The 115,343-nt window shown below is 61.7% G+C and carries 100 protein-coding genes and 3 pseudogenes (2 of these 103 cut by a window edge); 44 read left to right on the top strand and 59 right to left on the bottom strand.

Annotation, left to right across the window (positions count from 1 at the left end; all coding sequences use genetic code 11):
* Positions 1–560: the 3' portion of a DUF6766 family protein gene (locus tag ACFX4T_RS04965; protein ID WP_216923770.1), read on the top strand. The gene continues 115 nt to the left of window position 1, outside the view; only the last 560 of its 675 coding nucleotides appear in the window; its start codon lies off the left edge, out of view; its stop codon occupies positions 558–560.
* Between the two features lie 116 nt (positions 561–676).
* Here ACFX4T_RS04965 and ACFX4T_RS04960 read toward each other — a convergent pair whose 3' ends face one another.
* Positions 677–1,030, bottom strand: a complete 354-nt coding sequence (locus ACFX4T_RS04960) for a cupin domain-containing protein (protein ID WP_377651003.1) — start codon at positions 1,028–1,030, stop codon at positions 677–679.
* Positions 1,031–1,290: 260 nt separating this feature from the next.
* On the opposite strand from ACFX4T_RS04960, the gene ACFX4T_RS04955 reads away from it, so the two are divergent.
* Positions 1,291–2,184, top strand: coding sequence for a LysR family transcriptional regulator (locus ACFX4T_RS04955; RefSeq protein WP_377651002.1), 894 nt, complete (start codon positions 1,291–1,293; stop codon positions 2,182–2,184).
* A 182-nt stretch (positions 2,185–2,366) separates the two neighbouring features.
* Complete coding sequence (locus ACFX4T_RS04950; protein WP_377651001.1) at positions 2,367–3,854, top strand: NAD-dependent succinate-semialdehyde dehydrogenase; 1,488 nt, start codon at positions 2,367–2,369, stop codon at positions 3,852–3,854.
* 307 nt (positions 3,855–4,161) lie between these two features.
* Here ACFX4T_RS04950 and ACFX4T_RS04945 read toward each other — a convergent pair whose 3' ends face one another.
* Positions 4,162–5,571 (bottom strand): ferredoxin reductase, encoded by a 1,410-nt coding sequence (locus ACFX4T_RS04945; RefSeq protein ID WP_216923766.1) that lies wholly within the window; start codon positions 5,569–5,571, stop codon positions 4,162–4,164.
* Positions 5,568–6,869 carry an SRPBCC family protein gene (locus ACFX4T_RS04940; RefSeq protein ID WP_223945867.1) on the bottom strand — a complete coding sequence of 434 codons (1,302 nt, stop codon included), beginning with the start codon at positions 6,867–6,869 and terminating at the stop codon, positions 5,568–5,570. The genes ACFX4T_RS04945 and ACFX4T_RS04940 overlap by 4 nt, the downstream gene beginning before the upstream one ends.
* 163 nt (positions 6,870–7,032) lie before the next feature.
* Here ACFX4T_RS04940 and ACFX4T_RS04935 point away from each other — a divergent pair, with 163 nt between their 5' ends.
* The 4 genes from ACFX4T_RS04935 (at position 7,033) to ACFX4T_RS04920 (ending at position 12,569) form a co-directional block, all read left to right on the top strand.
* Entirely contained in the window at positions 7,033–7,965 is a 933-nt protein-coding gene (locus ACFX4T_RS04935) for a LysR family transcriptional regulator (protein WP_216923764.1), read from the top strand.
* Positions 7,966–8,459: 494 nt separating this feature from the next.
* Positions 8,460–9,497, top strand: coding sequence for a glycine betaine/L-proline ABC transporter ATP-binding protein (locus ACFX4T_RS04930; protein WP_216923763.1), 1,038 nt, complete (start codon positions 8,460–8,462; stop codon positions 9,495–9,497).
* Entirely contained in the window at positions 9,497–11,530 is a 2,034-nt protein-coding gene (locus tag ACFX4T_RS04925; protein ID WP_377651000.1) for an ABC transporter permease, read from the top strand. Before ACFX4T_RS04930 ends, ACFX4T_RS04925 begins: the two co-directional genes overlap by 1 nt.
* Positions 11,531–11,588: 58 nt before the next feature.
* Positions 11,589–12,569 carry an ABC transporter substrate-binding protein gene (locus ACFX4T_RS04920; RefSeq protein WP_216923761.1) on the top strand — a complete coding sequence of 327 codons (981 nt, stop codon included), beginning with the start codon at positions 11,589–11,591 and terminating at the stop codon, positions 12,567–12,569.
* Between the two features lie 127 nt (positions 12,570–12,696).
* On the opposite strand, the gene ACFX4T_RS04915 is transcribed toward ACFX4T_RS04920, so the two are convergent.
* The 4 genes from ACFX4T_RS04915 to ACFX4T_RS04900 form a co-directional block, all read right to left on the bottom strand.
* Complete coding sequence (locus ACFX4T_RS04915; protein ID WP_377650999.1) at positions 12,697–14,991, bottom strand: beta-L-arabinofuranosidase domain-containing protein; 2,295 nt, start codon at positions 14,989–14,991, stop codon at positions 12,697–12,699.
* A 505-nt stretch (positions 14,992–15,496) separates the two neighbouring features.
* Positions 15,497–16,399, bottom strand: coding sequence for a carbohydrate ABC transporter permease (locus ACFX4T_RS04910; RefSeq protein WP_216923754.1), 903 nt, complete (start codon positions 16,397–16,399; stop codon positions 15,497–15,499).
* Positions 16,399–17,358, bottom strand: a complete 960-nt coding sequence (locus tag ACFX4T_RS04905; RefSeq protein ID WP_377650998.1) for a carbohydrate ABC transporter permease — start codon at positions 17,356–17,358, stop codon at positions 16,399–16,401. Before ACFX4T_RS04905 ends, ACFX4T_RS04910 begins: the two co-directional genes overlap by 1 nt.
* A gap of 66 nt (positions 17,359–17,424) precedes the next feature.
* Positions 17,425–18,696 carry an ABC transporter substrate-binding protein gene (locus ACFX4T_RS04900; RefSeq protein WP_377650997.1) on the bottom strand — a complete coding sequence of 424 codons (1,272 nt, stop codon included), beginning with the start codon at positions 18,694–18,696 and terminating at the stop codon, positions 17,425–17,427.
* A gap of 296 nt (positions 18,697–18,992) precedes the next feature.
* Here ACFX4T_RS04900 and ACFX4T_RS04895 point away from each other — a divergent pair, with 296 nt between their 5' ends.
* Entirely contained in the window at positions 18,993–19,994 is a 1,002-nt protein-coding gene (locus ACFX4T_RS04895) for a LacI family DNA-binding transcriptional regulator (protein ID WP_377650996.1), read from the top strand.
* A gap of 47 nt (positions 19,995–20,041) precedes the next feature.
* Positions 20,042–22,396 carry a glycoside hydrolase family 95-like protein gene (locus ACFX4T_RS04890; protein ID WP_377650995.1) on the top strand — a complete coding sequence of 785 codons (2,355 nt, stop codon included), beginning with the start codon at positions 20,042–20,044 and terminating at the stop codon, positions 22,394–22,396.
* A 21-nt stretch (positions 22,397–22,417) separates the two neighbouring features.
* Here ACFX4T_RS04890 and ACFX4T_RS04885 read toward each other — a convergent pair whose 3' ends face one another.
* The 6 genes from ACFX4T_RS04885 to ACFX4T_RS04860 form a co-directional block, all read right to left on the bottom strand.
* Positions 22,418–22,801 carry an STAS/SEC14 domain-containing protein gene (locus tag ACFX4T_RS04885; RefSeq protein ID WP_377650994.1) on the bottom strand — a complete coding sequence of 128 codons (384 nt, stop codon included), beginning with the start codon at positions 22,799–22,801 and terminating at the stop codon, positions 22,418–22,420.
* Between the two features lie 236 nt (positions 22,802–23,037).
* The gene (locus ACFX4T_RS04880; protein ID WP_377650993.1) at positions 23,038–24,225 is read right to left on the bottom strand and encodes an acetyl-CoA C-acetyltransferase; all 1,188 of its coding nucleotides are present in this window, start codon (positions 24,223–24,225) and stop codon (positions 23,038–23,040) included.
* Positions 24,226–24,304: 79 nt separating this feature from the next.
* On the bottom strand, positions 24,305–26,392 hold the full coding sequence (locus tag ACFX4T_RS04875; protein ID WP_377650992.1) for a 3-hydroxyacyl-CoA dehydrogenase NAD-binding domain-containing protein: 2,088 nt from the start codon (positions 26,390–26,392) through the stop codon (positions 24,305–24,307).
* A 2-nt stretch (positions 26,393–26,394) separates the two neighbouring features.
* Positions 26,395–27,588, bottom strand: coding sequence for an acyl-CoA dehydrogenase family protein (locus tag ACFX4T_RS04870; protein WP_377650991.1), 1,194 nt, complete (start codon positions 27,586–27,588; stop codon positions 26,395–26,397).
* Positions 27,555–28,802, bottom strand: coding sequence for a CaiB/BaiF CoA transferase family protein (locus ACFX4T_RS04865; protein WP_377650990.1), 1,248 nt, complete (start codon positions 28,800–28,802; stop codon positions 27,555–27,557). The genes ACFX4T_RS04870 and ACFX4T_RS04865 overlap by 34 nt, the downstream gene beginning before the upstream one ends.
* Before the next feature lie 30 nt (positions 28,803–28,832).
* Positions 28,833–30,209 (bottom strand): MFS transporter, encoded by a 1,377-nt coding sequence (locus ACFX4T_RS04860; protein ID WP_377650989.1) that lies wholly within the window; start codon positions 30,207–30,209, stop codon positions 28,833–28,835.
* A 432-nt stretch (positions 30,210–30,641) separates the two neighbouring features.
* On the opposite strand from ACFX4T_RS04860, the gene ACFX4T_RS04855 reads away from it, so the two are divergent.
* The 4 genes from ACFX4T_RS04855 (at position 30,642) to ACFX4T_RS04840 (ending at position 34,489) form a co-directional block, all read left to right on the top strand.
* Positions 30,642–31,673 carry a LacI family DNA-binding transcriptional regulator gene (locus tag ACFX4T_RS04855; RefSeq protein ID WP_223945845.1) on the top strand — a complete coding sequence of 344 codons (1,032 nt, stop codon included), beginning with the start codon at positions 30,642–30,644 and terminating at the stop codon, positions 31,671–31,673.
* 84 nt (positions 31,674–31,757) lie between these two features.
* Positions 31,758–32,759 carry a VOC family protein gene (locus ACFX4T_RS04850; protein WP_216923743.1) on the top strand — a complete coding sequence of 334 codons (1,002 nt, stop codon included), beginning with the start codon at positions 31,758–31,760 and terminating at the stop codon, positions 32,757–32,759.
* 29 nt (positions 32,760–32,788) lie between these two features.
* On the top strand, positions 32,789–33,331 hold the full coding sequence (locus tag ACFX4T_RS04845) for a carboxymuconolactone decarboxylase family protein (RefSeq protein WP_377650988.1): 543 nt from the start codon (positions 32,789–32,791) through the stop codon (positions 33,329–33,331).
* Between the two features lie 48 nt (positions 33,332–33,379).
* Positions 33,380–34,489 (top strand): alcohol dehydrogenase catalytic domain-containing protein, encoded by a 1,110-nt coding sequence (locus tag ACFX4T_RS04840; protein WP_223945841.1) that lies wholly within the window; start codon positions 33,380–33,382, stop codon positions 34,487–34,489.
* Positions 34,490–34,553: 64 nt separating this feature from the next.
* Here the strand turns inward: ACFX4T_RS04840 and ACFX4T_RS04835 are convergent, their stop codons facing one another.
* A complete protein-coding gene (locus ACFX4T_RS04835) occupies positions 34,554–35,084 on the bottom strand; it encodes a cupin domain-containing protein (RefSeq protein WP_216923740.1) in 531 nt (176 codons plus the stop codon).
* A 146-nt stretch (positions 35,085–35,230) separates the two neighbouring features.
* Between ACFX4T_RS04835 and ACFX4T_RS04830 the strand changes: the two genes are divergently transcribed.
* The 8 genes from ACFX4T_RS04830 (at position 35,231) to ACFX4T_RS04795 (ending at position 42,349) form a co-directional block, all read left to right on the top strand.
* Positions 35,231–36,292, top strand: a complete 1,062-nt coding sequence (locus ACFX4T_RS04830; protein WP_377650987.1) for a fumarylacetoacetate hydrolase family protein — start codon at positions 35,231–35,233, stop codon at positions 36,290–36,292.
* A gap of 13 nt (positions 36,293–36,305) precedes the next feature.
* Positions 36,306–37,295, top strand: coding sequence for a C-terminal binding protein (locus ACFX4T_RS04825; RefSeq protein WP_377650986.1), 990 nt, complete (start codon positions 36,306–36,308; stop codon positions 37,293–37,295).
* Complete coding sequence (gene eno, locus ACFX4T_RS04820) at positions 37,292–38,596, top strand: phosphopyruvate hydratase (protein ID WP_377650985.1); 1,305 nt, start codon at positions 37,292–37,294, stop codon at positions 38,594–38,596. Before ACFX4T_RS04825 ends, eno begins: the two co-directional genes overlap by 4 nt.
* Positions 38,593–39,639, top strand: a complete 1,047-nt coding sequence (locus ACFX4T_RS04815; protein ID WP_377650984.1) for a phosphotransferase family protein — start codon at positions 38,593–38,595, stop codon at positions 39,637–39,639. Before eno ends, ACFX4T_RS04815 begins: the two co-directional genes overlap by 4 nt.
* Entirely contained in the window at positions 39,636–40,592 is a 957-nt protein-coding gene (locus ACFX4T_RS04810) for a fumarylacetoacetate hydrolase family protein (RefSeq protein ID WP_223945836.1), read from the top strand. The genes ACFX4T_RS04815 and ACFX4T_RS04810 overlap by 4 nt, the downstream gene beginning before the upstream one ends.
* Positions 40,589–41,527 carry a zinc-binding alcohol dehydrogenase family protein gene (locus ACFX4T_RS04805; RefSeq protein WP_377650983.1) on the top strand — a complete coding sequence of 313 codons (939 nt, stop codon included), beginning with the start codon at positions 40,589–40,591 and terminating at the stop codon, positions 41,525–41,527. Before ACFX4T_RS04810 ends, ACFX4T_RS04805 begins: the two co-directional genes overlap by 4 nt.
* Positions 41,528–41,841: 314 nt before the next feature.
* Complete coding sequence (locus tag ACFX4T_RS04800; protein ID WP_377650982.1) at positions 41,842–42,009, top strand: hypothetical protein; 168 nt, start codon at positions 41,842–41,844, stop codon at positions 42,007–42,009.
* Between the two features lie 121 nt (positions 42,010–42,130).
* On the top strand, positions 42,131–42,349 hold the full coding sequence (locus tag ACFX4T_RS04795; RefSeq protein ID WP_377650981.1) for a hypothetical protein: 219 nt from the start codon (positions 42,131–42,133) through the stop codon (positions 42,347–42,349).
* A 67-nt stretch (positions 42,350–42,416) separates the two neighbouring features.
* Here the strand turns inward: ACFX4T_RS04795 and ACFX4T_RS04790 are convergent, their stop codons facing one another.
* Both ACFX4T_RS04790 and ACFX4T_RS04785 read right to left on the bottom strand, forming a co-directional pair.
* Complete coding sequence (locus ACFX4T_RS04790; protein WP_377650980.1) at positions 42,417–43,688, bottom strand: glycosyltransferase; 1,272 nt, start codon at positions 43,686–43,688, stop codon at positions 42,417–42,419.
* Entirely contained in the window at positions 43,685–44,281 is a 597-nt protein-coding gene (locus tag ACFX4T_RS04785; protein ID WP_377650979.1) for a TetR/AcrR family transcriptional regulator, read from the bottom strand. The genes ACFX4T_RS04790 and ACFX4T_RS04785 overlap by 4 nt, the downstream gene beginning before the upstream one ends.
* A 256-nt stretch (positions 44,282–44,537) precedes the next feature.
* Between ACFX4T_RS04785 and ACFX4T_RS04780 the strand changes: the two genes are divergently transcribed.
* Positions 44,538–45,812 carry an MFS transporter gene (locus ACFX4T_RS04780; RefSeq protein WP_377650978.1) on the top strand — a complete coding sequence of 425 codons (1,275 nt, stop codon included), beginning with the start codon at positions 44,538–44,540 and terminating at the stop codon, positions 45,810–45,812.
* A gap of 147 nt (positions 45,813–45,959) precedes the next feature.
* Here ACFX4T_RS04780 and ACFX4T_RS04775 read toward each other — a convergent pair.
* The 11 genes and pseudogenes from ACFX4T_RS04775 to ACFX4T_RS04725 all read right to left on the bottom strand — a co-directional run.
* Positions 45,960–46,178 (bottom strand): annotated as a pseudogene (locus ACFX4T_RS04775) (NAD(P)(+) transhydrogenase (Re/Si-specific) subunit beta); the annotation flags it as partial.
* A gap of 246 nt (positions 46,179–46,424) precedes the next feature.
* Positions 46,425–46,583: pseudogene (locus ACFX4T_RS04770) on the bottom strand (citrate/2-methylcitrate synthase); the annotation flags it as partial.
* 82 nt (positions 46,584–46,665) lie between these two features.
* Positions 46,666–46,884 (bottom strand): annotated as a pseudogene (locus tag ACFX4T_RS04765) (acetyl-CoA C-acyltransferase); the annotation flags it as partial.
* Entirely contained in the window at positions 46,875–47,039 is a 165-nt protein-coding gene (locus tag ACFX4T_RS04760; protein ID WP_377651007.1) for a hypothetical protein, read from the bottom strand. The gene ACFX4T_RS04760 and the pseudogene ACFX4T_RS04765, both read right to left, overlap by 10 nt.
* A 38-nt stretch (positions 47,040–47,077) precedes the next feature.
* Entirely contained in the window at positions 47,078–47,833 is a 756-nt protein-coding gene (locus ACFX4T_RS04755; protein ID WP_377650977.1) for an SDR family NAD(P)-dependent oxidoreductase, read from the bottom strand.
* A gap of 51 nt (positions 47,834–47,884) precedes the next feature.
* Positions 47,885–49,099: an acyl-CoA dehydrogenase family protein gene (locus ACFX4T_RS04750; RefSeq protein WP_377650976.1), complete on the bottom strand. Its 1,215-nt coding sequence runs from the start codon at positions 49,097–49,099 to the stop codon at positions 47,885–47,887.
* 47 nt (positions 49,100–49,146) lie between these two features.
* Positions 49,147–49,377: a hypothetical protein gene (locus ACFX4T_RS04745; RefSeq protein WP_377650975.1), complete on the bottom strand. Its 231-nt coding sequence runs from the start codon at positions 49,375–49,377 to the stop codon at positions 49,147–49,149.
* Positions 49,378–49,410: 33 nt separating this feature from the next.
* Positions 49,411–50,715, bottom strand: a complete 1,305-nt coding sequence (locus ACFX4T_RS04740) for a dihydrolipoamide acetyltransferase family protein (RefSeq protein ID WP_377650974.1) — start codon at positions 50,713–50,715, stop codon at positions 49,411–49,413.
* A gap of 12 nt (positions 50,716–50,727) precedes the next feature.
* Positions 50,728–51,714: an alpha-ketoacid dehydrogenase subunit beta gene (locus ACFX4T_RS04735; RefSeq protein WP_377650973.1), complete on the bottom strand. Its 987-nt coding sequence runs from the start codon at positions 51,712–51,714 to the stop codon at positions 50,728–50,730.
* Entirely contained in the window at positions 51,711–52,793 is a 1,083-nt protein-coding gene (locus ACFX4T_RS04730; protein WP_377650972.1) for a thiamine pyrophosphate-dependent enzyme, read from the bottom strand. The genes ACFX4T_RS04735 and ACFX4T_RS04730 overlap by 4 nt, the downstream gene beginning before the upstream one ends.
* A complete protein-coding gene (locus tag ACFX4T_RS04725) occupies positions 52,790–53,881 on the bottom strand; it encodes a Glu/Leu/Phe/Val dehydrogenase (RefSeq protein ID WP_377650971.1) in 1,092 nt (363 codons plus the stop codon). Before ACFX4T_RS04725 ends, ACFX4T_RS04730 begins: the two co-directional genes overlap by 4 nt.
* A gap of 149 nt (positions 53,882–54,030) precedes the next feature.
* Here ACFX4T_RS04725 and ACFX4T_RS04720 point away from each other — a divergent pair, with 149 nt between their 5' ends.
* From ACFX4T_RS04720 to ACFX4T_RS04705, 4 genes are all read left to right on the top strand, one after another.
* Entirely contained in the window at positions 54,031–54,537 is a 507-nt protein-coding gene (locus tag ACFX4T_RS04720) for an Lrp/AsnC family transcriptional regulator (RefSeq protein WP_216923722.1), read from the top strand.
* 46 nt (positions 54,538–54,583) lie between these two features.
* Positions 54,584–56,398 (top strand): gamma-glutamyltransferase family protein, encoded by a 1,815-nt coding sequence (locus tag ACFX4T_RS04715; RefSeq protein ID WP_377650970.1) that lies wholly within the window; start codon positions 54,584–54,586, stop codon positions 56,396–56,398.
* Positions 56,399–56,490: 92 nt separating this feature from the next.
* Complete coding sequence (locus ACFX4T_RS04710; RefSeq protein WP_216923721.1) at positions 56,491–57,210, top strand: GntR family transcriptional regulator; 720 nt, start codon at positions 56,491–56,493, stop codon at positions 57,208–57,210.
* A 115-nt stretch (positions 57,211–57,325) separates the two neighbouring features.
* Positions 57,326–58,039, top strand: coding sequence for a DUF1275 family protein (locus ACFX4T_RS04705; protein ID WP_377650969.1), 714 nt, complete (start codon positions 57,326–57,328; stop codon positions 58,037–58,039).
* Between the two features lie 16 nt (positions 58,040–58,055).
* Here ACFX4T_RS04705 and ACFX4T_RS04700 read toward each other — a convergent pair whose 3' ends face one another.
* Positions 58,056–58,904 carry a dihydrodipicolinate synthase family protein gene (locus tag ACFX4T_RS04700; RefSeq protein WP_377650968.1) on the bottom strand — a complete coding sequence of 283 codons (849 nt, stop codon included), beginning with the start codon at positions 58,902–58,904 and terminating at the stop codon, positions 58,056–58,058.
* A 307-nt stretch (positions 58,905–59,211) separates the two neighbouring features.
* On the opposite strand from ACFX4T_RS04700, the gene ACFX4T_RS04695 reads away from it, so the two are divergent.
* From ACFX4T_RS04695 to ACFX4T_RS04675, 5 genes are all read left to right on the top strand, one after another.
* Entirely contained in the window at positions 59,212–59,613 is a 402-nt protein-coding gene (locus ACFX4T_RS04695) for a hypothetical protein (RefSeq protein ID WP_223945816.1), read from the top strand.
* Between the two features lie 67 nt (positions 59,614–59,680).
* Positions 59,681–60,646, top strand: a complete 966-nt coding sequence (locus tag ACFX4T_RS04690; RefSeq protein ID WP_377650967.1) for an alpha/beta hydrolase fold domain-containing protein — start codon at positions 59,681–59,683, stop codon at positions 60,644–60,646.
* 111 nt (positions 60,647–60,757) lie between these two features.
* A complete protein-coding gene (locus tag ACFX4T_RS04685) occupies positions 60,758–61,939 on the top strand; it encodes an FAD-dependent monooxygenase (protein WP_377650966.1) in 1,182 nt (393 codons plus the stop codon).
* A 149-nt stretch (positions 61,940–62,088) separates the two neighbouring features.
* Positions 62,089–64,488, top strand: coding sequence for a phosphoenolpyruvate synthase (gene ppsA, locus ACFX4T_RS04680; protein WP_377650965.1), 2,400 nt, complete (start codon positions 62,089–62,091; stop codon positions 64,486–64,488).
* Positions 64,489–65,331 (top strand): pyruvate, water dikinase regulatory protein, encoded by an 843-nt coding sequence (locus tag ACFX4T_RS04675; RefSeq protein ID WP_216923715.1) that lies wholly within the window; start codon positions 64,489–64,491, stop codon positions 65,329–65,331.
* 31 nt (positions 65,332–65,362) lie between these two features.
* Here ACFX4T_RS04675 and ACFX4T_RS04670 read toward each other — a convergent pair whose 3' ends face one another.
* Entirely contained in the window at positions 65,363–65,926 is a 564-nt protein-coding gene (locus ACFX4T_RS04670; protein ID WP_377650964.1) for a TetR/AcrR family transcriptional regulator, read from the bottom strand.
* 94 nt (positions 65,927–66,020) lie between these two features.
* Here ACFX4T_RS04670 and ACFX4T_RS04665 point away from each other — a divergent pair, with 94 nt between their 5' ends.
* Complete coding sequence (locus ACFX4T_RS04665; protein ID WP_377650963.1) at positions 66,021–66,854, top strand: alpha/beta fold hydrolase; 834 nt, start codon at positions 66,021–66,023, stop codon at positions 66,852–66,854.
* Between the two features lie 200 nt (positions 66,855–67,054).
* On the opposite strand, the gene ACFX4T_RS04660 is transcribed toward ACFX4T_RS04665, so the two are convergent.
* A complete protein-coding gene (locus tag ACFX4T_RS04660; protein WP_216923712.1) occupies positions 67,055–68,095 on the bottom strand; it encodes an AAA family ATPase in 1,041 nt (346 codons plus the stop codon).
* A gap of 157 nt (positions 68,096–68,252) precedes the next feature.
* Between ACFX4T_RS04660 and ACFX4T_RS04655 the strand changes: the two genes are divergently transcribed.
* Entirely contained in the window at positions 68,253–69,440 is a 1,188-nt protein-coding gene (locus tag ACFX4T_RS04655) for an FAD-dependent monooxygenase (RefSeq protein WP_377650962.1), read from the top strand.
* Here ACFX4T_RS04655 and ACFX4T_RS04650 read toward each other — a convergent pair.
* The 4 genes from ACFX4T_RS04650 to ACFX4T_RS04635 all read right to left on the bottom strand — a co-directional run bounded on the left by ACFX4T_RS04650 (position 69,413) and on the right by ACFX4T_RS04635 (position 73,361).
* Positions 69,413–69,568: a hypothetical protein gene (locus ACFX4T_RS04650; RefSeq protein ID WP_377650961.1), complete on the bottom strand. Its 156-nt coding sequence runs from the start codon at positions 69,566–69,568 to the stop codon at positions 69,413–69,415. The genes ACFX4T_RS04655 and ACFX4T_RS04650 overlap by 28 nt on opposite strands.
* A 15-nt stretch (positions 69,569–69,583) precedes the next feature.
* Positions 69,584–70,624: an LLM class flavin-dependent oxidoreductase gene (locus ACFX4T_RS04645; RefSeq protein WP_377650960.1), complete on the bottom strand. Its 1,041-nt coding sequence runs from the start codon at positions 70,622–70,624 to the stop codon at positions 69,584–69,586.
* Positions 70,625–70,741: 117 nt separating this feature from the next.
* The gene (locus ACFX4T_RS04640; RefSeq protein WP_377650959.1) at positions 70,742–72,001 is read right to left on the bottom strand and encodes an FAD-dependent oxidoreductase; all 1,260 of its coding nucleotides are present in this window, start codon (positions 71,999–72,001) and stop codon (positions 70,742–70,744) included.
* Positions 71,994–73,361 (bottom strand): MFS transporter, encoded by a 1,368-nt coding sequence (locus ACFX4T_RS04635; protein ID WP_377650958.1) that lies wholly within the window; start codon positions 73,359–73,361, stop codon positions 71,994–71,996. The genes ACFX4T_RS04640 and ACFX4T_RS04635 overlap by 8 nt, the downstream gene beginning before the upstream one ends.
* 48 nt (positions 73,362–73,409) lie before the next feature.
* On the opposite strand from ACFX4T_RS04635, the gene ACFX4T_RS04630 reads away from it, so the two are divergent.
* The 4 genes from ACFX4T_RS04630 (at position 73,410) to ACFX4T_RS04615 (ending at position 77,059) form a co-directional block, all read left to right on the top strand.
* The gene (locus tag ACFX4T_RS04630; RefSeq protein WP_377650957.1) at positions 73,410–74,216 is read left to right on the top strand and encodes an IclR family transcriptional regulator; all 807 of its coding nucleotides are present in this window, start codon (positions 73,410–73,412) and stop codon (positions 74,214–74,216) included.
* A gap of 112 nt (positions 74,217–74,328) precedes the next feature.
* Positions 74,329–75,465: a cupin domain-containing protein gene (locus tag ACFX4T_RS04625; protein ID WP_223949199.1), complete on the top strand. Its 1,137-nt coding sequence runs from the start codon at positions 74,329–74,331 to the stop codon at positions 75,463–75,465.
* On the top strand, positions 75,465–76,301 hold the full coding sequence (locus ACFX4T_RS04620) for a fumarylacetoacetate hydrolase family protein (RefSeq protein ID WP_377650956.1): 837 nt from the start codon (positions 75,465–75,467) through the stop codon (positions 76,299–76,301). Before ACFX4T_RS04625 ends, ACFX4T_RS04620 begins: the two co-directional genes overlap by 1 nt.
* Entirely contained in the window at positions 76,301–77,059 is a 759-nt protein-coding gene (locus ACFX4T_RS04615) for a maleylpyruvate isomerase family mycothiol-dependent enzyme (RefSeq protein WP_377650955.1), read from the top strand. Before ACFX4T_RS04620 ends, ACFX4T_RS04615 begins: the two co-directional genes overlap by 1 nt.
* Positions 77,060–77,154: 95 nt before the next feature.
* Here ACFX4T_RS04615 and ACFX4T_RS04610 read toward each other — a convergent pair whose 3' ends face one another.
* The 7 genes from ACFX4T_RS04610 to ACFX4T_RS04580 form a co-directional block, all read right to left on the bottom strand.
* Positions 77,155–77,397 carry an acyl carrier protein gene (locus ACFX4T_RS04610; RefSeq protein WP_377650954.1) on the bottom strand — a complete coding sequence of 81 codons (243 nt, stop codon included), beginning with the start codon at positions 77,395–77,397 and terminating at the stop codon, positions 77,155–77,157.
* Positions 77,394–78,833, bottom strand: a complete 1,440-nt coding sequence (locus tag ACFX4T_RS04605) for a 2-oxo acid dehydrogenase subunit E2 (protein WP_377650953.1) — start codon at positions 78,831–78,833, stop codon at positions 77,394–77,396. The genes ACFX4T_RS04610 and ACFX4T_RS04605 overlap by 4 nt, the downstream gene beginning before the upstream one ends.
* The gene (locus ACFX4T_RS04600; RefSeq protein WP_216923700.1) at positions 78,826–79,806 is read right to left on the bottom strand and encodes an alpha-ketoacid dehydrogenase subunit beta; all 981 of its coding nucleotides are present in this window, start codon (positions 79,804–79,806) and stop codon (positions 78,826–78,828) included. The genes ACFX4T_RS04605 and ACFX4T_RS04600 overlap by 8 nt, the downstream gene beginning before the upstream one ends.
* Complete coding sequence (gene pdhA / locus ACFX4T_RS04595; protein ID WP_377650952.1) at positions 79,803–80,822, bottom strand: pyruvate dehydrogenase (acetyl-transferring) E1 component subunit alpha; 1,020 nt, start codon at positions 80,820–80,822, stop codon at positions 79,803–79,805. The genes ACFX4T_RS04600 and pdhA overlap by 4 nt, the downstream gene beginning before the upstream one ends.
* Positions 80,819–82,633, bottom strand: a complete 1,815-nt coding sequence (gene acsA, locus ACFX4T_RS04590; protein WP_377650951.1) for an acetate--CoA ligase — start codon at positions 82,631–82,633, stop codon at positions 80,819–80,821. The genes pdhA and acsA overlap by 4 nt, the downstream gene beginning before the upstream one ends.
* A 90-nt stretch (positions 82,634–82,723) precedes the next feature.
* Positions 82,724–83,059 carry a CU044_2847 family protein gene (locus ACFX4T_RS04585; RefSeq protein ID WP_216923697.1) on the bottom strand — a complete coding sequence of 112 codons (336 nt, stop codon included), beginning with the start codon at positions 83,057–83,059 and terminating at the stop codon, positions 82,724–82,726.
* Between the two features lie 454 nt (positions 83,060–83,513).
* Entirely contained in the window at positions 83,514–84,182 is a 669-nt protein-coding gene (locus tag ACFX4T_RS04580) for a hypothetical protein (RefSeq protein ID WP_377650950.1), read from the bottom strand.
* 173 nt (positions 84,183–84,355) lie between these two features.
* On the opposite strand from ACFX4T_RS04580, the gene ACFX4T_RS04575 reads away from it, so the two are divergent.
* Positions 84,356–84,817, top strand: a complete 462-nt coding sequence (locus ACFX4T_RS04575; RefSeq protein ID WP_377650949.1) for a hypothetical protein — start codon at positions 84,356–84,358, stop codon at positions 84,815–84,817.
* On the top strand, positions 84,754–86,571 hold the full coding sequence (locus tag ACFX4T_RS04570) for a DUF5671 domain-containing protein (RefSeq protein ID WP_377650948.1): 1,818 nt from the start codon (positions 84,754–84,756) through the stop codon (positions 86,569–86,571). The genes ACFX4T_RS04575 and ACFX4T_RS04570 overlap by 64 nt, the downstream gene beginning before the upstream one ends.
* 243 nt (positions 86,572–86,814) lie before the next feature.
* On the opposite strand, the gene ACFX4T_RS04565 is transcribed toward ACFX4T_RS04570, so the two are convergent.
* The 8 genes from ACFX4T_RS04565 to ACFX4T_RS04530 all read right to left on the bottom strand — a co-directional run bounded on the left by ACFX4T_RS04565 (position 86,815) and on the right by ACFX4T_RS04530 (position 99,208).
* Complete coding sequence (locus ACFX4T_RS04565) at positions 86,815–88,323, bottom strand: sulfatase (protein ID WP_377650947.1); 1,509 nt, start codon at positions 88,321–88,323, stop codon at positions 86,815–86,817.
* A gap of 91 nt (positions 88,324–88,414) precedes the next feature.
* Positions 88,415–90,868: a beta-glucosidase gene (locus ACFX4T_RS04560; protein WP_377650946.1), complete on the bottom strand. Its 2,454-nt coding sequence runs from the start codon at positions 90,866–90,868 to the stop codon at positions 88,415–88,417.
* 11 nt (positions 90,869–90,879) lie between these two features.
* Positions 90,880–92,550: a sulfatase gene (locus tag ACFX4T_RS04555; RefSeq protein ID WP_377650945.1), complete on the bottom strand. Its 1,671-nt coding sequence runs from the start codon at positions 92,548–92,550 to the stop codon at positions 90,880–90,882.
* A complete protein-coding gene (locus ACFX4T_RS04550; RefSeq protein WP_377650944.1) occupies positions 92,547–93,923 on the bottom strand; it encodes a sulfatase in 1,377 nt (458 codons plus the stop codon). The genes ACFX4T_RS04555 and ACFX4T_RS04550 overlap by 4 nt, the downstream gene beginning before the upstream one ends.
* A 79-nt stretch (positions 93,924–94,002) precedes the next feature.
* Entirely contained in the window at positions 94,003–94,839 is an 837-nt protein-coding gene (locus tag ACFX4T_RS04545) for an ATP-binding cassette domain-containing protein (RefSeq protein WP_223949193.1), read from the bottom strand.
* On the bottom strand, positions 94,836–96,671 hold the full coding sequence (locus tag ACFX4T_RS04540) for a dipeptide/oligopeptide/nickel ABC transporter permease/ATP-binding protein (RefSeq protein WP_377650943.1): 1,836 nt from the start codon (positions 96,669–96,671) through the stop codon (positions 94,836–94,838). Before ACFX4T_RS04540 ends, ACFX4T_RS04545 begins: the two co-directional genes overlap by 4 nt.
* Positions 96,668–97,609, bottom strand: coding sequence for an ABC transporter permease (locus ACFX4T_RS04535; protein ID WP_377650942.1), 942 nt, complete (start codon positions 97,607–97,609; stop codon positions 96,668–96,670). Before ACFX4T_RS04535 ends, ACFX4T_RS04540 begins: the two co-directional genes overlap by 4 nt.
* Before the next feature lie 60 nt (positions 97,610–97,669).
* On the bottom strand, positions 97,670–99,208 hold the full coding sequence (locus ACFX4T_RS04530; protein ID WP_377650941.1) for an ABC transporter substrate-binding protein: 1,539 nt from the start codon (positions 99,206–99,208) through the stop codon (positions 97,670–97,672).
* 259 nt (positions 99,209–99,467) lie between these two features.
* Between ACFX4T_RS04530 and ACFX4T_RS04525 the strand changes: the two genes are divergently transcribed.
* The 3 genes from ACFX4T_RS04525 to ACFX4T_RS04515 are packed head-to-tail and all read left to right on the top strand — an operon-like array spanning position 99,468 to position 102,666.
* Complete coding sequence (locus ACFX4T_RS04525; protein WP_377650940.1) at positions 99,468–101,030, top strand: sulfatase; 1,563 nt, start codon at positions 99,468–99,470, stop codon at positions 101,028–101,030.
* A gap of 2 nt (positions 101,031–101,032) precedes the next feature.
* On the top strand, positions 101,033–101,695 hold the full coding sequence (locus ACFX4T_RS04520) for a PadR family transcriptional regulator (RefSeq protein ID WP_223949188.1): 663 nt from the start codon (positions 101,033–101,035) through the stop codon (positions 101,693–101,695).
* Positions 101,692–102,666, top strand: a complete 975-nt coding sequence (locus ACFX4T_RS04515) for a formylglycine-generating enzyme family protein (RefSeq protein ID WP_377650939.1) — start codon at positions 101,692–101,694, stop codon at positions 102,664–102,666. Before ACFX4T_RS04520 ends, ACFX4T_RS04515 begins: the two co-directional genes overlap by 4 nt.
* A 51-nt stretch (positions 102,667–102,717) precedes the next feature.
* Here ACFX4T_RS04515 and mctP read toward each other — a convergent pair whose 3' ends face one another.
* Positions 102,718–104,388, bottom strand: coding sequence for a monocarboxylate uptake permease MctP (mctP, locus tag ACFX4T_RS04510; RefSeq protein WP_377650938.1), 1,671 nt, complete (start codon positions 104,386–104,388; stop codon positions 102,718–102,720).
* Positions 104,385–104,732, bottom strand: a complete 348-nt coding sequence (locus ACFX4T_RS04505; protein WP_377650937.1) for a DUF3311 domain-containing protein — start codon at positions 104,730–104,732, stop codon at positions 104,385–104,387. Before ACFX4T_RS04505 ends, mctP begins: the two co-directional genes overlap by 4 nt.
* A 221-nt stretch (positions 104,733–104,953) precedes the next feature.
* Between ACFX4T_RS04505 and ACFX4T_RS04500 the strand changes: the two genes are divergently transcribed.
* The gene (locus ACFX4T_RS04500) at positions 104,954–105,877 is read left to right on the top strand and encodes an RNA polymerase sigma-70 factor (protein ID WP_377650936.1); all 924 of its coding nucleotides are present in this window, start codon (positions 104,954–104,956) and stop codon (positions 105,875–105,877) included.
* Positions 105,878–105,983: 106 nt separating this feature from the next.
* Positions 105,984–106,739 carry an SDR family oxidoreductase gene (locus tag ACFX4T_RS04495; protein WP_377650935.1) on the top strand — a complete coding sequence of 252 codons (756 nt, stop codon included), beginning with the start codon at positions 105,984–105,986 and terminating at the stop codon, positions 106,737–106,739.
* 59 nt (positions 106,740–106,798) lie between these two features.
* Here the strand turns inward: ACFX4T_RS04495 and ACFX4T_RS04490 are convergent, their stop codons facing one another.
* From ACFX4T_RS04490 to ACFX4T_RS04455, 8 genes are all read right to left on the bottom strand, one after another.
* Positions 106,799–107,959 (bottom strand): Gfo/Idh/MocA family protein, encoded by a 1,161-nt coding sequence (locus tag ACFX4T_RS04490; RefSeq protein WP_377650934.1) that lies wholly within the window; start codon positions 107,957–107,959, stop codon positions 106,799–106,801.
* Between the two features lie 85 nt (positions 107,960–108,044).
* Entirely contained in the window at positions 108,045–108,905 is an 861-nt protein-coding gene (locus ACFX4T_RS04485) for a sugar phosphate isomerase/epimerase family protein (RefSeq protein WP_377650933.1), read from the bottom strand.
* A gap of 32 nt (positions 108,906–108,937) precedes the next feature.
* Positions 108,938–109,966, bottom strand: a complete 1,029-nt coding sequence (locus tag ACFX4T_RS04480; protein WP_377650932.1) for a zinc-binding dehydrogenase — start codon at positions 109,964–109,966, stop codon at positions 108,938–108,940.
* 134 nt (positions 109,967–110,100) lie between these two features.
* Complete coding sequence (locus ACFX4T_RS04475; RefSeq protein WP_377650931.1) at positions 110,101–111,291, bottom strand: Gfo/Idh/MocA family protein; 1,191 nt, start codon at positions 111,289–111,291, stop codon at positions 110,101–110,103.
* Positions 111,284–112,102 carry a sugar phosphate isomerase/epimerase family protein gene (locus tag ACFX4T_RS04470; protein WP_377650930.1) on the bottom strand — a complete coding sequence of 273 codons (819 nt, stop codon included), beginning with the start codon at positions 112,100–112,102 and terminating at the stop codon, positions 111,284–111,286. Before ACFX4T_RS04470 ends, ACFX4T_RS04475 begins: the two co-directional genes overlap by 8 nt.
* 32 nt (positions 112,103–112,134) lie before the next feature.
* The gene (locus ACFX4T_RS04465; RefSeq protein WP_377650929.1) at positions 112,135–113,403 is read right to left on the bottom strand and encodes a sulfatase-like hydrolase/transferase; all 1,269 of its coding nucleotides are present in this window, start codon (positions 113,401–113,403) and stop codon (positions 112,135–112,137) included.
* Positions 113,400–114,437 (bottom strand): ABC transporter substrate-binding protein, encoded by a 1,038-nt coding sequence (locus tag ACFX4T_RS04460; RefSeq protein ID WP_377650928.1) that lies wholly within the window; start codon positions 114,435–114,437, stop codon positions 113,400–113,402. The genes ACFX4T_RS04465 and ACFX4T_RS04460 overlap by 4 nt, the downstream gene beginning before the upstream one ends.
* A 37-nt stretch (positions 114,438–114,474) precedes the next feature.
* Positions 114,475–115,343 carry the 3' portion of an ABC transporter ATP-binding protein gene (locus tag ACFX4T_RS04455; protein ID WP_377650927.1) on the bottom strand. The gene runs 37 nt beyond the window's last position, so the window shows 869 of its 906 coding nt (coding positions 38–906); its start codon lies beyond the right edge, outside the window; it ends in the stop codon at positions 114,475–114,477.

Raw genomic sequence — 115,343 nt, 5'->3', positions numbered from 1 at the left:
CTGCCGGCCTTGATGAAATCACCTTCGTCCAATACATCACTTCTTCCAGCTTCGCGGTTGACGTGTCGGAAAACTGGCAATCTGAGTACTTGCAGTTTCTCCTCTACATCACTGCCACAATCTGGCTGCTTCAGAAGGGGTCGCCGGAATCAAAGGAGCTGGACAAGCCCGGCCTGGAATCCGACCACGATCAACTCGTGGGTGAGCATGCCAACGCCAAGTCCCCCGCATGGGCCAGGGCCAAAGGCTGGCGCCTGACAGTATTCTCGAACTCGCTCGCCGCAACGATGGGACTGATTTTTATGTTGTCGTGGCTCGTCCAGTCCATCGCAGGTCACGTCGCCTTCAACGAAGAGCAACTGCGCAACTTCCAAGAGCCGCTTTCCTGGGCTGAATACGTGGCATCGCCTGACTTTTGGAACCGCACCCTGCAGAACTGGCAGTCGGAGTTCCTGGCGGTCGGATCCATGGTGGTCCTATCCATTTACCTTCGCCAACGGGGATCACCGGAGTCCAAACCTGTTGGCGCAGCCCATGATGACACCGGAACCAGTGGCTGATCCATCCGGGAATACCCCATGATGATGCACCGTTTCGGCGGCCGCCCAGCCTTTGGTCGATAACTCTATCCACTCTTGTTGGTGGCGGCGGCCCAAGCGGCGACGTCGTTCTCCGCTTATGCGGGCAGCTCCACCAAGCGGTCCGTCTTGACCACTGTGAAGAGCACTGCTGAGTCCTCCTCCGCTTCGAGGCTGTGGAGGCCGTCCGGCACGATCAGAAGGTCCCCCGCCTTCCCCTGCCACGAGTTCTTCCCCGACTTGAGCCAGACACTTCCCTTCAGCACAAAGACGGTAGCTTCGCCGGGGTTCTGATGTTCGCTGAGTCGGGTGCCTGCGCGGAAAGCCATGACTGTTTGGCGGAGTATCTTCTCATGCCCGCCGAATGCTGTGTCGGCAGCGCGTCCGCTGGGTGCGGCAACCGCGGCTTCGATTTGCTGGCGGGCAAGGGCATCGATCGATATTTTCTGCATGAGGTCACCGTACCTACGTTTTCATGTGCTGCCGAGGGGTGCTTCGCGGCGCCTGCGCGCAAGGCTATGCGGAACTCTCCGCCGGTATCCGTAGCTCAGTGGTCAGAGCAGGGGCCTCAAGTGGGAGAAGGTCAGCAAAAGTTCCTCGACGCACCCAATGGGCTTGCCCAACTGGTTTGATTGGATGGGAGCACACCCAGTTACGCGGCTGGGGCTGTGCGCCGTCGAACGCACCCGACAGCAACCAGGCAGGTACCAGCATGCTCGACCTCCATCGGCTCACCCTCCTCAGGGAAGTCAAGCTGCACGGCAGCATGAGTGCCGCCGCCCGCGAACTTTCCTACAGCCACTCCGCCATCTCGCAGCAGCTCGGCTTGTTGGAAAAGGAGACAGGTGTGGTCCTTCTCGAGCGGGTGGGGCGCAATGTCCGGCTCACGTCCGCGGGCGAGGAACTCGTACGCAATACGGAGGCAATACTGGCCGCGATGGAGCGCGCTGAGGCTGATCTTGCGACTTCCCATGAACGGCCCCAAGGGGTTGTGACCATAGCGGCATTCAGCACTATCAGCCGCAGCGTAATGCCTTTTGCGTTGGTCGAGCTGGCCCGAAACTATCCCCGTCTCGACGTCAGGTTGCGACGCGAGGATCCCGAGCAGGCGGTGGTTCAGCTGATCTCCCGGCAGGTGGACGCCGTGGTCAGTGATGCGTTTCCTGGGACTGCGCTGGCTCCGCCCGGAGGAATGCACACCACCTTGATCGGCCAGGACCCAATCCGCGGCTACCTCCCCCATGGCCTGGAGTTCACCGACTTTGACGATCTACGGAAACTGCGCTGGGTAGCAGAGCCACCGCACACTGCCTCATCACAGTGGGCCATGCGGGTCTGCCGCGAACTAGGCCTTGAACCGGTCATCGCCTATGTTTCTTCGGACCTTCTCTTCCACCTCCGCATGGTTGAACAAGGACTCTCCGCAGCCTTCCTGCCTGACATGGTGGTACGCGAAGCCGGCAGTGTGATGACGCCCAGCACCTGGCTGCCGTCGGATCAACAGCGCAGCATACAGTTCCTGGTTCGGTCCGGCTCAGAGCGCAGCGCTTCCCTGACAGCCGTGAGGGAAGCAATAACCCAAGTGCTGCAAGCCAGCAATCTGTAAGCAAACCTTACATATACACTTCAAAAAGGTTCGCTTTTATTTACTTTTCAACGTAGTTACATTTGCTTCAGGCACGAAACCATCATGCGTTGGTTATCGGTCGCGGCGAAACGCAGATCATCCGTTGATGATGTGAGCGTTCGTGCCGCCATCTACCAGGCCATTACCGAAAGAGAGAACCGATGAGCCTTATATCCGACGTCGCTGCACCCCTGATTGAGGCTGACTCCGCCAGTCTGAAACACGCGGATGCCGTCATCCAATCCATCGGCCTTCCCAGCTCCGGCATCGCAGTCCAGGACCCCGCGACGGGCGAAACCATAGCCCACGTCCCCGACGCTGATGTTGAGGCCGCGCTGGAAGCTGTTGCGACGGCCGACAAGGCTGGAACGGTCTGGGCGAAGGGTTCCCTTCGCCAGCGCGCCGACGTGCTGCACGCCTGGTACGACAAACTCGTTGAACACACCGAAGACCTCGCCCACCTGATCTCCCGCGAAATGGGCAAGCCGCTCGCCGAAGCCCGCGGCGAGGTCAAATACGGTACCGACTTCGTCCGCTGGTACGCCGAGGAAGCAGTCCGCCCGGCAGGGAACTTCCGCGAAACGCCCGATGGTGGTGCGAGCCTGCTGACACGCCGCTCCCCCGTCGGCCTGGCGGTCCTGATCACGCCATGGAATTTCCCATTGGCGATGGCCACCCGGAAGATCGCACCCGCCCTGGCTGCGGGATGCCCCGTGGTCATCAAGCCTGCGACCCTCACTCCCCTGACGACGTACTTTGCTGTTCAACTCGCCATCGAGGCGGGGGTGCCGGAAGAACTGATCCAGGTCATCACGACCTCAAAATCAGGTGCGTTCAGCGAAGCCGTCCTGCTCGATCCCAGAGTCAGGAAGGTTTCTTTTACCGGATCGACGCCTGTGGGCCGTCAGCTCCTGAAGCTTGCGTCCCAGAACGTGCTCCGCAGCTCAATGGAGCTTGGCGGCAACGCTCCGCTCATCGTCTTCAACGACGCGGATCTGCAGCGGGCGGTGGATGGAACGTTTGCCGCGAAACTCCGCAACGGCGGCCAGTCCTGCATTGGAGCCAACCGGATCTACGTCCAGGACGAAATAGCGGATGACTTCGTAGCAGCGCTCACCGAACGCTTCGCACAGGTTGCTGTGGGAAGCGGCCTCGCACAGCAGACAGGACTCGGCGCGCTGATCGATGACCGTGCCGTCGCCCAGATGCAGGCCTACACCCAGAACGCCGTGGCGTTGGGAGCCACACTGCTCACCGGCGGACACGGATACGATTCCGCAGGCAATTTCTTCGCCCCAACCGTTCTGGACCGCGTTACGGAAGATTCCGACGTCGCCCAGTCCGAGATTTTCGGCCCCATCGCCGCGATACAGCGCTTCAGCTCCGAAGCCGAAGTAATCGACCGCGCCAACGCCACAGAATTCGGCCTCGCCGGCTACGTCTTCACCGAGAACCTGGACCGCGCCCTCAACGTCGCCGACAGTCTCCAGACAGGAATCATCGGCATCAACCAAGGCGTCCCATCCAACGCAGCCGCCCCCTTCGGAGGCGTCAAGCAGTCAGGCCTCGGACGCGAAGGAAGCGCCGAAGGCCTCGAAGAATACGAGAACATCCGCTTCTACAACGTGGCCCGACGAGCCACGGCCTAGCGTACCGCCGTCGTGGGCAGGCTAAGGGCCGGACATCTGCATTGCTGCAGTTGTCCGGCCCTGGCCGACGGAACCCCTGGGCACCAACCGCCAAACGTTGGGGGTTATTGGCAGTTATTTGGGATCCGCTGCATCCAGTAAAGACCAGCAGGCAGTCTTGGTGCACGAGTAGTCTGTACTCGACTTTTAGCTGCAACCGTGGCCACGCTACCTGTCCCCCGGTTTCCCTGATTGGTGAAGGAGCCCAAGGATGTGGGTCCATCTTCGTTCATGGAGACTCCATAGCTATTCCCGCGGCTGGACGAAGCTAGGCATCGATCACCATGTCCGTCTGGGCTGTGGAGCAGCAGGGCAGGAACTTGCCTGCCGCGATTTCCCGGGCCCGGATCCCACCCTGGTGGTTCATCTCCACTTCCCCTGAAAGCTTTACAACCTTGCAGGAGCCGCACATCCCTTCCTTGCAGTTCGCGCCGATCCGGACACCCGCACGTTGCGCCACCTCAAGGATGTGTTCGGTGGGGTCGATCCGCACATTGACGCCGGTGCGCATGAAGGACAGGGTGAGGCTTCCGGTTCCCACCGTGTTGAAGCTCGAGGCATCAGGGGTTACGGCTTCCGGCCCCGCGCCTGAATCGCCCTCGGTGGCTTCGGGGGCGTCCGGGTCCACGGTTTCCAGCGGCAGTCCTGTGGCCTTCAGGGTTCCCTCGGCGTCGTAGCCGGGCTCGTAGAGCCCGAAAGCCGACGGCTGGCTTTCAAAGTAGTCCTCGGCGGAATCGGCGATTTCCTCTGCGATTTCCTCGGCTATGTCCGCTGCGTGCGCCAGCTCCGCCTGGTATTCAAGGAGCGTCTGGCGGTCGCCGGTGAAGAACTCCATGTAGATGGAGGTATCGTCGACGCCCACCTTCTTGAGGAGCTCGGTGGCGGTATTGAGGTAGCCCTCGGGACCGCAGGCATAGACCTGACGGCCGTTGGCATCGGGGGCCACCTCGTCGAGCATGGCAGCCGTTAGCCTTCCGGTGAGTCCTTCCCAGCCCTCGGGCAGGCCGCGGTCACCCAGGGAATAGAAGACCTTAACGCGCGAGTCCACGGACGCGATGTAGGCCAATTCCTGGTGGAAGGCAAAACCGCCGGCTTCCGCTCCATGGTAGAGGACAATTACGTCAGCATGCCCCGGCAGCGAGTGGATGGTCCGCACCATGGACATGATGGGCGTGATGCCGGCTCCAGCAGCGAGCAAGAGGTAACGAGCACGCCGGTCTGCATCGGGCAGGTGGAACGCGCCAACCGGGCCGAGCATCTCCAGGACGGTACCGGGCTTGACGTTTTCGTGCACCCACGGCGAAACCAGGCCGCCGGCGTCGCGCTTGACGCTGATGCTGAAAGTCCACGGCTCGGTGGGCGAACTGGAGAGCGAGTAACTGCGGTCCACCGGTTCCTGGTCCTCGCCGTTCACTGGGAAGGCGACGTTCACGTACTGCCCTGCGCGGAACGCCAGGGGCGCTCCGTCGCAGCGCCGGAAGACGAACGTCATGAGGCCGCCCGCTTCCGGAACGGTTTCCACGCATTCAGCCGTGAACTCCTGAGGGTGCCAGGGGCCCAGGGCACGGGCCGCACGGGCGGGTGCCTCGGTGCTTCCCATCACCCTGTTCCAGGGCATCTCAAGACCGCGAATGCGCTGCGGTTCCTGGATTGCCGTCTGAGTGAGGAGTTCAATCATGCCAGGTGCTCCTGGACACGCTGTACGTACCAGTTGATGAACGCCTCAACCTGGTATTCGCTCTTCATGTACGGGCCGGGCTCGTAGGCAGGGCTGCCGGCGCCCTGCTGGCACAGCTCCACGAACGCTTTGTCCTGCAGGTTGGTCTGCTTCCAGGTGTAGGTCAGCTTGTCGAGGTCGTAGTCAACGCCCTCCACGGCGTCGTCAGCTACCAGCCAGGTGGTGCGGACCAGGGACTGGTGCTCATTGATCGGGAAGACACCGAACGTGATTACGTGGTCGCCCAAGAAGTGGAACCAGCTGTTGGGCTGCAGGTGCATCGAGCAGCGGCCAAGGCGGAAGTCGGGCAGGTCACCGAGCAGCTTCTTGGACAGCCGGCGTCCGTCGGCCGAGAACGATTCGCCTTCGCCGTCCAGGGATTCGCGGGAAATGCGGATTCCGGCAATGCGGGTGTCCAGTTCCTCAACCACCTCGTAAGGCAAACCGTAGCGGCGGCAACGCTCCTCAAGCGAGGACTGCGCTTCCTTGTTGCGGTCCCACACCTCCTCAAGGTGCGTCGGAATCAGGCCCTCGGTCAGGCCCCACGTGGGGAAGAGCGAGCAGGCGAGTTCCGGGTGCCCGTCGCAGTGGTAGCACTCACGGTTGTTCTCCATGACGAGCTTCCAGTTGCCCTCTTCGATGATGTTCTGCTGGTAGGCGATCTTCGTCTTGGACAGATCGTGGGGCGCGAGGTAGGGCTCGAAGATCTTGGAGGTCTCGTCAAAGTCCGTCGGCGGTTCGTCAGCGATGCAGACGAAAATGAGGCCGGCAACTTCGCGGCTGTGGGCACGCTTGAGGGCGAAGCAGTTCTTGTCGAACTTGGCCTCGCCGGGAGCGGAGGCGTGGATCAGGTTACCTTCCGGGGAATAGGTCCAGGAGTGGTAGCCACAGACGAGGTTGCCGGTGGATCCGGCAGCTTCGGTCAGGACGCGGGCGCCACGGTGGCGGCACACGTTGTGCAGGACGTTCACGCCGCCGTCGTCGTTGCGCAGCACAATCAGCGAGTAGGGGCCATAGTCCACAGTGATGTAGTCACCCGGCTCCGGGAGTTCTGCAATGCTGCCGGCAAAGATCCAGTGCTGGCCGAAAATGGCCTCCATGTCGATCTTGAAAACTGTGGGGTCTGTGTAGAAGGGGGCATCGAGGGAGTACCCCGTGCGCCGGAACTCGAACAACTCGCTGATCTCTGCCAGCTGCTCTGCAGGCAATGATGAAGCGAGTTTTCCGCGTGAATTGAGGGGCAAGACTGGAGCAGACATGTGTTTCCTCCCGGGAGGCCTGGGTTAGCGTGCGATTCATGGCGACCAAGGGTGCTTGGGTGCAACCGATGTTGTATTCAAAATCCTTGTAGACAAGAGAGTAGGGACGATTGCGCTGCAACAAAAGCGCAATATTTAGAAGATAACCATGCACAATAGGTGCATGATTGATGCGAGACTCATCACACTTCGAGTGTTTGCCCGCTGCGGCACCATTGGCGCCACCGCGGAGCTCACAGGTTATTCTCCCTCTGCCGTCTCCGCGCAGCTGCGGGAACTCCAGCGCGTGCTTGGAATGCAGCTGTTGACGAAGGACGGCCGGGGGGTGCGGCTGACCGCCACGGGCCGCTTTCTCGTGGCCGGTTCGGACACCCTCATTGCAGACTGGGAGAGCCTACGGGCGGCAGCCATGCAGGCCGGGGACCAGGTGCAGTCACATTTTGGCCTCGGAGGATTCTCGACGGCGGCCGCCCAGTTGCTGGCGCCGCTCGCCGCAACCCTTCGCACAACACGTCCCCTGCTGGAGGTGCAAGTTCTCGAGGCCAATCCTGCCCGCTGCTTCGATTTGCTGGTTGCCGAGCGGATCGACCTCGCGGTTATTGTTGCCATGCAGTCCGATACGTACGCTGAGGACGATCCGCGCTTCGAACAGACCGTGCTGCTCGATGACCCACTGGACGTGATCATTCCCTCTGACCATCCATTGGCATCGCGGGAAACAGTGACTCTCCAAGAGTTGGCATCGGAACCCTGGATCACGGAGGCCGCCGGTTCCACGTACCACTCCCTCTTCACCGCGGCGTTTACCGCCGCCGGGGTTACTCCACGAATTGCCCATGAGGCCGTTGAGTGGGAAACCCAAATCGCCTTCGTGGGCGCGGGGCTGGGCGTGGGCCTGCTGCCGCGGCTGGCGCCGCTGCGTGGTGCAGAAAACGTAGTTCGCCTGCGTATTACCGGCAGGGGCAAGCCGTCACGCCGCATTGTCGCTGCTGTGCGCCGAGGGAGCATCACATCGCCCCTGATCCAGGAGTCGCTCGGCATCCTGCAGCTCAGCGCCAATCGGATTCTCACTGCCCGGCCCGAAGACGACCTCTAGATCGCATGGCCGCCTCGGCGTTGTCGAGCCCGGTTGCCGTCTCCGGCATTTGCCTGGAAATCAAGGGTTTGGCCGCTGCCCGTCGCTAAGAGCATCGGCGTAATGTGACGCGATGGCTTCGGCTCGTCCAGCCATGCCCTTTTGAGGGTCGAGCTCATGAAGCGCGCTGGCCATCGTTTTTACTTATTTCCAACCCTTGACAGCAAGGAGTGAGATACATCACTGTTGCGTATTACGGGTGATGTTGATGCATGCACAACCAGCCACACATGCGGATCAAGCCCGTTCGCAGCGAAGAAGATTTACAGTGCCCTAGCGACATCGCGCAAGGATTTGCCCGCGGGCGTCTGGAGCATGACGTTGAGAGCGCTGCCTCCACCGACGTAACCCCAGCTTTCCCCAAGCCGAGCGGTGACTTCGGCGAAAAAGCAAGCAGCATGACGTCCACTCAAGCCCGGCCATTGGTTCGAGCCGCCATAAGCAGGAGTACAGCAATGAACAGCCCCGACATCTCAGTACGGAACCTCTGGAAGGTCTTTGGCGCCGCTGGTGAAAAGATCCCTGGCGATCCTCAGCTTTCGTCCCTTAGCTCCGCTGAACTGTTGGCAGCCTCCGGCTGCGTAGCGGCCGTCCGCAACCTAAGTTTCGACGTCGCAAAGGGCGAGGTCTTCGTAGTCATGGGTCTTTCGGGATCCGGTAAGTCAACCCTTGTCCGCTGCCTCACCCGGCTTATTGAACCCACTTCAGGGCAGGTAATGGTGGACGGCAAGGATGTCCTGCAGGCAGGCGTTGGGGAGCTGCGGGAACTTCGACGGCGGAAAATGTCCATGGTTTTCCAGCACTTCGGACTCCTGCCCCACCGGACGGTTTTGGACAACGTATCCTACGGGCTGCAGATCCGCGGGGCGGCTAAGAACGAGCGCTACGGCCGGGCTCGGGAAATCATTGAACTGGTGGGGCTGAAGGGGTACGAACAGCACTATCCGGACCAACTGTCCGGCGGGATGCAGCAGCGCGTTGGCCTTGGCCGGGCTTTGGCGGGCGATCCGGACACCATCCTTTTCGACGAGCCCTTCTCGGCATTGGATCCCCTTATCAGGCGTGACATGCAGGCCGAGGTCATCCGGCTCCACAAGGAAATGGGCAAGACCATGGTGTTCGTCACCCATGACCTTTCCGAGGCACTCAAGCTCGGGGACCGCATTCTGATCATGCGCAATGGCGAGATGGTCCAGTGCGGCACCGGGGATGAGTTGGTGGGATCCCCGGCCGATAAGTACATTGAGGATTTTGTGTCCGAAGTTCCCCGCGCGGACGTTCTGACCTTGAAGTGGATCATGCGTCCCGTGATGGATGGAACGCCCCTGGATGCTCCGGTCCTCAGTTCGGGGACGATCATCCGCGACGCCATATCAGCGGTCATGCATTCCTCTGGCCCCGTCCTCGTGGAGGACGAAGCAGGCAGGATCATCGGGCAGATCGACCGTGACAGCATCCTTTCGGTGCTGCAGCCAGCGGAAGCAGCGGCCTGATGACTACGCTTGTCCGGGATCAGGAAAAGGTCCAGCCCACGCCCTCCCCTGTTAGGGAACCGCGCCGCCTGCCCAGTCGCCGCACCATTTTGCTGGTGGGCGCGGGCATCATCTGGATCCTGGGATTTCTGATCCTGCACGGTACGTCTACTCTGACTTTGCCTGCCTCCGAGCTGACGGATCTGCACCGCTCGTTGAACCAGTTCAACGCCTGGGTCGCGGCCAACAGGGCGGACAACCCGGTCTTCCTGTATCTCTTCACACCCTTGCGGGCCGTGGTGGACAACGTCGCCAACCTCTTCATCACGCTCTTTGCGGCAAGTTCCACCGGCCTGCGGCTGCCTGAAATTGGCTGGTTTGGCACCGTAGGACTGCTGGGCTGGATTGCATTCGCTGTCGGGAACGCCCGCGTGGCCCTCCTGACCGTAGCCGTCTTTACTTTCTTCGGTTTCCAGGGTCTGTTCGTTGAGGCCACCTACACGTTCGCCTTGGTCCTCACCGCGGTGCTGCTGACACTCCTGGTGGGGATCCCGCTCGGTATCCTCGCCGGCGTCTCCACCCGAGTTGCCACGGTGATCACGCCGGTACTGGACTTCATGCAGACGCTGCCCACCTTCGTTTACCTCGCCCCCCTGGCGCTCATCTTCCTCATCGGCCCGGCCTCGGCTGTCATTGCTACAGTCATATACGCCGCGCCTCCCGTAATCCGCCTGACGGCTCACGGAATCCGGAGTATCCCGGAGAACACCCGGGAAGCCTCGGACTCGCTGGGTACTACAGGCCTGCAGCGGCTACTTACCCTGCAGCTTCCCATGGCCAGGCGGACCGTTGTCATGGGAATCAACCAAAGTACGATGGCGGCCCTGTCCATGGTCACTATTGCGGCACTTATCGCCGCGCCAGGGCTCGGCCAGGTTGTTGTCCGCGCCTTGCAATCGCTCGACGTCGGTACTGCAGTAAATGCCGGCCTCTCCATCGTCCTGCTCGCCATCGTGCTGGACCGGGTGACCACTGCAGCCAGCCGCCGCGCGGAACCGGGCGCTGCCCGGACCGGCCGGATCTCGCGCAGGAACCGATACATCGTCCTGGGCGTGACACTGGCCGTGGCCCTGGTCATGGTCCAGTTGTCCAGGAGCTCTTTGTGGGCCGCGGCTTTCCCGAAAGACTTCAACATCGGCCCGGCAATCGTCCAAGCCGTAAGCTCGGCAAGCCAGTGGATGCAGAGCAACCTGTCCCTGTTCACAGTGTCCCTGCGGGAATCGGTCACCACTGGAATCCTTAACCCGTTCCAGTCCCTGCTCACGGACACGCCTTTCTACATCCTTGTCGGTGTCATTGCCCTGGCGGCTTACGCATTGGGCGGCTGGAAGCTGGCCGCCGTTACCACTGCCTGCCTCGGTGTCATCATCTACCTCGGCCTCTGGAGCGATTCCATGGTCACCCTCGCGGGAACGCTGGTGGCCACCGTGCTGGTCATGGTCCTTGGTGTGGTCTTCGGCGTCGCGATGGGCCGTTCCCAAAGGGTAGACCAACTCCTTCGGCCAATACTCGACGCCGGCCAGACGATGCCCGCGTTCGTTTACCTTGTTCCGTTCCTGGGACTATTCGGCGCTACCCGTTTCACGGCGATCATCGCAGGCATCATCTATGCAGCTCCCGTCGCCATCAAAATCACGGCCGATGGCATCGCAGCGATCTCACCCACTGTCCTCGAAGCTGCCATTTCTTCCGGCTCAACCCCGTGGCAGGTCATTACCAAGGTCCAGTTGCCGATGGCCAGGAAATCCCTGGCACTCGCCGCCAACCAAGGGCTGATCTACGTCCTTGCGATGGTGGTCGTGGGTGCCCTGGTCGGTGCAGGCGGACTCGGGTACGACGTCGTCGCCGGCTTTGTCCAAAGTTCGCTGTTCGGCAAGGGCTTGGCCGCAGGCCTTGCCATCGTATTCCTCGGCATCCTGCTCGACAGGATGACGCAGGCAGCGGCAGCAGCCCCGCTGCGCAAAATCGCCGTGGCCAAGTCCCCCTCAACCTAGTCCCTCCAATGAACAACCTTCCCCGCCATACTCCCACCCCCAACAAGGAGACCCAACGATGAAAAAAGCCGGACCGCTGTTGAAACGAACTATCCCCCTGATGGCAGGAGTTGCCGCGGCTGCTTTGCTGCTGACAGGCTGCGGGGGTGCTTCCGTGAACCAGGTGGCCGCCGCCCCCGCAGGTGCCGGGGATGCACCCTGCGGATCTGTTAGTGTCGCGATGAACGCGTGGGTCGGCTATACGGCCAATGCCGCCGTGTACAGCTACGTAGCGAAAAACCAGCTTGGTTGCACTGTGGTGCAGAAGGACCTGAACGAACAGATTTCCTGGCAGGGTTTCGCCTCCGGTGAGGTGGACGTCATCATGGAAAACTGGGGTCATGCCGACCTCACCAAGCAGTACATTACGGATCAGCAGGTGGCTGTAGATGCCGGTCCCACCGGCAACGAAGGTCACATCGGCTGGTACGTACCACCATGGATGGCAGAGAAGTACCCGGACATCACGGACGGGAAGAACCTGAACAAGTACGCCTCGATGTTCACCACCTCCGAGTCCGGCGGAAAGGGCCAGCTCCTCGACGGCGACCCCGCTTTCGTCACCAACGACGAAGCCCTGGTGAAGAATCTGAACTTGGATTACAAAGTGGTGTTCTCCGGCTCGGAGGCTGCCCTTATCCAGTCGTTCCGGACGGCGGAGCAAAACAAGACGCCGCTGCTGGGCTACTTTTATGAACCGCAGTGGTTCCTGTCCCAGGTTCCGCTGAAGAAGGTCGCTCTTCCAGCTTGGACCGAGGGCTGCGATGCTGACGCAGAAAAGGTGGCCTGCGATTACCCGACCTACACCCTCAACAAGGTCATGTCCAAGAAGTTTGCCGACAGCGGCTCACCGGCAGCCAAACTGGCCAAGGGCTTCAAATGGACCAACGATGACCAGAATTCAGTCGCCACGGATATCCAAGGCGGCATGTCGCCAGAAGCCGCAGCCAAGAAGTGGGTGGACGCGCACGAGCAAACAGTGAAGTCCTGGCTTAGCTAACAGAAGCCCAGACCACTTACACGTCATCCACCCCGGGACCATTCCCGGGGTGGATGACGTGGTGCGGTGCCTGCGCGGAACGCGAGGTCGTGTTGGCATGCAACGGTGCAGTGAGGACCTCAACTTTTCAGCCCAGCGAATCCGCGGCATCGGTCAAGAGCAGCAGGCGTCTCAACCTTGGCATCGCGTGGCCCGGCCGGGGAGTAATGACCAGGCGGGCCTCTGAGCTGCCGTTGCTGTTGAACTCAATCTCACTGACACCGTCCGGCCCTTGCGTGACTGTTACTACCGTCCCGTTCTCTGCCCCAGAAAGAAGGAACGATTCCTGCTCCTTACCCTGCACGCTTTCAATGCGAAGGCTCGTGCCGATCATCGTCCAGTCGCGCATCACGACCGTGAGCGGCTCTTTGGGGCGCAGCCAGTGTGCCCCGTCCGGTGTCATTCCACGCTCGGCATGCTGAGCGTTAACCTCGTGATCGACTTCAGGCTGCTGCTCCCCGAAGGTGATCCCGTCCACCACCCGTGCTTCCAAGGCGGTAGATGCCTGGTCTTGCTCCGCTAACTTCTCCTGGATTTCTCTGACCTGCATTTCGTCCTGAGCCATGGGCCAAGAGAGCCTGTACCGGGCGTCGTGGATCCTGTGCAGGGGCTTTAGCCTCAGCCTCTGCCCATCAGAGGCGCGAACCGAGAGCTCCTCGCCCCCTTCGTAGTTGGTTTCCAGCCCATTGGCAAGCAGGACAGGCGTCTCCGCCAGCGGCCTAAGCGGCCCTGAAGCGATGTGGGCCGTCCTGGCCCCCGTTGCCCGGTAGCGCAGAACATCATCGGGAATCTCTTCGGCCAGGACCGTTGGTCCGTGCCTGATCCAGGCCCACGGGGAGTTATCCGCCGCCCGGACCAACTGCAGTTCACGGTCCAGACTTAGCAGGATCTCCTCCGACCCCTCCCACACGCGGCGCAAACGCCACCAACCACCGTCCTCGTCGATCCTCCGGCCGTCGGGGAGCGTGCCCTTGGCACCTAGCGACCATTGCGGTATGCGGATTAGGAGGGTGAATTCCTTCGGCTCCTCCACGCTCACCCGGACGGTGGCGGTGTTCCCTGAGGGTAAGGCAGAGTCAATGGTGACCCGGACGCCCTGCTCGCTCCAGTGGAGTTCCGTGGCCAAAAGCCAGGTAATACGGAGTTCGTTGCCATCGGTGACGTACACATGGGATCCATGCTTTGCGTGAGCCTCGTATCCAGAGCCCATGCAGCACCAAAAGCCGTCCTGTTCCGGCGAGTACACCCGGTAGTGGCCGGGACGGTGGGAAGTGAAGTAGACCAGGCCACCGTGCCCAGGGTGCTGCGTGGATAGCACATGGCTGCATTGAGTGACCTCGATGTAGTCCAGATACCGGTCCTCCCCATCCAGGAGGTAGAGCTCCGCTGCCAGCTTGACCATGTTGTAGCTGTTGCAGCTCTCGGGGCCCTCCCGTCCGAGGAACATTGGGGAGAAGTCATCCTTACGGTGGAAATGCTCCCGGACACTGTTGCCGCCAATGGCGCTGCTGCGTCGGCCAACGACGTCGTCGAAAAAGTTTCGGGCGGCTTGCCCTATGCGCGCCGTCGCTGCATCGTCCAACCCGAGTTCGCGTGCAGCCCTGGCAATTGCGGCGTAGCCCACTACGACGGGAATCTGAGGGTTGGCATGAAGACCCGCAAGTGAGTCCTGCGCTCTTTCACCCGGTAGAGAAAGCACCCGGGTTATCAGCTCTTCCCGGATGAACCTCATGGACAGCTTAAGGTAGCGCCCATCCTGCCGGAGAAGTGCAAGGCGGGCGAACGCTTCAGTAAGCCCGCCGAACTCGGTCTGGATTATGAGCTCGAGTGCTTCCTGGTCCAGTCGGTCCATGGTTTCCAGCCACCAATTGGCGAGCTCATCCAGGACCTGGTCCGCCTCTGCGGAGGGAACATTCCATGCGACATCCACCAGGCCCGCCAGCGTCTTGTGCAGGTTATACAAGGGAACCCAGCGCCCATTGAGCTCAAAAGGGGAAGCGCTAATGTCTCTCTGAACGAGTTCGTCCCAAAGCTGCCGCCCTTGAGGTACGCCGCCCAAGTATCCTGTCCCGGAGGCCTGCTGCACTTCCCGGAGTCCGGACAGCAGGCTTCCAAGCATCTTCTCCAGGCGTGGGTCACCGTCCCCGGCTACAGCGTGGGCCAGCGCTGACAAGACGTGCCCTGCCGTATGGCCGTTGAGTCCCGTCGATTCCCATCCGCCGTAGAGCCCAGCCGTAGCGGGAAGGCCCGCTTCTTGCCGGAAGGGCGCCAGAAGACGATCAGGATCCAGCCGTAGTAGTGCTTCACGGTTCACACGCCGGGCTTCAGCGAAGCGGCCCTCACGGAGCCGAATCTGTCTGAGAGGCCGGTAATTAAGAGCCATCGTCATAACCTTCCGTGGAAATGCGGTTGAATGGCAGCAGCCCAATCGAACTATGGCAGCGAAGCCGTTTTTCCTGTCCATAAACTTCGCCGAAGCTGCGCAAAACCCGGGGAACTCTTGATCCAACTGCAGCATGGTTGAACCAGCAGGATGCAGGAGGAGCCATGAAGCGCATTACAGCCACCCCAACCTTTGGCGGAGCACCCAAGGGAAACTCCCCGGTCAAAGTGCCGAGCGGAGTAACTCATCCGACGACGGGGTGCAGGACTCCCTGCCCGACGGACCTGCGAGCCAAATCGTGTGGCTTTGGCATTCAGGAGACAAGCGCCCAGCTCTGGCCCGATTGTCGGGACTGAAGGATTTCCGGAGGCGTACCCACGCCTCGAGCTCGAGCCCGAGGCGTGGAGAATGTCTCTCTAGCCTGTCTCCGCGGCGATCGACCATGGTGTGCGCAGGACGCGCGAGGTCTGGGGTAATCCATTTGCGCTCGAGGTGTGTTGCAGCATCAGCCCTTGAACGCCCCATCCATGATCCCGGACACCATTCGCCGGCCGACAAAAAAGAACACGATCAACAGTGGCAGCGTAGCCAGGAACGAGCCGCCCATGGCCAAGGCAACATCAATCGTCCGGTTGGCCTGGAGCTGCTTCAGTGCGATCTGCACTGTGAACAGCTCCGGGGATTTCAGGACAATGAACGGCCACATGAAGTCGTTCCACACGCTGGTGAACGTGATTAGTCCAAGCACAAACGCGGCCGGACGCACCACCGGGAATGCGATGCCCCAGAACATCTGCCACGAATTGGCACCGTCAATGCGGGCAGACTGGATAAGCTCGTCGCTCACGGTGGTCGCCATGTGTTGACGCATCCAGAAGATACCGAACGCGCTGGCCAGCCCAGGAACGATGATTGCTTGGAGCGTGTCCACCCAGTCAAGTCCGGAAATGATCAGATACTGCGGAATCACACTGAGCTGCGCAGGAACAGTCATTGTCAGCAGGACGATGAGGAACAACAAATTCCGGCCGGGGAACTGAAGCTTGGCAAACGCGAACCCCGCCATCGCGCACATGATCGCGGAAACGACCGCGATCGTGAGCGAGACAAATACGCTGTTGATCAACGATGCGAAGAACGGAACGGTATCAAACACCTTCGCTGCGACGTCGAAGAATTGCGTGCCCGGATACATTCGGGGCGGGATTGAGGTCACAGCCGTGGCTCCCGCAGATGCGATCACAAACATGTAGTACAGCGGGAATACCGACACGGCGACGGCGAGGGCGAGGAACACGTACACGCGACGGCTGACTCCGCGCTTGCCGCGTCGCGTGGGGTGAGGTCCTGGCTTCACCCCGGGTGCGAGGAGCTGCTGCGGGATAGCCTCATCGATTACATCGGACATCAGCGGGCCTTTCTCGTACGTGTGGACAGGAAAAAGTTAAGGAGCGATACGAGGACGACGATCACAAACAGCACGACGCCGATTGCGGAACCATAACCAAACTTGAACAGGCCAAAGCCCTGCTCATAGAGAAAGAGGGACAGCGTCTGGCACTGTCGGCCCGCCCCGCAGGTGAGGCCGGATTCGGGCGATACGAGAAGCGGTTCTGTGAAGATTTGCAGCCCGCCAATGGTTGACATGATGACACTGAACACGATGATGGGGCGCAGCGACGGGATCGTCAGATGCCGGAACTGCTGCCAGCTCGAAGCTCCGTCCACGGAGGCCGCCTCGAACATCTCCCGGGGCATCGACTGCAGTCCAGCGAGGTAAAGCAGTGTGTTGTATCCGAACCAACGCCACATGACCATCGCCGAGATCAGTATCCAGGAGCCGTAGTTGGTCGCAAGGAAGTTCACGGACGGGAGCCCGAACAGCCCCAGGACCCAGTTGATGAGGCCAAAGTTCTTGTCGAAGATCTGAGCGAATACGATCGCTGTCGCTGCGACGGAGGTGATGTAAGGAACAAGCAGTGCCATGCGAAAGAAGTTCGCCCAGCGCAGACGCGCATGGTTGAGCAGGTGCGCGAGAAAAAGTGCCAGAAGTAGCTGCGGGATTGTCGAGATCAGGAATATCCCGAACGTGTTCAGGAGTGCATTCCAGAACCTGCCGTCCGCAAAGAGCAGCTCAAAGTTCCTCAGACCAACGAAGGTCTGCTTCCCGATGGGATTCCAGTCAAAGAGCGAGACGTAGAAGGTGAAGACGAGGGGAAAAAGTCCGAAGACTATGAAGATCAGGAAGAAGGGCGCAACGTACGCGTAGGGAGCAATCCGCTCCGAGAGCGGGTTACGGATCCGCGTGGCCTTCTGAACCGGGCCTTTGCGCTGTTTGCGGGAAAGAGTGGCTGTCGCCGATGACATAGGTGTACCTCCGTCAAGGAGTGGCCCGGCCCTGTTCACGCCGGGCCACTCGGGTGGGTGGGACGATCAGCCGCCGATAGCCTGCTTGGCCGTCTGCAGGGCGGTCGTCCAGGCCTTATCGGAGGTGACACCGCCGGCTTCCAACTGGACAAGGGTGTTCAGGAGCGCACCGTTGATGGGGGTCGTGTCGGGGCCGTTGTAGAACGACGGGAATTGCTGAACGGAGGTGGCCATAACCTTGCCGATCTTCGAGTCTCCGAAGAACGGGTCGGTGTAGTCAAGGACTGACTGGCTTGTAACCGCGGAGGTCGCCGCCGGGAAGGTGCCTGACTGCACGAAGTGGTCCGTTTGACCCTCAGCCGACATCATCGTCTTGATGTATTGCCAGGCCGCCTCAGGGTGCTCCGCCCGGGCCGGGATGGCAATAACGCTGCCTCCCCAGTTACCCCCGACGCCGGGCACGCTGGCGATGCGCCACTTGCCTGCGGTGTCCGGGGCGTCGGTCTTGATGCCTTTGAGGATCCAAGAGGGAGCGATGGTGACGGCAAAGGCACCGTTCGCGCGGCCTGGAGCCCAGCCCGAGGACCACGCCGCAATACCGGCGCTGATGCCGGCGTCATGGGTTTTCACGGCGACGTCGAATGCGTCTTTCACCTGGGGGTTCGTGTCGTAGACGAGCTTGCCCTCGTCCGAATAGTACTTCTCGCTGACCTGGTTAACGGTCGAGAAGAAGACGCTGGTCTCAATGTTGTCAACGAAGGGCTTGCCGGTGGCGGCCGTGTACTTCCGCCCCATTTCGATAAACGAGGGCCAGTCCTTCCACATGGCAGCGACTTCTTCGGGCTTCGTCGGCAGGCCGGCCTGCTCGAAGAGATCCGCACGGTAGGCGAAGCCCAGTCCTCCGACATCCGTCGGAATGCCTATCACTGAGCCGTCCGGCGCGGTCGCAGCACCTGCAGCCCAGCCTAGGTAGTCGTGGGCGATGTTGTCGCCGCCCAGGCTGCGCAGGTCCACGAAGTTGGAGCTGTTCTCTACGAACTTGGGCAAGTCGTCATTCTGGATCATAACGAGATCGGGAACCTTGCCCCCCGCCAATGCGGCTGTGAGAGCAGTTGCGGTCTCGGTGGTGCTTCCGACCTCAGTCAGCTTGACCTTCGCGTCGGGCACCTTCTTGGCGTACTCATTGACGCTGTCCTTCGCATTGATCCCGGTGAAGGACCAGAAGGAGACCTCCGCATTCGGGTCGGCTGGTTTTCCGCCGCCACCGGAGGAGCATCCGGTGAGAGCGAGGGCAAGTACTGCTGCAGTGGCGGCTATCGCCGTCAAGCTTCTTTTCACGACAATTCCTCTTCGTTGGGGCCTTGGAAGTGATCTCAGAGCGTTCGATCTGGACTGAGAGAACGATCTCTGGCTAAACGGTAGCCTTCGGTTCAGGACCACGCAATAGCAATCTGCGAGAACAGATAAATATCGAGGTATCGATCTCTATACTGTTCGATAATCAAGTTTCGCCAACGGGGCGCGTTCAGCTGACGGGTTTCTGGATTCCATGGGAGCCTTGAGATCGAAGTCTGGAGCCTGGCCTGCAGCCACGAACCAAGGCCCATCGTCGACAACCTTAAAAAGGATGCACAATGCCAAGACCCACGCTGGTAGACGTTGCCAAAATCGCAGGCGTGTCCCGAGCCACGGCTGCGCGGGTACTTGCCGGCGAGACGAACGTCGACGTCACGATGGCTGCGGCTGTTGAGCAGGCCGCCAAGGAGCTGGGCTATGAGGCCAACAGCGCAGCTCGCATGCTGCGCGGAGGGCGCGCGGGAGCGATCGCACTCATCATCGCCTTCAACGAGCTGGACAGCCTGACAGGCACGTTCTTTACCGCAGTGCTCAAGGGCGCTGCGAAGGGACTTTACGCTGGCGAGGTTCAACCAATTTTGGTCCCGGCCGACCACGACGATGGCGACCGTATCCCACGGTTTCTGCGCTCGGGGGCAATAGACGGTGCCATCGTCATCCTTCAGCACGAGATCACGCATCTGGCGCAGGCGCTCATCGACTCCCCCGTTCCGATCGCGTGGGTTGGGCAACCCCGCATCGCGCTTGCTCCCGACGCGATCGTCATCGACTCCGACAACTACGGCGGCGGAAGGCTGGCCGCCCGGGCGCTCGCGGACGCCGGACGACGACGGCTGGGCATTATTGCGGGCCCCAACGATATGGAGCCAGCCCGCGAGCGTATCAGGGGCTGGCGCGACGAGCTGGCGCGGCTCGGCATCGACGACAGTCCGATCGTGCACGGCGAGTTCACCCTTGTGAGCGGTTCAGCCGCTATGGCACGGCTCCTCAAGCGATACCCAGACCTCGACGGCGTCTTCGCGTCCTCCGACCTGATGGCGAGCGGGGCGATCCGGGTACTCCAGGCAGCAGGTCGACAAGTCCCGTCCGACGTCGCCGTGATCGGTTTCGACGACGTCTCCATCGCGACCACCATGGATCCAACACTCACAACAGTTAGACAGCCGTTGGAGGATATGGGCCGCGTCGCCGCAGAGACCCTACTCGCGGTCCTGCGTGGGCGCGACGTCGAACGGAGGCCGATTCTGAGCACTTCCCTCGTCCAGCGAGAGTCAGCATGATGAACGGCCTTCCACCCGCCACCCCCGGACGGCAAGGGCCGGTCTTTGTGACGGCAACGAACGCCGGCACTTGGGAGGAGGGGCTTATTGTCGGGAGTGGCCGGGTCGGCGCGGTCGCGTACGGTCCGGCCGACGCCATCACCATTTCCTTCGCGCACGAGAACTACTTCCTCCCCGTGAATCCGCGGCCTGACGCACCCGACCTCGCTCCTGTGCGGAGGCGGCTACGGGATGCCCTACTCTCGGGTGATGCGGACACCGCAAGCGCCGCGCTCAGCCATGGCGTCCGCGCCAGCGGCTATGGGGACGACCTGATCTGGACCGACCCACTCGGGCTTTGCGCGACACTGACCATCCGTACCCCCGGCGGCGTATCTGAGTCGCAGCGGACCATCGATCCACTTCTTGGCGAGGTTGCGATCGAGTGGACCGATCTCGATCTTGGACGGCACGCGCTCCGGCTCATCGCCCCGTACGGTAGCGAGTCTGTCCTGCTTGCGCTCGAGGCTGACTGTGAAAGCACCAGCATTCTCGAGCTAGGTCTGGGTGCCGGCGCACCAACGTCCTTTGACACCGGTGTGCCCGACGCGTCCGCCGTGGTCAACGCGAGTTTCGAAGGTGGGGCCCGAGGCTTACTCTTTGCTGATGCAGGCGACGGGCCCTCCGCCATTCGTGCTGCCGTTACTGCCGTGACGGAGACGACGTGGCAGGCCGATGGAGGTCTTGCACACTCAGGCGTACCGACAGGGCCCGAGGTCCCGCGGGTGATCCGCGTCGACATCACGCTGGCGTCCGACGACCTAAGCGCTGAAGCGGCCGGTGACATGCCGACGTCGTGGGATGACGTCCGCAACGAGCAGCGGGAAGCGCTTTACCCCCTTACCGGCGCGTCAATGCTCGATCTGCAAAGCGGTTCGTCCGAGACACTAACCGAGGAACTTTGGGCAACGGCCCGGGCCGGTGACGAAAATGCTCGACGCCGGGTGGTCGAGGCCGCGTATTTGAGCGGACGGGCGAATATCATCGCCTCCACAGGTGAGCTGCCGCCAACCCTCCAGGGCGTCTGGCAGGGAACCTGGCGCCCTGCCTGGTCAGCCGACTACACACTGAACGGCAACGTTCAGAACGGCGCCATGGCCGGTATGACAACAACTGGCACCCCGGAGCTTGCCCTGTCGCTCCTCAACCTCGTACTCCCCCACCTGGACGATTACCGCGATAACGCACGATTGGTCTTCGGTGCCGAGGGAATGTTGTTACCCTCGCGGATGTCGACACACGGCCGCGCTAACCATTTCGCCGAGCAATACCCCCACATGTTTTGGACCGGGTGCGGCGGCTGGGTTCTGCGAATCGTGGCCGACGCCCTCGCCACTACCGGCGATCGATCCATCGTGGACGACAGAGTGTGGGAACTGGCCGAAGGGGTTCTCCGTTTCGCCGAAACCGCATTTCCTAAAGTCGGCGGCGTGCGCAGGATTGTCCCTTCTTATTCACCCGAGAACACGCCCGGAAAAGCGCGAGTCCCCCTCGCGACGGACGCGACGATCGACGTCGCCATTCTGCGCGATGCTGCCCGGGCGACCAAGCTGCTTGGCCGAGCCTGCGACGACGACTCGCTGGATGCACGATGGTCTCGTGTCCTGCGCCAACTGCCGGCCTATCGCGTGGCAGGTGACGGCACACTCGCCGAATGGCTCGACCCACAGTGGAACGAGAACATCGCGCACCGCCACGCCTCCCAGCTCTACCCGCTGTGGTACGAGCTCGATCCGGCCTTCGACGGCGACGGAGAGGAGGCGGCACGATTGCGTGCAGCCGCCTCTGAAACCGTGAGGAATAAGATAGCGTGGCGTGCTGAGGCGCCCACCGCGCCCCCTGGACGCATGGAGATGGCGTTCGGCTTGGTCCAGGTCGGGCTGGCTGCTGCAGCGCTCGGGGATGCGGCGGCGGCAGAGACCTGCGTCAACTGGCTTGCGATTGACCACTGGAGCCCGACGCTGACAACGACGCACGATGCGGGCAGGATCTTCAACTTGGACGCAAGCGGAGGTCTTCCCGCACTCGTTGCTGCGATGTTGCTTGGGTCCACCACCGAGTCGCTGTCAGTGCTGCCCGCGGTACCCACCGCATGGCCGCGCGGGTCCGTGACGGGACTTCGCGCACGCGGAGGGCTCGCCGTCGATCATCTTAGTTGGGACACACAAGGTGCCTCCTTCACGGTGCGTCGACTTCCTGGAGCCGAATGGCTGGCACCATCGGCGGGGACGCTGGTGCGGCTCCCCCGTCCGGCGTCGATCCGTATTGACGGCAAGCCAGTGACGGGAGTACGACTCGAGATCGGCGAGTGTCCGGTTCACGTCGAGCTGGAATGGCTGAGCGTCCAGGACGCCGGGCTTTAAAGCCGCGTGCCGCCCTACGGATCAGGAAAGCCGAGTAGCGAGAAGCCAGTCCATGGCCTCGTCGCGGGAAGTGAAGTACCGAGTGGGACACGGGAGTGTGCGCTGCGCCATGGCAAAGTTGGCAATGACACGATCGAGTGGACTTGAACCAAGCAGCGCAATCCGCGAAGCGGCACACTTCACGCTGAAAACGGACCTGGCGTGGCGGGTCACCGCTTGGGTGTTCGCTATGTCGATCAACATCGGGTATTCCACACCGTCGGCAAGCTCATTTACCTTCGCCATCGCCCCTTGTACATCGGGAGCCTCCAGAACAGTCCCTGGCTTCCACACAATCCGGAGAACTCCTCCGGCAGCCAATTCCACGGTGCCTTTGCCGCCGTCAACCATGATTGGTTTCATCATTTGCTCCCCCAGCATCTTGTTGAAGCCAAGACTAACTGCCTGCTTGAAGATGCGTACAGAAGTTATGCAGAAAGTTGGCAGGGTGCCATTACCTTGGAATCGAGACGCTTCTGGTGGGACACCACTCTCGGCTCGGGCGTCAGTTTCCGAAGTCATCTGCGTCGGCAATGCTTCTCGATAAGGACTTGGTTGTTGGCGTGGCTCTTTGAGGCCACGTTGAGGCCGTGACTACTTGATCACCTCCACAGAAGGAGCGCCTCGCCCTGGCCTCCGCCGCCGCACAGCGCCACTGCCGCTTTGCCGGTGCCGCGACGTTGCAGCTCGTACGCTGCGGAGACCACCACCCGCGCGCCGGAGGCACCAATGGGATGGCCCAAGGCGATCGCTCCCCCGTTGATGTTGACCCTGTCCATGCCGATCCTCAGCTCCGCCGCCGCATGCAGGGCTACCGAGGCAAACGCCTCGTTGATCTCCACGAAGTCCAGCTCGTCCGTACTCCACCCTTGCCTCTCAAGCGCTGTTGCGATGGCACGGGCGGGCTTGTCAGGCAGCGAGGTATCGGGGCCAGCTGTCTGTCCCGGGGCGCCCAGCACTGCCATGATTTTGAGACGGTGGGCTTCTGCATAGCTGCGCGTTGTGAGGACGACGGCGGCAGCGCCGTCATTGAGCGGGGAGGCATTGCCGGCGGTAATGGTGCCCTTCGGGGAGAACGCAGGCCTCAGCTTGCCCAGCGACTCTGTGTTGCTGTCCGGACGCACACCTTCGTCTGTGTCTACCAGCTCGGACTCTCCGCGCCGCCGGGGCACTTTGACCGGAGAGATTTCCTGGTCGAATACCCCCGCCGTCTGGGCGGCCGCTGCCCGTCGGTGAGAGTCAGCTGCCACCCTGTCCTGATCGGCGCGGGGAATCCCAAGGGCGTCATTGGCGCTATCCGTGGCCAGGCCCATGGCCTCGTGGTCGAAGGCATCGGTGAGTCCGTCGTGGGCAGCTGAGTCGATCAACGTGGTGTTTCCGTAGAGATGCCCGGCGCGGGACCCTGGCAGCAGATGCGGGGCATTACTCATGGATTCCTGTCCGCCGGCAACCACGACCGCGGCTTCACCGAGACGTAACAGCCGGCTCGCCTCAATGATTGCGCTCAGCCCGGAGAGGCACACTTTGTTGACGGTGACGGCGTGCGCGCTCAGCGGAATACCGCCGGCGACGGCTGCCTGGCGGGCAGGATTCTGTCCTGCTCCGGCCTGGAGCACGTGTCCCATGATGACGGCGTCGACATCCTTAGGGTGCACGTTGGCCCTTTCGACAGAAGCACCGATTGCGGCACCACCGAGTTCGGTTGCGGACAGCGGGGCAAGCTGACCCATCAGCCGCCCTTGCGGCGTACGGGCGGCCCCGACGATGACGACATCTAGTTGGGGGTTCATTTTCTTCTCCTCGGACGGGGACGGCAGGACGGAAGGACCGGGACGCACGTATGGCGGCCCGGATGTTGATCAGGACGGCCTAGCTAACGGCGGAAACGGGGACGCGCATCCCGGGATGGAAGGTACTGCCAGCCTCCCGATCCAGAAGGGGTGTCAGGCCGCCGGTGTGAAAGGGATAGTTGGCGCCGAGGACCATGCAAAGATCGATCTGTTCGGCTCCGGCAACGATTGACTCTTCGAGCATCGCCGTCACTTCCTGGGCCAGCGCCGCCAGCACGGTCGTGCGGACCACCCCGGAATCCGTCGGGTGGGCCGGCGGCAGGAGGGCGGCGGCGGCAGGCGAGAGTCCGCCGTCGTTGTCAAGGTAGCCCGGGAGCCCTGCCGCCACCACAGCGGTCAGGCTGCGGCTCACGCCAAAGCGTTCCGGATACGCCCGGTTCAGGGTCTCGCAAATGTGTAGCTGCACGCCCGGGCCGATGTACTGGAGAAGTTGCAGCGGAGTCATGGGCAGTCCCAGTGGTTCCAAGGCGCGGTCCACAATACCGGGGTCGCCGCCGTCGTCAATCAGTGACAGCACTTGGTCAATGAGCCGCGTCAGCAAGCGATTCACCACGAATCCGGGAGTGTCCTTGACGAGCACGGCTGTTTTCTGAAGTCGTCCCGCCAGGTCAAATGCCGTGGCCAGCGCCTCTTCGTCTGTGTGTTGTGTCGCGACTATTTCTACGAGCGGCAGCACGGCCACTGGATTGAAGAAATGGAAGCCAATGAGTCGCTCGGGGTGGTTCAGAGTGGCACCCATGGCCTCGACCGACAGGGAGGACGTGTTGGTCAACAGCAGCGCGTCTGGCCGGATGAGCGGTTCGACTTCTGCAAACACAGCGCGCTTAAGATCAAGTTCTTCGAAGACTGCCTCAATGACCACATCGCAGTCCGCCAATACCGCCTTGTCCGTCCCGCCGGTGATTAGGGCGAGAATGTCGTCGGAGTCCTCAACCGCGAGGCGGCTGGCGGAAACCTGTTTGTCCAACTGGACACCGATCCGGCCCAACGCGGAATCGACGCGTTCCTGGGACAGATCCGTGATTCGCACCGGGAGGCGCAGCTTTTGCGCGAAGATCAGCGCGAGCTGGCTGGCCATCAGCCCAGCTCCGATAACGCCCACGGATCGAACCGGGAGGGGCTCAACAGCTGGCCTGCCCGTGGGCTTCTTCACCATGGACTGTGTGACATGGAATGCATAAATGCTCGCTCGGGCCTCATCGGAGAGCAGCAGTTCGCCGAACGCACGAATCTCTGCCGCTGATCCCGTGGTGCCGCGCGGCGTTCGGGCTGCCGCGGAGATCAGCTCCAAGGCACGATAGGGAGCGGGGGCAGCGCCATGGAGGCGCGCATCCAGCTTCTTGCGCATCGCGTCCAGGGCCGTGAAACGGGCGACGGCGCCAAAAGGCTTCCGTTCTTTGTCTGGGCCCATGTGCGCTGTGGCTGAATCCGTTCCGGAGAGGATGCCGACCGCGAAGTCCAGCGAGGCTTGCAGGAACCAGTCCCCCGGGAGCATGCGATCGACCAAGCCAATGTTGGCCGCCGCCTGCGAAGAGAGCGTCCTGCCCGCGAGCGAGTCCGTGACCACCAGACGTGCCGTGAGGTCCGGGCCAAGGAGTTCCACTGTGCGCCGAATACCGCCCCAGCCCGGAATCAGGCCGAGCCGGACTTCCGGAAAACCCAGTGCCCGTGCAGAGTGGGCGACAGTGCGGTAGTCGGCATGCAGTGCCAGTTCCAGCCCGCCGCCCAACGCGACGCCATTGATGAAGGCGAACGTTGGAACAGATAGCGCGGCCAGGCGACCCAACGCCGTTAGGCCTTGGCGCGCCACATCCTCGGCCTGTTCCAGGGTGGTGAGTGCTGTCATCACTTTCAGGTCTGCTCCGGCACAAAACACCGGGCCTTGACCGGTGACAGCAACTGCGTCAACCCTGGAGAGGTCCAAGGAGTTCAACGCGGCCTCGAACCCGGCCAACGATGTCGGCCCCATGGTCACAGGGCGATGCCCGGAGTTCGTCAAAGTCAGAAGTGCAAAGCGGAGTCCAGCATGGTCAATGTAGGTGGTGGAAGTCGTAGTGACTGACTTCCCGGACTCTTGAGGTACCTCGATGCGGGTAGCTGTTTCCATGGCTACGAAAAGCTCGGGATGCCAGTGATCGCACGGCCCATGATCAGCGTGTGAACCTCGTCTGTACCCTCGTAGGTGCGCACGCTCTCCAGATTGTTGGCATGGCGCAGCGGTGAATACTCAAGCGTGATCCCGTTTCCGCCAAGGATGGTGCGGGCAGAACGGCAGATCTCGATCGCTTGGCGGACGTTGTTGAGTTTGCCGAAGGAAATCTGCTCGGGGCGCAAGCGTCCAGCGTCCTTGAGCCGCCCTGTCTGAAGGGCAACGAGCGTTCCCTTCTGGATTTCCAGGACCATGTCAACGAGCTTTTGCTGGGTGAGTTGAAACGAGGCGATCGGTTTGCCGAATTGTGTGCGCTCCTGCGCGTATGCCAGAACACTCTGGTAGGCGTCCCGGGCCGCACCCATCGCGCCCCACATGATGCCGTACCTCGCCTCGTTGAGGCAGGAGAACGGACCACGGAGGCCGACCACGCCCGGTAGTACGGCACTTTCTGGCAGTTGAACGTTCTCAAGGGTGATGTCGCACTGGATCGACGCCCGCATGGACATCTTCTGGGATATCGGAACGGCGGAGAAGCCCGGCGTGTCGGTGGGGACGACGAAGCCGCGGATGCCGTCGTCGGTCTTCGCCCAAATGATCGCGACGTCGGCGATGGATGCGAGGCCTATCCAGCGTTTCGCTCCGTTGAGGACCCAGCCCAATTTTCCTCGAACGGCCCGGGTGACCATCCCCGCGGGGTCACTGCCGGCAGTGGGCTCGGTGAGGCCAAAACAACCGATTAGTTCCCCGGCCGCCATGCCCGGCAGCCATTGTTGCTTGTGCTGCTCCGAGCCGAACTTGGAGATCGCGCTCATGGCGAGAGAGCCTTGCACTGACACAAAAGTCCGGATGCCGGAGTCACCGGCTTCAAGTTCCATTGCGGCGATCCCATATTCGACCGCGCTGCGGCCGCCACAGTCGTAGCCGCTCAGGTGCATTCCCAGGAGGCCCAGGCTCCCCATTTCCTTGACAAGGTCCTGTGGGAATACAGCGTCCTCGTACCAGGAATTGATGTTGGGACGGATCCGGTCATCGACGAACCGGCGGACCTGGGTGCGCAGGTCAAGCTCCTGCTCCGTAAGCAGGGAGTCGATGTCGAGGTAGTCGGTGGCAAGGTCGGTCACGTGTGTGCTCCCATTGGTTGATGCTGGCATTTGCTCTTTTGGTCCAGATGTTGCGGTAGCTTCGTTGTTGTGGGTCCGTGAAGCCAGGCGGACACTTCCTCAGCGTCCTGGCCGAGCCGTGGCGGCCGGCGGTGGTAAGAGACGGGCGTCTCTGACAGGCTGATCGGATTGGCCGGCAGGCTGACGGTGTCGGTTCCTTCCCCGACGTCGACGCGGGCGTTCAGTCCGAGTCGGCCTGCCATCGCGAAGGCGCCAGCAATGTCATTGACGGGACCGCAGGGGACCGCGCAAGCCGACAGCTCGCGGTACCAGTGCTCTGCGCTTTGACCCATGGTTTGCGCACTTATTGCCCGATCGAGTTCTTCGATGTGGGCCACGCGCGACGGATTGGTAGCGAAACGGGGCTCTTCGGCGATATCAGGGATTCCGAGTGCAGAACATAATTGGGCGAACTGCCGGTCGTTGCCTACGGCGATGACGATTTGCCTGTCTGACGCCGGGAACAGCTGGTAGGGCGCGATCGAAGGGTGCCGGTTACCAATGATGCCCGGAACGAAGCCGCCGGCGGTATAGCCAACGCTCTGGTTGACCATACTGGATAGCAACGTACTCAGTAGGTTCACTTCGACGAGTTGGCCCCGGCCTGTGGACTCTCGAGCCCTGAGGGCGGCCAGCACGCCAATCGCCGCATGCAGCCCGGTCAGCACATCTACCAAGGCGACCCCTGCTTTTACAGGTTCGCCCGGCCCAGTACCGGTCACGCTCATTAGTCCTCCAACGGCCTGCACCAGGAGGTCGTAGCCTGGCAGGGCTGCTGCGTCATCACTCGAACCGAACCCCGTGATGGAGCAATACACCAGCTGTGGGTTAATCTCTGCGACCTGGTCGTAGGACAAGCCGTGCCGGGCCATGGTGCCTGGACGGAAGTTTTCGATCAGCACGTCCGCGCGCCGGATAAGCTCCACCAGGTCCCGATGGTCGGCAGGGTTGGCCATGTCAGCGGTGAATGATCGCTTGTTGCGGTTCACTGATAAGAAGTATGTAGCTTCATGATCGTCGGTAAACGGCGGGCCCCATTGCCGGGTGTCATCACCTAGGCCGGGCCTTTCAATTTTGATGACATCGGCGCCAAGGTCACCGAACAACATTGTTGCGTAGGGTGCTGCCAGCACCCGGCTGAAATCGGCAACGAGTATCCCGGTCAGTGCGCCAATTGGCTGCTCCTGGAAATCGGCGTCAGTCATGTGGTTCTCCTTTCGGTCGAATCACAGGGATCAATGGGCGGCCGCGCGCGGTGCGTTATTGAACAGCGATGTCTGAACGATCAGCATGATGGCGGCCGCAGCCAGCGGTAGTACGGTGACTTGCAGCAGCCCGGCTCCCTGCCAACCGAATTGAGGCACCAGCGCTGCGAACAGCAGGCCGGAAAAAGCTGCGGAGCCGTAGTAGCAGGTGACGAACAGCCCGGCGGCTCGCCCCACTTGGTGGGGACGGACTGCCCTTTGGATCACGCTGTTGGTGTTGGGGAAGAAGACTCCGGTCCCGAACACGCCCATGAGGCAAGCGAAGACGCACTGCCACGCGAAGGTTGCCTGCACTACGTAGATGAGCACGCCGAGAACAGCCATCACGGCCAGGGATACGATCAACAGGATTCTCTGGTTGATCCGGTCACCGATCCAACCACCGAGCAGGCCCGCCAGACCACCCACACCGACAAAGCTCAGCGCCAGCGCTGATTCCCCGGTGGATACGCCCAACTGCGTGGTCAGGAACGTGGGATACAGACCCAGGAATCCATATAAGGCGAGGGCCCCGCATCCGGAAGCTGCAGCGATAGCGAGTGAGTTACGGTTGTAGGCCTTGGCCGGCATGTAATCGTAGGAACCCTCCACGCCGGTGGTGCTGATAGCTTGCTCAGTGAATTTGCGGCTGACGGTGAACATCGCTGTCACTGCCAGAACCAGGCCAAGAAGTCCGAAGATGGTGAACGGGGCCCGCCACGTTCCAAATTGGCCAGCGAACATAATGCCGAGTCCGGGCCCGAAGGTTGCGCCCAAGCCAAATGCGAAGCCCAGAATCCCGAGGGCAAGGCCACGACGGTGGTGGAAGAACGCGCCAACAGCTGCGAACAGGGCTGCGGCTTGCATCCCCTCGCCGAGCCCGGAGATGATCCGGTACACGGCCATGTCTCCCCACGATGTTGCGAGCGGGGTAGCCAAGGTACCTAGTGAGTAAATCGCGATGCTGACCAGCAGGACGGCTTTACGCGAGAACCGCTCCACGAGGAAACCTGCGGGAATTCCGGCGACAGCCATACCCAGGGTAAATACCGTGGCCAGAAGTCCACCTGTCTGGAGGTTGAAGCCGTACTCTTTTGCGATCGTGGTCATGAGGGGCGCGAAGACCTGCCGGTCCATGGCGTTGAGCATGAAAGTGATGGCCAAGACCCCCAGCGACACGGCAGCAATGAGGTTCGTTGCCATGCCCTCGGGGTTGTTCTTGACCCTGGATGGGGCCGGACTGGCCGGGATGGCATCCACGGAGATAGCGTCCATCGGCTCAGGGTAGGTGGGGACTGCGTGCTTAACGCTGGAAGCCGCCGTGCCAGGGGCGCTCCCGGAACTGGAAGTATTTGGATGGGACATCATTGTCTCCTTGTAGAGGACTGGCGTTGTATGGGGCTTGCGTTGTATGTGGCTTGCATCAGCGGAGTGCCTGGCTGCAAGGGCCAGTTCGGAATGCTTGAAGTGGGCCAACCTGTAACGCAGGAAGGGGTTGGCTGCGCAGAAAGGCGGTGGGAACTTTCTGCGATTCGATGTAGTGCTAACGATAGCACCGAGTGGCATCGAGTCAAGAGCGCTTACGAAAATTGCCATCAAGAAGTTTTGAAACCAGCAAGAATCCAATGATTACACTCGCATTGGGAGCCAACGACAAGGGGCTTACATTTCTTCGACACAATGGATTCCCCTTGACGTCGCAGACAGCCGTGCTATCGTTAGCATCAAGCCAGGGGGTTTGGGCTACAAGTCAAACCACCGAAAGCAATGACCCACGAAGAGATTTGCCCAGGAGGAACGATGGTTACGACCAAGGATATCGCTGCGCATTTGCAACTATCCGTCTCTACGGTCGGCCGCGCACTGGCCGACGACGCCCGCATCAGCGAGCAGACCAAGGTGCGTGTCCGCCAGGCCGCTTCGGAGCTTGGCTACGTCGGTAACCGGGCGGCCAGGATGATGCGTGGCGCCTCAAGCAACGTCGTCGGGCTTGTCATCCCGGATGTCCGCAACAGCTTCTACTCGACCATCGCCCACGAGTTGTCCGCGATCATGGCCGGGGAGGAGTATCAGCTGATGCTCGCGGAGACGTTCGATGATCGCCTGATCGAGCGGCGGCACCTCCGTGAGTTGTCCGCCAGTCACGCAGCAGGAGTGGTGATTGCACCGACACCCAACCCCCACGGGGACTCGGTCAACCTGCTACGGGGCATGCCGCACGTCCAATTGCTGCGCCGGCACGCATCCCTGGGCGGTCAATGGTTCGGCCTCGACGACCAGCGGGCGTTACAGGATGCCACGGCGCACTTGCTGGAACTCGGGCACACTCGGATTGCTTATATCGGCGCTTCCGAGGACCTGCCCACGGGCCGGGAACGGCTGGAGGGCTACACCCAGGCACTACTCGCCGACGGCATCCCGCCAGCCTCTGATCTGATCGAACTCGGGCCGCCTGCCTCACCGGAGCATGCCAAGGAAGCGATCCGCCGGCTGCTGAACCAGCCAACCCCGCCAACCGCCGTCGTATTGGGCTCCGTCCAACACACCGTTGGGCTGCTGGACGCCGCCCTGGAGATAGGAATCGAGGTGCCCAGTGAGCTTTCGGTCGTCGGGTTCGGCGATCAAAGTGGATTCTCCTGGTGGGGGCCTGGCCTCACCACCATCAGTCTCCCTATCGGAGACGTGGCTACCTCCTGCGGGCTTTGGTTCATCCGCAGGCTCAACAACCCGCCAGCCGGCAACGATCCCTATGAGTCCGTCTCGGCGGGCTGGCTCGTACCCCGCGGAAGCACCGCCGCGCCGCGGGCGGAATCGCGCAAGCGCTCCGCCTGACATCGTGACCACTACAAGAGATGCGCACCTTCTGCGCACGAAGATTAAAGGGTGCTGCCCCTAGCACCAATTGGAGAAAATATCATGCTGCCACCGGTCGACTTGCGCCCGCCGTTCAACATCAGCCGAACCAGCCATCTACGACTTAATGTCGCCGACCTGGCCGAGAGCCGTAAGTTCTACACCACGGTCCTGGGCTTGGTGGTAAGTGACGAGGACGAATCGACAGTTTACCTCCGCGGCCTGGCGGAGGCTTGTCACCACAGCCTCGTATTGGAGAAAAGCTCCGACGGCGGCACCGCCCGCAGGATTGGATTCCGAGTCTTTTTCGACGAGGACCTTGACGAGGCCTACCGCTATTTTCGTGACCGCGGCCTCCCCGCCGAGTGGGTGGAGATGCCGCATCAAGGCCGCACACTCCACGTTTCGGACCCTATTGGCACGCCATTGGAGTTGTGCGCAACAATGTCCACCCGGCCGCGCCTGCACATCAATTTCGAGCAATACCAGGGTGCCCATGCCCAGCGGCTGGACCACTTTCAACTGCTCGTCCCGGACGTCTATGAACTATGCGCTTTCTACAGCGGACTGGGGTTCCGCAACTCGGAGTACTTGGAGCATGGCGACGAGCTGATCGGTGCCTTCATGTACCGAAAGGGCACCTGCCTGGATCTGGCCATGGTGCCCGGCGACGGTCCCAGCCTTCACCATTTCGCTTACACCGTTTCCGAAAGCCACGATATCTTCACCGCCTGCGACTTCGCTGGAATCCTGGGTTACGGCGACGGGGTGGAACGCGGCCCGGGACGGCATGGACCCGGCGGCATGCTGTTCAGCTACCTTCGCGACCCGGACGGCCACCGCGTCGAAGTCTTCAACAGCCACTACCAGACTATCGACATCGAGACTGAACCTGTGCGGTGGGATGCCACGTCGGTCAGCACCAACGCCCGATGGGGACTCCCGGCCTTGGAAAAGTGGTACTTCGAGGCCTCTGCTTTCGTTGACGTCCCCTTGAAGTCTCCTGCCACTCCCCCATCCCCCATGACGCTGGAGAAGTTCCTGTCCAGCCCACAGCCTCGCTGATCCCAACCCGAACTGGAGTCCAATACATCATGTCCCGAGTTCCTTCCCTCTCCCGTGACCATGCCGCGTCGGCTGATCATCAGTCTCTATGGGACCGCCTCGAAGCCGAGCGCAAAGTACCTACGGCCAACATTTTCCGCACGCTGGCGAATGCGCCTGTCCTTTTAGATGCCTTCCTTTCCTACGCCAACGCCTTGCGTGACGGTTCCAAGCTAAGTCCGAAACTGCGTGAACTGGCGATACTGTCCGTCGGCCACGCCACCGGTTCCGAATATGAAATCGCCCACCACCAGTCGCACGGGCGCAAAGCCGGGATCACAGAAGAACAACTGGGGGCCGTTGCCTCCGCGGAGGATTCCGGGCTCTTCAACGAGGCAGAGCTTGCCGTCATTGCCCTTGCCAGGGAGTCCACGACGCATGTGCACGTATCGAGTGCTACGTGGGATGCTGCCGCTGCGCATCTGGACGACCAGCAGATGGTGGAGCTAACACTGACCATTGCCTGGTACAACTCGGGAGTTCGCGTCATGGGCCTTCTCCACATTGACCTGGAAGACAGCTACCGCAAGTAGCTTCCGGCCCCACCCCAACCAACCCCCTCTATTCAAGGAGCCCCGTCAATGACGATGATGCGCGCCGCACGACTGCACAAGATCGGCGAACCCATGTCGATCGACACCATAGAAGTACCAAAACCCCGGCCCACAGACGTTCTTGTCCGTGTCAAAGCTGTCGGCATCGTCCCGAACATGGCGAACGTCATTAACAGCTGGCCAACGTGGTTCCCACATCAACCCATCCCCGCCTTCCCCGCGATATTCGGGCTCGACCCCACTGGCGTAGTGGAGGAGGTCGGAGAATCGGTCATCAACGTCAAGCCTGGTGATCGGGTCTATGTGAGCCCTTTGCGCTCATGCGGCAGCTGTTATGCCTGTTCAGCTGGCACCCCCAGCCGCTGCCGGTACTACACACTCAACGGCTACTTCAGCACTTCCCGCGACGGCCAGCGGATTTTCGACCAGTATCCCTATGGCGGCTTCAGTGAATTCATGACTGCACCCCAACAGGCCCTGGTCAGGATCCCGGACAATCTACCCTTCGAATTGGCAGCCCGCTTTGGCTATATCGGCACAGCATACGGAGCGCTACGTCTGGCTGACGCGGGGCCAGGAACCGTTGCCTTGATCGACGGTATAACCGGGACACTGGGTGTAGCTGCCACTGTGCTCTGCCTCAGCATGGGCGTGGCCAAGATTCTGGGCACCGGACGAAATCAACAGTTGCTCGAGAGGGTGAAGGCACTCGCACCGCGCAGAATCGAAGTGCTGACGCTTGGCGAGAAGTCGAGTGGAGAATGGGCCAAGGAACGTACCCGCGGGGACGGCGCACACTTCGTCATCAGCGCACTCGGTGCCCGGGCCGATGCTGCGGCCATGGTCGACTCCATGAAGGGAGTCAGGCGGGGCGGTCGCGTCGTGAACGTCGGCGGGGTCTCCGAAGAGGTTCCTGTGGACATGAAATGGCTCATGGACGAGCAGGTTCAAATCATCGGCTCCAATTGGTTTACCGCAGCGCAGGGCCAAGAAATGGCGGACATGATCGAAACTGGAACGTTGGATCTGTCCTATCTGGAGACTGAGGCGTTTCCGTTGTCGGAAGTCAACACCGCAATCTCCGGTCGGCTGAAAGACCCTCGTGGCGGCTTCAGCAACTACATCGTTCTCCCCTAGCACGTAAGCGGTGCCGGTCATTCCCAGGAGCGACCGGCACCGCTTACGAATTACCCAACAGCACTCAGGCGTCGACGCCGGTGAGCACGAAAGCCACCGTCGCCGGCGCTTTCGTCTTGTTACGCCACGCATGCCGCGCCGCAACCTGGACGATGGTGTCGCCCGGCGTCAGCTGAACCTGGACTCCGTCGTCCAGTTCGAGCCACACCTCTCCCTCCAACACAACTCCATAGTCGATGCTGGGCGTTTTGTGCATGCCGTTGGGCTCGAATAGTTCAGCAAGATCCGGAGCGTAGGCCTCCAGTTCCTGCCCCGCTGCCAGCGGGTCAAAGTCCGGACTCATCACCACGGAATCGGGCGCGTAACGCACGATCAGGAAGCTTGCACCGCCCGGGCCGGGGACCACAGGACCGTGGTTGTTGGTCGGCTCGGCTTCAGGAGTCTGGCTTGTAGGCGTTCCAGCGGTGAACCACACCCTGATCTGCGATTGCCCCGGCATGCTCTCGAAGTCGTGGCTGTGGGGCACCACTCCGTCCGAGACCAACACCGACTTTCCTGCGGAGTCGGTACCCGTTACTACCCTGCGAACGCTCATTGTGGATCCTCTCGTCAGATTATGCCATCGTTAGCACTATCGCCCACGGCTGTTTTCCTGTCAATGCTGCGGCTTTGTACCGCCCCAGGCGATAGTCATGAAAATAGGTAGTGACCCGCCACCATCCCTGTGCTATCGTTAGCATTATGTTCGACGAAGATCATCAAGAACCTGGATTTGCGCCCACAGGAATCGTGCTCGCCCAAGCGGGACGGATGGAAGAGGCGACTGAGGTTTGGCTCGTATACCAAGGCCGAGCCCTCCCCCTGCGGGACTGGGCGCCGCAGTGGGACTGTGCGAGGTTCGCCTCAATCACTGAACTGATTGGGCAATGGAGCGATCATCACACCGAACTTCGGCGACTTACCGAGCTGCCGCAGACCGCACAAATCATCGCCGAAGCCGGTCTCTCCGTAGCCTCGCTCCGTTTCGAGGCCCCCCTCCGCCCCGCTCAACTCTTCTGCACTATCGGTAACTACAGGCGCCAGGTGGTGGAGGCCGCCGTCGACGCCGGTCTTCCGACCGAATCCGAGCGAGTGCGTGCCGCGACGCTGCAGGCGCTCGACCAGCGCCAGCTACACGGCTCGCCCTATATCTGCCTGACCAGCGTGGACCGCGTTGGAGCCCCGGTCGGAGAGCTGGGTCTGGATCCGGAAGTGGACACCTTGGACTGGGAAGTTGAGATCGGCGCCGTCATCGGCTCGCCCCTCTCGCGACTCACACTCCCCGAAGCGTCGGCAGCTATTGCCGGCTACTGCGTGGTCAATGACCTGACAATCCGATCACGCGTTGTCCGGCCTGACCTTCCAGCTCTGGGCAGCGACTGGGTGCAAAGCAAAGGCATGCAGGGATCGCTGCCCCTTGGACCTTGGTTCGTACCTTCATGGCAGGTTCAGGACCCTTCCGGCCTCCGGCTGCAGCTCTGGCTCAACGACACGCTGATGCAAGACGACACAGCAGCGGACATGGTCTTCACCATTCCCGAACAACTGCAGTATCTGTCCCAGCACACCAGGCTTCGCCCCGGTGACGTGCTGTGTACTGGCTCACCCGCCGGGTTCGGACTCCACCACGGCCGCTTCCTGCGGCCGGGCGACGTCGTCAAGGCTTCGGTAACCGGCCTGGGCGAGCAGATCATACGGTGTGCGGAGGTAGCTCCCGACCCGAATACATTCAATCCAACTCCGGCCGCACCGGCCGGACACTGACATAGGAGCACGCATGACACAGCAGCAAACCGTCCTGCTGACCGACCGGGCCTGGCCCGACGACAGCATTGAACGGGACATACTTGAAGAAGCTGGATTCCGCGTGGTTGCCGGCCCCGCCGACCCCGCGCCGGTGGAAGCCATCGAGGCCTTGGTCGCTGAGCACCAACCCGCCGCAATCCTCACCTGCTGGGCGACCGTGTCTTCGGAAGCGGTCTTGTCCTCTGCCCCCCTGCAGGTCGTCGCCCGTATGGGAGTGGGCCTGGACAACATCGCAGTACCTGCAGCTACGAATCGCGGTGTGCTGGTTACCAATGTCCCGGACTACTGTGTTGCGGAGGTCTCTGACCACGCCGTCGGACTGGCCCTCGCGTGGACCCGCGGCCTGGTTGCAGCCGACCGCGAGGTTCGCGCTGGCAAATGGAACCCGGCAGGGGCCCGGCTTCGCCGACTATCCACCCTGACCTGTGGCGTCATCGGTTACGGCCGGATTGGCAGGGCAACCGCTGCTAAACTCCGCGCACTTGGCGCCCGCGTGGTGATCAGCGACCCTCATGCCCCTGCAGATACCGACGGCATGGAGGCCATGCCCCTTGACGACCTTCTCGCGGCCAGTGATGTTGTTGTCCTGCACGCGCCTTTGGTCCCGCAGACCCATCACCTCATCGGCGAGAGGGAGCTGTCACTGCTTCCGCAAGACGCATTCGTGATCAACGTCAGCCGCGGCGGTCTGATCGACACCGCAGCGCTGGTGGCGTCATTGGAAAGTGGGCACATCAGTGGAGCGGGCCTCGACGTCCTGGAGGAAGAGCCGACGGTTCCCCAGGAACTACTGGCGCATCCCGGAGTCATCGTTACCCCCCACATCGCCTTCGCCTCCGACGCATCGGTTATTGACCTGCGTCGCAGTGCTGCTGAGGAAGTCGTACGCGTCCTGCGCGGCGAACCGGCACACTACCCGTGCAACACGCCCTCCCCTCTCACAACTGGAGTGTCATCTTGAGCGCAATCCAACAGGTCCACGGCCGCCAGATTTTCGACTCCCGTGGTCGCCCCACTGTCGAGGTCGAAATTGTCCTGGACAACGGCGCCTTGGCGCGTGCTTCCGTTCCCTCTGGCGCCTCCACCGGCACCCATGAGGCCCACGAGTTGCGCGACGGGGATGACTCGGTGTTCGACGGACTCGGTGTTACCGCCGCAGTCGAGCATGTGAACGGCGAGATTGCTGCAGCGTTGCATGGTCTCGCCATCGAAAACCAGCGTGCAATCGACGAGCGGCTGCGGGAACTGGATGGGACCCCGTCCCTGTCGCGCCTCGGGGCCAACGCCGTTCTCGGCGCATCACTGGCAGTCTGCCGAGCCTCCGCTGTGGCCAGCGGCCTACCGCTGTATCGACGGATCGCCCAGCTCGCCGGCACTGAGGAACCGGTTCTGCCGATGCCAATGGTCAACATTCTCTCCGGCGGTCTCCACGCCGGCCGTGGCATGGACGTCCAGGATTTCCTGGCCGTCCCGGTAGCAGCAACCTCAGCCCTCGAAGCGATCCACCTCACCTCCCGCGTCAGAACCGCCGCGGCCAGGCTTTGCGCAGACCGGGGGCTTCCAACCCTGCTGGCAGACGAGGGCGGTCTCAGCCCTGCCTGCCGCACTGCCGAGGAGGCCCTCGAGCTGATCACACTCTCGATTGAGGCGGCGGGCCTGCGGCCCGGCACTGACATCGCGATCGCCATCGATGTGGCTGCCTCCTCCCTCTTCGACAGGGACACAGGTGATTACCACCTGCGGCGACAGGAACGGCACGTCAGCACCGCGGATATGATAGACATGGTTTCCGCATGGGTGGATAACTATGCAATTGTGTCGATCGAGGACCCCCTCGACGAGGACGACTGGGCCGGTTGGGAGACATTAACCACGCGTCTGGGACACCGGATCAGGCTGATCGGGGATGACTTGTTCACTACCAACAGTTCACGGCTTGCCCAAGGAATAGCCCGCGGCGTTGCCAATGGCGTCCTGGTCAAGGTCAATCAGAACGGCACACTGACCGGCACATTGGACGTGGTCGCAGAGGCCCGCGCAGCAGGGTACGCCCCTGTTGTCTCGGCGCGATCCGGGGAGACCGAGGATGACTTCCTCGCGGACCTGGCCGTAGGAACCGCAGCGGGTCAGATCAAGATAGGGTCTGTCCGGAACTCGGAACGACTGGCCAAGTACAACCAGTTGGTCCGAATCGCCGAAGACACCACCCTTGGGTTCAGTCAGCTGCCTGCCTTGGGCTCCACCCCCGTGGCTGTCCGGTGAGCGCGTACGAGCCTGAGTCCCGTGTCAGGGAGTTCCTGCTCCACCACGGGCTCATGCAGCCTGCCGAAGCCGCTGTGCTCACGCCCCTTGCCGGTGGCGTGAGTTCGGACCTCTGGCGGGTAGACCTGCCCGGCCGTAGCCTCTGCGTTAAGGGCGCGCTGGCCAGGCTGAAGGTGGCCCAAGAGTGGCTCGCACCCACCTCGCGCAACCGCGTGGAATACGACTGGCTGCAGTTGGCCGGCACGATCACTCCAGGGCAGGTTCCGCAGGTACTCGCCTATAACGAGCAGGCCGGTCTCTTCGCCATGCAGTTTCTTCCTCCCGAGGACTATCCGGTGTGGAAGACGGAACTCCTCGCCGGGCACATTGAACCCACGGCCGCGTATGCAGTAGGAGACCTCGTTGGCCGGCTGCATGCAGCAAGCGCCAAAGACCCCTCCGCTGCGGCAAAGTTCGCCACAGACGATAATTTTGACGCTTTACGCATCGAGCCATACTTCCGGGTCACAGCCCGCGCAAACCCTGATCTTGATGATCGAATCGATTGGTTGGCTGCAGTTACCACCGGTACACACCTGGTGGTGGTCCACGGTGACGTCAGCCCCAAGAATATCCTTCTGGGACCGCACGGGCCTGTGCTGCTCGACGCCGAGTGCGCATGGTTCGGGGACTCGGCGTTTGACGTGGCGTTCTGCTTGAACCATCTCCTGCTCAAAGCGATGGTCCTCCCCGACCACATCGAGCAATTGCACCGGTCCGCCCAACTGCTGCTGGAGGGCTACATGCAGCACATCAATTGGGAACCGGCGGCTCACCTCATGGGACGCGTCGCGGCGCTCCTGCCGCTGCTCGCCCTTGCCCGGGTGGACGGCGCGTCTCCCCTGGAATACCTGTCGCCAGACCAACGGCATCACGTGCGGGACCTCGCGCGATCACGGATGGCACGTCCGATTCCCGCCATCGACGTCGTTATCGACGACTGGATGGTGGCAGCCCGAGCCACTACGGCAGGAGCGCCGCCGATCAAGGAGCCGGCACCGTGACGTTCTCGCTTGCGACCGCCCGGATTGACGGAACGCCGACACCAGTCCTTAGTCTTCCTGATGGGCGCCTTTACAGGATCGCCGACCTCTCCCCCGGCTTACTCTCCGACAAATCCCCAGCCGGGCTAATGGCTGTCTTCGAGAACTGGGAGACGGCCGAGCCGTTGCTGCTCGAGGCTGTTGACACCCTCCAAGAACGTGCTGTCCAGTCAGTCGACCCACCAGTGGACCTCGGAGACTGGCTTACGCCGTTGCAGTACCCGAGAAAGGTCATCTGCACTGGGGCGAACTACTACGACCATGTCATCAACGACGGCGGCCACGCGGGATTTTCGAAAGAGGACAACGTTCCTGTCTTCTTTCTCAAGCCACCCACCACGACGCTGGTGGGCCAGGGCCGTTCCGTCCGCTACCCGAACCAGACCGAAAAGTTCGATTACGAGCTTGAGTTGGCATTCGTCATCGGCAGGGCCGGCAAGAATATCCCCGTAGGCCGTGCTCGTGAACACATCGCCGGCTACACGATTGCGTTGGACTTATCCGCCCGCGACTGGCAGCGCCATCCCAAGCATCTGGTCAAATTCGACCTGTTTGGAGGCAAAGTGTTTGACGACAGCTGCCCGCTGGGTCCGGGGATCGTGCCGGCACGCTTCATCGACGACACCAACCTGCAGTTGCAGTTCCGGCTCAACGGCGAACTCCGACAAAACGCCAATACTTCTGACCTCATCTGGTCGGTGCCAGAGCTAATATCCCTGATCAGCGAACACATGACCCTTGAACCCGGTGATGTCATACTCACCGGAACCCCGGCCGGTGTAGGGCTCGCCACGGGCACGTGGATGAACGTCGGGGACCAGCTGAAGGGCGAGATCAGCGGCCTGGGGGCCATCAGCGTGGAGATCATCGACGGCGCCAATACCCAACCTCCGTCATCAAAGGAAAGACCATGAAAGCAGCAGTCCTCATACAGGCTGGAACCATGCCGGAGTACGCAGACTTTCCCGAGCCCCAAGCTGTCAGCGGCCATGTAGTCGTCGACATCGCTGCGGCCGGGGTCCACCACCTCGATCTTGCGAAGGCATCCGGTGCCTTCGGCAATCCGGGCACCCTGCCCTACGTCATCGGGGCAGACGGCGTGGGCCGGACCTCCACCGGGCGCCGCGTCTTCTTCACGGCACCGATTTCACCCTACGGCTCCTGGGCCGAGCGCACTTTGGTGCCCGAACAGGATTTGCTGGACCTCTCGGACGACATAGACGATGTCACCGCCGCCGCGCTCGGTAACACCGGGCTCGCCGCCTGGCTGGCACTCACTTGGCGGGCGAACCTTCAACCCGGCCAGAACGTATTGGTCCTTGGCGCGACCGGCGCACTGGGGTCGATCGCTGTCCAGCTCGCCAAAGCCCTCGGCGCAGCCACGGTGCTTGCTGTCGACCGGGATTCCGACCGGCTGGCCCTTTCCCGCCAAAGAGGAGCCACGGACACCGTCACCATCACACCGGACACCGACTTGGTGGAGGCCTTCCGAAACACCGTTGATGGGCGGGGCTTCGACGTCATCATCGATCCCGTCTGGGGCGAACCGGCACTCGCCGCCATGCGCGTGGCCGCACGGGGCGCCCGTCACATTCAGATCGGCCAGTCCGCGGCCCCAACCATCGAACTCCCTGCCGACATCATCCGCGCAGCACGCCTGGAACTGCTCGGCTTCGCCCACGTCGACCCACCGGCAGAAATCCGCCGAAACGCCTATCTGAAGCTCACCGGGCTTGCGGCCACGGGTGCCTTGAACGTTGATACGACTGTCCTGCCACTCGCCGATTGCCAGCAGGCATGGGAGATCCAGCAACAGGGCTCCCCGCGCAAACTCGTCCTTACCCCCTAGTCCCGGCGATTTAGTCCGGGCGATCAGGAGGAATCCAATGATTGGCCAGCCTACTCATTATTACGTTGAGGTCAGGATTACCGATGGTAACCAGCTACAAAACCAACTCAACGAAGCCATCGGGAACGCGATCCGGGAAGGCCTCATGAACCCTGGCCGCGGAGTGATGGTTACCCGTCATGACCTGCAGACGTTCTCGGTGGAGCTTACCCACGACGTTCCCTACGGAACGATCTCCGAGCGCGAAACGTCAGACCTCCATCCCGCGCCGCAAGCAGTCTACGAAAGCAGCCGACCCGTCTCCAGGAGTTTTTATGTACAGCGAACTCAACACACCATCTCCGAACCGGCGGATCGAGTCGGATCAGGAGGCCCACGAAGAAACCAACCGGATAATTGACCAGACGCCGAACGGTGAGGCCCTGATCGCGCTGCCATGGATCGGCTGGCACTACGTCAACGAAGTTCACCGTGGAAAATGATAAGCGACCCTCCGTCCGCGCCCCAGAGCGCAGTCGGGTTATTCCGAAGCCCCCTTCGGACTGGAGGCTTGCCTCAGGGGCAGCCTTTCGTGAACACGAGCGACGACGTGAACCCCTGCTTATGAAGCACTGGAAATACTTGTGGCCACATGAATTCATTGAACTCCGCCGTGGAAACACCGTGTTGGGCACGGGATACGTCGACGAAACGACCGACGACGCAAGCGTCATATGGATTCACCTCGCCAACGGTCGGGGCCGGATCCTGATCCATTACGACGACGGAATCGATATATGGCGCCTGGACGCCCGCATCAGTGGTCACCGAGGCCACTCCTAGATTCGGATGAGATATTCAGATTTACACCATCAAAGAGCGTTCCGAGTGCCAGTCTTTTGCTGGGTATTCAGCGCGATAGCAGCTCCTCCAAGGCATCCACCCCTGCCACAGCGCCTCCAGCGGCCGCATAACCGGCCGCGACACGACGCGCTCCCTCCGCCTTATCACGGGCCCTTTCGACCGCTTCCCTCAGCGCGTCCGGGGTGAGCTTCCTGGGGCTTAGCCGCACACCGGCGTCGGCCGCCAAAACCCTGGCCGCAACCTCGTGCTGGTCCCTCCCAAACGGAACCACCACTACGGGCACCCCTTTGGCCAGCGCCTTCTGGGTGGATCCCATGCCGCCATGGGTGATGGCGACAGCGGCCCTATCGAGCACCAGCGAGTGGGGCACGAAGTGCTCAACCCGGGCGTTGTCCGGAATGGCATGGATAGCGTTGGTGCCGGATGCCCGTGTGGCGCCTGCCGATCCGGCGTTGGCGGCCGGCAGCGTGGCTACGACAGTGTAGGGCTCTTTGGCGAGGGCCTCCAGGGCGGTACGCACCAGGTTTTCGTCCGCCTGATACTCCGAGGACGTCGTCACAAGCACCGCAGGGTTCTGCATTCCTTCGAGCCACGGCGGTGTACTGACAGGTGGTTCCCACGTCACGGAGCCGATCATTCGGATGCCCGGGGCCCAGTCGGGGTGGGCATACTCGAAGGGTTCCGCGGTGGTTACAAGCATCAGTGGGGCTGTCCGGAAAAAGGCGTCCGCAGTGCGCACCGGCGGTAGCTGCCCTCCAGAAACCTCTGCACGCAGGCGGTTCATCCCCGGCATCATCAACTTCTCGACGGCGCCAATCACCATGCGTCGGACGACGGCGTCACGGGCGCTTCCCAAAAGTCCTGGCATGGGAAGGAGCCCCGGACCGAAAGGCGGTGTCCCCTTGGACTGGAGAGGCGGGGTATAAGGGCTGAATGTCGCCCACGGAAGGCCGGAGTGTTCGGCAACAATGCGTGCACCCCAGGAATTGATATCGACGAGCGCAAGATCAGGGCCGACGTCGTCCATGGCTGCACGGAAGTCCGGCGCATCGAAGCGGGCGCGCGAGGTGAAAGTGTCAACGCTGGAGGCGAGGGCGTCTTTGGTCGACTTCGTGAGATAGTCCCGCGCTTCGATTTCGAGCAGCCGCTCGTCGACCGCTTCTGCGTGGAAGCCAAGATCCCGCATGGTTTGGACTTGTTTGGGGAGCGTTCGCAAGTGCACCTCGTGGCCCCGCGATTTCAGCTCCAACAGCAATGGAACCATGGGAAAAAGGTGGCCGATGGCGGGCGAAGAGTAGGCGAGGACGATGGACATCATGGTCTCCGGGTAAACGGCTCAAGCATCTCGAGCAGCGAAAGAGTGACCTGGTCGCGGCCCAGCCCTGCATCGTGGCGGAGGAGTTTCCAGGTGTAGACGTCGCACAGGGCGACGAACTGGGCAAGACGGCGATCGCGATCCGGCTCATTCCTGAGAAAGGGGTCAAAGACCCGTTCGCACCATTGCCGGTGCAGTTGCCGGCCCCCTTTCACGATTTCAGCCAGGACCGGTGACGAGCTTTCCTCGGCGAGCAACTTCAGCGCCAGTGCCCCCGTGGTTTCGTAATGTTCAATCAGATTTTCGACGGCGGCCCTCACGTCGCCCGCCGGAGCGGCGTCCCGCTGGGCCATCACCCGGGCGGATGCGAACTCTGCGGTGGCGTTGATCAGGCCCAGACGGTCCCCGAAACGGCGTATCACTGTTTGTACGGTGACCCCAGCCCGTTCCGCGGCAGCGTTGAGGGTGAGGTCGGAGAGCGGACCTTCCATGAAGAGGTCTTCGGTTGCCTGCAAGATGCGACGTCCGGTTTCCGCCGCAGAGGAGGCTCGTTTACTCATGTTGTAGGAGCGGCTCTCCGTCCCACTGAATTTCATGTTAATCAGACTAACTTGAAATCCGCTGGAGGTCCAGAGTGTTTGCAGCGTATGGGTGCCGCGATGATGTCGCCCCACCCTTGACGCCGCCCGCCCTTACGTGAGATCGTCATCACATCAAACTGGATCCAATCATTAACAAATGAGATCCAATCCATATTAACCCGAGCCAGTTTGCAGCCTTTGGGCCTTGCGGCATGCCAGATGTTCCTCCGCTTGCCGCGGCCTCCCCAACCAATGGCCTAGTAGGAGTCCCATGCCATCCCCAGACCTCACCAAGCTCTCCAGGAATGACTCGACAATCCAGCAAAACAGAGGCGGCCCGAAGCTGTCCGAGCTAAGCGGCCGCGTGCTCTTCTTTCTGCTGGTCCTGGATCTCTCGTATTTCATCAATGCCATGGACAGACAGGTCTTCGCCGTCCTTCTGCCGGATATCAAGGCGACTTATGGGCTCACCGGTGGCGAGGCGGGCATCATCGCGACCATTTTCACACTTGGCATGGGGCTGGCTGGGGTTCCCGCTGGTTACCTGGCCGATCGATTCGGTCGTAAAAAGGTGGTTCTCATTAGCCTCCTGATCTTTTCGGTCAGTTGTGCCCTCCAGTCAGTGGCCGCAGGAACACTGGACATGGCACTATGGCGAATCCTTTCTGGCGTAGGCGAAGGAATGCAGGTCGCTGCACTCTTTGCGGCAGTAGGGGCATACTTCACTCGTCACCGCGGTTTCGCGCTTGGCTCTATCAGTGCAGCTTTTGGCTTGGGTGGTTTTACCGGCCCGTTGCTTGGCGGTGCCATCGTTTCGGCAACGGGCGACTGGCGCATTCCACTCATCCTGTTCGGTGCAATTGGCATCCTTATCCTTTTCCTGGTTTTGGCACTTGTGCCCAAATCCTTTACAGAGGTTGGTCGTGGGGATTCATCATCGAGCTCGTCGTCGGAGATGACCACTGGCCTGCGGTTCTTCAACCGGCGAGTCCTGTGCTGTGTCGTCGTGGCCATTGCGGGAGGTTTTGCAATCTACGGGTACTTGGGGCTGTACCCCACCTATCTACGGGAGACACTGGGATTCACGCCTGCAGAAGCTGGCTGGGCAGCGAGCATGTTTGGAATCGGCGCCCTCGGAGCCCTTGTTGGAGGCGCGATCGCAGACCGTGTTGACCAGCGATTGCTTAACGTCGTGGGTTTGCTTTCCATAATGGTCCTGGGAGTAGCCATATTTGGCTTCGCTGCCTCGCTGGCAGTTCACATGATCTTCTCGGCACTGCTTGGCGTTGCCTTCAGCGGAGTTCTCATCACGAATACAAGCGCCCTAATGCAGCGATCTGTGGACCCAAAGTACCTCGGCCGAGTCAGCGGCCTAATGATCGCAGCAATGTATATACCCGCCAGCGCTTCCGGCTACTTCGTCACCTTCATGCAAAGCAGCGTGGGGTGGCAGACTGCCGGAATCATCCAATTGACGCTTATTCCAGCCATCGGCTTGATTGCCATGGCTGCCATGGGCAAGCTGCCTGCAGGCAGCAAGTCCTAGTACTCCCCTAAACGGCGTCTGCCTTCCTTGCGAAGGCAGACGCCATTTGGCGTTTCGCTTTGGCGACGGCCAGGACACTGGCGTACTTCGGACGAGCCTGGCCCTGACCTCCTCAACTTTTCGGAGCTATGGCCAATGGTGTCGAAACCATCCTCGTTTGAGGGGCAGTCCTGCAATCGGGCTGGTTGGATCTTCTGCTGCTACAGGGTCCACCGTATCGTCAGCCCCAATGACAAGGACTACGGAGGTCGAGGAGAGGTCTTCGTTGATCTCGTCCATCTCAATGTCTATATATACGGGACTTTCGCCGAGTTGTTTGGCGAGTTCTGCAATCGGGTATTGAGCCGGGGCTACGGCCATGCCATAGAGAGCTCCGAGGTCGAGGACGTTCCTGCCAGGCAGCATAAGCGGACATTGTTGAAATTGCGGCTGCGGTTTCCATTGCCTCGTCGAGGAGACATTCCTATGGGGCGACTCTGGCGACCAGTCTGATCCGTTCAGCCTCATCTGCATCGATCACGCGGCCCGTGAGGATCATTTCCATCGCCTTCGCCTTGCCTACGGCGCGGGTCAGCCTCAGGAGCAGGCTGAAATGTCGGCGAGAGTTGGCGATCAGGCATAGGCCACGCACTTTTTCGGTAGAGGCCGTTCTTCGGGTCCGTTGTATTCGCTGAGGGGGCGGATGAGGGAGTTCGAGGCGAACTGTTCCATGATGTGGGCGGTCCAGCCGGTGATCCGGCTGGCGACGAACAACGGGGTGAACGTCTGGGTGGTTCAAGCGCTCGGCATTGGCTCGGGTGGTCAGAATTAGTGCGGCTGCGCCGTCCGACAACGGTGATGCGTTGCCTGCGGTGATGCTGCCGCCGTCAGTAAACGCCGGGCGCAATTGTGATAGTGCCTCAATGCTGGCGTCGGGTCGGACTTGTTCATCGTTTACGATGAGTCTGCTCAGTCCCTTCCGCACAGGGATGGGGACGATCTCATCCTTGAAGAGCCCACTGGAGGAGGCCTCGGCGGCTCGGTGATGAGAAGCAACTGCGACGTCGTCCTGTGCGCTGCGTTCTACTGACAGACTTTGTTGATTGTTACTGCCGCCACTTCGGGTTCGACAGCTGTCAGGTGGGCCAGCTGGCCGTTCAGTTTGCCTTGCGGGGTGCGGGCCCCGCCAACTATCACGACGTCGTAGGGATGGGCTGGAGGGTAGGATGGCCGTGATTTCTGGGACATGCTTGGGTTCCTTTGTATATGGGGGTGATCCGGCCCGGCTATCGAGGCGCCATCCGGAGGGCACCGTCCATTCGGATTGTTTCCCCGTTGATGTAGTCGTTTTCGATGATCGAGATGGCCAGTTGGGCGAACTCATTGGGTGATGCCAATCGCTTAGGGAATGTGACGCTGGCTGCCAGGGCTTGACGTATTTCGTTCGTGACGCTGGCCATCATGGGTGTTTCCACAACACCTGGTGCGATTGCATTGACGCGGATTCCGTATTGCGCGAGGTCCCGTGCGGCTGGAAGGGTGAGGCCGACGATGCCGGCTTTGGAGGCAGCATAGGCAACCTGGCCGATCTGTCCTTCGAAGGCCGCTATGGAGGCAGTGTTGATGATCACTCCGCGCTGACCGTGTTCATCGGCCTGCGTGAGTGAAATGGCCTCTGCAGCCTTGGCCAGGATGTTGAAGGATCCGATCAGGTTGACTTGGATAACTTTGGCGAAAACAACCGGATCGTGCACTCCGCCGCGGCATAGAATGCGCATGGTGGGAAGGATCCCGGCGCAGTTGATAACGGTCCGGAGCGGTGCCCCGGCTGCGGCTCTGGCCACGGCCTGTCCGACATCGTCGACGTCGGTTACGTCCGCCGGGACGTATTGAACGCCATGTGCGGGGGCACTTTCCTGAATGGCACCGGGTAGATCAAGGGCGAATACTTCTGCGCCATGATCTGCCAATGCACGGACTGCGGCCGCGCCCAGCCCTGAGGCGCCGCCTGTGACGATGGCTGATGTGTTGTTGAGATCCATATCCGGTTCCTCTCATGTGATGTGTGGTGGGGTGGAGACAGGAGGGCAGTTTTAGGCGAAAGCGGAGATTCCTGTTACTGCGCGGCCTACGAGTAGGGAATTGATCTCGTAGCTGCCTTCGTATGAATAGATCGCCTCAGCGTCGGCAAAGATTTTTGCCATCTCGAAGTCGGTGCTTATGCCGTTGCCGCCAACGATCGAGCGCCCAAGCGCGACGGTCTTGCGCATGTTGGCGGTGCAGCTGGACTTGGCCAAGGCTGCATGGTCCATGGTCAGGCGGCCGGTTCCACGGAGGCGGGCGAGCTGAATCATCAACGACAAGGACATGGTGGCATTGCTGACCATTCTGGCGAGTTGTTCTTGGATTAGTTGGAAAGAAGCGATTGGTTTGCCGAACTGCTTCCGTTGCATGGCGTATGCCCTTGCCACATCAAAAGCCGCGAACTGTTGTCCCACTGCCTGCCAGCTCACCCAAACCCTGGAATGAAGTAGTAAGGAGTTGGCATCCTGAAACGTTGAAGTGCCGGGCAGCCAATTGCTGAACGGGATCCGTACGTTATCCAGCGTGATGTTGGCGTTTTGAATGATTCGGACAGAGATCTTGTTGTTGATGGCCTCGGCGCGGAAGCCGGGCGTTCCTTTTTCGACGATGAAACCCTTGATTTGTCCGTCCGCAGTGTCCCGGGCCCAAACCAAGACGAAGTCGGCAAAAGTTGCGTTTCCAATCCACCGTTTGTGCCCGTTGAGGATCCACGCGTCGCCCGAGCGTGTAGCTGAGGTTTCCATTTCACGGGAGATGTCGGACCCATGGAGGGGTTCAGTCAGGGCGAAGGCACCGATCTTACGGAGCGCAAGGAGATCCGGCAGGATGGTGCGGCGCTGCTCCTCTGACCCGAGTTCCTGGATGGCGGTGGTGAAGAGTTCGTCATGAACGCCGAAGAAGGTGGATACGGAGGTGTCCGCGCGGGCGAACTCCATCTGGATCAGTCCAGCGAGGAGAGGGCCACGACGGTTCATGCCTGTCAGCTGTTGCCTGGCCAGGCTTGGAATGAGCTCGAATGGAAATTCAGCACGATTCCAAAAGTCGACGGCGACCGGCCGCACCTGCCGTTGAAGGAAGTCCCGTGCCTTCAAATACAGCCCATGTTCCTCGTCAGTCAAGAGGTCCGAAAGGAACAGCAAGTCCGCTTCTGCGTACGGGGGCGTCACAGCGGGATCGTCGCATGCTGCGAATACAGACGGTTCCGTCTCCTTGAGTACGGTCATGGTTTCTCTTTCTGAGGAGTCGTTAAGTGGTGCTGTGACCCATGGGGTCATCGGACCCGGCCTATGGCACGGAGCCGGTCTTCGGAAATGTAAATCTTGAAGCCGGAGCTTTTGTCCACAAGCTGCCGGCCGAATCCCTGGCCCTGTTCGAGCCAGTCGATGGAGCCGTCGGGTGTGTAGGACTCAACGACTCCTTCTCGAAGGAAATCCCGGCCAATTCGGATTTCCACCATGGCCCCAGCGAGGATGGTCCAGTCATTGACGATGTAGTACTGCATTTGGCCCATGTTTTTGGTGGGTCCCGTACAGACTTAGATCAGTGCCAGGCCAGGTTCACGGAGCAGGGCCGCCGTGTCGGCCAAGAGCTGCGACCCTTGCTGGCCGTCCATGATCCTGTGGTCAAAGGAGAGCGCCAGCTGCAGGACCGTACGGGGCTCGATTCGTTCACCCTGTTCATCGTGAACGACCCACGGGGTACGCCGGGCAGTTCCGACAGCGAGAATTGCTGCCTCTCCAGGATTGAGAATCGGGGTTCCCGCGTCGATCCCGAAAACACCGATGTTCGTGATGGTAATTGTTCCGTTGGCCATCGCTTGGGGCTCGGTTTTCCCAAGCCTGGCAGTTGAAGCCAGATCCGAAATTGCTGCTGCCAGCCCGGCAAGCGGCAAGGGCTGTGCGTCCTTGATATTGGGCACGATCAAGCCGCGCGGCGTTGCTGCGGCAATGCCTAGATTCACCTTCTCAAACTGCACGATTTCCTGCGCGGACTCATCCCACGTAGCGTTTGCTTCCGGCGTGCTCTTCAGGGCATGGAGGAAGGCCTTGGCGACAAACGTGAGCGGGGTCAGCTTCACGTCCGCAAATTCGCGGCGACGAGCTATCTGCTCCTTCAGCTCTAGGGTGCGGGTGATGTCGACTGCCACGAATTCGGTGACGTGGGGAGCTGTGAAGGCTGACTGCACCATAGCTGCCGCGGTGTGCTTTCGGACTCCCCGGACAGGTATCCGGAGATCGCCAGTGCCGCTTCGGGGAGTTTCGCCTGTCGTCGCCGGAAGGTTTTCTCTGTCTGAATGGGCCTTCAGCACGTCTGCGCGGGTACAGATTCCATCATTTCCGGTTGCCCTAACCATCCCGAGGTCGACGCCAAGGTCCTTAGCCAGCTTCCGAACTGGAGGGGTTGCCTTGGGGCGACCAGCTACGCGCTCAGAGTTGCCGGAGGGGCTGCCGACGGCGGGTGCCGGCATGGGTGCGGTCGGTCTAATGCCTGGACCCCGTCGTCGACGACTTGCCACTTCCCGTGCCCCGTAGCCGACCAAGAGTTTGGGGTCATCGTCGATGGCTGCTTCGGAGGGTTCTGTCGCCTTGATGTTCTTTGCTGCGGTGGCGATGCTGATGATTGCGCGGCCTACATCGACGGTCTCGCCTTGCTGAACCAAGAGTTCGCTGACTTCCCCTTCAAAGGGGCAAGGGAGTTCCACAAGCGATTTGGCGGTTTCGATTTCCACGATTGCCTGATTGACGGCTACTTTATCGCCGCGCTTTACCAGCCAATTGACGATCTCGGCCTCCGTAAGCCCTTCGCCTACGTCCGGGAGGGCGAATTCCTTGATTGTCATTTTTACCTTCCGTTAGTAGCTGAAGCTGCGGTCAATGGCGTCGAGGATCCGGTCAAGCCCTGGCAGCCATTCCTCTTCCAAGCGGCTTGCCGGGTAAGGGGTGTCATAGCCGGTCACCCTGATGACTGGAGCTTCGAGGGAATGGAAAATGGCGTCCTGGACACGTGAGGCGATCTCGCTGCCTAGGCCAACACTGCGTGAGGCTTCATGGGCCACCACCAACCTTCCAGTGCGTTCCACCGATCGGAGAATGGTTTCGTCGTCAATGGGAGACAGCGACCTCAAGTCGATGACTTCAACGTTCCGGCCTTCCTCGGCGCAAACGTCGGCCACTTTCCGGGCAACGGGCAAAAGGGCGCCGTATGCAACGAGCGTCAGGTCCTCGCCAGGGCGAACGATGCTGGCCTTCTCGAGTGGACCTGGTAGGCGGCTCAGGTCCACTTCTCCTTTGAGCCAGTAATTGCGTTTGGGTTCCAGGAAGATCACGGGATCGTCGCTTCGGACTGCCGCGCGGATCATGTCGTAGGCTTCCTGGGGTGACGAGGGTGTCACGACCTTCAGTCCAGCGGTATGCGCAAAGTAGGCTTCGGGAGACTCGGAGTGGTGCTCAATGGCACCGATGCCGCCGCCGACAGGAATCCTGATTACTACGGGCAAGGAGATCTTGCCGTCCGAGCGGTGCCTGTACTTGGCGAGCTGGGTGGTGATCTGGTTCATGGCCGGGAAAACAAAGCCGTCGAACTGTATTTCGCAAACGGGCCGATACCCGGCCATGGCTAGTCCTATGGCGCTTCCGACAATTCCGGCCTCGCCAAGGGGAGCGTCCACCACCCGGAGGTCGCCGAAGCCCTTCTGGAGTCCATCGGTAACCCTGAATACTCCGCCCAACTGGCCGATATCTTCACCAAGGAGCATGACCTTATCGTCGGATTCCATCGCGTCACGGAGGCCTGCATTCAGTGCGTGGGCGATGGGCATGGTGCTTGGCTGGGCGGTCATGCCCCGACCTCCACAAAATTCAGGTGTTCAATCATTTGATCCTCAAGTTCTTTCGGCATCTCGGCGTAGGTATTCCGGAAAGGATGATCTGGCGCCGGGTTGGGCAGGGCGCGGCACCCTGCCCGGAGCTTCTCAGCGAGTTCCTGTTCCTCCGCCGCGACTTTGCTCAGGAAGTCCTGGTCGATCTTGTTTGAGCCCACCAAGTAGTTCTGGAGTCGCTCGATGGGGTCCAACGATTCCCAGACATCGTTTTCTGCACCGGAGCGGTACCGTCCGTCGTCGTCGGATGTTGTGTGGGGGTTGCGTCGATATGTAAAGGCTTCGATGAGTGTAGGTCCGTTGCCTGACCTGGCGGCGGCCATGGCCTCACGTGTAGCAGAAAGGCAAGCAAGCACATCGTTTCCGTCTACCCTGATGCCTTTGAAACCAAATCCTTGGGCGCGCTGAGCCACGGCCACGCGACTTTGGACCGAATAGGGCGCCGAGATGGCCCATTGATTGTTTTGGCAGAAAAATACAACCGGCAAGTTTTGGCCCGCCGCCCAGACAAAGGCTTCGTTGGTTTCTCCCTCGCTCAGTGCGCCATCACCGAGGAAGACGAGGACAGCCCTGTCCCGTTCCGGATCCCCGGTGCCGACATCACCGTCCCGGACGATGCCCATGGCGTATCCCACGGCGTGCAGCGTTTGGGCCCCGATCACCAGGGTGTAGAGGTTGAAATTGTTTTCAGTAGGATCCCAGCCGCCCATTGTCGTCCCTCGGAACAAACCCAGTAAGTTCACGGGGTCCACTCCCCTGCACCACGCGACTCCATGTTCGCGATAGGTGGGGAAGACAACGTCCCGCGGAAAAAGCGAGGCGGCAGCGCCTACCTGGGCAGCTTCCTGGCCCAGGAGAGACGGCCACAAACCGAGCTCGCCTTGTCGCTGAAGCGCGATTGCTTCAGAGTCGACCCTGCGGGTCATGATCATGTCGCGCAGAAGCTGGGCGCAGTCAATCGACCCCGGGTCCAGCGGGAGGGCCATTTGCGATTGGTAGGTCCCGTCTTGAGTGAGAAGAGACAGCGGTTGGCTGGTCATGAATTGTGTCCTTTGGCTTCGGAAAGTCGGCGCAGGACGAGTTCCCGGGCTGCCTGGGCCGGAGTTTGTGATCCGTCCCCGGCTGCTTCGAGCATTCCGGTAACAGCTGGCCCGATCTTTGCTATTCGGTCGGTTACTTCTTCGGTTCCAAGGTCGGTGACCTCGGAGGAAACCTGGATCAGCCCTCCGGCATTTGCGACGTAGTCCGGGACCCACAGAATGCCAGCGGACTGCAGCTGTTCTTCGCAGTCTGTGTCGAGTAGCTGATTGTTTGCGGCACCGCAGACAATGCGGGCACGGACGGCGGGAATGGTCTTGGGGTTCAGCGTCCCACCCATGGCGCACGGAGCGTAGACGTCGATGTCCTGGTCCAGGACCCGGTCAGTAACGTCGGTCCCGGGGTGTGTCCCTGAGACGCGTTGCAGGGCCATGGGGTCTCTGTCAGCCAAGACGACGTCCGCTCCGGCGTCGACAAGCAACCGGACAAGTTGGCTTCCAACCTTCCCGGCACCTTCAACACCGACGCGGCGCCCAGCCAGTCCTTGGCTTCCCCAGACGTAGACTGCAGCTGCCTGCATTGCCACGAAGACACCGAACGCTGTGGAGTATCCACTGTCACCCGAGCCCCCTGCGTTGCGGCCAACGACCCACGGCGTCTGCGAACCGATGACGTCCATGTCGGCAGCCGTCGTCCCCACGTCACCAGCCGTGATGTAGTCTCCGCCAAATGCGTGGACAAACTGCCCGTATGCGCGCAGGAGCTCGGGGGACTTGTCTGTGTGCGGGTCGCCAATGATGACGGCTTTGCCGCCACCCAGCGGCAATCCGGCGGCGGCCGCCTTAAGGGTCATGCCCTCTGACAGCCGAAGGACATCTGTGAGCGCTTCAGCTTCTCTTTGGTAGGGAAAGAAACGTGTTCCTCCCAGGGCCGGCCCCAAGGACGAATTGTGGATCGCAACAATGGCCTTGAGCCCGGTTTCCTTGTCACGAACCATTCGTACGCGCTCGTGACCGCTGGTGTGCTCGTCAATAATCTCGAAGGGACTGCCTTCAGCAACCCTCGGACCGTCCAACAATGCCGCACACATCTGGTGCCTCCTGCTTTGTTCAGACATTGGATCCAATACCAATGTGTCCTTCAACTGTGAATTAAGCGGGGTGATATGGTCAATTCATTTCCCTTGAACTAATCGAAATGTTCAGCTATGCAATATGAGGACGGGGTCATCTAGACAAAATGATCAGCATTGACAAGCTCGACGCCGAACTACTCAAACGCCTTCATGGAAACGCCCGGGCGGGCGTGGCTGAACTCGCCGCCCAATTGGGCATCTCTCGAAATACCGTCCTGGGAAGGCTCCAGCGGCTGGAGACTGCCGGCATTCTGAAGGGGTTCAGTCCCGTTATGAACCTTGAGGCCGCTGGCATTCCGGTCCAGGCGTTCATCGGCTTGGAGTTGGACCAGCGCCAACTCACCAGCGTCGTGGACGCCCTCAGCAAAATCCCTGAGGTCTTAGAGGTCACCACGCAAGCCGGGCGGGAAGACCTGATGGTCAGGGTGGCCTCCACCACCCTGCAGGGAGTGCAGTCCGCCGCCGCCAGGATGGTGGATATTCCCGGCGTGCGGCACACGAATACGACACTGACCGTTTCCACGCCACTCCCCTACCGCGTGCAGCCACTCTTGGACCATCTGACGAGGAACTCGGGCTGGGGCAGGTCGACACCCTTGCCGGAAACCTAACCATCAAATTGGATCCAAAAATAGAAAAATTGAATACACTGGTGATATGACTCAAACAGCTACAGCCACGACGTTCACCCCTCCGTCGACTTCTCCCACGCGGCCCACGCTCAAGGGATCCTTTGGCATGAGCGCCTCAACCCACTGGCTTGCGACGGCTACTGCGCAATCCGTGCTTGAGCGAGGGGGCAACGCCTTTGATGCAGCGGTCGCGGCAGGCTTTGTGTTGCACGTCGTGGAACCCCACTTGAACGGGCCTGCTGGCGACATGGTTGCCCTTTATGCCCCAAAGGGCCGCAACCCCCGGGTTCTCATGGGCCAGGGCCCTGCTCCAGCCAGGGCGACCATTTCCCACTTTGCCAACGAAGGTCTGGAGTCTGTCCCCGGCGCCGGTGCGCTGGCTGCAGCCGTGCCAGCCGCCGTCGAGGCTTGGTTAACCCTGTTGGCCGATCAGGGCACTTGGGAACTTTCGGATGTGCTCGAGTATGCAATCCATTACGCCGGGCTCGGACATCCGATTGGGCACCAAGCTGCCGCTGTCATCGAAACAATGGCTGACCACTTCGAACAGCATTGGCCGACTTCCGCCGCGCAGTGGATCCCGCTAGGTAGAGTTCCCGAGGCAGGTGAGCTAATCAAAAACGGCGCTTACGCGAATGTTCTTCGAAAGCTCGTTGAAGCGGGTCATGCGGCAGGAACCCGGGAAGCGCGGATCCATGCCGCGCGGGAGGAATGGAAGGAAGGATTCGTTGCCAAGGCCATTGTGGAGTTTGCGCGAAAGCCCCACCGTCACTCTTCCGGTTCAGACCACAGCGGTGTCATAGAGCTTGAGGACTTTTCCCGTTTCGCGGTCTCGGACGAGTCCCCGATCTCCTTGGAGTTTCGAGGCGTCACCGTCGTCAAAGCCGGTTTCTGGTCCCAGGGCCCTGTTCTGCTCCAGGCGTTGGCTATTCTGAAGCATTTCGACGACGATCACCTGGACCCTTCAACAGCACTAGGCGCCCACACAATCATCGAAACCCTGAAACTTGCCATGGCTGACCGGGATTCATACTACGGTGATGCCCGCAAAGTAAAAGTTGACCTCAACGCGCTGTTCTCTGATGAGTATGGCAGGGAAAGGGCAGCACAGATTGCAGCGTCCGCATCCACACAGTTCCGGCCCGGAACACTTCCTGGTACGAGCCCTTACCCGCCGGCCCTTGTCACCGCGGCCGACCACCCCTCTGTCTTGGGTGCCGGGGAACCAACGGTCCGGATCTCGGGCGAAACCCGCGGAGACACCTGTCATCTGGACGTTGTAGACCGGTTCGGGAACATGATAAGCGCTACCCCTTCAGGGGGCTGGCTACAGTCGTCCCCGGCTATACCAGAGCTGGGTTTCCCCCTCGGTACCCGCCTGCAGATGTCATGGCTCGATGCCGGCTCCCCGTCCGCCTTGAAGCCCGGGGCCAGGCCACGCACCACCTTGAGCCCTACCCTCCTTATGCGGGAGGGCCGAACCGTCGCAGCCTTGGGTTCCCCGGGCGGCGACCAGCAGGATCAATGGCAGTTGCTGTATTTACTCAGGACACTCGTGGGCGGCTACACCCCGCAGGAGGCAATTGATGCTCCCACTTTCCACACCAGTGCTTTGGCAAGCTCATTCTGGCCACGGACCTGGAACCCGGCCGGCGTCGTCGTGGAAGATCGCCTCCCGCAACACGTGATCGCAGAACTACGCGAACGCGGACATGATGTGACCGTCGTGAATGGGTGGTCACTGGGACGGCTATCCACGGTCACTCTGGACCCGGAAACGGACGAGCTCGGAGCGGCGGCGAACCCACGTGGCAACCAGGGGTACGCTGCCGGGCGATAGGCACCGACATTCTGTACCGCCGCAGCGGAGTCTGCAGAAGCAATCGGATAGGATCCAATTGACGACCCAACAGCGAGACAGTGGAGGCCTTCGTGACACAACCTATTGATATCGGTTCGCGCCGACAGCAGCTTGAAGGCCGGGCCAAAACCGTGGAGTCGCTGGTTGACGCACTTCAGGAAAGAATCAGCGACGGTGAGTTTGGCGTCGGTTCTTGGATTCGCCAAGAGCGCCTGGCAGAGGAGTACGGCGTCAGCCGAATGCCCATCCGGGAGGCGCTTCACCGCCTCCAGGCTCTGGGCGTTGTGGAAATCATCGCCAACCGTGGGGCGCGGGTTCAGATGCCGTCGATGCGGGACATTGCTGAGGCGTATGAAGTCAGGGGCGTCCTTGAGGGGCATGCCGCGTACAGGGCCGCCCGTTCCAGCACTCAGGCAGACATCGACAACCTCCATCAGGCTGTCAAGTGGTTCAATGATGCGGTAGACAAGGCCCGGAGCGGATCCAAGACGGCCGCCAAGGACCTTTGGTACAAGGCCAATGAACTGTTCCATGCCACGGTGATCCTAGCCGCAGGCAACAGCCAACTGAGTGCCAGCATCAGCGCCCTCCACCATCGAATGCCACGGAACCTGACGTGGGCAGCCCTGGGCGGAGATCCACGCCTTCTTGCCGACAATGCGCAGGAACACATGCGTATAGCAGAGGCGATCGAGACGAGGAACGCCGAAGTAGCCCGTCAGCTGACTGTTGAACATAGTGCACACGCCCGGGAACTAGTTGAGGTCCACGTAACGTCGAGGTCGTCGTAACAGAGATTAACAGATTGGATCCTAAAACACGTTTTTGGATACCATAAGTCATGATTCTTTCTTCTCAAATACTCCGAACCCTTGCCTGCTCCCCCATGGCCGGAGCCGTGCAGCCGTGACGCGCACCTCAATAAAAACGGACACAGTACACCTGTGGTTGATGCTCGCCCTTACGTTTTCCACGGGTGTGGCCGACGCCGTGGGCTATTTAGGTCTGGATAAAGTCTTCACCGGAAACATGACCGGCAACGTCGTAATTCTCGGCATGGCATTGGCGGGCGCTGATGGACTGCCTGTCCTGGGGCCCAGCATTGCCCTCGCCGGCTTCATGGCAGGAGCTGCAATTGCCGGTAGAGCGCTCCGGGGCCTGCCGTCGTCTTGGAGCTCCGTGACCACAGGTATTCTCCTGGTCGTCGGCCTTGTTCTTGCCGCAGCAGCAGTGTATCTAGGTATGGAGTCGAATGCGGGCTTTGAACTGAACCATGTCGCTCTTGCCGGCGTACTGGCAGCAACGATGGGCGCCCAAGCGGCGGCGGCACGCCATCTGGCGGTCAAAGATGTCACGACCGTCGTGGTGACATCTACTATCACAGGCCTCTCAGCGGACTCGTGGCTGGGAGCCCGGGTCTCGCAACCGTGGGCTCGCCGCCTTTTCGCCGTGGTACTCATCAGTCTGGGAGCGTCAGTCGGAGCGCTTCTCCTCAATCTTCATCTGGCGGCCGGAGTCGGTCTCTCGGCCGTAATTACGATCGTGGTCGCCATCACGGGGCACCTGCTGGGACGGCCAGTACGAGCGATTGAGCGAGACGCCCAGGCCGTCCGCGTATAGCTGCCGTTTCGCGCAGTCACGCTTGGTTGAATCCATAGAATCGGCTATGGGCATCGAAGGCCGCCGACCACGGGATGGTCGGCGGCCGAACGCCTGCATGCTCGATGACGCCCTGGCGGCGCCAGTGCTCTTTCCTGATCGCAATGCTCGGCCCCTGCTGCGTTTCCAGGTTGATCAGGCCGGAGATTCCGGCGATAAGGCTCGAAGCTCCGCGCTCATCGCCTGATTGCCATTGGTGTATGGCCTGCGCCAGCACTTCTGGACGGGTAATCCCCGCCGCCATGCCGGTGGCGCCTGCTCGCAGGTCATCAACGAGGCCGATGCCCCCGAACCCGCCAACGAGGCGACAATTGACCCTGGACGCCAGGTGCCGGATCCGCTCGAAAGTTGGCTCCGCTTCACATTTAATGGCCTGCACAAATTCCAGACCGTCAACCGCCTTGATGAGTGCGGCGGTCTCAATTCGTACACCCGTGGCCTTTGGCAGGTCCTGGATGATGAGGGGCAGGCCGCTCGCAGCATGCACCGCTCGGAGGTTCTCCCTGAAGGTGTGGCCGTCGCTATGTGACACCGGGACCATGATCGCCGAAATCCTGCCTTCGAGAGTGTCCGTAAATTCCCGGGCCTCCTCCACTGCTGCCGTGCGGTCCAGACTCATTACCGTGGCCACCACAGGCGCGGAACCGGCTTCCTCGGAGACGGCGGCAAGCACCTCGATCTTCTCCGTCGCAGACAGGCTTGCCGGTTCGGCAAGTACACCCAGGCAAACCAGCGATGTGCACCCCCGATCCAACAGTGTCCGAGCCAGTGTGCGAAGGGATGATTCATCCACGGCACCCCCGGGAAGAAAGGGTGTGGCAACCATTCCCCACAGTTGCATCGAAGGTTCAGTTTCCGCGGGCGTACGAGGGGCTGGGATCGGGAACGAGCTCATGGAGGACCATCCAATGGGAGTAGTAGAGAGGGTGACAAGTACCTGCCTGATGAGTTCGCAGGTCGCTGCCCCCTGTGAAGGGTGAACTTTCGGGATCATCTTGACGAACAGCGGTGAACGTGCCATATTCATCACATCAGATCGGATCCAATTCTACACATTTACATCCAATCTTTGACGTTAGAGGCGCATCAGTCTTGGATCCCTCGTCAGGGAGCGGATAAATCCAGGGAGAATCATGACCCAGGCTACTTTTCCTCCTACCCCCGGTGACAGGCTCATTTTCGAGAACGACCGCGTACGCGTGTGGTCCATGACCATCCCCGCCAACGGGATGTTTGACTACCACCAGCATTTTCATGACCACGTGATTCTTTGGCCGGAAGCCGGACACGTCCAGGGCCAGGAACTTGGCGACGATGACTGGTCCTTGGAGCAGGTTGCTCAGCCGGGATATGTCGCATTCAAGACCGTGGGCTCCTCCGGACCGCTCGTTCCCCATCGCGTACGGAGCCTCGACGATCACCCAACAACGCACTACATAGTGGAGCTCATCAGCGAAAAGTCACCCAGTGAAACCGACCTTCCGACAGTCTCGAACGACTTGGGGAACGTCACCGATCTACGCAACAGGTACTGACTCTCCAAGACAGGGAAGTCCTTGGAAGCCGCGTCATGGTTCGTACAGTAATTAGAAGGAAAGCAGGATGCTCCCCAACGACACTTCACCGGTTGATGTAACCGATGAACACGTATCAACACTCATGCCGGCGTTCGACTACGATCAGCTGGCTCCGGCTGCGTTGCTCACGCCAAGTCCGCAGCATCTGCTCGACCAAACAGTCAGCTACATGAACGTTCAGTACGCTGCTCCGCTGCGCTGGCGGCCGTTGCTGTTGGACGTTCACCTTCCTGCCCGCGGCAACGGTCCATACCCCGCAGTCATCTATGTACACGGAGGAAGTTTCCTGGGAGGTATCAAGGAGATGGGGCCTTGGTTGTCTCTGCCCGCGGCGGGGATAGCGGTCGTCTCAGTCTCCTACCGATTGTCCGGTGAAGCCCGCTTTCCTGAACCGATCGAGGACATACGCGAAGCTGTCCGCTGGACCCGGTTCAACGCAGAAAAGTTCAACCTCGACCCCGACTCCTTGGCTCTGTGGGGAAGCTCGGCAGGCGCATATTTGGCATCGATGGTGGCGGTTACAGGCGATTCTGCCGTTGGCCGGACTACAGGGGCATCGATTTCCGCAACGGCACGGGTTGCTGGCGTAGTCAACCACTACGGGATCTCCGACTTCCTGGCACTGCGGGAGGACGCGTTCGAGAACGATGAGTCGGAGATGGACGCACTAGCCCGGATCGTGAGGCAGTTCCTTGGTTTCGACCCCTCAACCGATCGGGAGCGGGCCGCGCTGACCAGTCCGGCAGTGCTGGCTGCAGGCCAAGGGACCACTCCCCCGTTCCTTTTCATGCACGGGGACAAAGATCACCGGGTGGGTTTCGGACAGAGCCTACGCTTCCACCGTAGTCTTCTGGGGCTCGGGCGCTCGTCAACACTCATTACTGTCGCTGGTGCTGACCACGGGGACAGCGTGTTCGCGGAAGCCGAAGCGGTGGGCCAAGCGATCACGTTCTTGCGCATGTGTTGGGCAAACCACAGTTCGAACGACTAGTTCGGGCACATTGGAATCCAATCCTGAAGACCAACTACGACAGAGCTCATGCTCAGTCACATGCCATTTCCACCAGCGAACCACTGTTCCAGTAGACCCTGAGAGGCACTGATGCCGAACCTTACAAACTCCTCCCGCATTGAACCGACGCGGACGCAAAGCTCCAAACGTACGGCACTTGTCGTGGGCGCAAGCATGGCCGGACTTTCCGCTGCTGCACAGCTTACGGATATCGGCTATCTGGTAACCGTCGTCGAGAGGGCGCCTCAACTGCGCCTTGTCGGCACGCCCATCGATGTCAGGGGTGAAGCTCTCGCTGTAGCGGACAAGATGGGCATCCTCGACGCCATCCGGAGGAACAAAGTCTCCAGTGATGAGCGCCCGGTGTTTACAACTTTTGTAGATGCCAGTGGACATGCCGTGGCTGAGCTGCCGCTGGAAATGGCGAACGACTCCCCGGACGACGTCGAGATCTCACGGGAAGCCCTTATCAACATCCTCCACGCGAGGATTGGGAGCGACACAAAGTTCGTCTACCGCGACTGGCCAGTGGCTCTGAGCCAGACTGGGCAAGGTGTAGAAGTTGGCTTCGCTGGCGGCTCTTCGGCAAACTTCAACATAGTCGTCGGCGCAGACGGTATTCATTCGTCTGTTCGAAAGTTGGTTCACGGACCCGAACACCTTTACCGCAAACACCTCGGCGTCTACTACGCGATTGTTGACCTACCGAGCGGCGCTCTGGGCATCGTCAACGAAAGCCGGACGTATAACTGTCCCGGCAGCATGGTAGGCATCAACGACTACGGCGATCGTGCCTATGGCGTGTTCGCATTCCGCGCTCCTGAAACCGAGTACGACTACCGCGACATGGCTGCACAACGGGACTTGTTGACCCGAGCCTTCCGGAATGAAACCGGATGGCACATTCCCTTCCTTTTGGACGCAGTACGCGATGCTCCGGACATCTATTTCGACTCAGTGAGCCAAGTCCGCATGTCCGGCTGGTCACAGGGCCGGATCGTTCTGGTCGGCGATGCCGCACATGCCGCTTCTTTGTTCTCGGGCAGGGGAACCTCCCTGGCCATGCTGGGAGCCTCAATCCTTGCCGAGGAGCTGGACGCCTCAAATCACGAGCCGTCCGTCGCGTTCACACGATATGAGTCCCGGCTGCTTCCCGTAGTCAGGAAGGCACAGGAGGGTGTCATCGAAGCCCGAGATTTCATGGTTCCTGAAAGCCAGAACAAGATCAACGAACGCAACAGCCGGTTTCCGCTGAACTCCTTGCGTCACTAACTGGTCATCGGATGGACAGTGACTTTCCGTTACACCGGATGAATGTTGCACCCATCACATTTGTTTGCATCTGGTACCTGCGCACTAGATCCTTGCATGACCTAGTTTTTTAGCGCTTGTCAGAGCGTGCCCAATGGAGGACACAATTTATGACTAACGTTCTTTGGTTTTCTGAGCTTGGCTTGTCCGACCTTGACCAGGTTGGCGGCAAAAATGCATCACTCGGGGAAATGGTCCGGAATCTCGCCTCTGCCGGGGTGAAGGTTCCGGACGGTTTCGCCACCACCGCAGACGCTTACCGGCGTTTCCTGAGTGAGTCCGGCTTGGACGCCCGTATTGAAAGTATCCTTGACGGCTTGGACAGCGGCGATGTGACCGCTTTGGCCACGGTTGGCCAGAAGATCCGGGACCTGATCCGTGTCACGCCGTTCCCGGCCGGTTTCGAAGAGGAAATCCGGACCGCGTATCAGCGCCTGACCGAGGAGCATGGCGGGGATGTGTCGTGGGCGGTACGTTCCAGTGCCACGGCCGAGGACCTGCCGGATGCTTCTTTCGCCGGGCAGCAGGAGACGTTCCTGAACATCCGCGGGATCGAGAACATCCTGCACGCGATCAAGGATGTCTTTGCGTCGCTCTACAACGACCGGGCGATCGCGTACCGGGTGCATCACGGCTTCACGCATTCGGAAGTGGCGCTTTCGGCCGGTGTGCAGCGGATGGTGCGTTCCGACGTCGGCGCATCCGGGGTGATGTTCACCATGGATACCGAGACCGGCTTCAACGATGCGGTCTTCATTACGTCTTCGTACGGCCTCGGCGAGGCAGTGGTCCAGGGAGCCGTGAACCCTGATGAGTTCTATGTCCACAAGCCGGCCCTGGCTGCTGGGCGTCCGGGCGTGCTCAAGCGTGGCCTTGGGGACAAGGCCATCCAGATGATCTACACCGAATCCGAAGAGGTTGGCCGGACAGTTGACTTCGTCCCGGTCCCGAAGGACCTCAGGAACCGGTTCAGCCTGACTGATGCGGAGGTTGAGCAGCTCGCCCGCCACGCGCTGGCTATCGAGGCCCATTATGGCCGGCCGATGGACATTGAGTGGGGCAAAGACGGTGTGGACGGAGAGCTCTACATCCTGCAAGCCCGCCCTGAAACGGTCGAGTCCCGCAAAGTTGCGGGGACCACTTCCCGGTACACCTTGGCGGAGCGATCGACTGTCCTGGTGGAGGGCCGCGCGATCGGTCAGCGGATCGGCGCCGGGCAGGTACGGGTCCTGTCCTCCATTGACCAGATGGCATCCTTCCAGGAGGGCGATGTCCTTGTGGCGAACATGACGGACCCGGACTGGGAACCGATCATGAAGAAGGCCGCCGCGATCGTCACGGACCGCGGCGGACGGACCTGCCACGCGGCGATCATCGCGCGCGAGCTGGGCATCCCGGCCGTTGTCGGTACGGGCTACGCTTCCCAGATCCTCAAAGACGGCACCCCCGTCACAGTGTCCTGCGCAGAGGGTGAAGCCGGGCTCGTGTACGAGGGGCTGCTGGAGTACACGCTCCAGGAGACCAGCCTGGAGACCATGCCGGAAGCTCCAGTGAAGATCATGATGAACGTGGGCACCCCGGAACAGGCGTTCAGTTTCGCCAAGCTTCCGAACCATGGTGTCGGGTTGGCACGGCTGGAGTTCATCATCAACCGGCAGATCGGCGTCCACCCCAACGCCCTGCTGGCAGTGGCCGGCGAGATTGAGCGCCCGGCAACCTTGGATGATTACACCGTGCGGCAAATCCAGGAGAAAACCGCCGCCTATGATGGGCCCCGGGATTACTACGTCCGGCGGTTGGCCGAGGGCATCTCGACCATCGCGGCCGCCTTCGCGCCTGAACCGGTGATCATCCGGCTTTCGGACTTCAAGTCCAACGAGTACGCCAACCTCCTGGGTGGTCCGGCGTTCGAACCGGAGGAAGAGAACCCCATGATTGGGTACCGTGGCGCCTCCCGGTACCTCTCGGCATCCTTCCGGCAGGCCTTTGAACTCGAATGTGAAGCACTGAAGTACGTGCGCAACGAAATGGGACTGAGCAACATCAAACTCATGGTCCCGTTCGTGCGGACCTTGGACGAGGCCCGCGGCGTCATCGATTTGCTTGCAGAGAACGGGCTGCGCCGGGGCGAGGACGGGCTGGAGATCGTGATGATGTGCGAGCTCCCAGCCAATGCGCTCCTCGCGGACGAGTTCCTCGAGTACTTCGACGGGTTCTCGATCGGTTCCAACGACCTGACCCAGCTGACGCTGGGCCTGGACCGTGACTCCGCCTTGGTTGCTGAAGGCTTTGATGAACGGAACCCGGCCGTTACCAAGCTCTTGGAGATGGCGATCGCCGCTTGCCGCGCCAAGGGCCGGTACGTCGGCATCTGTGGCCAAGGCCCGAGTGATCACCCGGACTTTGCCGAATGGCTGCTGGCACAGGGCATCAGCTCGATCTCACTGAACCCTGACGCGGTGACCGAGACGTGGCTGCGACTGGCCCGTACCACCAGCGCCGCCGTCTAAATGGCAGAACACCACATCGTGGGGGCGGGCGCTTCGCCCGCCCCCACGGTCTTCTTCCTCTCCGACAGCACCGGGATTACCGCCGAAACCCTTGGCAATACCCTGCTCACACAGTTCCCCGGCCAGCGACTGGAACGGCGCACCATCCCGTTCATCACCACTGTGGAACAAGCCCGCGACGTTGTCGCGCTTATCGACCACGTCGCGGCTGCCGGTCCTCAACCGATCATCTTCTCCACGACCGTCGGACAGGATATCCGTGCTGTCCTGTCCCAAAGCCGCGGGCAGTTCTTCGACCTATTCGGTGCGCACATCGGCCAACTCGAGCAAGCCCTGGGCACGGCCGCCAATGGCAAGCCCGGTCAGGCGCACGGTGTGGGCGATGCGGTGCGCTACCAATCGCGCATGGCCGCCGTCGAATACGCCATCGAGCACGACGACGGCCAATCGCTCCGCGCGCTCGAACGCGCCGAACTGATCCTGATCGCCCCATCCCGCTGCGGGAAAACTCCCACAACTATGTACTTGGCACTGCAGCACGGCATCCTCGCCGCCAACTTCCCCCTGGTCGAAGAAGACTTCGACACGATGACCCTGCCCAAACCTCTGCTTCCCTTCGCGAGCAAATGCTTCGGTCTCACGTCCCAGCCCGTCCGGCTCAGCCAGATCCGCCAGGAACGGCGCCCCGGCAGCAACTACGCATCACTGAACCAATGCAGCTTCGAACTGCGCAACGCCGAAGACATGTACAGGGCAAACAACATCCCCTACGTGAACTCCGCATCCATGTCAGTGGAAGAAATATCCGCCACCGTCCTGCAACGGATGGAGTTGCACCACTAGACGCCCTGAGCGGTCTGATGCCCCCGCCGGTCTATTTCGTGTTCAGGGCCGCGTCGATCAGCACTTCTGCGGCTTGCCGCGCCTGAGTGGCAGCGTTCGGGGTACCTGCGATGGCAGCTGTTGTTTGCGCCCCCTCGGCAAGGATTGCCAGTTGCGGCGCGAGATATCCAGGCGCTCCAGCCCCGGCAGCGAGGGAGGCGACGTATTCCTGGAACGATTCCTTGTGCTTGCGCGCATACTCAGCCACCTCGGGACTGATCGCGCCGAGCTCGGCGAAACTGTTGATGAACCCACACCCCCGGAACGTGGACTGACAGAACCACTGCCCGAGGTAGTCGAAGATGGCGAGCAGTTGCTCACGCGGTGTCGGAGCGCGGCGGACTGTAGCATCCAGGCCTTCGGTCCATGATTGATGGCGTCGCTCGAGGACGGCCATGACGATGCTCCCCTTCGACGGAAACTCCTGGTAGAGCTTCTTGAGGGAAACACCGGCAGCCGTGCGCAGTTCATCCATTCCCACCGCTTGGATTCCCTTCGCGTTGTAAAGCTCATCGGCTGTGGAGACGATCCGGTTCCGGGCATCGGAAATATCCATGCGTACATTCTACTTGCACCGAGAACGATCGTTCTATACGATGTAACAACAACGAGAGAACGATCGTTCTCCTCTTCGAGAAAAGGATCAGTCCATGGGCTTCATCAAGGTCGGCACAGAGAACAGCACTGACATCGAGCTCTACTACGAGGACCACGGCGCAGGCAAGCCGGTTGTCTTGATTCACGGATATCCCCTCGATGGAGGATCCTGGGAAAAGCAAACAGCGGCCCTGCTGAAAGCCGGGTACCGGGTCATCACTTACGACCGCCGCGGTTTCGGCAAGTCCAGCAAACCCACCACCGGTTACGACTACGACACCTTCGCCGCTGACCTCAACGCCGTCCTGGAAACCTTGGATCTGCAGGACGTCGTCCTGGTCGGTTTCTCCATGGGCACCGGCGAAGTCGGGCGCTACATCGGTACCTACGGCGAAGCCCGCCTCGCCAAGGCAGTCTTCCTCGCCTCCCTGGAACCCTTCCTCCTCCAAACCGACGACAACCCTACGGGAGTTCCATTCTCGGTCTTCGACGGTATCCGCAACGCCGCCATGGAGGACCGCTACGCCTGGTTCACCAACTTCTACAACGACTTCTTCAACACCGACAACTTCCTCGGAAACCGCCTCAGCGAGGAAGCCCTGCGCAACGCGTGGAACGTCGCCGCCGGCTCCTCCTGGTACGCATCTTTCGCCGTGGTGGATTCATGGCTCACGGACTTCCGCGCGGACATCGACAGGGTCACCGTTCCCTCCCTGATCGTTCACGGCACCGACGACCGCATCCTGCCGATCGACTCCACGGGCCGCGAGTTCATCAAGCGTCTCCCTTCCGCGGAGTACGTTGAGATCGAGGACGCCCCGCACGGCATGCTCTGGACGCACGGCACCGAAATCAACGAGGTCCTGCTGCGCTTCCTGGCCAAGTAGCCCGCCAAAGCGACTAGAAAGCACGACGGCGGCAGGTCACCCAAGGTTCCACGGAACCGCGGGGACCTGCCGCCGCTCATCAGGGTGGGGTTCATCGCCGGCAGGCTGGATGCGTTGGGTATTAATCGGTTCGGCCACGAACACGCGGAAGCATTGCCAGCGCGGCGGGGCATCCAGCCCGCCTGCCACCCAAGATCCGGTCAGACGAGCCAGCGCCACCATCGCGACTGCTCCGGTGCCGGCGTCGGTTCCGTCTCCGGCTCCGGCTCCTCTCCCAAGGCCAGCGCGGCCTCGGCGATGTCATCCGCGGTGAGCGTCATGACGGCCTCACGATCGAGCGCATCGAGACTTTGTTCCTCGTCGCGCGACAGCCGCAGCGCCTGCCGGTTAAGCGCTTGCTCGAACAAAGTGCGGGCGAAGCGCGCGTTCCCCGAGTCCTCCCCCGCGTGGAGCCCAGTGAGGATACGACGCAGCATCTGATCCGCGCCCGGCTCCAGCGTGTACTCGTGCTGGGCCAGCATCTGGTGGAAGATCGTCTGGAGTGCATCGACGGAGTAGTCCGGGAACGTGATCTCCCGGGCGAACCGGGAGCGCAGACCGGGGTTGGAGAGCAAGAAGGATTCCATCAGCCGCGGGTACCCCGCCACAATCACGACCAAGCGGTGGCGGTGGTCCTCCATCCGCTTGAGCAGGACCTCGATCGCCTCCGGGCCGAAGTCCATCCGGCCGTCCTCCGGGGCCAGCGCGTAGGCCTCGTCGATGAACAGGACACCGTCCAGCGCACGCCGGATCACCCGGTCCGTCTTGATCGCGGTCGCCCCGACGTACTGCCCCACCAGACCCGAACGGTCGACCTCGACCAAGTGTCCTTTCTGCAGCAGACCGACCGCGCGGTACATCTCCGCCAGAAGCCGCGCCACCGTCGTCTTGCCCGTACCCGGGTTTCCCAGGAACACCAGATGCTGAGACGTAGCCACCTCGGGCAGGCCATGCGCCTTACGGCGGGCCTGGACCTGCAGTAGCGCGACCAGAGCCCGCACCTGTTCCTTCACGGTCTCCAGTCCAACCAACGAGTCGAGCTCGGCCTGCACCTCGGACAGCGGCCGTGCCGGCCCAGGCTTCGCACCGATGAGATCACCCACGAGGTCGTCGACACGCTCCGAACCGGACAGCTTGAGCTGATTGGCCAGATGGCCAATGGTTTCGCGCAGTTCATCGAGCGGATTGCGGCTGGCAGCCATACATCCACTGTAGTACCGGATTCAAGGCCGGGTGGCCTCCGCTGTCTTGACGAGCTTCAAGGAGAGGCTCAAGAATGAGGCAACGGCGCGCCGATGCTGGCGCTTTCCGTTCCGTTGACGGTTCCTCGGGGGCCGAGCCGACGAAGTGGGGTAAGACGTGAAGGCCATAATCGTCGGAGCGGGCATCGCCGGCCTCGTCGCAGCCCGTCAACTGGGTTTGGCTGGCTGGGACGTCGAGGTGCTTGAGAAATCCCCCGCACCGCGTCCTGACGGGTACATGATGGATTTCTTCGGTCCCGGGGTTGAGGCATCAGAACGAATCGGTCTCTACCCGCGTTTGGCCGCCGTCGCTTACCACGTGAAAGCGGTGGAGTACGTCAATGCCGATCTGCGCCCGACCGCCAGCCTCGACTATGACCAGTTCGCCAGGATCGCCGGTGAGAAGGTACTGAGCTTGCTGCGCCCTGATATGGAGCGTGCCGTCCTCGCCTCCCTTGAGGACGTCCCGAGGGACCGGATCCGGGTCCATTACGGCGCGCAGCTTTCCGGCGCTTGGGCGGACGACGACGGCGCGAGGGTGGCCGTCGGTTCTTCCGCGGAGGCGCTGCCCACCGCAGATCTCCTCATCGGTGCGGATGGCGTCCACTCCGGGGTGCGCGCGAACGTGTTCGGTCTCGAGGAGAATTATCTGCATTCCTTGGGTATGCGCGCTGCTGCGTTCATAGTGACTGACCCTGGGCTGAACTCCCGCTTCCGAAACCGCTTCGTGCTCACCGACACCTTGGACCGCATGGCAGGGCTCTACAGCCTGCGCACCGACCAAGTGGCTACCTTCCTCGTCTACCGTGACACCGATGGAGGCACGAGCGAAAGACAGCCCCAGGGTACCCGGGAGCGGCTCCGTAGTGAGTTCGCCGGTCTGGGCGACGCCGTAGACAGGCTGCTGGAACTGTGCCCTGAACACCCTTACGACGACGTCGTGGCGCAGGTCATCATGCCCGCTTGGCACAGGGGAAGGGCCGTTCTGATCGGGGACGCCTGCGGAGCGGTCTCGCTCCTGGCCGGCCAAGGCGGCTCCCTCGCCATCGCTGGCTCGGCGCTTCTCGGGGATCTCGTCGGGCCTGTGGACTCCGCGGCCGGGATTGGTCCAGCGCTGGCTGAATTCGAGCGGCGCTGGCGGCCGGTAGTCGAGGCAGCGCAGGCCGCGGGACGGCGCGCGGCGTCGTCGTTTCTTCCCGCGAACAGACTCCAGCGTGTCCTGCGCCGCTGGATCATACGCGCGACCCACCTTCCCGGCATCGATAGGCTTGTGGCTCGTCAGATCGTGGGCAGGATCGCGAAGTAGGCGGCTACCGCGCCAAGCTCGGCCTCGGCGTCAGCTACGCGTTTGCACCCGACTAAGCCCGGCCCCACCACAGGACAGTACAGGCTCGGCAACGTCCCGCACACCACTGCTTCGTCCAGGCTGATCAAAGCTGAACTTGCTTTTCACGCAGCCGCCGCGACCCCGAGTTCCCGGTTGACCGCGGGCATGATCTCGGTGGCGAGGAGCTCGATGGACCGGGCCGTTTCCGCGAACGGCAGCCCGCCCAACCCGACCTGGGCCGCGTACCGTGTGGTCCCCAAGGACTCATGGATGGCGAGCAACTTCTCCACTACCTGCGGCGGGCTCCCAACGAGCAGCCCGCCGCCGGGTCCGGACCAGTCGTCGAAGGTGGAACGCGGGAAGTGGTCCACCGCGCGGGGCATGTTCTGCTCGAAGTAGGCGCGGTAGTACGGGTAGAAGGTATCGCGCGCCTGCTGCGACGTCTGGGCTGCGTAGAAATGCCCACCGGCACCCACCGGCAGCGCCGCGGCGTCGTGCCCGGCTTCGGTAGCGGTATTCCGGTAGAGCTCCACAAGGCGGCGGAATCTCTCGGGCCCGGACAACAAAGCGACGAACAGCGGCAGGCCGAGCCGCCCGGCCCGGGCGAAGCTTGCCGGCGTGCCGCCCACGCCCACCCAGACCGGGAGTTTTTCCTGCAACGGACGCGGGGCGATGTCCATGCCGGGGATGGTTTGGGTCAGGGTTCCCTGCCAGCTGAGGTTGGCGTTGTCCCGCAGCTCAAGCAACAGCCGAAGCTTTTCCTCGAACAGGGCGTCGTAGTCCAAGGTGTCGTAGCCGAACAATGGGTAGGACTCGATGAACGCGCCCCGCCCGGCGATGATTTCGGCGCGACCGCCGGACAAAAGGTCCAGGGTAGCGAACTGCTCGAAAAGCCGCACTGGATCTTGCGTTGACAGCACGGTCACGGCGGTGCTCAGGCGGAGGTTGGTGGTTTCCCGGGCAATGGCGGCGAGCACGATCTCGGGCGCCGATAAGGCAAAGTCGTGGCGGTGGTGCTCGCCCAGGCCGAGAAAGCTGATGCCCGCCTGGTCCGCCAGCTTTGCCAGCTCGATGATTTCTGCAAGCCGCTGGTGTGGCGACAACGCCCTGCCGGTTGTTTCATTGCGCGATAGCTCACCGAAGGTAAAGATGCCGAAGTCCATAGTGGTTGAACATTCAAGTTTATTGTTCTATTCCGCCGCACCCTTTACCGAAAGGAAAGGCGGGCGCACGACGGCGGGAGCCACCCGCCGTCGTACGCCCGCCTGACGCTGGGGTGCTTAGGCCTCCACGAGGTTTCCCTGTGCCGAAGCACCGGCTGGAACTTCGGCCGGAACGCCCGGCTCGTTGCGGCCGTACAGCCAGTCGTTGTACTGGAAGTTGTTGTCGCCGCGGCTCTTGAACAGCATGTTCCGCAGTAGCCGGGCCACCCCGTCCACGTGCCAGGACTCGCCCCAGATCCGGGCGGTGCGCTGGACCCGGGCGGTCCGGGCTGCGCGGGCTCCATTGAACGCGCTAAACGCTGCCTCCCACGCACCGGGGTTGACGCCTTCCTCCGTAAAGACAAGGCCCTGCGTCGCATCCTGCAGAACGGCCGCATCCTCAAGCGCCTGGCAGGCGCCCTGGGCCAGGTACTGCAGCATGGGGTGCGCGGCATCGCCGATGAGGGCCATCCGGCCGGCAACCCAGTTTTCGATCGGGTCCCGGTCATACATGGGCCAGCGGATGCCGGTGGCCAGGTTCTTCAAGGCTTCCTGTACGGCCGGGACGCAGTCGGCGTAGGCGGCTTCGAGCTCGTCCACCCCGCCGTACTGTTCTTCGCCACGTTCGAAGGAAGCGGACTTGAAGACCGCCACAGTATTCAGCAGTTCACCCTTGCGCAGCGGGTACTGCACCAAGTGGCAGTTGGGGCCGAGGTAGACTATGACGTCCTCAAGGTCCGCGGCCGGGGTCTCGGGGGTGATGGGCACGGTGCCGCGGTAGGCGACGTATGCGGAGGAGACCGGACCGTCGTTCGCGACGCCAGCGCGCAAGGTGGACTTCAGGCCGTCGGCGGCCAGGACGGCGTCGGCGTGGTAGACAGCGCCCGAAGCGGTGTATGCGCGCGCCTTGTCCCCCCCGGTTTCCACCTTCTGCACCAGGACGTCATTGACCAGCTCCACCCCGGCTTCCTGGCAGGCCTGGAGCAGGATGCGGTGCAGGTCGCTGCGGTGGATCACCACGTAGGGGGCACCGTAGCGCTCCTCGAATTCGCCACCCAGCGTCTGGCGCGTCAGCTCCTCGCCGGTAACGGCGTCGCGGAACACAAGGTGTTTGGGCTGAACGCCGATTTCCAACGCCTTCTCCAACAGGCCCCAGCGCTTGAGGACACGGGAGGCGTTGGGTGCCATCTGCAGGCCGGCGCCCACTTCACCGAAGGCCGGGGCTACCTCCACCAGGGTCACTTGGGCACCATTTTCCTTCAGGGCCAAGGCGCCGGCCAAGCCGGCCATGCCGCCCCCCACTATCAGGACGTCGGTGGTCGCTGCGCCTTTAGACATGTGATTCTCCTACTGCTTTGGATGTTGAATTCTTGGTGATGATGAAGCCGAGCAGGATGGCTGCTACGGCGGCGGCCCCGGCGAATGCCAGGAAGTTCGAGTTGACGCCCAGGCCTGCGGCGAGCAGCAGTCCCCCAATCTGGGGTGCGGCGACGGCGCCGATGCGGCCTACACCCAGGGCCCAGCCCAGCGCAGTGCCCCGCAAATGTGCCGGGTAGTGGCTGGCGACTGCGGCAATGATGAGGCACTGGGTTCCGTGCGTACCCACACCGGCAAGCACCAACATGAGGTAGACGACGGCGACCGGCGGCCCGGTTACCAGCACCAGGAGGCCTGCGGCGGCGACGGCGGCTGCCGCGATCGCCGTCGGAACCGGCCCGAAGCGGGTGCCGGCCCAGGCAGTGATCACCGATCCGGCCACGGCGCCGAGGTTCAGGGCAAGGGCAAAAGTCAGGGCGGAGCCGAGGTTGTACCCAGCAAGCTGCATGAGGTTCGGCAGCCAGGTTCCCAGACCGTACCAGGCGAACAGGGTGGCCAGCGTAGCCAAGGCGTACAGCACGCTGAGGCCAAGGAACGGCGGGCGGAGCAGTGAGCCGAAGCCCACCGGCTTTTTGCCGGCAGCCTGGTTGCTGTTCGCAGCCTGATCAGGGGCCTTTCCTGCCTCGGAGGGCAGCGTTTCAGGCAGGTAGCGCAGGCCGAGCGGGATAACCACCACCAGAGCGAGGACGCCCACGAGGAACATGACGGGCCAGCCGAACGCGGGGATAAGCGGGATGCCCGCCAGCGCCGCAATCGATCCGCCGATGGGGACACCGGACATCATCAGCGTGGCAATGGTGGACCGCCACTTGGGCGGCACGAGTTCAGCCACCAAGGCGTTGGCCGACGGCACCAGGCCGCCCAGGCCGATGCCGGCCAGTAGCCGTAGCGCTCCGAAGATGAAGGCGTTAGGGGCGAAGGCACACAGGATGGTGAAAACGGAGAACACCACGGCACAGCCGAGGATAGTCCGGCGCCGGCCCCAGGAGTCGGACATCCTGCCAGCAAAGATGGCGCCGATCATCATTCCGACGAACGCCATGGAGCCGATGGTTCCGGCGGTGGCCTTGGTCAGGCCCCAGCCGGTATCACTGATCAGCGATCCCTGCACTGTGCCGTAGACAATGAGGTCGTAGCCGTCAAAAACCACCAGCAGCCAGCAAACCAGAACGGCCATTATCGAACGCTTGGGGAACGCGGCGGGGCCGGTGCCTGCGCCGAGGGGGGTGCCTGCGCCGGAGGGAGATCCTGCCCGGGCTCCAGCCGGGGCGGGAGTCGAGGCATGTCGCTGCGGCGCTGCAGCGGAAGGGATGTGATTCATCCCACCACTGTGCTGGCCACCGTGCGGCGACACCTATAACATTCTGTCATGCAGAATCTTCCCGCTCGGAAGTTGCCGACGTACCCCATCGAAGCCGTGGACAATGCCCTGCAGCTCCTGCAGCTGCTACGCGACGTCGGCAGCCTTCGGCTCAAGGACGCAGCGGAGGAGTTGAAGGTGGCGCCGTCCACGGCCCACCGCCTACTAGCCATGCTGGTTTACCGCGGATTTGCCGTCCAGGACGAGTCACGCCGCTACGTTCCCGGACCTGCCATGGGTGCCGGGCCCGCGGGCGTGAGCTGGACCGGGCCACTGCGGGAAATCTCGCGGCCGCACATGGAGCTGCTGTCCTCGCGGACCAGTGAGACCGTAAACCTCATGATCCGGGTGGGCACGAAGGTGCGGTTCCTGGACACCGTAGAGGGCACCAACACCTTGCGCGTGGGAGACCGGCAGGGGACAGTAATGCCCGCAAACAAAGCCTCGGGCGGCAAGGCAATGCTGGCCGAGCTGGACCCCGGCATGCTCGAACAGCTGTTCCGCAGCCCCAACGCCGAAATCGGCGGGGACAACATCCCGGACGATGAATACCCCGGATTCCTCCGCGAGCTGGACACCATCCGGACCAACGGCTTCGCCGCCAACTTCGAAGGAACCGAGGAAGGCATCAGCGCCTTCGGCTTGGCCCTCCACAACGGCCGCGGCAACGTGGTGGGTGCCATCAGCGTGGCCACCCCCGTGGCCCGGTTCCGGCGACTGTTCGACGCCGGCCTGGTGGCGGTGATGATGGAGACCCGGCGGCAACTGGAGATCGACATCGCCGCCAACCCGCTAAACACCGCAGACAGGCTCTGACCCGGCCGCGGCATTTTATTCTGCACAACAGAATATGTTGGGCATCACAACCGCGCACTCCTTAGTGTCGAATCCACGCCGTATTCAGTCCGCACGCAAGGAGAAGGCCACCGTGTCCATCAGCGCCGATAACCCCACGCACGAGTCCGTTGCCCAGGGCATGTCCGTCCCGGAACCCACCCCCGAAGAGGCTGCCCAGCTGGAACAGCTCTACCGCGACTTCGACAGCGAGAACCTGATCCCGCTGTGGACGGAGATCGCGGATCTCATGCCGATGGTCCCGTCCCCTAAGGCGGTGCCGCACGTGTGGAGGTGGAACGACCTCTACCCGCTGGCCGCCCGCGCCGGAGATCTGGTACCCGTGGGCCGCGGCGGCGAACGCCGCGCCATTGCACTGGCCAACCCGGGCCTGGGCAACACCCCGTACGCCACACCCACTCTCTGGGCTGCCATCCAGTACCTCGGAGGTCACGAAACGGCCCCCGAGCACCGCCACTCACAGAACGCGTTCCGGTTCGTCGTGGAGGGCGAGGGCGTGTGGACCGTGGTGAACGGCGATCCCGTGGCCATGCGCCGCGGTGACTTTCTGCTCACCCCGGGCTGGAACTTCCACGGCCACCACAACGACACCGACCAGCCGATGGCCTGGATCGACGGCCTGGACATCCCGTTCGTGCATTACACCGATGCCGGGTTCTTCGAGTTCGGCACCGAACGCGTCACTGACGAGGCAACCCCGGATATCTCCCGTTCCGAGCGGTTGTGGGCGCACCCCGGCCTGCGTCCGCTCTCCGGACTGGAGAACACCACCAACTCCCCCATCGCCGCGTACCGCTGGGAGCACACCGACGCAGCCCTGCGCGAACAACTGCTCCTCGAGGACGAAGGCCACCCGGCAACGGTGTCACAGGGCCACGCCGCCGTCCGCTACACCAACCCCACCACCGGCGGCGACGTGATGCCCACCATCCGTGCCGAGTTCCACCGCTTCCGCGCCGGAGCTTCCACCGAGCCACTCCGCGAAGTTGGGTCCAGCGTCTGGCAGGTCTTCGATGGCACCGGCACGGTGGTACTCGACGGCGAGCGCCGGACTCTCGCCAAGGGTGACCTGTTCGTTGTCCCTTCCTGGGCACAGTGGTCCCTGGAAGCCTCGGTCGATGGTGAGTTTGACCTGTTCCGCTTCTCCGACGCCCCCATCTTCGAACGCCTGAACTTCAACCGCACCTACATCGAAGGACACACCAAGTAATGAGACTCCTTACCCTCCGCACCTCTGTTGAGGACAAGACAGTAACCACGGCTGTCCGCCAGGACGGCGACACCCTCACCGAGATCCCGGGCTTTTCCGACGTCGGCGCCCTCCTGCAGGATCCCGCCTGGCAAACCACGGCGAGGGCCGCCAACGGCGCAACGCACGCGCTGGACGGCGCGGACCTCGCCGCCGTCGTGCCCGCCCCGGGGAAGATCATCTGCGTGGGCCACAACTACCGTAACCACATCAAGGAGATGGGCCGCGAAGTTCCCGAGCACCCCACCCTCTTCGCCAAATACGCCGAATCGTTGATCGGGCCCAACGACGACCTTGCCCTGCCGCAGGAATCGGACACTGTGGACTGGGAAGCTGAGCTCGCCGTCGTGATCGGCAAGACGGGCCGCCGTGTCCCCGAATCGGAAGCAGCGGACCACATCGCTGGCTACTCTGTGCTCAACGACGTCTCCATGCGTGACTACCAGTTCCGCACCATCCAGTGGCTGCAGGGCAAGACGTGGGAGAAATCCACCCCGTTCGGCCCCGCACTTGTCACCAAGGACGAATTCACCACCGGCCCGCTGATGACCTCGGCGGTGGACGGCGAAGTCCAGCAGTCCACTCCCACATCGGATTTGGTGTTCACCCCCGAATTCCTGGTGTCTTACATCTCCACGATCATTACGCTGAACCCGGGCGACGTGATCGCGACCGGCACCCCTGGCGGCGTCGGCCACGCACAGGATCCCAAGCGCTACCTGCAGGAAGGCCAGGTCCTGGTCACCACCATCGAGGGTCTGGGCCGACTAACGAACCGCGTGGTCAAGGAAGCCTGATGGTTGCACGGCGCGATCAGACCACCGACCCGGTGCTCCTCGAGGGACTGCTGCAGGCACGGCGTGGGACGGCGTTCTTTGCCCGCAAGCTGAACGAACTGACGGATGCGGAGCTGGACGGCGCCTCGCTGCTGCCGGGCTGGACCCGGCGGCACGTCGTGGCCCACGTCGGCTACAACGCCCGGGCAATCGCACGGCTGGTGGAGTGGGCGGCCACGGGCGTGGAAACGCCGATGTACCCTTCTGTGGAGGTCCGGAACCATGAGATCGACTTCGGCGCCACGCTGAGTCCCATCGCGTTGCGGAACCTGTTCGACCACTCGGCAGTGCACCTCAACGTCGAATGGCGGGACCTGGCCGCCGATTTATGGCACCACAAGGTCAAGACCGTGCAGGGCCGGGTGGTTCCCGCGGAGGAAACCGTGTGGATGCGCACCCGGGAGGTGTGGGTGCACGCCGTGGACCTGGACAACGGGGCAAGCTTCGCTGACATTCCGGCCCCTGTCCTGGCGCGTCTGCTCAAGGACATCACCGGAGCTTGGAAGACGCGCGGCACCGACAAGGACCTGGTGGTTGAAGTGACGGACCAACCCGCCGCCTTGATGTTCGGCGATACTGCGGCTGTTTCACCGCTGGAGATTAGGGGCTCCCTGGCGGACATCGCCTGTTGGGCCGCCGGCCGCGGAGCAGCCGGCGTTCTTGCCCGCAGTGGAGGCAAATCCGTCAGCCCGGCGCCTCCGGCTCCTGAGTGGATCTGAGGCGGGCAATCTGAAACGGGAGTCCAGGAACGCTGGCCTCCCGGGGAATCGCGTCAAGATGCCCGCCTGGGTTGTTTCGGGAAGGCACTGCTGCATCAGCCGCGGTTCACCAGGTAACTGACGAGGCCGTCAACCGTTGCCACCGCCGGATAGTCGCGTTCGGGAATATCGACGCCGGTGGACTGTGCGATGGTTTCTACGAGACGGAGAAAGTCCAGTGAGTCCAGCTCCAGGTCCTGGCGCAGCCTGGCGCGACCCTCGAGGTCCTCTGGTTCGAGATCAGGGGCCACGAGTCTGATCGCAGCCTGCACTGCCTGACGGGCGTCCTGGTCTTTCATAGCTCCTCCGGTGTCTGCAGCAATTCATCAATACGGGAAAGGAATCTTGCGCCGCGCAGTCCGTCGCTGACACGGTGGTCTGCCGAGAGCGTTGCCGTGACCGCTTGGCGGACTCCGAGCATTCCGTTGTGTGCCCACGGCTGTTCAAGGATTTTGCCGAATCCCACCATTGCCACCTGCGGCGGATAGATCACGCCGTAGACGCTTTCCACCCCGAGGTCGCCCAGATTGGTCACGGTGATGGTGGGGTCGGCCATCTCGGCCCGCTGCAGCCGGCCTGCCCGGGCTCGGCTGACGAGGGCGCGCAGCTGAACCATCAGTTCGTCGAGGGTCAGCATTTCAGCATCACGCAGGGCGGGAGCCACAAGGCCGCCTTGGCGCAGCGCCACTGCGACACCTAGATGGACGCTGCTGCTGGGGTGGAACGCACCACGGGTGAAATAGCCATTCATCTCCGGCGTTTCCGTTGCAGCCAGTGCGGTCGCCTTCAGCAGCAGTGCCGAAGGAACCAAACGGGCAGAGACGGACCGCCGTTGGTTCTCCGACTGCATCCATGCCATCGCCGTATCCAAATTTAGGGTGCCGGCCAGGTAGTAGTGCGGAATTTCCTTCTTCGATCGGGACATCAGCGAGCCAATTGCCTGCCTCAAAGTGCTGGCCTTATCTGCTGCCGGCTCTTTTCGGCCGCTCTGCGGCGCAGCCTCGATTGGTGCCTCGACTGGTTGAACCTGAGCAGGCCCCCATGCCTCCCCCCGCATTCCCGAGGCCATGCCCAAGGCACGACGCACATCCAATTCGGTGATGGCGCCCTCGCGCCCGGTTCCCTGCACGTCCTTCAAGTCAATGCCGAGCTGGGCAGCAACCCGCCGGGCCAGCGGCGAAGACCGCAGCCGCTGCTCCCGCGCCGGTCCGCCGCCCACTGCTGTGGGAGAAGTTGAAGGCATCTCGCTGACCGGACCTTTGACGGCGGTTTCGACGTCGGCCCGGCTCACCTCACCGTTGGGGCCGCTGCCCCGCACGGATTCAACATCGACCCCGAGAGCGTGGGCCAGGTGCCGGACCGGCGGCGAAACACGGACGCCGCGTTTGCTCGTCGGAGGCGAAGCCATTTTGGGCACCGACGGTGCCGGGGCCAACCGGACCGCCGGAAGTGCCTCCAGGTCCCGGGGCGCCGCCTGTGGAGCAGACATCTGTTCCGCCGGCGTGGCCGTGATCCGGGCGATGGGCGTCCCTACGCTCACTGTGTCACCGATTTCCACCAGGAACTCTGCCAGCACGCCTTCCTCAAATGACTCGATGTCCATGACGGTCTTGTCTGTGTCAACCGCGGCCACCAAGTCGCCCTTGTGGATGTAGTCGCCCGGTTTAACAAGCCACTCCACTACCTTGCCATGCTCCATGTCCGCGCCCAGGGAGGGCATCCGAAACTCAGCCATGGCCGCCCACAGCCTTCCGTGCGGCAGTCACGATCCGCTCCACGGACGGTAGCGCGGCCAGCTCCATGTGTTTGGAGTACGGCACGGGCACCTCTTCACTGCAGACCCTCCCCACCGGGGCGTCCAGTTCGAAGAAGCCCTCGTCGCCAATCCTGGCGGCGATCTCGGCGGAGATGCTGCCGCTCCGCCAGCCCTCGTCCACCACCACTGCCCGGTGGGTCTTGCCGACGCTTCCAAGGATGGTCCCGTCGTCGAGCGGCCGGAGGGTGCGCAGGTCGATGACTTCGGCGTCGATGCCCTCCCCGGCCAGCCGGTCAGCGGCCTCGAACACGGCGGGAAGCGTGCCGCCGTAGGTGATGAGCGAGATGCCGGTTCCCTGGCGCCGGACCGCCGCTTTATCGATGTCAACCGGTCCGGCGTCGTCCTCCAGCTCCCCGGCTACGTTGTACAGGGACCCGTGCTCGAAAATCAGCACCGGGTCCGGATCCTGCAGTGCGGTCCACAGCATTCCACGCGCGTCGGCCAGGGTGGCCGGGGCAAGAATGCGCAGCCCTGGAATGTGCGCATACCAACCCTCCAGGCTGTGGGAATGCTGGGCACCAAGCTGGCGGCCCGCGCCGGTGGTCATCCGGATTACTACCGGTACGTTGAACTGTCCGCCGGACATGTGCAGCAGGGTCGCTGCATTATTGATGATCTGGTCCAGGGCGAGCAGGCTAAAGTTGACAGTCATGATTTCGACGACGGGACGCATGCCGCCCAAGGCTGCCCCGATCCCCGCACCGACGAAGCCGGATTCGGATAGGGGTGTGTCGCGGATGCGTTCGGGGCCGAATTCTTCCAGTAGGCCCAGGCTTACGGCGAAGCTGCCTCCGTAGCGACCCACATCCTCGCCCATAAGGAACACACGCTCATCGCGCTGCAAAGCGTCACGGAGGGCTGCGCGGACCGCTTCCCGGTAGGTGGTTTTCATCGTGCCGCCCGGCCTTCCCGGGCGTCGCTGCTTCGCTCGCTGTAGACGAACCGCCGGAGGTCCGCCACCGGTTCCAGGGTGCCTGCCTCGGCAAATTCGACACCGGCGGCCACCTCCGCGTCGACGTCGGCCTGCAGTGCCGCCCACTGCTCCTCCGACAGCTGTCCTGCCGACTTGATGGCGCTCTGGAGCAGGAGGATCGGGTCCCGTTCCATCCAACGCGCCACCTCCGATTTCTCCCGATAGAGCTCCGGATCGAACATTGAGTGCGCGCGGAAGCGGTAGGTGCGTAGCTCCAGGAAATGCGGCCCGCCGCCGGAGCGCACCGCATCTACTGCCCGGCGCGCTGCCTCCTCGACCGAGAGAACGTCCATCCCGTCAACGCTCCAGGCGGGAATCTCATATCCTGCGGCTTTGAGCGCCATATCCGTCTGCGACTCGGAGCGGACAAGTGCTGTGCCCATGGCGTACAGATTGTTTTCGCAGCAGAAGAGCACAGGAAGCTGCCACAGAGCAGCAAGGTTAAGACTCTCGTGGAACTCCCCTTCCGCGACGGCGCCTTCACCAAAGAAGCATGCCGTCACCCGGCGCCGGCCGGCCATTTTGTCGGCAAGTGCAAGGCCGACGGCGAGCGGGAGACCGCCAGCCACGATCGCGTTTCCACCGTAGAACCGGGTGGCTGCGTCAAAGAGGTGCATGGATCCTCCACGGCCTCGGCAGCATCCTTCGAGACACCCGTACATTTCGGCCAGGATGGCCCGGGCCGACACACCCCGCAGGAGCGCATGGCCATGCTCACGGTAAGTGGCCACCACGGCGTCGTCAGGCGCGAGGGTTTCAATGACGCCTGCGGCGACGGCTTCCTCCCCGATATACACGTGCAGGAATCCGCGGATCTTGGCAGCACTGTAGAGTTCGATGCACTTTTCCTCAAGCTTGCGCACTCGCAGCATCTGCCGAAGAAGGTGCCGGGCGTGCTCTGCATCAGGGATGTCCTGACCCCGCACGTCATTCATGGCCGCGGCCCAGCCTGTTCCAGCGTAGACAGGTCCCCCTCCGGCAGGCCCAGTTCACGGGCCTTCAGGAGCCGACGAAGGATCTTACCGCTGCGGGTCTTGGGCAGGTTGGTGGTGAAGTCGACAAGCCGGGGCGCAATGGCGGCACCCAGGCGTTTCCGGGCGAATCCGATGATTTCCAGCCGGAGTTCTTCGGACGGTTCGTGACCTGGCCGCAGTTCGACAAATGCTTTCACGACTTCCCCTGCCACAGGATCGGGAATACCAATCACTCCGGCCTCGGCCACTGACCGGTGCTCCATCAGGCAGCTTTCAACTTCGAAGGGACCGATCAGGTGGCCTGAGGACTTGATGACATCATCCCCGCGCCCTACGAACCAGAAATACCCGTCGTCGTCGCGTTTTGCCAGATCACCGGTTAGGTACCATCCGCCGGCAAAACAGCGGCGATACCTCTCCTCCTCATTCAGGTAGCCGCGGAACATGGACGGCCAACCGGGACGTAGCGCCAGTTCGCCCATGACATCAGGTTCGGTGACGAGTGTGGCTGCTCCGTTCCCGATGATGGGCTTGCCCTGGCCGTCCCTGGCTACCAGCGCAGCTTCGATCCCGGGCAGTGGGCGCCCCATGGAACCGGGCCGAATGGGCATAGAGGCGAAGTTCGCGATCATGATGCCGCCCGTCTCGGTCTGCCACCAGTTATCGTGGACCGGCAGGCCCAGCACATCCTGTCCCCACACCACGGCTTCGGGGTTGAGCGGCTCGCCAACACTCGCGATGAACCGGAGCGCGGACAAGTCATGACCCGCAGCCCTTTCCGCCCCGGCCTTCATCAGCATCCGCAGCGCCGTCGGAGCCGTGTACCAGATTGTGACGTGCTGTTCGGCAAGGATGCGGTACCACCGGTCAACGTCCAATTCCTCCTCGTCCACCACAACGGTGACCCCGTGCACCAGCGGAGCGATGATTCCGTACGAGGTGCCGGTCACCCAGCCGGGGTCGGCTGTGCACCAGTAGATGTCCTCGGGGTGGAGGTCCAGGGCGTAGAGTCCGGTGGCGTAGTGCGCAACCACTGCCTCATGGACGTGGATCGCCCCTTTGGGGGTGCCGGTGGTTCCGCTGGTGAAGTGCAGCAGAGCCATATCCTCGGGCTGCGTGGCCACAATGTCCTGGTCAGGCGGGGCCTGGGCAAGGAGCGCGGCGAGGTCCAGTGTGTCAGGTTCAGGATTGCCGTCCGCGTCGGCCAGTAGGATGAAGCGGAGATCGGGAAGAGTATCCCGGATTGGTGCCACCTTTTTCCGGTACAGCGCCCTGGTGGTAACCAGTACCCGCCCTGCACCGAGATGCAGCCTTTGCCGGACAGGTTCGGGGCCGAAAGCGGAAAAGAGCGGGCAGAAAACGCTGGCATTTTTGAACGTGCCCAGGACGGCGACGTAAAGCTCGGGGCTGCGACCCAACAGTGAGAAGACCCGATCGCCCCTGCCTACGCCAAGATCTCGCAGGACGGCGGCAAACCTACCAGTCTGCAGCGCCAGCTCCGCATAGCTGAGTGAGCGGGTGCTGCCGTCGGCCCGGATGAAGCGCAGGGCTTCCCTGCCTGCCCGGCTGCCTGCGGCGTGGCGGTCCACTGCCTCGTAGGCTATGTTCAGTCCGCGGCTGCCAGGGAGCCCGGACAGAGCCCGGCGGGCTTCATCCCATCTGAAGGACTTCCGAACGCCTTCGTAGTCTGCGAGGTTGGGAGGCATGCGATAGGTAGCAGGGCCCTTGGGAATGACAGGCCGGCGCATAGGCCGTTCGGTTCCTGCGGTCATGGTTCATCCTTCGTGTCGTCTGGCCAGGCGCTGTCCCAGCCGCCGGCCGGCGTAGGCCCTGTCCACGAGCTCGAGCATCGCTGATCCCTGTCAGGTGGTTTCTTCGGTATGCAGCGGGGACGTGGGAGTCCACGACATCCTCAGGATGAAGTGGGCATCCGCCGTGCTCTTGGCAATCAGTGCACCCGCGTCGCCGGCCAGTTTCACGCCGAATTCAATCTGCACCAGTTCGGGGCTCAACTCTGACATGGCATCCAATGCTGCTTGGGCGGCCAGGCGGACGCTTCCGAGTGCATCTTCCAGGCGCCTGCTCACGTTCAGGACCCCCTGTTCGTTGCGGGCAGGGTGGTCCACCCCGTAACTGTTGTCCTCAGCCTCAACGAGTACCGTCCCGGAGCCCACTTCGTATCGGAGCACCTCAGTCATGGCAGGTTTCCAACGCTAATGGGACTTGCGCCTTCTGTGACGGATGCCACTTCTTCACTGGATTTCCCTTCTGTCTGGCGCAGAAAGCCTTGGACATTCCGCCCCAGGGCATAGCGCCCGCAGTTCCAGTCAACACTTCATAAACACCGCATCCTAGGGGAGAAAGACCCCACATCTTGGTTCTGGCGTCTTCTTCCTGGGACGGCAAAGCTGGAGGTCTCGTTGGGGGCTTCCCCAATAGCGTGGCGAACGGAGCGCTGCTGGGTGCTTCCGTACTGGGAAACAGAATTGGCAGGATTTTGGGCCACCACGAATTGTTGCCGAGTTCCTCAAGCGCATTGGTAAGGGATTCTGAAAGCATTTTCATCGATTGAAGAACCTTTCCCGGTAGCGGGCGGATTCGCAGCTGCAGCGGTCCGGGCCTTCGCCACAAAGAGGGCTGCGGTGGCTTGCCCTACTTGAGGCTGAGCACCTCTTCGATGGGTCGGCCGTTGACTAACACCCGGGCGCTCGTGGCCCCGGATGCGGCCATGGCCGTGTACTCCAGCTGTGCCTTGACCCGCGGGATATCACACACACCGGCCAGCATGAACTGCCCAGTGAGCCAGATGGTGATGGTGCTGCCGCTCAGCTCACCGCCAGCATAGGTGAGGTCCGACTGGTATAGGGCGTTCATGAGCCCGGACAGGCCGACGTCGCGGCTCTTGTTCGCGAGTAGAGTCCCGACGCTGGGCCCAACTTGGTCAGTGAAGCGGACCGGGGCCGTGGTTGTGGCGACGATGCTGTCGCCGCAACCGATCGGGGATCCAGAGACGCCATTGTCACCAACAGCGACGTAGTAAACGGTGAGTGGGCCAACCTGCTCCGGGAACGCAGGAGTAGTGGGTTCCGCCGTTGCAGGGGGTCCTGCCGGCGCAGACGACGGCGAAGCGGCAGGTGTGGAAATCGTTGCGGTCGGGGTCGGGCTCGCCGTTTTGCTTGTTGAGGCGGTGGGGCTCGCTGATGTCGTCGGAGCGGCGGAAGTATTCGTAGGGGCCTGAGCCGGTGGGCCGAAACAGCCCGTGAGCGTGAGCAGAGTGGAGATCCCGAGAACGCCAATTACCGAATAGCCGAGCTTTGCCATGATGCCCCTTGTGGATGCGGGGCTCCAAATCTTCAGGAGCCCTATATCAAGCTACGTCGGTGCCTTCCTCCTGGACAGGGACTTTAGTCCGTGCTGACGTAGACCCGGGTTCGGAGCCCAACAAACGGCCAAGAGTCATCGTCTCAGCGAGGCGAATGAGCCATACTGGCCGCATGAACGCTGCGGCGGGAAAGCCCGATAAGGTCATCATTGTCATCGTATCCGCCGTCGCGTTGTTGGTGATCGTAGCAATAGCTGTGATCTTCACCCGCGGGGAGCCCGAAGCATTAAGCGAAGCCACCCCGGCCGGTGTGGTGCAGCGTTACAGCACTGCCGTCATTCAAGGCGACCCGGGCACCGCCGATTCCTACCTCACGGAATCCGCCCGATCGTTTTGCAACGGCTTTATCCAGGGCGGACCGCCGCCCTCCCGGGTTGTCCTGATTTCGACGAATGAGCGAACTGAATCGGCAACGGTGAGGGTCTCGATCGTCTATTCTTCCCAGGACGGACTCTTTGGTTCCGACTATGAGACGGAGGACAGGTTCTCCCTGGTGAAGGCCGATGGCAGATGGCTGGTGGACAAGGCCCCCTCGCAGCTCTTATCCTGCGTTTCGTCGCCGGTGAAGCGATGAGCTCCCCCGGGGCGGCGACGGTTTCGTCGGTGGCGTCGGCACAAGTCATCCTGCGCCGTCTGATCCTCTACGTGCTGTTGTTCGCCCTGGTGGTGATCGCAGCCATTGGCCTCACAGGCCTGTTGGGGCGACTCTTCAACGCCGGCACCACGCTGGTTAGCAGCGATGTCGCCGAACTCGCCCGAGCCCTTGCCTTCACTCTCATCGGCGGACCGCTCGCGGCGCTCCTCTGGTGGTTTGTGTGGAAAAGGCTCGACGACGAAGCGGAGCGAGCCGCTGTGGGGTGGGGCCTTTACCTGGCCGGAATGTACACAGCTTCGCTTATCCTGTTCACTACATCGGTTCTGGCGATGGCGGCATCCTTCGTCGGAGGGCGTGATTCGAACTGGTCTTCGCCACTGGCCACCGCCCTGGTGTGGGCAGCGATCTGGACCTGGCACCGGTGGATGTGGCGCCACCCAGTTAAACACCCTGTGAATCTCGACGATGTTCCGGCTGTCATCGGATGGGTCTTTGGGCTGCTCCTGGGCGCCGGTGCCGCCGTCGCTGCGCTCGGCGGCTTGCTCGATGTCGCCCTTCGCGGCTTCACCAGTCTGACCCCTGCTGCGGAACATTGGTGGGTGCCGATAGTCCGAGCGCTGATTTGGGCCATTGGCGGAAGTACTGTGTGGTGGTGGCACTGGATCAAGGGTGGCGGACGCAAGCTGCAGACACGACTCGTGGATGTAGCACTAATCAGCGTCGGGGTCTTCGCTGCGGGGGTCACCGCCCTCGGAGGTGCCGGCGTCGTCCTGTTGGTTCTACTGCGACTGGCTTTCGACGCGGGTGATCCCACAAATGAACTGCTGGCTCCCTTGGGTTTGGCTATCGCCTCTTTCGCCATCGGCGCATTGGTGTGGCGCTATCATCGACTCAGCGGAGCTCATCGTTCTGTCGCGACCAGGCGGGCAAGCCAATTGGTGACCTCGGGGGTTGCCCTGGCAGCTGCTGCCTCAGGCGTGGGCGTGATTGTCAACGCAACACTTGCTATGACGGTTTCGCCGCTTGCGGGGGGTGGCACACGGACCCTGCTGTTGGGAGGTATCAGTTCCCTGATCGTGGGAGGCCCTGTCTGGTGGCTGGCATGGAAACCGACGCGGCCGCCGCAAACCGGAGACGCCATTCCTCCTGGGCGGCGCGTCTACCTCATAGTGTTCTTTGGCATCAGCGCCGTTGTGGCGCTAATAGCCCTCCTGGTCATCGGTTACCGGCTTTTCGAATATTTCCTGCGCGACGTGACCGAAGGGAGCTTCGTGGACCGAGTCCGTGCCTCGCTCGGCGTGCTGGTAGCTGCGGGCGTGGCTGCCGCCTATCACTTTGCCCTGTGGCGGCGCGAGCGGACCCTCTTAGGTGCAGTGTCCCCCGCCAAAAGGGTGGCCATCCGCCGGGTCACTCTGGTGACCGGCGCTCACGCGGAACAGTTGTCTCGAGCTATCGTTGAGGCGACTGGCGCCAAAGTCATTCCATGGAAGCGGGCCGACGTCGACACGGATACTCTACCCACCCGCGACCCCACCCCGGGAATAGAGACTCTGATCAAGAGTGCAACGGAGGCGTTGTCGGGCGTCGCCGCCGAGCACGTTCTGCTGATTATCGGCCCGCATGGCGGTTCGAGCACCTGCATCGAAGTTATTCCTCTGGAAGCCGGCGGTACAAATGCTGGCCACATAAGAACGCTGGGTCCCGCGCATCCAGGAACGGACGCACGGGACTAGCATTTTCCAATCATGGTTTTTCTCCGTTGGGTGGCTTGGAGATCTCAATTCGGGTCGTGATGTTTCTTCCCACCGTCCGGGTCGTTCTCGGGCGGCAGGATCATTGAAAGGACTCTGAGCGCGCGTTCCTGCCGGCTGCATTCGAAAAGTGAGGCGATCCATCGAAGGGCGGCAAGAACGGTTGAGAATGAGTCCGTGGGTTGTACGGCGGGTTCAGAACGGTGCTCACTGTCGTGCACGTTCTTAGCTGGAGGCTCGGAGTGCTTGGACGTATGTTTCGACGCGTTCGAGGGTGGTTTCGTCGTGAGGGCCCCATTCAGGGTGCGGCGTGCCGGGCCCAGCGTAGGGTTCGTCCCGGTAGTGGCGCTGATATTCGGCCAGTTTTTGTTCGAGTTCGGTCCGAATGAGCGCGTATGCGGGGTCATCAGCCACATTTCGAACTTCGGTGGGATCGTTATGGAGGTCGTAGAGTTCCCACTCTGCTTCGAATACGCGTTGCGAGGCACCGGGCACGTCGAGCCCGTCATTGTAGTAGTGGATGAGCTTGTAGTCCGCTGTGCGTATGCCGTAGTGTCCGGGGGCTGCATGGATCGGGTCATCGTGTTCCCAATAACGGTAGTACGCGGCGTCGGGCCAGTCATCGATCTCTTCTCCCCTGAGAAGGGGGCGGAAGCTGCGGCCTTGCGATGTGGGAAGCGCGCCCTCTGCCTTGATGCCAGCAATATCCAAGAAGGTGGCAGCGAAATCGACATTTGTGATGATGGCTTCGCAGCGGCTGCCAGGTGCAATTTCGGCCGGCCATTTCATCAACAACGGCATTTGCAGCGACTGGTCGAACATGAGGCGTTTGTCGAACCAGCCGTGGTCGCCGAGGAAGAACCCTTGGTCCGATGTGTACACGACGAGTGTGTTCTCAGAGAGGCCGCGTTCGTCGAGGTAGTCCAGGAGCCTACCTACGTTGTCGTCGATGGATTGGATGCACTGCAGGTAATCGCGCATGTAGATTTGGTACTTCCACCGCATCCGCGCTTCCCGGTTTTCCGGTCCGCGCAGTTCTTCGGGAACTTCAGTCTTAAGGTCGTCGGCGCCCATATCGTCGGCAATAGTCATGTGGACATTTCGCACGGCCTGGCTGCGCGTGGCGTAGTCGTCGAAAAACGTTTCCGGTTCAGGGATCTGCCCGTCAGCATAGAGATGCTTGTGCTTCTCGTCGGGAATCCACGGGCGGTGGGGTGCCTTGTGGTGCACCAGCATGCAGAACGGTTCCTCGCCCGTCAGCTTGTTCAACCAGTCTATGGACAAGTCCGTAACGATGTCCGTCGCATAGCCGGGCACGGTGGTGCTCCCGCTGGGGTCGATCATCTCGGGGTCGAGGTAGTCACCCTGCCCGGGAAAGATCTTCCACTCGTCGAACCCCCGCGGCAGAGCCTCGCCTTGCTCTCCAAGGTGCCACTTTCCAAAGAGGGCGGTCTTGTAACCCTGCGCATGAAGGACGTCCACGAAAGTAGGCACGCGGTAGTCCATCTCCGTCCAGATGGACGATACGCCGTTGATGTGGCTGTAAGTTCCGGTGAGGATTGAGGCACGCGAGGGGCTGCAGATTGAGTTTGTGCAGTAGACAGCATCAAAGCGCATGCCGCCTTCGGCGATGCGATCCAGATGCGGAGTCGTGTTCACCTGGCTGCCGTACGCAGAAATCGCGTGGGCGGCGTGGTCATCGGACATGATGAAGATGATGTTGGTATTGGACATCTCTCCCTTTCTAAAGTTCTTGGGTGTTCGGTCCACCCTTTAATGTGCGGGCGGTAATTCGCTTAGTCAGTGTTGCCGGAGCAGATCGGGTTCAGTTGAGCTGAACCTTCTTGGTGATGCGGAGGTCGGTCACCGAGGTGCCGAGGCGCAGGGCGTATTCACCGCTTTCGTAGGTCCACCCCTCGTCCCAGTACGCGAGCAGTCGGGTTGGGACCTCGATAGTCGCGGTCACCGTTTCGCCGGGGCCTGCCCAAACGGGCGCTGAAGCGACAAGCCAACGCACGGGACGTTCGACGGCGGAATCCGGCTTTTCGGCGTAGATCTGGACCACGTTCTTGCCGGCTCGGTTTCCGGTGTTGGTCAGGGTTACGGTCAGTGGCAGGACCATACCCGCTGCTGCTTGTGCCGGGGCGTCGAACGTATCGAGGCTCCAGGTGGTGTAGCCGAGGCCGTATCCAAATTCGTAAGCGGGGGTGGCGCCGGTTTTGAGCCAGGCACGGTAGCCGATGTGAATTCCTTCTGCATAACGGAGCTTGCCGTCGGCGTCGGGGGTTGTGTTCAGGACAGGGACCGGCCCTTGAGTCGCCGGCCAGGTGGTGGGCAGGCGCCCGCCCGGTTCCGTGGTTCCGATGAGGATATCGGTAAGGGCATTGCCGAATTCCTGGCCGCCGAAGTAGCCGATCAGGATCGCGGCAACCTCGTGTCGCCAAGGCATGACGACTGGCGAGCCTGCGTTGACAATCACAATTGTGCGCGGGTTCGCTGCGGCGATGGCATGCACCAGGCGGTCCTGTAGCCCGGGAAGATCCAGAGTTGTGCGGTCGTAGCCTTCAGACTCGACTCGCGAGTTGGTCCCGACCACAACGACGGCGACGTCGGCCTCCCGCGCGGCCCTGGCCGCTTCGATGATGAGCACCTCAGAGTCGGTGTCAGCGGGTTCCGTGCCGAGCGTGACGCTGAGGGCGTTCTCCAACGGACCGGTCCGGCCTGCGGTGTCCAGTTCCACGCGGATATCCATGGGAACACCGGCGCTGACGGGGACCTCAACGGTTGAGGAGGGCGGGGCGAGGAAGGACTCGGCGATATCTTTGCCGTCCATCTCAATGACAGATTCATGAAGCAGCGCGTCGTTGACGTAGAGCCGTGTACGTCCGACAGTGGCTGCGCCGAGACGGATGGTGCCTGTTTCGTCCGGGGTATAGACAGTGTGCAGCCGCACGGTTGAAGAGTCCCGTACCGGTGCGTCGCCACCGAACCACACGAGAGCCGTGGAGCGGCGGTCCTCCGTGAACAGCTCACCACCGGCGCCGTCGAGGAAGGAGACCCGCAGTCCTGGTTCACGGGTGACAGGATTGATCAGCTGGGCCAAGGGTAGCTCGGCGACACCTTCCTGCACGATGGCGCCAAAGCTGTAAGTGACGTTCTCCGTCCCGAAGGCGGCTTGGATCCCCTCCAGCGGGGAGACGATCTTCTCCGGCAGGACAGTCGCGGACCCGCCGCCCTGTGTCCTGGCGAATTTGGCGTTGTGCCCGATTACGGCCACTTTTCCCGTCACGGCACTGTCCAGCGGCAGCACGCCGTCGTTCTTTACCATGACAGTTCCCGCCGAGGAGGCTTCCCGGATGAACGCCACCAGGTCCTCTCTATCCACCGGTTCTGCCTGCACCGGCTCGAAACCTTCCAGGGCCCCCACTCGCGCAGCGAGCTGGAGGATTCGCAGCACCTTCCGATCGACAGTTGCCTCCGAAACATCTCCGGTCCTGACCGCAGCCACGAGCGCTTCCCCCCAAGGTCCGTCGGGGCCTGGCATGACCAGATCCTGGGATGCTTTAGCGGAATCGATGCTACGCACGGCCGTCCAGTCGCTAATGACCACACCGTCAAATCCCCATTCGCTGTTCAACGGGGTCTCCAACAGGTCGTTCTCGGTAGCAGTCGTGCCATTGATCGAGTTGTACGCGCTCATGACCAACCATGCCCGCGACTCCACGATGGCCTTTTCGAACGCCAAAAGGTAAAGCTCCCGCAGCGGCCGCTCATCGACCTGCACATCGACGGTAAATCGGTCAGTTTCAGAGTCATTGGCGACGTAATGCTTCGGCGTGGCGGCGACGCCGTTGCGCTGCAGGCCGTTGACGTATGCGGCAGCCAGTTCTCCCGTGAGCACGGGGTCCTCACTGAAGGCTTCAAAGTGCCGGCCGCCCAGCGGGGAGCGGTGCAGGTTAATGGTCGGGCCAAGGACGACATCCACTCCTTTCCGGCGGGCCTCGACGGCAGAGGCAGCACCGAGCCGGTCCGCAATGCCGGGATCCCACGACGAGCTGATGGCCGTCGCCGACGGGAAATTCATGGATGGCCGGCGTTCGTCCCACATCTCGCCGCGGACCCCGCTTGGGCCATCGGACATCACCATGGAGCGCAGCCCGATTTTTTCCACCGGCATGGTCGTCCAGAAGTCACGACCTGTCAGTAACTGAACTTTTTCCTCCAGGGACAGCTCCTGGACCAAGGAGTCCAAGCGCCGGTCTACGCTGAGGGTTTTCATCGTTCCTTCTTTCATTGGTGCTTGGTGCCTGTCCTGAGACCGGCCATGGTCGCCTCGGCGGTGCTTTCGTCACTGGGCGCAAAGCCAAGACGCCAGGCCTTGAAGCGCAGGGACGTGCCTTCGTTGGGGACCACAGGGGCGGTGTAGAGATTCCATATCCGGCCGTCCTCGGCTGGGCTGCCGGTTACCCGGTCCATGAGCCTCCGGGGAACTTCTGCCTGCTTTGGTAATGAGGTCCACCCGATCGACGCACCCGGGGTAGCGCAGTTCGCCGCTACGCCTTCGGCGGTAACTGACAGCGTGGGAGCCGCGGTTACAGGGGCCTGGCCATGAGGACGCCAGCTGTCCAGCAACTGCTGTTCCGGCATCATCCCCAGGTCGTGAATATCGTTCTGCCAGGCTTGGAGCGCGGCCCTCAGCCGGTGCAGGGTTTCGGCCTGCCGGGGTTCGTGTGCGAGGTTGCGGGCTTCGTGGGGGTCATGCTTGAGGTCGTAGAGTTCCTCAGCGGGCTTCGAGGCAGCGACGAGGCTCCGCTGAAGGTCGCTGAGGAGGCTGGGGTGTTCGCCGCATGCCAACTGGCGTGCTTCTTCGCCCCGTAGGCGACGGAGTTCTGACCAGGTAGCAGTGTGGTCGGGGTAGTCGATATGGGGCATGGGTGAGCGGTCAGGATGGAAGTTCCGTACGTAACGGTATTGGCTGTCACGGACGGTCCGGGATGTGTCTTCTGATTCGTCCATGCGATCCCGTCCCCCGAATATGTGGTCGTTGGGACGGTCCTTGAAGCTGCCATCCGGTTCTAGGAGGGGCTTGCCGTGCATGTGGGCGGGAACGTCCAGACCTGCTGCTTGGAGCATTGTCGGTGCCAGGTCCATGGTGTGGACGAGGTCCGTTCGGACGGTGCCGGGGTGGATGACTTCCGGCCAGCGCAGCAGCAGGGGCACGCGTAGGCCGGCTTCTGTCGCCCAGCGTTTCGCCCTCGGCATTCCTTTGCCGTGGTCGCTCCAGAAGACCACGATGGTGTTCCCAGTCAGTCCGTCTTCCTCCAGCTGGCCGAGGATGTTCCCAGCCCACTGGTCCATTTCCGTGATCAGGTCCGCGTAGCGTGCCCAGGCCCGCCGGAACACTTCAGTGTCGGGATAGTAGGGCGGGAGTGGTGCCGTCGCCGTCTGGTGCCGCCTCTGCGCTGCAACGTTTGGAGTGGCCTGTTCAAAGGACTCCTCATCAAGGTAGATCTGCGACTCGTGGGTGGTCATGCCATGGAACATCGCGAAAAAGGGGGTGTCCGCTCCTGGGCGGTTTCGCCAGTGTGCTGTCGGGCTGCACTCATCGAAAACTATGGGCGGAACGTCCACTTGGAAGTCCGTGAAGGAGTTGTTGGTGCAGTAGTAGCCGGCACGTCGGAAGTATTCGGGCAGCAGCCCTACCTCCGGCGGCGGGACGGCCTTAGTGCGCATGTGCATGGTACCGATGGCAGCCGGATGGCAGCCGGTCAGAATTGCCGACCGCGCCGGTGCGCACACAGGTGCGGACGCAAACGCCAGATCGAACCGGGCGCCCTCGGCCGCCAAGCGGTCCAAGTTTGGCGTAAGCGCATATTCGGCGCCGGGCCAGATGCCTGAGTAGCAACCAAGATCGGGGTTGATGTCGTGCGTCGAGATCCACACAACATTGGGCAGGCTCATGGGGTGTGGACTCCAGCGTGTTCGTTTGGTTGTCCGATACCAGACTGAAACTCCCCGAGCATCGGATCTCCCGTGCTCCTCATCCAGCGCGAAAGACTGTTCCTTTTCCGGGCAAGTACCGGCGCGAGGTCAGAGCTATCCACCAGATTCGTCAGGCAGTCCGGATCGGTAGAGAGGTCATACAGTTCTTCACGGGCACGGGTGAGGTAGAAGTCAGCGCGCTGCCGGATGGCCTCGTTGGTCGGGGCAGCCTCCACCATCGCCGGCCAGGTCAGACCCCACATGTTCTCCGCGCGGTATTCGGTGTTGCCATCAGCCCATCCGTTCCAGATATAGCCATACTGCAGGTCCTGAACGCACCGCATCTCAAAGCGCTGCTTTGCCGAGGTCTCGTGGAACACACTGAAGACTTCATTCCGTCCTTGTTCCGTTGCCCCTGTCAGAAGCGGGGTGATCGATACGCCGTCGATGCCATCCGGTATGGCGACACCAGCGGCATCACAGAAAGTAGGGAAGAGATCGAGCATGCTGATGAAGTCGTCGTCGTTACTGCTGCCCGGAGCGGTCACGCCAGGCCATCGGACGATGAGCGGGGTCAGCGTGCTGCGGAGGTAGCAGTTCGCTTTCGCAAACGGGAAGGCCATGCCGTTGTCCGACATAAAGATCACCAGAGTCTCCTCTGCCGCTCCGGTTCTGTCGAGGGCAGCAAGCACTGCTCCGACGACGTCATCGCACCTGCGGGAGGAGCTCAGGTACTCTGCGTATTCCTGCCGGACATCGGGTAGGTCGGGAAGGAATCCAGGGACTTCAACGTCATCTGCGACGAAGACCTTTGAAGGCTCCGGATATTCGTTCCGTTCCGCTTCGCTCCAGAGTTCCCGCTCAGCCATGCTGCCGTGGAATGGCCGGTGGGGATCGTGGGCATTGGCCATGAGGAACCAGGGGCGGCCTTCATGCGATGCGTTGGCGATGAAGTCTTCGGCCAGGCTGCCGTAGGCTTCCGGGTTCCGCCCTAGCCCTAACTGGCGCATGTCTGCGGCCATGTCCCAGCCGAAGCGCTCCACCGGCTGGATGTGGCCCACTTTGCCTAGGATCCCCACCTTGTAGGCTGCCTGTTTTAGGTGGTCGTTGATGACGCCGATGCCCTCGCGGATGGGTTCGAATCCTTCGGCCCCGTTACGGTGGGGCCACAGCCCGGTCATGAGGGCGGACCGGCTGGGTTGGCAGACGGCCGCTGGGACATGGGCGCGGTTAAAGACCATTCCACCGGCGGCCAATCGGTCAAGGTTAGGGGTGGCGTCCTTGGGGCCTCCGAAGGAACCCGGCGTGTTGCCATCCATGTCATCAGCCGTGATCAGCAGGATGTTGGTCATTGGTTTTCCTCTCCTTCGTACGAGAGATGGCAGTTAGTCGGTGCCGGAGTGCGGGTGGTCGATAGCGTCTGAGGCGTTGTTAGGCATTCTGAGCGGCGAGCAATTGTCGGCGCTCCTCCCGGCGGCGTGCCTGGGCTTTCGGATCCGCCACGGGTGCCGCGAAGAACAGACGTTGTGTGTACGGGTGCTGTGGGCGGCTGGTGACTTGGTCGCCGTCGCCGAATTCGACGATTTCACCCCGGTACATAACTGCTACGCGGTGGCTGATGTGCCGCACCACCTCGAGGTCGTGCGAGACAAAGAGGTATGCCACCTGGGTTTGCTCCTGAATATCCTTGAAGAGCTCCAGGACCCGCGCCTGGGTGGAGAGGTCCAAAGCCGAGACCGGCTCGTCACACACAATCAGCGCGGGTTGCAGGGCCAAGGCACGGGCGATCGCGATCCGCTGGCGCTGCCCTCCCGAGAATTCCCGGGGAAGCCTGTTGCCTGCGTCAGCCGGCAGGCGGACCATGTCGAAGAGGTCCTTGATGCGCTTGGATGATTCAGAACGGGGAACTTTGCGGACGTCGAGCGGCTCGGAGAGGATTTGTTCCACGGTCAAGGACGGATTCAGTGATGTGTAGGGGTCCTGGAAAACCACCTGAATGTCACTCGCCAGTCGACGGCGGTCCGTACGGCTTGCGTGGGCAATGTCCTCGCCGCGAAAGAGCACCTGCCCGTCGGTGACGGGGGCCAGGCCGAGGACTGCCCTGCCAAGCGTTGTTTTGCCCGATCCTGACTCCCCTACCAGGCCAACGCATTCGCCTCGGTGGACGTCGACGGAGACGCTGTGCAGCGCCCGGAAAGGATTGCCGCGGAAGCCATGGCCGGGGTATTCGACGGTGACGTTTTGGACGTCAAGCAGCAACTCACTCATCGGACTGCTCCCTTCGGGGACGGGCTGGCAGAGTTGCCGGCAGTTACGAGCGGGCCTCGGGGTTCGGCCTCGCTGAGGATGGCACCCAGTAGCTCTTGGGTGTAGGGGTGGCGGGGGCTTTCGAAGATCGGCGCTGTGGGCCCGGTTTCAACGATTCGCCCGAGCCGCATGACGGACACCCGGTCACAGAGGTCGGCGACCACGCCAAAGTTGTGCGTGACAAGGACAACGGCCATACGGAACTCTTTCTGCAGGTCCCGGAGGAGGTCCAGGACTTCGGCTTGGACTGTTACATCCAGGGCAGTTGTGGGTTCGTCGGCAATCAGCAAGTCAGGGTTGCAGGAGATGGCTCCGGCGATCAGGACGCGCTGGGCCATACCACCGGAGACTTCGTGCGGATAGGCGGCAAATGTTCGCTCGGGATGGGGAATCCCCACCCTAGCCAACAGGCTCAGGGCTCGTTCCCTTGCTTCCTTGGCGGATATTCCGAGCTGGATTTGCATCGGCTCGACGAGTTGGCTGCCGATTGTGAAGGAGGGGTCCAGGTTGGACATTGGTTCCTGCGGGATGTAGGCGATGCTTCGACCCCGGATCTTTTGCATATCCCTTTCGGATACCTTCGCAAGGTCCCTGCCCTGGAAGTGGATCGAGCCACCCACGATTTTGCCGCCTTCAGGCAGTAACCGGAGGATAGACCAGGCCGTCTGGGTTTTACCTGATCCGGATTCCCCGACCAGCCCGTGGACTTCTCCCCTGTGGACCGTGAGGGAAACATCGTGGACCACCTTCTTCAACCCGCCGTCGGGGCTGGGATAACCGACGGACAAGTTGGTCACTTCCAGGACCACTTCTCCGTCTGGCGCACCCGATTCTTCGTGCCGGATGATTTCCGACGGCGCCTCAGCCTCCGTCGCGGCCGGCGCCTTCGCCTTGCGGCGTTGCTTGCGGGGTGCGTTGGAGCGCTCCAGCTCGTCCCTGAGGCTGTTGGCCAGCAAAGTGAGCGAGATGAGCGTCAATCCGATGGCGAGGGCCGGCCACAGAATGAGCATGGGAGAGGTGTAGAGGTTGGTGAAACCATCGCTGAGCATCGAACCCCAGGTGGGAACGTTGATGTCCCCCAGGCCCAGGAACTCGAGGCCGGACTGGACGGCCAGGGCGATGCCGCCAACGATGGCCGACTGGATAACAATTGGGGCGCGGACGACGGAGAGGATATGGACTGCAATAATGCGTCCGTCGCCGAGGCCCGAGACGCGTGCGGCGTCGACGTAAAGTTCGTTCCGTACAGCTGTAACAGAGGCGTAGACGAGCCTGAAGAACGCCGGAGAGAGCATGACGCCGAAGATCAGCATTGAGAGCCAAAGTGAGGGCCCCACGACGGCGCGGGCCGCCAGGAGGACAATGATGGTCGGCAACGCCATCATCAGGGAGATCACCCATGTCCAGGCAGTGTCGATCCATTTTCCGAAGTAGCCTGCGAGCAAGCCCCCGCTTACACCGATGATCATGGAGGTAAGCAGCGCCACCAGTGCTCCGGCGAGGCTGAACTGTGCACCGAAGATGAGCCTGGACAGCACGTCCCGGCCTGCGCCGTCCGCTCCCAGCAGGTTCTCGCTGTTGGGAGGAGCCAGGACGTTCTGGATCACGGCCGTGTTCGGATCGTGCGGGGCGAGGAAGTGCGCGAACAGTGCCGTGATGACGGCAATCGCCAGGAAACCCATGGAGGCGACGGCCAGAGGGTTGCGCAGGACGCGGCGGAAAAGGGAGACCTTTGACGCGTCGCGGGGGGCGACAACGATCTCGGGGTCGGTGGTGTGTGCAGGAGAAATCATGACAGACGCACTTTCGGGTTGAGCCAACCCTGGGCCAGGTCGACCAGGAGATTGAAAACGATGACGATGACGCCTGTCGCGACGAGCAGGCCCATGACCAGTGGGATGTCACCTTGGGTGGTGGCCTGGACTGCCACTTGTCCCAGTCCGGGGATCGCAAACACCTGTTCGACGATGACCGCACCGCCGAGCAGACCGACGAAGATGACGGCCAAGACCGCGAGGGCCGGACCAGCGGCGTTCCGCAAAACGTGTTTGAGGATGACACGGCGTTCTGGAATTCCACGGCTCCGCAGGGTGCGGACGTAGTCGTTGCGCAGTGCATCGATGACGGCACCGCGGATCTGCTGGGTGACGTTGGCGATGCCGCCCAGGGCCAGCGCGATCACCGGAAGAGTCACGGTCTTCAACCACCCCGTTGGGTCCTCTGTGAAGGGAACGTAACCCGTGGGATCGAACCAACCCAGGGTTAGTGCAAAGAACAACACGAGGCCGACGGCGAAGAGGAATCCAGGGATCGCGTGGCCGAGGATGGCAAGAAGCTGGGCGACTTTATCTATCCAGCCGCGCTTCGTTGCAGCCAGCACGCCTAGAACAACTGAGACGACTGCGACTACAAGAACGGTCCCGATGACCAAGGACAAAGTAACGGAGAGGCGGGAGAAAATGGCGGCCGAGACCGTCTGGCCAGTGAACCATGACGAGCCAAAGTCTCCCGAAAAGGCGTGGGCCACCCAGTCGCCGTACTGGGCCAAGACGGGTCGGTCGAGGCCCAATTCGTGGGACTTTTGAGCAACAGTCTGCGCGTCGGCCGATTCGCCGAGTATTTTCCTGGCGATGTCGCCGCCACCAAGGTAGAGAAGCGTGAAACCGAAGGTGGTGATGGCCGCCAGCAGTACTAAGCCGGTGAGTAGCCTTCTCACTATGAATGCAATCATGACTGGTTTGTCTTTCGGTAAATGGGGTGCCGGGGCCCGTGGGAACCCCCGGCATAGGTCCTAGGCTTTGGGCGTAATGTTCCAAAGGTTGGGCCAGGCGTTCCCCTGGTTGAGCTCCACCTTCGTCTTTGCGTTAGTGACGAAGAAGTTCGTCGGCGTGTACCAGGGGGCAAACCACGCCTGGTCCACGACGTACTGGTTCAGTTCCTTCAGTGCAGCGTCCCGGTCGGCGCCTTCGGCCGTGCGGATCTTGCCGATGAGGGCATCGACCTTCGGGTCTTGATACTTGAAGGTGTTCCAGGTCGCCGTGGGTGCAAGGAGGTTGCTGATGAGCTGCCATTCGTTGGCGTCCCGTTGCAGGGTGAAGTAGGAGACGCCGTACTTCTTGCTTTGGAGGTCCGGGATGATGTTCTGTCCGACGTCCACGTAGGAGACCTTGATGCCGACATCGCTGAGCTGCTGCTGCAAGAGGGGCCACATCTGCTTGGGGAATCCCGGTGCGGTGGGGATGGTGAGTTCAAAGCCATTGGGATAGCCAGCCTTCGCAAGCAGATCCTTGGCCTTGGCCGGGTCGAACTTGTACTTATCGTTCAATGACTTGTCGTAGGCCGGCGAGTCTTCCCGGAAGACTTGGCCGGTCACCTCTCCGAAGCCCAGGCCGACCGCCTTCAGGAAAGCGTCCCGATCCACGGCGTAGTTGATTGCCTGGCGCACTTCGACTTTCCCCAGCGCGGGGTTGCTTTGGCCCGCACGGTCGAACAGCATCAGGCCAGCGAAGTTCAAGGAACTGCCGTTGTCAGTGAAGCCGGCGGCCTTAACCTGGGGGATGATGCTCACGTCGTTGATGGCCGACGCATCCAACTGCTTGCCGCGCAGGGCGTTCAGCAGTGACGTGGCGTCGTTGTAGACGTTAATGGTCAGTGAGTCATACTTGACGGCGTCCGCGTTCCAGTACTTGGGGTTCTTGTCGAACTTGTACGACGTACCGACCACCGTTGACCCGGTGTTCAGGGTGTATGGTCCGGAACCAACAGGGTTGGTCTGGACGTCGGGCTTACTGAAAGCTGCGGGGCTTTCCTGCATGCCCGCGGCCTGTGCCAGATAGATCAAGAAGGCAGGATTGGCCTGCTTGAGCGTGATCTCCAGCGTGTTCTTGTCCTTCGCAGCGGCGTTGACCATGTCAACGACCTTGCTGCGCTGTGGAGAGGTGCCGTCACGGAACCGCAGGAGATTCTGAGCGGCAACCTCGGCCGTGAAGGGAGTTCCGTCGGTGAAGGTGACATCTTCCCGGAGTTTCATCGTCAGGACAGTCTTGTCTGCGTTGTACTCCCATTGTGTGGCCAGGTTCGCCTCAACGTCTTTGCCGTTCGGTGAAGGCTTCAGCAGGCTGTCATAGACGGCCTGGAAGTAGATCGACTGGTTACCCCAGTTAAGGTTCCGCGCCTCGAACGTCTGCGGCGGAATTATGTTGCCGAGGACAAGGCTGGGCGCGGTTTTTGCCGCGCCACCTGTGTTGCCGCCTCCGCCTCCGCCGCAACCGGCCAGCGCAAGGCCGGCCGCAATCACGGCTGCAACAGCGGCCTTTTGAAAACGCATCATTACGTCCTTTCAGCTTTGGAGGCACCCAGCTGTGTCTCGCCGCAGTACCTGCCGCTCATCACTGAGCAGTAAGTCGAGAATGGCAGATTGTGAAGCACAACACAAGACCCAATCTATATAACTTGTGAAATAGTTCTCGGCGAAGTGAAGCTGGTAAATCTCTGGCCAAGGCAATTCCACTAGTGATATAACTAAGCCATCGGCCGGCCATGGCCTCAAATGAACGCCCCGGGATATCCCCGGAGACAGGAATGGATCGATGAAGATCATTTATGTGGACGTTGATTCACTTCGCCCGGACCATACCGGCGCTTACGGGTATGCCAGGAACATCACCCCCAACCTGGATGAGATGGCTCGGAACAGCGTCATTTTTGACCGCTACTACTGTTCGGACTCACCCTGTCTTCCCTCCCGAACAGCGCTAACGAGCGGCCAGCACGGAATCACGAACGGCGTTGTAGGCCACTTCGGAGACGACGCGCGGTTCCGTCTGGATGCCGGCCACGCCCCACACCCCCACCGCCCGCTGCTGGGGCAGGCGTTGAACATGGCTGGCTACACATGTGCCGCTGTGTCTTCCTTCGCCGAACGGCATAGGGCCTACTACTTCATGGGCAATTTCAGGGAGAACGTCCAGGTCACCGCCGATATGGGCGACGAGCCAGCCGACATGATCACGGACGCCGCGCTGGAGTGGATCGAAAGGCACCAGGACGTCGAGAACTGGTACCTGCACGTCACGTACTGGGACCCCCACACGGACTATCTCCAGGACGAGTCCTGGACGGCCAAGGCTGCGGCGTCAGGTCCCGCTCCTTCATGGCCCGATCAGGACGCCATTGACTCCCACGCTGAGATCTACGGCGCTCGAAGCGCCCTGGACCTGCACTACTCCGGGGGTCCAAGGAAGTCCAAGGTCCCCCACAACATGCCGGACGAAATCCGCACCCGCGCCGACTTTGAACACCTGATCAACGGCTACGACGGAGCCATCCACTTCTGGGATACCGAGTTCGGCAGGCTCCGCCGCGCGATTGAGGACATGGGGCTGGCAAATGACGTCGCCATCGTGGTTTCCTCGGACCACGGGGAATCGTTTGGCGAGCTCGGTCTCTATGCCGAACACGGCCTTGCCTCCGAACCAGTTCACCGGCTTCCGATGATCGTTCATTGGCCAGGTGTGACTGACCAGCCCGGCCTAGCGGGCAGCCGCAACGATGCCCTTCTCTACAACATCGATTACGCACCCACCATCCTGGATTTGCTCGGGTTGCAGCAACCGGAAAAGTGGCAAGGTAAAACTTACGCACCCGCCGTCCGCGGCGAGTCCATCGAGTCACGCCCCTACCTTGTCTGGGGCCATGGGGCCCACACGTATCAGCGTGCCGTCCGTACTCGCGATCACCTGTACATCCGCACATACCACCCGGGCTGTTTCAGGGCCGAACTCGAATCGCTGTTCAACGTGACTGAGGATCCGTACCTGACCAACAACCTCATTGCCAGCGAACCCGTTCTGGCCGCACACATGAGGTCAAATCTCATGGAGTGGCTTGGCCACTACGCCGGAACACCAGGAGCCCTGCCGGATCCTATGCAGGGATCGCTTCAGGTTGGCCCCACCCTCTATAACCAGCCGAAAGATTACGCCCAGCATCTTCGCAATACTGGCCGTGGTCATCTCGCCAAACATCTCGAGGAGCAATTGAACCCGGGCAATGCAGCGACACACGTCTCATGGCATGCACAGGTGCCCATAAGCGAGGATGATCGAGAGGCGATGAGAAAGCGCTTTGCATTGATCACGGCCCAGGAGTAAAAGTGGCAAGAGTAACCGTCGAAAAGGAAGCGGCCCCCAAGGGGATCCGCGTTGAACCCGGAGCCTCACTCGGCAGGCTCGAAGTAATCCTTCTGAGCCTGCTGAGCACCAGCGCGCGCACCGGCTATGACGTCCGTAAATGGCTTGACCGGCATGGCGCCTACGTGGGTTACAGCGCGCAAACGTCACAGATTTACCGCCAGTTGGGCAAGCTCGTCGACAGGGAATGGGCGTTCCCCGTCCCTGACCCACGCAACTCCGGGCCCGACGCCAAGCTCTACCAGCTAACGGACGAGGGCCGCCGGAAGCTCCAGGAATGGATTGATTCACCCTACGAGCCGCCGTTGCGTCCCCTGGACCCCGATTTTCAGGTCAGGCTTCGTTTCGCCGGAACGGACAGCCCGGAAAAGGCCTTGGAACTCGTTCGTACCGAGCTCCAGTTTCGCCGCGAACACCGCCAGGACCACATGTTCACCACGGAGCTGGCAGAACAAGATTTCGGTCCTGACCTTGATGAGGACGAACGTTACTGGCGTGAGGAGTTACTGCGTCTCCAGAGTGAACGAGGCCTGTACATGGTCAACAGCCTGATGGCCTGGCTTGAGGCTACGGAAATCCGGCTGGAGGCCATCATCCGGCAACGGAACCTGAAGAGGGCAAGATGATCCAACTATCAACTACCAACTCAGTCCCGGATCCCGGCCACAGCTGCTGCACAGCCAGTGTCCACTCTGCTGCTCCCCAGGCGGTCCGCGCTGCACCGGTGTCGACCGGATCGGCAAAACCCGCTCACGAGGAAATCCATATCCCCAGTGGAACGTACATGATGGGCGATGGGTTCGGGGAAGGGTATCCAAACGACGGCGAATCACCCGCTCATGAAGTCCACCTCGACACGTTCGTCATGGACGTCACCGCTGTCACCAATGAAAAGTTCGCGGCCTTCGTTGCTGACACAGGTTTTTCTACAGAAGCCGAAACGTTCGGATCGTCAGCAGTGTTCCACCTCCTCTCGACAGCACGGAAGCAGGACGTTCTGGGTGTCGCTGCCGGGGCACCCTGGTGGTTGAACATCCGCGGAGCAGACTGGGCCCATCCCACCGGCCCGGACTCACGTTGGGAAGACGTTGCCGACCATCCGGTGGTCCATGTCTCTCACAACGACGCTCTCGCCTACTGCCAGTGGGCAGGACGCCGCCTGCCAACGGAGGCCGAATGGGAGTACGCCGCTCGAGGCGGACTCCAAGGAAAAAGATACGCGTGGGGCAACGAACTCACCCCGCAGGGGGAACATCAGTGCAATATTTGGCAGGGCACCTTCCCCACAATCAATACCGCTGATGACGGGTACCTCGGTACTGCCCCGGTCAAGTCCTTCCCAGCCAACGGATACGGCCTCTTTGAGGTGGCCGGAAACGTCTGGGAATGGTGCGCAGACTGGTTCCTCCCCAAGTACTACCGCAACTCCCCCGCAGAGAACCCGAAAGGCCCTACCATCGGAGCGGGTCGAGTTATGCGCGGGGGTTCGTACCTCTGCCATGACTCTTACTGCAATAGGTACCGCGTCGCAGCCCGCACATCGAACACCCCCGAGTCCTCAAGCGGCAACTGTGGGTTCCGCACGGTGGCACTCTAGCCTGCCCGGGCAGGGAGTTATCGGGCCGGGCAGGTACGTGGCCAGTCTGCCTCACGGCACCGGGGGCGCGCCTCCTGGCTCCACGAAGCGATGTGTCCGCTCGATCGCGGTAACCTTCGGATCGGTTTCATCGGCGCCATAGTCTGATGCCCGGGTTTTGTCCTGGCCTGCCGGCACCTTCAGCGCGCGCAGCACCAAGGTTAGGACCGCGGCGACGATGAGGTTGAGTGCGAAGGCCGTAACGGCGATATACACGCTGAAGTCGGTTCCCGGGATGGGGGCGACGGATCCACCGAAGTGCGCGTGGGTAACCGGGTTGACGACGTTGTAGGCCGAGACGGTACCGAAGGCTATGCCCACCGCCCATCCGACAAGCAGCGCCCAGCGGTCAAACCATCGCGTGTATAGCCCGGCGACGACGGCCGGGAACGTCTGGAGGATCCAGATGCCGCCCAGCAACTGCAAGTTGATCGCAGTGGTCTGGTCCATGGCGACGACGAAGATGAGCGCGCCTACCTTGACCACCAGCGAGACGATCTTGGAGACGCTCGCCTCCGTCTTGGGGTCGACGTCGGGCCGGATAAAGTCCCGGTAGACATTGCGCGTGAACAGGTTCGCCGCAGCAATGGACATGATGGCCGCCGGCACCAAGGCCCCGATGGCAATGGCCGCGAGGGCAACCCCGGCGAACCACGCGGGGAAATGGTCCAGGAACAACTGCGGGACCACGAGTTGGGGATTGACCGATCCATCCAGGTCAGTCGGCTTGGTGCCGGCTTTGATGGCCACGTAACCCAGCAGCGCGAGGAACCCGAGCATGAGCGAGTAAAGCGGCAGGATGGCTGCGTTGCGTCGGATCGTGTTGCGGCCCTTCGACGCAAGGACGCCAGTCACCGAGTGCGGGTACATGAAGAGCGCCAAGGCCGAGCCGAGCGCCAGCGTCCAATAAGCGGAGTAATTGGCGCCGCCCGGGATGAACACCCCGGCTGGCTTGCCCGTTGCCTGGTTCACTGTCCCCAGTTTGGTTTCGGCCGCACCGAAGATCGCATCCCAGCCGCCGAACTTGATCGGAAGGTAGATAACCGCCACGATCACCGAGAGGTAGATGAGCAGGTCCTTGACGACGGCGATCATGGCCGGTGCCCGCAAACCTGAGGTGTAGGTGTAAGCCGCGAGCACCACGAATGCGAGAATGAGCGGCAGGTCCGTCAGCAGCACGTTCTCCGAGCTGCCGAGGCCGAGCACTGTGAGGACGGACTTGATGCCCACAAGTTGAAGGGCGATGTAAGGCATCGTCGCCACAATGCCGGTAACGGCGACGGCGAGTGACAGCCACCGGCTCCCGTACCGACCGCCTACGAAGTCCGCGGACGTGACGTAGCCGTGCCTATGGGACACGGACCACAGCCGGCTCATGATGATGAAGATGATCGGATAAAGGACGATCGTGTACGGCACGGCGAAGAAGCCGGTCACTGCTCCCGTGGCCCACATCGCCGCAGGCACGGCCACGAAGGTGTAGGCCGTGTAGAGGTCACCGCCCAGCAGGAACCACGTGATCCACGTCCCGAAGCCGCGGCCACCCAGCCCCCATTCATCGAGGCTGTGGAGCCCATCGTCCGACTTGCGCCACCGAGCTGCCAAGAAACCCATGACGGCGACAATGACGAACAGCACGATGACGACGATGAGGGCGATCCAATTGATCTCGCGTCCGTTCATGGCCGATCCCCTCCGTTCCTGTTCCCGGCGCGGGCCGCTGTCCGCCGTCGTCGATCCTCCGTGCTGACTAGCCAGTAGGCGATCCCGCTAAGGCCTGCCGAGATGGGCACCCAGAGCAACTGGTACCAGTAGAAGAAGGGCATACCGCCTAACCGGGGCGCATCGACCGAGTACAGCTGCGGCATGAGTGGGAGCACGATCGCGATGGCCAACAGCACACCTGCAACCACATAGGGTAACGGCCTCGCCGGCCCTCGGGTTGGCGTCTCGCGAGTTGGCTGTCCGCCCGGCGGAACAGCGGGTAAGGGGCCCCGATCCGGACCCGCACCAATTTGATCGGACACCGACGACCTCCTTGTCGACCATACGTGGAGGGCGAGAATGTCCTCCCACCTCTTTTGTACCGCTGTCTGTCCCGCTCGGGAAGGCTTCCTCGGCCCATCCGAAGCCTGTTATCTTTCTTCGGATTGTCCTCCGTATTGTGAGACACAATTGCTCGTGTTGTGAGACGCCGTTTAAGTGAGCATCCGGGATAGCATGCGGGGTGGGGAGAGCGGAGAACGCCATGACGGCTAAGAAAGAATCACAGTTTGGAGCCACAGTTCCTGCCGCCCGCCAGGAGATAGTCGCTGCGCATGCTGTCTTCAACAGCGTGCGACCAAGGCTGTTCGGCATCGCCTACCGCATGCTCGGCAGTGTCAGCGACGCCGAAGACATCGTCCAGGATGTCTGGCTCCGGTGGCAGACTTACGACAGTCGCAGCGCCGTTCGTAACCCGGCAGCGTTCCTCGCAACGACGACGACCCGGATCGCAATCAATATGGCGCAATCGGCTAGAACGCGTCATGAAACCTACGTTGGTCCATGGCTTCCCGAGCCGGTGGATACCAGCCAGGACCCGGCAATGGGTGCGGAACGTGCTGAGGCGCTGGGGTTCGCCGTACTGCTCACTCTGGAAAAGCTATCGCCGACCGAACGCGCAGCCTACGTTCTGCGTGAGGCATTCGACTATCCGTATCAGCAGATCGCCGAAATCATCCAGGCCAACGAAGCGACGGCTCGCCAACTCGTCAGCCGTGCTCGGAAGCATATTAGGGCTGAGCGGCGGAAGCCCGTTGCTGTGCAGGAACAGCAACGGCTGCTGGAAGCCTTCATCGCGGCCGCGCAGACCGGCGACCTCTCGGCCCTGGAGCAACTCTTCTCGGCAGACGTTGTCAGTTACTCCGACGGTGGCGGAGTTGTGCGGGCATCCCGTATCCCGGTTTTCGGCAGGGAACGGGTGGCGAAGTACATACGAGCTTTTGCCGACCGGTTCTGGGTGGGCGTCACCGTTAGCGAGATACAGGCGAACGGCCAGGCATCCATGGTGCTCGCACGCAAAGACGACGGGTTCCCGTTCGCCGTCGTGACTGTAACCGTGTCACAGCAGGGAATCGACCAGGTGCTGTGGATGATGAATCCGGAAAAGCTCGGCGGAATTCCTTCATAGGCCAGGAACGGATCTTCGCACGCCCTGTCACAAAACGCAGGGCTATACGGTCTTAGCTGATGACCGCAGGCATTCACCGCCTCTGGCATTAGTTGAAAGGCTCATCATGAAGATCGTCGTCATCGGGGGAACAGGACTAATCGGCTCAAAGCTCATTGGAAAGTTATCCGAACATGGACATGAGGCGGTTGCCGCCTCACCCAACTCGGGCGTCAACACCCTTACTGGTGAAGGACTCGCCAAGGTGCTTGTGGGCGCGCAGGTAGTCGTGGATGTCTCGAACTCGCCGTCTTGGGAGGACGAAGCTGTGATGGACTTCTTCAGGACCTCCACCAGCAACCTTCTCGCGGCCGAAGCAGCCGCCGGCGTCGGACACCATGTTGCATTGTCGGTCGTTGGAACCGACCGCATGTTGGAGAGCGGGTACTTCCGGGCGAAAAGCGTTCAGGAGAAGCTGATCAAGGAATCGGGTATCCCCTACACGATCATCCACGCGACCCAGTTCTTCGAATTCGTAAGCAGCATCGCTGAGACCGGCGCCGTCGGCAGCACCATTCGCATGTCGCCGGCGCTCATCCAGCCGATCTCGGCAGACGATGTCGCAAGCGCGGTTGGACATCTTGCCTCCAGTGAACCGCTGAACGGCACTCTGGAGATTGCAGGTCCGGATCAGTTTGGTCTGGACGAACTTGTCCGCAAGGCGCTGAGTTTCCACAATGATCCACGCGAAGTCATCTCAGACCCCGAAGCCCGCTATTACAATTTTGTGCGGCTGACCGAGCGCGAGCTCCTCCCTGGCGATAACGCTCGGATCTTCGCGACCCGATTCGAGGACTGGCTGCCTCAGAACGCAGCACGATAGCTGCTCCGCTGTGGTGGCCTCGGTTGGAACTCCCCCTGGCCACCGCAGCACGTCTCCTGTCAGGGTCCTTCAGGAATGAATGACTTATTGTCGACGACGGCAATGACGCTTTTGTTGTTGGCAGAGGTTTCCACAGCCGCCAGGACACGTTGGACTTGGAGCCCGTCTTCGAACGACGGTGACGGCTGGCTTCCGTCCTGTATCGCGAGAAGGAAGTCCCGGATCTGGTGCGTGAAAGTGTGTTCCCAACCGATGATGTGACCCTGCGGCCACCACGCTTCCAAGTAGGGATGCCCGGGTTCGTTGACCAGGATCCTGCGGAAGCCCTGTTCCCTCACAGGGACGGTAGCGTCCAGGAAGTTCAGCTCGTTGAGGTTTTCCAGGTCGAACGTCAGCGATCCGTCGGTGCCGTAGACCTCGATCTGGAGGCTGTTCTTCCGCCCAGTTGCGACCCTCGAGGCTTCGACGGAGCCGCCCATGTCCCCGGTGAGCCAGAAGGTTGCCCACGCCGCGTCGTCAACGGTGACATCTTCCGTGCCCTTGGGCCCAGGACGCTGCTCAACAAAAGTCTTCAATACTCCGGAGGCCTCTAGAATGGACTGCCCCGTCAGGTACTGGATCTGGTCGATGGCGTGCGAGGCGATGTCGCCCAGCGCGCCGGAACCGGCTGTTTCCTTGCGGAGCCGCCAGGTCATGGGGGAATCAGCATCGCTGAGCCAGTCCTGAAGGTACGCGGCCCGGACGTGCCGGACCGTACCGAGGCGGCCCTCAGCGATCAGTTCCTTTGCCAAGGCCAGTGCCGGGACCCGCCGGTAGTTGAAGCCAACCATCGACTGTACGCCTCTACTGCGGGCTGCAACGGCGGCAGCCGTCATGGCTTCCGCCTCGGCGATCGTGTTGGCCAAGGGTTTTTCCACGAGCACGTGCTTGCCGGCCTCGAGGGCGGCGATGGCGATTTCGGCGTGCATCCAACCTGGCGCGCAGATATCGACGATGTGGATGTCGTCCCGCTCAATGACGGACCGCCAGTCCGTGGAAGACTCAGCCCAACCGTACTTTGCCGCTGCTTCCGCGACTGCCTCGGCGTCCCGGCCAACGAGGACTTTCTGCTCGATGGCCGGAACGTCGAAGAAGCTGGCCACGTTCCGCCACGCATTCGAATGGGCCTTTCCCATGAAGGCGTAACCGATGGCTGCAACGCCTAGCCGTTTGTCTTTCACTGCTGTTTCTCCTGCCTGGGATTGGACGCTGGTAACGAGCTTGTTGGGATTAGCCTCCCTGCTTTGTGGCCTCCGGAGCTCGCGCTCAGGGCACCGAATCTCTTTTCAGGCATTCTTTGATGTAGGCGTCGGAGGCCCGGAGGTGTTTGCTGATCTTTTCAAAGCTCCAGCCCCCGGTTCCGTGGCATTTAAGGCTTGCCACGCCTTGATATCCGACGCGGCGAAGAGTGCCCAGAAGGACGTCGTGGTCCAGGGTCCCTTCCAAGCGCGGGAGTTGTTGCTCAGCGGGGCCGAAGTTGAGGCCGTCCTTGCCGTGACGGTAGGCCCTGTCTATATCCCAGATGTAGTAGTAGAAGAGCCGTTTGCGTTCGGCCAGAAAGGTGATGGCCTCGCTGATGGTCTCCTGCACAACCCACAGGTGCGGGGGTGCGATGCACACTCCAAGATAGGGGTGGTCGATGTCGCGGATCAGGCGCTTGATCTGGGCTAGGGTGTCTACGCCTTCGTGCCACCGTTTATCTTCATTGGCGCCGGATTCGAAGTCCTCGGAGAAAGGCACGGTGAGGTGGTTCTCAACAGCTATCCGCACACCTCTGCGGGCTCCGGCTTCGACTATTGGAGGCAGGAAGGTCGAGACGAAATCGGAATAGTTCGCCTCGCAATCAAAGATCAGGGTGTCGATGCCCAGGTCAGCGGCGAAATCGACGCGTTCGAGAATTTCGTCCTGGGTCTTTCCGTAGACAGTCAGCCCGCAGGGGGTGAGTCCGTATTTATCGAGCAACCCACGGATAATGCCCGGGTCGTCGCCCGGGTTGACGTGGTGAGCCAGCGGTGCCGCTGACGACCAGAGGTTGACTTCTTTGAAGCCAATGTCGGCGAGGTCGCGGATCGAATCCTCGAAGTCGTAGTCGTGGAACGGGACAAGTTCGGCGGCATATCTGAACATGAGATTTTCTTTCGAAGAAACTGATTTCTGGGCTACCAGATAAAGAGGGCTTTTTCGGTTTCGCGACGATCGAAGGCTTGGAAGGCTTCCTCGGCCTGGTTGATGGAGAATTCGTGGCTGATGAGCTTTTCGACCGGTACTTTCTGATCAAGGACAAGGCGGACGATCCCTTCCCAGTCACCGGCTGGGAAGTACCAGCCCCCGACGACGGTGAGAAGCTTCCGTATGATCTGCTCGCTTGGGTTGATTTCTGTTGCTCGGGATTCTCCGACGAAGGCGACGGCTCCTAGCTTCGCAGCAGCATCCAAGGCAGAGTTTTGCCCGGCCGGATTGCCGGAGCAATCAATGCAGATCTCGGCCCCGCGGCCTTGGGTGAGCTCACGGACCCGTTGGACGGCGTCGTCGGTCCCGCTGTTAATGACAGCCTCTGCCCCGAGCCCGCTTGCCTGTTCCAAGCGGTCGGCGATGACGTCTACGGCGATGATGCGGGCGCCGAACGCCTTTCCCACAAGTACCGCGGCCAAGCCCATTGGTCCCATGCCGAAGACGGCGAGGGTCTTGCCGCCCGCTACACCAAGCTGCTTTTGCACGTGGTACTGGCTGCCAATCATGTCGGTCATCACTGCTCCGGCTCGGAAGGAGAGCTCGTCGGGCAGCTGTAGGCAGTTCCGTTCAGGCAGGACGAAGTAGTCGGCGTCGCCGCCGTCGACGTCGAACCCCAGGCACTTCCACTGCTTGCATAGCATCATGTAGCCGCTGAGGCAGTACTCGCAGAAGTTACACCCCAGGGCGAGATGCCCTGCAACGCGATCACCTTCCTTGACGTGGGTGACGGAGTCGCCGATGCGGACGACTTCGCCGGCGGCTTCGTGTCCCGGAATTACGGATCCTTCGCGGGCGCCTTCGCCGCCGACAATCGGCCTGCCGTGGTAGAGGCTCATGTCGCTGCGGCAAATGGCCGAGGCGCGGGTGCGAACCAGCACGTCATGCGGGCCGAGGTCAGGGATTTTCCGTTCTTCCACGATGACTCGCTGGTCACCGGGAAGGATGACTGCTCTCATTCTCGATTCTCCATGTTCCTGTTCGATGTGTTAGCTCCGGGGAAGACGCCTGGCCAGATGTTGCAGGGGTGCTCTCCGCCTGGGGTGAGCCAGTCACCCCAGGCGTATAGGCCAGGTTTCCTAGTGTTCGCCCGTCACAGCTGGGCGTGGGCTCCCGTCGGCACGGGTTCCACCTTTACCCACTCGCGCGTGGCTCCCGATGTCGCGATCGCTTCATCGACGAGTGCCGCTTGATAACCGTCGGCGAAGTCCGGCCGAATCCGCTCCCCCGTTTCCACGGCCTTCATGAGTTCGTAGGCCTCGATGATTTTGGTCTCGCCGTATCCGATGCCGAGTGCAGGAATCGGCCAGAGTGCTTCGCCGTAGGGCGTGGCCGGACCGGTATATACAGTGCGGAAGCCTCGCCGGTCCGCCGGATCATCGGCAAAGGCAACCTGGAGTTCGTCGCGGCGTTCGTAGTTGAATACCAGGGAACCACGGGTGCCGTGGATCTCGAACGTCAAGAAATTGTTCCGGCCCCAGGCATTTCGCGTGGCTTCCAGCGACCCTACTGCCCCGTTGCTGAACCTGACCAGAGTCACGGCCTCATCGTCGACGTCGACGGTCCCGCGTGGTCCCGAGGAGACTTTGGCCGTGCCGAGGCTGTCGAATCCACCACTTTGCAGCGGGCGCTCCTTGATCCACGTCGAGACGAGGGAATTTACCTCGGCAATTTCTCCGACGAGATAGCGTGCCAGGTCGACGACGTGCGAGCCGATGTCGCCTATTGCACCGGAGCCTGCGAGCTTTTTCTGGAAGCGCCAGCTCAGGGGTGAGTTGGGGTCCGCACTCCAATCCTGCAAGTAGGTGCCGCGGAAGTTTAGGATGTCGCCAATCTCTCCGTTCTCGATGTACTTCCTGGCCAGCACCACGGCCGGGGTTCGTCGATAGTTGAAAGCGACGGCGTTGACCACTCCTGCCCTTTCGACTGCTTCGAGCATGAGCCGTGCTTCGTCTGCCGTTGGTGCCAAGGGCTTTTCACAAATGACGTGCTTGCCCGCGTTCGCGGCGGCAATTGCGATTTCGGCGTGGAGGTGATTAGGCGTGGCGATGTCGACCACGTCAATGGTGGGATCTTCGATGATCTCCTGCCAGGACGAGGAGTGCCGCTCCCAGCCGTAGCGATCGGCTGCGGTCCGGGCCAGTTCGTCGGTAGCGTCTACTACCACCTTCCGGATGGGGCGGGCGGGTGCCGGCCAGAAGAACATTGGCATTGCGGCGTACGCCAGGGAATGGGCTTTGCCCATGAAGCCTCCGCCGATGAGGGCGATGTTTACGTCACGCATTGGTAGCCTCCTGAAGGAATTTGAAATTGTCGGCCGCTGCAGCGCCCGGATCACCGGGGTATCCGTCGAGCTCCACTCCGATCCAGTCGGAGTAACCGAGGGTTGTTATCGCAGAGAGGATGGCGTGAATGTCGAGATCCCCCTCCGCCAGTGGGACAAAGGTGCCCGAAGCTGCGAGGTAGTTTTTAAGATGGACGTAGCTGAGCCGGTCTGCATAGCGTTCGATGATCCTGATCGGATCGCCACCTCCAGCGGCGAGATGGGCAACGTCGGCGCACAGGCCTATGGATGAAGCCGTGAAGAGGGCGTCGATCTGGTCCGGATTTTCGGCGAGGCTGCCCAGGTGCGGATGGTAGCTGGGGATGAGGCCCTCCGCCTCTGCGAGTTCCGCTACTCGTTCCAGCAGCTCTGCCATAACCTGGAAGTCGGAGTCGAGCCGACCGCCGACCCTCACTCCTCCGCCTCCAATAACGAAGTGGCGGGCACCCAGGGAAGCGGCCACCTTGATGGAGCGCTCGAAACGCAGGTATTCCTCCTCGTGGGCGTCTGGATAGATGAAGTGGCCGCCCGAGTAGACACCTGCAAGGACGAGGCCATGGGTTTCCAGGCGGCGTCCGAATGATTGCGCGTCGTCGCCCAAGGCCAACAGGTTGCCGTCGAAGATTTCGACGCCGGAAAACCCTGCTGCGGCTATGGCTTCAAGTGCCGGGTCCAAATCTCCCGGGGTGAAATAGTGTCCGGAAGCCAAATCAGTCACGGCGCCGGGGGTGCCGACAACGTCGCCCCAGGCATTGACTTGGTATGCATACATGGTTCTCGTCCTCTCTTGAGACTTTCCTTCATTCATCGGGCGTCGACATTGCCGTCGAGCCACCAAAGGCGTCCATCGTCATCGGACCTGTCGATGGTTCCCTCCAGTTGGTCCATGAGGCGGCTGAGCTCGGCGACGACGTCGGGATGCCTCCTGCTGAGGTCATAGGACTCCCCGGCATCGGCCTCAATATCGAACAGCTGTGGCAGGGACATAGTGGCGAATCGCTCCGCTCCCCAGGTCTGTCGACGACGGTGCAGCTTCCATTTCCCTTTGCGAACTGCATTCAGTTCGTATCCGTCGAAATACCAGATGGGATCGTGTTCGGGGGCTTCTCTGCCCTCAAGGGTGTCAGCAATGATCTGACCATCCACTGGCTTTCCGTCAGCATCCAGCCCAAGGTAGTGGCAAATGGTCGGCAGCACGTCAACCGACGCAACAGGCGAGTTCACAACCCCTGACCGTGGAAGCTGTCGTGGCCACGAAGCCAGGAACGGGACACGCGTACCCCCTTCCCACGTCTCGAACTTCCGTCCTCGCATACCGCCCGTTGACCCCTCGAACCATGGGCCATGGTCAGCGGTGAACATGAAAATCGTGTCCTCAAGAACGCCTCGCTCCTCAAGGGCGTCGCGTAGTACTCCGACATGATGATCGATGCTCTCAACGGTGTCCCCGTAGGGACCGCCGGCAGACCTGCCCTCAAACTCGGGGTCCGGCTCCAGAGGGTAGTGCGGAGTGGTGAAGGCAACGTACGTGAAAAACGGCTGTCCCTCAGGAACGTTGTCAATGAATTCGATGGCTTCTTCGATATAGCGGCGGGTCAGGGAAGACATATCCGGACCGTCCTCGAGCACTTCCTCATTTCGATACAGGAAGTACGGAGGAGTGTCATTACTGAACGGCAGTCCGAAGTAATGATCAAAGCCGAAACGGAGTGGACCCCTCGCGGGCATCTGTCCCACATGCCATTTGCCGAACGCTCCTGTGGCGTAACCGGCCCTGGACAGGTAGGACGCGATTGTCATCTCGTCCTTATGGAGACCGGTGTCCTCGTCCGGGAACAGAACCCTGCCTACGCCGGTGCGAGCTGCCAGCCGCCCTGTGAGCAGCGACGCCCGGGCCGGTGAACATGTGGGGCCCCCGCTGTACATGGCTGTGGCACGCACTCCGTCCGCTGCGAGCTCGTCGAGCCGGGGTGTAGCGATGACTGTGCCGCCATTGCAGGCGAGGTCTCCGTAGCCGAGGTCGTCACAGATGACGATCACTACATTTGGTCGGGCATTTGATGGTGGTGTCATTTGCCCACGCCTTCCACAACGGAGGATGTGATGAAGTCGGCGACGTTCGGAGCGGACTTGAGGATGCCGAGTTTCGTCATCGTTTCGATCATCTTTTGGGTGATCTTCGTGAAGCCGCCGCCCGGCGTCAGGGAAACGGGTGAACCAGAGTCAGCAAGCGTCGACGAGGTCAGGCAAGGCGATGGCTGGTTGTCGTAGATGATCTGAGCCTGATCGCCGGCAAGGCCGATGCCCTTTTGGAGCGCATCGATGTAGGTGGCCTTGTCCTGATTGACGATGGGAGTCGCCTCGTCGACGGCTGCCAGAAACTTCTGCAACGCAGCCTTGTTGTTGTTGGTGTAGTCCTTTGACGCGATGAAGTTTCCGGTATCCGGAACGCCGAGGTCGGTCGACGTCGTGCCTTTCACGATCCGTGCACCGCTGGAGATGAACTTGGCGCCGACTGAGGCGAACATGAACACGGCATTAAGGTCCCCGCGGTCGAAGCCCGCCACGAGGCCAGCCGGGTCGTAGAACTCAATCTGGACATCCTTGGGAGTCATGCCTGCTTTTTCCAGGGCGATCAGCAGGAAGATGTGCGCCACTGTGTTCTGGGTGGTTGCTACTTTCTTGCCTCGAAGATCCTGAATGGATTGGATGCCGCTGTCCGGCTTGACATATAGGCCAGCCATGTCGCCGGCGTTGTTTGCGATGCTGAAGACTTGGAGCTGTGCTCCCTGCTCGTTGGCTGTAGCCATGGCAGGAACTCCGAAGTAACCCACATCTGCGCTGCCGCCCACCAGGGCGGAGATGAGGGCAGGTCCGGAATCGAACTTTGTGCCTTCAACCTTGACTCCGTGTTTCGCAAAGAGATCATGCTGGAGGGCGTAGTAGAAGTTGGCCTGCAGGCCTTGCGCGTAGGCAACCCGGATGGTGGGCGTCTCACCCGCGCCGCCGCCGGATGAACCGGGGGTGGAGCATGCTGAGAGTCCGAGGGAAAGCGTCAGGGCCGCCACCAGGGCAGTGGCTAACAGACGCAGACGAAAGGTAAACATTTTCGATCTCCGTTGATTCGTAATGTGATGGGTTTGGCTAGGATGTGGCGCCGGTGGTTGTTCTGGCTTCATTTCGGCGAGCGTTGAGCGACCTGAGGAGCGCTGCCTTGAGCTCGACGTAGTCGGGCTCGCGCTGCAGATCCTCGGCCGACTCCGCCATCGCTGCGAGTCCGCTGCGATATACAGAGGTGATGGATCCGGGGATGCCCGAGATGATCATGATGGTTCCGCACAGCGTGATCGCCTCGTCGACGTCGTGGGTGACCATGACCGTGGTGAGCTCGGGGGATGTCGACACGAGATCGCGTAGGAGGACGTACATCTCGCGGCGGGTCAGGGCATCCAGTGCGCCGAACGGTTCGTCCATAAGGAGCACCTTCGGTCGGGTGAGGAAGACCCTTGCCAGAGCTGTTCGAGCCCGCATGCCGCCCGAGATCTGATATGGGAAGAGGTCCTCCGCGTCCGAAAGCCCGACGCGTTCCATGAAGTAGTCGGCTTGGGAGAACATGGCCTTCTTATCGGTGCCGTACGTCCTTGCGTGCCTGGCGCCAAACAGCACGTTCTCCTTTACAGTCATCCATGGGAACAAAGCCGGTTGCTGGAAGAGGTACCCGATCTCCGCCGCAGGTGCCGCGAGGCTACCCCTGCCGTCATTCCAAAGCTTCACTTCGCCACTGGTAGGACTCTCGAATCCTGCAATCAAACGGAGCAGCGTGCTCTTACCGACGCCGGTCGGTCCAATGACAGCGACGCTCTCGTTCGTCTTGATTTCAAGGTCAATCCCCGTGAGTACCTCGCGGCGTCCTCCGCGAACGGAGTATGCCTGGGCTGCACCGGCCAAGGTGATTTTCGTGTCGCCGATCGCGCGGGCCGGCGTTTTGTCCATGGTGTTCATGGTCTGCTCTC

Source organism: Paenarthrobacter sp. YIM B13468, assembly GCF_042788025.1.
Lineage (GTDB): Bacteria > Actinomycetota > Actinomycetes > Actinomycetales > Micrococcaceae > Arthrobacter > Arthrobacter aromaticivorans.
Note: the sequence above shows the minus strand (reverse complement) of the source record. Positions and strands in the feature narration are given on the sequence as shown.

Coding starts and splice junctions, on each gene's coding strand:
- ACFX4T_RS04860 (WP_377650989.1), bottom strand. CDS start 30,209: ATGATGTCCCATCCAAATACTTCCAGTTCCGGGAGCGCCCCTGGCACG.
- ACFX4T_RS04910 (WP_216923754.1), bottom strand. CDS start 16,399: ATGTCCGATGTAATCGATGAGGCTATCCCGCAGCAGCTCCTCGCACCC.
- ACFX4T_RS04550 (WP_377650944.1), bottom strand. CDS start 93,923: ATGACCAACATCCTGCTGATCACGGCTGATGACATGGATGGCAACACG.
- ACFX4T_RS04845 (WP_377650988.1), top strand. CDS start 32,789: ATGTCCCGAGTTCCTTCCCTCTCCCGTGACCATGCCGCGTCGGCTGAT.
- ACFX4T_RS04615 (WP_377650955.1), top strand. CDS start 76,301: ATGGTTGCACGGCGCGATCAGACCACCGACCCGGTGCTCCTCGAGGGA.
- ACFX4T_RS04855 (WP_223945845.1), top strand. CDS start 30,642: ATGGTTACGACCAAGGATATCGCTGCGCATTTGCAACTATCCGTCTCT.
- ACFX4T_RS04955 (WP_377651002.1), top strand. CDS start 1,291: ATGCTCGACCTCCATCGGCTCACCCTCCTCAGGGAAGTCAAGCTGCAC.
- ACFX4T_RS04670 (WP_377650964.1), bottom strand. CDS start 65,926: ATGGATATTTCCGATGCCCGGAACCGGATCGTCTCCACAGCCGATGAG.
- ACFX4T_RS04555 (WP_377650945.1), bottom strand. CDS start 92,550: ATGAGCCTGCCCAATGTTGTGTGGATCTCGACGCACGACATCAACCCC.
- ACFX4T_RS04475 (WP_377650931.1), bottom strand. CDS start 111,291: ATGCGTGACGTAAACATCGCCCTCATCGGCGGAGGCTTCATGGGCAAA.
- ACFX4T_RS04675 (WP_216923715.1), top strand. CDS start 64,489: ATGGCAGAACACCACATCGTGGGGGCGGGCGCTTCGCCCGCCCCCACG.
- ACFX4T_RS04600 (WP_216923700.1), bottom strand. CDS start 79,806: ATGAAAACCACCTACCGGGAAGCGGTCCGCGCAGCCCTCCGTGACGCT.
- acsA (WP_377650951.1), bottom strand. CDS start 82,633: ATGACCGCAGGAACCGAACGGCCTATGCGCCGGCCTGTCATTCCCAAG.
- ACFX4T_RS04745 (WP_377650975.1), bottom strand. CDS start 49,377: ATGCAGTACTACATCGTCAATGACTGGACCATCCTCGCTGGGGCCATG.
- ACFX4T_RS04645 (WP_377650960.1), bottom strand. CDS start 70,624: ATGGACTTCGGCATCTTTACCTTCGGTGAGCTATCGCGCAATGAAACA.
- ACFX4T_RS04835 (WP_216923740.1), bottom strand. CDS start 35,084: ATGAGCGTTCGCAGGGTAGTAACGGGTACCGACTCCGCAGGAAAGTCG.
- ACFX4T_RS04535 (WP_377650942.1), bottom strand. CDS start 97,609: ATGATTGCATTCATAGTGAGAAGGCTACTCACCGGCTTAGTACTGCTG.
- ACFX4T_RS04685 (WP_377650966.1), top strand. CDS start 60,758: ATGCCGAACCTTACAAACTCCTCCCGCATTGAACCGACGCGGACGCAA.
- ACFX4T_RS04725 (WP_377650971.1), bottom strand. CDS start 53,881: ATGTGTGCGGCATTGTTGGACGGTCCGAGGGTTGCTGAAGGCAGTCCC.
- ACFX4T_RS04495 (WP_377650935.1), top strand. CDS start 105,984: ATGAAGATCGTCGTCATCGGGGGAACAGGACTAATCGGCTCAAAGCTC.
- ACFX4T_RS04560 (WP_377650946.1), bottom strand. CDS start 90,868: ATGAAAACCCTCAGCGTAGACCGGCGCTTGGACTCCTTGGTCCAGGAG.
- ACFX4T_RS04460 (WP_377650928.1), bottom strand. CDS start 114,437: ATGTTTACCTTTCGTCTGCGTCTGTTAGCCACTGCCCTGGTGGCGGCC.
- ACFX4T_RS04540 (WP_377650943.1), bottom strand. CDS start 96,671: ATGATTTCTCCTGCACACACCACCGACCCCGAGATCGTTGTCGCCCCC.
- ACFX4T_RS04545 (WP_223949193.1), bottom strand. CDS start 94,839: ATGAGTGAGTTGCTGCTTGACGTCCAAAACGTCACCGTCGAATACCCC.
- ACFX4T_RS04875 (WP_377650992.1), bottom strand. CDS start 26,392: ATGGAAACAGCTACCCGCATCGAGGTACCTCAAGAGTCCGGGAAGTCA.
- ACFX4T_RS04870 (WP_377650991.1), bottom strand. CDS start 27,588: ATGCCAGCATCAACCAATGGGAGCACACACGTGACCGACCTTGCCACC.
- ACFX4T_RS04755 (WP_377650977.1), bottom strand. CDS start 47,833: ATGGATCTCAACAACACATCAGCCATCGTCACAGGCGGCGCCTCAGGG.
- ACFX4T_RS04780 (WP_377650978.1), top strand. CDS start 44,538: ATGCCATCCCCAGACCTCACCAAGCTCTCCAGGAATGACTCGACAATC.
- ACFX4T_RS04905 (WP_377650998.1), bottom strand. CDS start 17,358: ATGTCATCGGCGACAGCCACTCTTTCCCGCAAACAGCGCAAAGGCCCG.
- ACFX4T_RS04850 (WP_216923743.1), top strand. CDS start 31,758: ATGCTGCCACCGGTCGACTTGCGCCCGCCGTTCAACATCAGCCGAACC.
- ACFX4T_RS04920 (WP_216923761.1), top strand. CDS start 11,589: ATGAAAAAAGCCGGACCGCTGTTGAAACGAACTATCCCCCTGATGGCA.
- ACFX4T_RS04700 (WP_377650968.1), bottom strand. CDS start 58,904: ATGGTTGCCACACCCTTTCTTCCCGGGGGTGCCGTGGATGAATCATCC.
- ACFX4T_RS04945 (WP_216923766.1), bottom strand. CDS start 5,571: ATGATTGAACTCCTCACTCAGACGGCAATCCAGGAACCGCAGCGCATT.
- ACFX4T_RS04660 (WP_216923712.1), bottom strand. CDS start 68,095: ATGGCTGCCAGCCGCAATCCGCTCGATGAACTGCGCGAAACCATTGGC.
- ACFX4T_RS04950 (WP_377651001.1), top strand. CDS start 2,367: ATGAGCCTTATATCCGACGTCGCTGCACCCCTGATTGAGGCTGACTCC.
- ACFX4T_RS04575 (WP_377650949.1), top strand. CDS start 84,356: ATGAACGCTGCGGCGGGAAAGCCCGATAAGGTCATCATTGTCATCGTA.
- ACFX4T_RS04750 (WP_377650976.1), bottom strand. CDS start 49,099: ATGACCGTACTCAAGGAGACGGAACCGTCTGTATTCGCAGCATGCGAC.
- ACFX4T_RS04960 (WP_377651003.1), bottom strand. CDS start 1,030: ATGCAGAAAATATCGATCGATGCCCTTGCCCGCCAGCAAATCGAAGCC.
- ACFX4T_RS04480 (WP_377650932.1), bottom strand. CDS start 109,966: ATGAGAGCAGTCATCCTTCCCGGTGACCAGCGAGTCATCGTGGAAGAA.
- ACFX4T_RS04800 (WP_377650982.1), top strand. CDS start 41,842: ATGTACAGCGAACTCAACACACCATCTCCGAACCGGCGGATCGAGTCG.
- ACFX4T_RS04695 (WP_223945816.1), top strand. CDS start 59,212: ATGACCCAGGCTACTTTTCCTCCTACCCCCGGTGACAGGCTCATTTTC.
- ACFX4T_RS04790 (WP_377650980.1), bottom strand. CDS start 43,688: ATGATGTCCATCGTCCTCGCCTACTCTTCGCCCGCCATCGGCCACCTT.
- ACFX4T_RS04735 (WP_377650973.1), bottom strand. CDS start 51,714: ATGACCGCCCAGCCAAGCACCATGCCCATCGCCCACGCACTGAATGCA.
- ACFX4T_RS04760 (WP_377651007.1), bottom strand. CDS start 47,039: ATGTCCCAGAAATCACGGCCATCCTACCCTCCAGCCCATCCCTACGAC.
- ACFX4T_RS04825 (WP_377650986.1), top strand. CDS start 36,306: ATGACACAGCAGCAAACCGTCCTGCTGACCGACCGGGCCTGGCCCGAC.
- ACFX4T_RS04565 (WP_377650947.1), bottom strand. CDS start 88,323: ATGTCCAATACCAACATCATCTTCATCATGTCCGATGACCACGCCGCC.
- ACFX4T_RS04500 (WP_377650936.1), top strand. CDS start 104,954: ATGACGGCTAAGAAAGAATCACAGTTTGGAGCCACAGTTCCTGCCGCC.
- ACFX4T_RS04690 (WP_377650967.1), top strand. CDS start 59,681: ATGCTCCCCAACGACACTTCACCGGTTGATGTAACCGATGAACACGTA.
- ACFX4T_RS04885 (WP_377650994.1), bottom strand. CDS start 22,801: ATGATGAAACCAATCATGGTTGACGGCGGCAAAGGCACCGTGGAATTG.
- ACFX4T_RS04630 (WP_377650957.1), top strand. CDS start 73,410: ATGCAGAATCTTCCCGCTCGGAAGTTGCCGACGTACCCCATCGAAGCC.
- ACFX4T_RS04665 (WP_377650963.1), top strand. CDS start 66,021: ATGGGCTTCATCAAGGTCGGCACAGAGAACAGCACTGACATCGAGCTC.
- ACFX4T_RS04805 (WP_377650983.1), top strand. CDS start 40,589: ATGAAAGCAGCAGTCCTCATACAGGCTGGAACCATGCCGGAGTACGCA.
- ACFX4T_RS04840 (WP_223945841.1), top strand. CDS start 33,380: ATGACGATGATGCGCGCCGCACGACTGCACAAGATCGGCGAACCCATG.
- ACFX4T_RS04530 (WP_377650941.1), bottom strand. CDS start 99,208: ATGATGCGTTTTCAAAAGGCCGCTGTTGCAGCCGTGATTGCGGCCGGC.
- ACFX4T_RS04925 (WP_377651000.1), top strand. CDS start 9,497: ATGACTACGCTTGTCCGGGATCAGGAAAAGGTCCAGCCCACGCCCTCC.
- ACFX4T_RS04715 (WP_377650970.1), top strand. CDS start 54,584: ATGACTCAAACAGCTACAGCCACGACGTTCACCCCTCCGTCGACTTCT.
- ACFX4T_RS04865 (WP_377650990.1), bottom strand. CDS start 28,802: ATGACTGACGCCGATTTCCAGGAGCAGCCAATTGGCGCACTGACCGGG.
- ACFX4T_RS04915 (WP_377650999.1), bottom strand. CDS start 14,991: ATGGCTCTTAATTACCGGCCTCTCAGACAGATTCGGCTCCGTGAGGGC.
- ACFX4T_RS04785 (WP_377650979.1), bottom strand. CDS start 44,281: ATGAAATTCAGTGGGACGGAGAGCCGCTCCTACAACATGAGTAAACGA.
- pdhA (WP_377650952.1), bottom strand. CDS start 80,822: ATGAATGACGTGCGGGGTCAGGACATCCCTGATGCAGAGCACGCCCGG.
- ACFX4T_RS04930 (WP_216923763.1), top strand. CDS start 8,460: ATGAACAGCCCCGACATCTCAGTACGGAACCTCTGGAAGGTCTTTGGC.
- ACFX4T_RS04730 (WP_377650972.1), bottom strand. CDS start 52,793: ATGACCAGCCAACCGCTGTCTCTTCTCACTCAAGACGGGACCTACCAA.
- ACFX4T_RS04515 (WP_377650939.1), top strand. CDS start 101,692: ATGATCCAACTATCAACTACCAACTCAGTCCCGGATCCCGGCCACAGC.
- ACFX4T_RS04485 (WP_377650933.1), bottom strand. CDS start 108,905: ATGTTCAGATATGCCGCCGAACTTGTCCCGTTCCACGACTACGACTTC.
- ACFX4T_RS04610 (WP_377650954.1), bottom strand. CDS start 77,397: ATGAAAGACCAGGACGCCCGTCAGGCAGTGCAGGCTGCGATCAGACTC.
- ppsA (WP_377650965.1), top strand. CDS start 62,089: ATGACTAACGTTCTTTGGTTTTCTGAGCTTGGCTTGTCCGACCTTGAC.
- ACFX4T_RS04585 (WP_216923697.1), bottom strand. CDS start 83,059: ATGACTGAGGTGCTCCGATACGAAGTGGGCTCCGGGACGGTACTCGTT.
- ACFX4T_RS04635 (WP_377650958.1), bottom strand. CDS start 73,361: ATGAATCACATCCCTTCCGCTGCAGCGCCGCAGCGACATGCCTCGACT.
- ACFX4T_RS04465 (WP_377650929.1), bottom strand. CDS start 113,403: ATGACACCACCATCAAATGCCCGACCAAATGTAGTGATCGTCATCTGT.
- ACFX4T_RS04470 (WP_377650930.1), bottom strand. CDS start 112,102: ATGTATGCATACCAAGTCAATGCCTGGGGCGACGTTGTCGGCACCCCC.
- ACFX4T_RS04830 (WP_377650987.1), top strand. CDS start 35,231: ATGTTCGACGAAGATCATCAAGAACCTGGATTTGCGCCCACAGGAATC.
- ACFX4T_RS04895 (WP_377650996.1), top strand. CDS start 18,993: ATGCCAAGACCCACGCTGGTAGACGTTGCCAAAATCGCAGGCGTGTCC.
- ACFX4T_RS04570 (WP_377650948.1), top strand. CDS start 84,754: ATGGCTGGTGGACAAGGCCCCCTCGCAGCTCTTATCCTGCGTTTCGTC.
- ACFX4T_RS04940 (WP_223945867.1), bottom strand. CDS start 6,869: ATGTCTGCTCCAGTCTTGCCCCTCAATTCACGCGGAAAACTCGCTTCA.
- ACFX4T_RS04580 (WP_377650950.1), bottom strand. CDS start 84,182: ATGGCAAAGCTCGGCTATTCGGTAATTGGCGTTCTCGGGATCTCCACT.
- ACFX4T_RS04795 (WP_377650981.1), top strand. CDS start 42,131: ATGAAGCACTGGAAATACTTGTGGCCACATGAATTCATTGAACTCCGC.
- ACFX4T_RS04935 (WP_216923764.1), top strand. CDS start 7,033: ATGATTGATGCGAGACTCATCACACTTCGAGTGTTTGCCCGCTGCGGC.
- ACFX4T_RS04740 (WP_377650974.1), bottom strand. CDS start 50,715: ATGACAATCAAGGAATTCGCCCTCCCGGACGTAGGCGAAGGGCTTACG.
- ACFX4T_RS04605 (WP_377650953.1), bottom strand. CDS start 78,833: ATGGCTGAGTTTCGGATGCCCTCCCTGGGCGCGGACATGGAGCATGGC.
- mctP (WP_377650938.1), bottom strand. CDS start 104,388: ATGAACGGACGCGAGATCAATTGGATCGCCCTCATCGTCGTCATCGTG.
- ACFX4T_RS04525 (WP_377650940.1), top strand. CDS start 99,468: ATGAAGATCATTTATGTGGACGTTGATTCACTTCGCCCGGACCATACC.
- ACFX4T_RS04720 (WP_216923722.1), top strand. CDS start 54,031: ATGATCAGCATTGACAAGCTCGACGCCGAACTACTCAAACGCCTTCAT.
- ACFX4T_RS04620 (WP_377650956.1), top strand. CDS start 75,465: ATGAGACTCCTTACCCTCCGCACCTCTGTTGAGGACAAGACAGTAACC.
- ACFX4T_RS04640 (WP_377650959.1), bottom strand. CDS start 72,001: ATGTCTAAAGGCGCAGCGACCACCGACGTCCTGATAGTGGGGGGCGGC.
- ACFX4T_RS04880 (WP_377650993.1), bottom strand. CDS start 24,225: ATGAACCCCCAACTAGATGTCGTCATCGTCGGGGCCGCCCGTACGCCG.